At 64.9% G+C, this 109,580-nt stretch carries 117 protein-coding genes, 2 pseudogenes and 2 riboswitches (2 of these 121 only partly in view); of the genes and pseudogenes, 45 read left to right on the plus strand and 74 right to left on the minus strand.

Annotated elements, in window-relative coordinates; translation table 11 throughout:
* The 4 genes from gcvP to ASC45_RS00530 all read right to left on the minus strand — a co-directional run.
* Positions 1–310, minus strand: partial view of an aminomethyl-transferring glycine dehydrogenase gene (gene gcvP / locus ASC45_RS00515; protein ID WP_055449082.1) — the beginning only. Its footprint begins 2,567 nt before the window's first position; the window shows 310 of its 2,877 coding nt (coding positions 1–310); its start codon is at positions 308–310; its stop codon lies beyond the left edge, outside the window.
* A gap of 26 nt (positions 311–336) precedes the next feature.
* A complete protein-coding gene (gene gcvH, locus ASC45_RS00520; protein ID WP_055449083.1) occupies positions 337–711 on the minus strand; it encodes a glycine cleavage system protein GcvH in 375 nt (124 codons plus the stop codon).
* A gap of 68 nt (positions 712–779) precedes the next feature.
* A complete protein-coding gene (gene gcvT, locus ASC45_RS00525; protein WP_055449084.1) occupies positions 780–1,937 on the minus strand; it encodes a glycine cleavage system aminomethyltransferase GcvT in 1,158 nt (385 codons plus the stop codon).
* 77 nt (positions 1,938–2,014) lie between these two features.
* Positions 2,015–2,119: riboswitch (glycine riboswitch) on the minus strand.
* A 3-nt stretch (positions 2,120–2,122) separates the two neighbouring features.
* Positions 2,123–2,218, minus strand: a riboswitch (glycine riboswitch).
* Between the two features lie 36 nt (positions 2,219–2,254).
* Positions 2,255–2,503: a TIGR04438 family Trp-rich protein gene (locus ASC45_RS00530; RefSeq protein WP_055449085.1), complete on the minus strand. Its 249-nt coding sequence runs from the start codon at positions 2,501–2,503 to the stop codon at positions 2,255–2,257.
* A gap of 195 nt (positions 2,504–2,698) precedes the next feature.
* Between ASC45_RS00530 and ASC45_RS00535 the strand changes: the two genes are divergently transcribed.
* Positions 2,699–3,025, plus strand: coding sequence for a c-type cytochrome (locus ASC45_RS00535; RefSeq protein WP_055449086.1), 327 nt, complete (start codon positions 2,699–2,701; stop codon positions 3,023–3,025).
* 191 nt (positions 3,026–3,216) lie between these two features.
* Here ASC45_RS00535 and ASC45_RS00540 read toward each other — a convergent pair whose 3' ends face one another.
* The 4 genes from ASC45_RS00540 to ASC45_RS00555 all read right to left on the minus strand — a co-directional run bounded on the left by ASC45_RS00540 (position 3,217) and on the right by ASC45_RS00555 (position 6,836).
* A complete protein-coding gene (locus tag ASC45_RS00540) occupies positions 3,217–4,353 on the minus strand; it encodes a branched-chain amino acid ABC transporter substrate-binding protein (RefSeq protein ID WP_055449087.1) in 1,137 nt (378 codons plus the stop codon).
* 203 nt (positions 4,354–4,556) lie between these two features.
* Positions 4,557–4,922, minus strand: a complete 366-nt coding sequence (locus tag ASC45_RS00545) for a hypothetical protein (RefSeq protein ID WP_055449088.1) — start codon at positions 4,920–4,922, stop codon at positions 4,557–4,559.
* Positions 4,919–5,344, minus strand: coding sequence for a DNA polymerase III subunit chi (locus ASC45_RS00550; RefSeq protein ID WP_055449089.1), 426 nt, complete (start codon positions 5,342–5,344; stop codon positions 4,919–4,921). Before ASC45_RS00550 ends, ASC45_RS00545 begins: the two co-directional genes overlap by 4 nt.
* Before the next feature lie 28 nt (positions 5,345–5,372).
* Positions 5,373–6,836 carry a leucyl aminopeptidase gene (locus ASC45_RS00555; protein ID WP_055449090.1) on the minus strand — a complete coding sequence of 488 codons (1,464 nt, stop codon included), beginning with the start codon at positions 6,834–6,836 and terminating at the stop codon, positions 5,373–5,375.
* Between the two features lie 261 nt (positions 6,837–7,097).
* On the opposite strand from ASC45_RS00555, the gene lptF reads away from it, so the two are divergent.
* The 4 genes from lptF to ASC45_RS00575 are packed head-to-tail and all read left to right on the plus strand — an operon-like array spanning position 7,098 to position 11,466.
* Positions 7,098–8,231, plus strand: a complete 1,134-nt coding sequence (gene lptF / locus ASC45_RS00560; protein WP_055449091.1) for an LPS export ABC transporter permease LptF — start codon at positions 7,098–7,100, stop codon at positions 8,229–8,231.
* On the plus strand, positions 8,231–9,328 hold the full coding sequence (lptG, locus tag ASC45_RS00565) for an LPS export ABC transporter permease LptG (RefSeq protein ID WP_055449454.1): 1,098 nt from the start codon (positions 8,231–8,233) through the stop codon (positions 9,326–9,328). Before lptF ends, lptG begins: the two co-directional genes overlap by 1 nt.
* 23 nt (positions 9,329–9,351) lie before the next feature.
* Positions 9,352–10,302 (plus strand): CysB family HTH-type transcriptional regulator, encoded by a 951-nt coding sequence (locus ASC45_RS00570; protein WP_055449092.1) that lies wholly within the window; start codon positions 9,352–9,354, stop codon positions 10,300–10,302.
* A gap of 9 nt (positions 10,303–10,311) precedes the next feature.
* On the plus strand, positions 10,312–11,466 hold the full coding sequence (locus ASC45_RS00575) for a pyridoxal phosphate-dependent aminotransferase (protein WP_055449093.1): 1,155 nt from the start codon (positions 10,312–10,314) through the stop codon (positions 11,464–11,466).
* Here the strand turns inward: ASC45_RS00575 and gluQRS are convergent.
* The 6 genes from gluQRS to ASC45_RS00605 form a co-directional block, all read right to left on the minus strand.
* Positions 11,444–12,361, minus strand: coding sequence for a tRNA glutamyl-Q(34) synthetase GluQRS (gene gluQRS / locus ASC45_RS00580; protein WP_055449455.1), 918 nt, complete (start codon positions 12,359–12,361; stop codon positions 11,444–11,446). The two genes, ASC45_RS00575 and gluQRS, sit on opposite strands and share 23 nt — an antisense overlap.
* 74 nt (positions 12,362–12,435) lie before the next feature.
* Positions 12,436–13,041: an SCO family protein gene (locus tag ASC45_RS00585; protein WP_055449094.1), complete on the minus strand. Its 606-nt coding sequence runs from the start codon at positions 13,039–13,041 to the stop codon at positions 12,436–12,438.
* Positions 13,041–13,949, minus strand: a complete 909-nt coding sequence (gene cyoE / locus ASC45_RS00590; RefSeq protein ID WP_055449095.1) for a heme o synthase — start codon at positions 13,947–13,949, stop codon at positions 13,041–13,043. Before cyoE ends, ASC45_RS00585 begins: the two co-directional genes overlap by 1 nt.
* Before the next feature lie 20 nt (positions 13,950–13,969).
* Positions 13,970–15,133, minus strand: coding sequence for a COX15/CtaA family protein (locus ASC45_RS00595; RefSeq protein WP_055449096.1), 1,164 nt, complete (start codon positions 15,131–15,133; stop codon positions 13,970–13,972).
* The gene (locus ASC45_RS00600; protein ID WP_055449097.1) at positions 15,130–15,768 is read right to left on the minus strand and encodes an SCO family protein; all 639 of its coding nucleotides are present in this window, start codon (positions 15,766–15,768) and stop codon (positions 15,130–15,132) included. Before ASC45_RS00600 ends, ASC45_RS00595 begins: the two co-directional genes overlap by 4 nt.
* Positions 15,769–15,828: 60 nt before the next feature.
* Positions 15,829–16,626: an SURF1 family protein gene (locus ASC45_RS00605; protein WP_055449098.1), complete on the minus strand. Its 798-nt coding sequence runs from the start codon at positions 16,624–16,626 to the stop codon at positions 15,829–15,831.
* Positions 16,627–16,643: 17 nt separating this feature from the next.
* On the opposite strand from ASC45_RS00605, the gene ASC45_RS00610 reads away from it, so the two are divergent.
* Positions 16,644–16,847, plus strand: coding sequence for a twin transmembrane helix small protein (locus tag ASC45_RS00610; RefSeq protein ID WP_055449099.1), 204 nt, complete (start codon positions 16,644–16,646; stop codon positions 16,845–16,847).
* A gap of 53 nt (positions 16,848–16,900) precedes the next feature.
* On the opposite strand, the gene ASC45_RS00615 is transcribed toward ASC45_RS00610, so the two are convergent.
* From ASC45_RS00615 to ASC45_RS00635, 7 genes are all read right to left on the minus strand, one after another.
* Positions 16,901–17,761: a cytochrome c oxidase subunit 3 gene (locus ASC45_RS00615; RefSeq protein WP_055449100.1), complete on the minus strand. Its 861-nt coding sequence runs from the start codon at positions 17,759–17,761 to the stop codon at positions 16,901–16,903.
* An 11-nt stretch (positions 17,762–17,772) separates the two neighbouring features.
* Positions 17,773–17,949: a DUF2970 domain-containing protein gene (locus ASC45_RS15385; protein ID WP_245609897.1), complete on the minus strand. Its 177-nt coding sequence runs from the start codon at positions 17,947–17,949 to the stop codon at positions 17,773–17,775.
* 93 nt (positions 17,950–18,042) lie between these two features.
* Positions 18,043–18,168, minus strand: a complete 126-nt coding sequence (locus ASC45_RS16115; protein WP_281173280.1) for a hypothetical protein — start codon at positions 18,166–18,168, stop codon at positions 18,043–18,045.
* A gap of 7 nt (positions 18,169–18,175) precedes the next feature.
* Positions 18,176–19,807 carry a cytochrome c oxidase subunit I gene (ctaD, locus tag ASC45_RS00620; protein ID WP_055449101.1) on the minus strand — a complete coding sequence of 544 codons (1,632 nt, stop codon included), beginning with the start codon at positions 19,805–19,807 and terminating at the stop codon, positions 18,176–18,178.
* 100 nt (positions 19,808–19,907) lie between these two features.
* Positions 19,908–20,774 (minus strand): cytochrome c oxidase subunit II, encoded by an 867-nt coding sequence (gene coxB, locus ASC45_RS00625; RefSeq protein ID WP_055449102.1) that lies wholly within the window; start codon positions 20,772–20,774, stop codon positions 19,908–19,910.
* Positions 20,775–20,814: 40 nt separating this feature from the next.
* A complete protein-coding gene (locus ASC45_RS00630; protein ID WP_245609898.1) occupies positions 20,815–21,348 on the minus strand; it encodes a DUF2244 domain-containing protein in 534 nt (177 codons plus the stop codon).
* Positions 21,349–21,547: 199 nt separating this feature from the next.
* Positions 21,548–22,489: a methyltransferase domain-containing protein gene (locus ASC45_RS00635; protein WP_055449103.1), complete on the minus strand. Its 942-nt coding sequence runs from the start codon at positions 22,487–22,489 to the stop codon at positions 21,548–21,550.
* Positions 22,490–22,544: 55 nt separating this feature from the next.
* Here ASC45_RS00635 and ASC45_RS15970 point away from each other — a divergent pair.
* From ASC45_RS15970 to trmL, 3 genes and pseudogenes are all read left to right on the plus strand, one after another.
* Positions 22,545–22,682, plus strand: a pseudogene (locus tag ASC45_RS15970) (ComF family protein); the annotation flags it as partial.
* Positions 22,683–22,706: 24 nt separating this feature from the next.
* A complete protein-coding gene (locus ASC45_RS00640) occupies positions 22,707–23,264 on the plus strand; it encodes a ComF family protein (RefSeq protein WP_245609919.1) in 558 nt (185 codons plus the stop codon).
* A 30-nt stretch (positions 23,265–23,294) separates the two neighbouring features.
* Complete coding sequence (trmL, locus tag ASC45_RS00645) at positions 23,295–23,765, plus strand: tRNA (uridine(34)/cytosine(34)/5-carboxymethylaminomethyluridine(34)-2'-O)-methyltransferase TrmL (RefSeq protein ID WP_055449105.1); 471 nt, start codon at positions 23,295–23,297, stop codon at positions 23,763–23,765.
* A 12-nt stretch (positions 23,766–23,777) separates the two neighbouring features.
* Here the strand turns inward: trmL and ASC45_RS00650 are convergent, their stop codons facing one another.
* The 5 genes from ASC45_RS00650 to ASC45_RS00670 are packed head-to-tail and all read right to left on the minus strand — an operon-like array spanning position 23,778 to position 30,876.
* Positions 23,778–24,554, minus strand: a complete 777-nt coding sequence (locus ASC45_RS00650; protein WP_055449106.1) for an enoyl-CoA hydratase — start codon at positions 24,552–24,554, stop codon at positions 23,778–23,780.
* Between the two features lie 60 nt (positions 24,555–24,614).
* Positions 24,615–25,814 (minus strand): acetyl-CoA C-acyltransferase, encoded by a 1,200-nt coding sequence (locus ASC45_RS00655; protein WP_055449107.1) that lies wholly within the window; start codon positions 25,812–25,814, stop codon positions 24,615–24,617.
* A 20-nt stretch (positions 25,815–25,834) separates the two neighbouring features.
* Complete coding sequence (locus ASC45_RS00660; RefSeq protein ID WP_055449108.1) at positions 25,835–28,234, minus strand: 3-hydroxyacyl-CoA dehydrogenase/enoyl-CoA hydratase family protein; 2,400 nt, start codon at positions 28,232–28,234, stop codon at positions 25,835–25,837.
* A 40-nt stretch (positions 28,235–28,274) separates the two neighbouring features.
* Complete coding sequence (locus ASC45_RS00665) at positions 28,275–30,071, minus strand: acyl-CoA dehydrogenase C-terminal domain-containing protein (RefSeq protein ID WP_055449109.1); 1,797 nt, start codon at positions 30,069–30,071, stop codon at positions 28,275–28,277.
* 31 nt (positions 30,072–30,102) lie between these two features.
* A complete protein-coding gene (locus tag ASC45_RS00670) occupies positions 30,103–30,876 on the minus strand; it encodes a TetR/AcrR family transcriptional regulator (protein ID WP_082454158.1) in 774 nt (257 codons plus the stop codon).
* A 179-nt stretch (positions 30,877–31,055) separates the two neighbouring features.
* On the opposite strand from ASC45_RS00670, the gene ASC45_RS00675 reads away from it, so the two are divergent.
* Both ASC45_RS00675 and ASC45_RS00680 read left to right on the plus strand, forming a co-directional pair.
* Positions 31,056–33,143: a molybdopterin-containing oxidoreductase family protein gene (locus tag ASC45_RS00675; protein WP_055449110.1), complete on the plus strand. Its 2,088-nt coding sequence runs from the start codon at positions 31,056–31,058 to the stop codon at positions 33,141–33,143.
* Positions 33,140–33,634, plus strand: a complete 495-nt coding sequence (locus ASC45_RS00680; protein ID WP_055449111.1) for a protein tyrosine phosphatase family protein — start codon at positions 33,140–33,142, stop codon at positions 33,632–33,634. The genes ASC45_RS00675 and ASC45_RS00680 overlap by 4 nt, the downstream gene beginning before the upstream one ends.
* Before the next feature lie 25 nt (positions 33,635–33,659).
* On the opposite strand, the gene dsbD is transcribed toward ASC45_RS00680, so the two are convergent.
* From dsbD to ASC45_RS00785, 22 genes are all read right to left on the minus strand, one after another.
* The gene (gene dsbD / locus ASC45_RS00685) at positions 33,660–35,654 is read right to left on the minus strand and encodes a protein-disulfide reductase DsbD (RefSeq protein ID WP_055449112.1); all 1,995 of its coding nucleotides are present in this window, start codon (positions 35,652–35,654) and stop codon (positions 33,660–33,662) included.
* 167 nt (positions 35,655–35,821) lie between these two features.
* Positions 35,822–36,604, minus strand: a complete 783-nt coding sequence (locus ASC45_RS00690) for an ABC transporter permease (protein WP_055449113.1) — start codon at positions 36,602–36,604, stop codon at positions 35,822–35,824.
* A 14-nt stretch (positions 36,605–36,618) separates the two neighbouring features.
* Positions 36,619–37,563, minus strand: a complete 945-nt coding sequence (locus tag ASC45_RS00695) for an ATP-binding cassette domain-containing protein (RefSeq protein ID WP_055449458.1) — start codon at positions 37,561–37,563, stop codon at positions 36,619–36,621.
* A gap of 103 nt (positions 37,564–37,666) precedes the next feature.
* Complete coding sequence (gene rplQ / locus ASC45_RS00700) at positions 37,667–38,062, minus strand: 50S ribosomal protein L17 (protein ID WP_055449114.1); 396 nt, start codon at positions 38,060–38,062, stop codon at positions 37,667–37,669.
* Between the two features lie 106 nt (positions 38,063–38,168).
* A complete protein-coding gene (locus ASC45_RS00705) occupies positions 38,169–39,155 on the minus strand; it encodes a DNA-directed RNA polymerase subunit alpha (RefSeq protein ID WP_055449115.1) in 987 nt (328 codons plus the stop codon).
* A 112-nt stretch (positions 39,156–39,267) separates the two neighbouring features.
* Positions 39,268–39,891: a 30S ribosomal protein S4 gene (gene rpsD / locus ASC45_RS00710; RefSeq protein WP_055449116.1), complete on the minus strand. Its 624-nt coding sequence runs from the start codon at positions 39,889–39,891 to the stop codon at positions 39,268–39,270.
* Between the two features lie 135 nt (positions 39,892–40,026).
* Positions 40,027–40,434 carry a 30S ribosomal protein S11 gene (rpsK, locus tag ASC45_RS00715; RefSeq protein WP_055449117.1) on the minus strand — a complete coding sequence of 136 codons (408 nt, stop codon included), beginning with the start codon at positions 40,432–40,434 and terminating at the stop codon, positions 40,027–40,029.
* A 16-nt stretch (positions 40,435–40,450) separates the two neighbouring features.
* Entirely contained in the window at positions 40,451–40,816 is a 366-nt protein-coding gene (gene rpsM, locus ASC45_RS00720; protein ID WP_055449118.1) for a 30S ribosomal protein S13, read from the minus strand.
* Positions 40,817–40,849: 33 nt separating this feature from the next.
* Complete coding sequence (rpmJ, locus tag ASC45_RS15390) at positions 40,850–40,963, minus strand: 50S ribosomal protein L36 (protein ID WP_072242940.1); 114 nt, start codon at positions 40,961–40,963, stop codon at positions 40,850–40,852.
* 18 nt (positions 40,964–40,981) lie between these two features.
* Positions 40,982–41,200 (minus strand): translation initiation factor IF-1, encoded by a 219-nt coding sequence (gene infA / locus ASC45_RS00725; protein WP_013106895.1) that lies wholly within the window; start codon positions 41,198–41,200, stop codon positions 40,982–40,984.
* Between the two features lie 9 nt (positions 41,201–41,209).
* Positions 41,210–42,529, minus strand: coding sequence for a preprotein translocase subunit SecY (secY, locus tag ASC45_RS00730; protein ID WP_055449119.1), 1,320 nt, complete (start codon positions 42,527–42,529; stop codon positions 41,210–41,212).
* 14 nt (positions 42,530–42,543) lie between these two features.
* Entirely contained in the window at positions 42,544–42,990 is a 447-nt protein-coding gene (rplO, locus tag ASC45_RS00735) for a 50S ribosomal protein L15 (RefSeq protein ID WP_055449120.1), read from the minus strand.
* Between the two features lie 91 nt (positions 42,991–43,081).
* The gene (gene rpmD, locus ASC45_RS00740) at positions 43,082–43,267 is read right to left on the minus strand and encodes a 50S ribosomal protein L30 (protein WP_055449459.1); all 186 of its coding nucleotides are present in this window, start codon (positions 43,265–43,267) and stop codon (positions 43,082–43,084) included.
* A 5-nt stretch (positions 43,268–43,272) separates the two neighbouring features.
* Entirely contained in the window at positions 43,273–43,791 is a 519-nt protein-coding gene (gene rpsE / locus ASC45_RS00745) for a 30S ribosomal protein S5 (RefSeq protein WP_055449121.1), read from the minus strand.
* 13 nt (positions 43,792–43,804) lie between these two features.
* A complete protein-coding gene (gene rplR / locus ASC45_RS00750) occupies positions 43,805–44,161 on the minus strand; it encodes a 50S ribosomal protein L18 (RefSeq protein ID WP_072242951.1) in 357 nt (118 codons plus the stop codon).
* Between the two features lie 14 nt (positions 44,162–44,175).
* Positions 44,176–44,709 carry a 50S ribosomal protein L6 gene (gene rplF / locus ASC45_RS00755; RefSeq protein WP_055449123.1) on the minus strand — a complete coding sequence of 178 codons (534 nt, stop codon included), beginning with the start codon at positions 44,707–44,709 and terminating at the stop codon, positions 44,176–44,178.
* Positions 44,710–44,720: 11 nt separating this feature from the next.
* Entirely contained in the window at positions 44,721–45,119 is a 399-nt protein-coding gene (gene rpsH, locus ASC45_RS00760; RefSeq protein ID WP_055449124.1) for a 30S ribosomal protein S8, read from the minus strand.
* 93 nt (positions 45,120–45,212) lie between these two features.
* Entirely contained in the window at positions 45,213–45,518 is a 306-nt protein-coding gene (gene rpsN, locus ASC45_RS00765; protein ID WP_055449125.1) for a 30S ribosomal protein S14, read from the minus strand.
* A gap of 7 nt (positions 45,519–45,525) precedes the next feature.
* On the minus strand, positions 45,526–46,065 hold the full coding sequence (gene rplE, locus ASC45_RS00770) for a 50S ribosomal protein L5 (protein WP_055449126.1): 540 nt from the start codon (positions 46,063–46,065) through the stop codon (positions 45,526–45,528).
* Between the two features lie 11 nt (positions 46,066–46,076).
* Positions 46,077–46,394, minus strand: coding sequence for a 50S ribosomal protein L24 (gene rplX / locus ASC45_RS00775; protein WP_055449127.1), 318 nt, complete (start codon positions 46,392–46,394; stop codon positions 46,077–46,079).
* 21 nt (positions 46,395–46,415) lie between these two features.
* Positions 46,416–46,784, minus strand: a complete 369-nt coding sequence (gene rplN, locus ASC45_RS00780) for a 50S ribosomal protein L14 (RefSeq protein WP_055449128.1) — start codon at positions 46,782–46,784, stop codon at positions 46,416–46,418.
* A gap of 236 nt (positions 46,785–47,020) precedes the next feature.
* Positions 47,021–47,305, minus strand: a complete 285-nt coding sequence (locus tag ASC45_RS00785) for a hypothetical protein (protein WP_055449129.1) — start codon at positions 47,303–47,305, stop codon at positions 47,021–47,023.
* Between the two features lie 181 nt (positions 47,306–47,486).
* Between ASC45_RS00785 and hemA the strand changes: the two genes are divergently transcribed.
* From hemA to ppk2, 6 genes are all read left to right on the plus strand, one after another.
* Entirely contained in the window at positions 47,487–48,794 is a 1,308-nt protein-coding gene (gene hemA, locus ASC45_RS00790; protein WP_055449130.1) for a glutamyl-tRNA reductase, read from the plus strand.
* Positions 48,795–48,879: 85 nt separating this feature from the next.
* Entirely contained in the window at positions 48,880–49,959 is a 1,080-nt protein-coding gene (gene prfA, locus ASC45_RS00795; RefSeq protein WP_055449131.1) for a peptide chain release factor 1, read from the plus strand.
* A 1-nt stretch (position 49,960) separates the two neighbouring features.
* Positions 49,961–50,851, plus strand: a complete 891-nt coding sequence (gene prmC / locus ASC45_RS00800; RefSeq protein ID WP_055449132.1) for a peptide chain release factor N(5)-glutamine methyltransferase — start codon at positions 49,961–49,963, stop codon at positions 50,849–50,851.
* Between the two features lie 24 nt (positions 50,852–50,875).
* The gene (gene grxD / locus ASC45_RS00805) at positions 50,876–51,193 is read left to right on the plus strand and encodes a Grx4 family monothiol glutaredoxin (protein WP_055449133.1); all 318 of its coding nucleotides are present in this window, start codon (positions 50,876–50,878) and stop codon (positions 51,191–51,193) included.
* Positions 51,194–51,217: 24 nt separating this feature from the next.
* Positions 51,218–51,817, plus strand: coding sequence for a UbiX family flavin prenyltransferase (locus ASC45_RS00810; RefSeq protein WP_055449134.1), 600 nt, complete (start codon positions 51,218–51,220; stop codon positions 51,815–51,817).
* 90 nt (positions 51,818–51,907) lie between these two features.
* Complete coding sequence (gene ppk2 / locus ASC45_RS00815) at positions 51,908–53,083, plus strand: polyphosphate kinase 2 (RefSeq protein WP_055449135.1); 1,176 nt, start codon at positions 51,908–51,910, stop codon at positions 53,081–53,083.
* 22 nt (positions 53,084–53,105) lie between these two features.
* Here the strand turns inward: ppk2 and ASC45_RS00820 are convergent, their stop codons facing one another.
* The 4 genes from ASC45_RS00820 to ASC45_RS00835 all read right to left on the minus strand — a co-directional run bounded on the left by ASC45_RS00820 (position 53,106) and on the right by ASC45_RS00835 (position 55,593).
* Complete coding sequence (locus tag ASC45_RS00820; protein WP_055449136.1) at positions 53,106–53,552, minus strand: HIT family protein; 447 nt, start codon at positions 53,550–53,552, stop codon at positions 53,106–53,108.
* A 4-nt stretch (positions 53,553–53,556) separates the two neighbouring features.
* The gene (locus tag ASC45_RS00825) at positions 53,557–54,294 is read right to left on the minus strand and encodes an anti-sigma factor (protein WP_055449137.1); all 738 of its coding nucleotides are present in this window, start codon (positions 54,292–54,294) and stop codon (positions 53,557–53,559) included.
* Positions 54,291–54,854, minus strand: a complete 564-nt coding sequence (locus ASC45_RS00830; protein ID WP_055449138.1) for a sigma-70 family RNA polymerase sigma factor — start codon at positions 54,852–54,854, stop codon at positions 54,291–54,293. Before ASC45_RS00830 ends, ASC45_RS00825 begins: the two co-directional genes overlap by 4 nt.
* Before the next feature lie 124 nt (positions 54,855–54,978).
* Positions 54,979–55,593 carry a ferritin-like domain-containing protein gene (locus ASC45_RS00835; RefSeq protein ID WP_055449139.1) on the minus strand — a complete coding sequence of 205 codons (615 nt, stop codon included), beginning with the start codon at positions 55,591–55,593 and terminating at the stop codon, positions 54,979–54,981.
* 248 nt (positions 55,594–55,841) lie between these two features.
* Here ASC45_RS00835 and ASC45_RS00840 point away from each other — a divergent pair, with 248 nt between their 5' ends.
* On the plus strand, positions 55,842–57,587 hold the full coding sequence (locus ASC45_RS00840) for a tetrathionate reductase family octaheme c-type cytochrome (RefSeq protein WP_055449140.1): 1,746 nt from the start codon (positions 55,842–55,844) through the stop codon (positions 57,585–57,587).
* Positions 57,588–57,635: 48 nt separating this feature from the next.
* Positions 57,636–58,301, plus strand: a complete 666-nt coding sequence (locus ASC45_RS00845; protein ID WP_055449141.1) for a cytochrome b/b6 domain-containing protein — start codon at positions 57,636–57,638, stop codon at positions 58,299–58,301.
* 66 nt (positions 58,302–58,367) lie between these two features.
* Here the strand turns inward: ASC45_RS00845 and ASC45_RS00850 are convergent, their stop codons facing one another.
* Entirely contained in the window at positions 58,368–62,348 is a 3,981-nt protein-coding gene (locus ASC45_RS00850; RefSeq protein ID WP_055449142.1) for a DUF3683 domain-containing protein, read from the minus strand.
* A 170-nt stretch (positions 62,349–62,518) separates the two neighbouring features.
* On the opposite strand from ASC45_RS00850, the gene ASC45_RS00855 reads away from it, so the two are divergent.
* The 5 genes from ASC45_RS00855 to ASC45_RS00875 all read left to right on the plus strand — a co-directional run bounded on the left by ASC45_RS00855 (position 62,519) and on the right by ASC45_RS00875 (position 68,814).
* Positions 62,519–63,880, plus strand: coding sequence for an HD-GYP domain-containing protein (locus tag ASC45_RS00855; RefSeq protein ID WP_055449143.1), 1,362 nt, complete (start codon positions 62,519–62,521; stop codon positions 63,878–63,880).
* Positions 63,881–63,992: 112 nt separating this feature from the next.
* Positions 63,993–64,607 carry a heme NO-binding domain-containing protein gene (locus ASC45_RS00860; RefSeq protein ID WP_055449144.1) on the plus strand — a complete coding sequence of 205 codons (615 nt, stop codon included), beginning with the start codon at positions 63,993–63,995 and terminating at the stop codon, positions 64,605–64,607.
* Entirely contained in the window at positions 64,604–66,352 is a 1,749-nt protein-coding gene (locus ASC45_RS00865) for a PAS domain-containing sensor histidine kinase (RefSeq protein WP_082454160.1), read from the plus strand. The genes ASC45_RS00860 and ASC45_RS00865 overlap by 4 nt, the downstream gene beginning before the upstream one ends.
* Entirely contained in the window at positions 66,349–66,723 is a 375-nt protein-coding gene (locus ASC45_RS00870) for a response regulator (protein ID WP_055449146.1), read from the plus strand. Before ASC45_RS00865 ends, ASC45_RS00870 begins: the two co-directional genes overlap by 4 nt.
* Positions 66,724–66,729: 6 nt before the next feature.
* The gene (locus tag ASC45_RS00875) at positions 66,730–68,814 is read left to right on the plus strand and encodes an EAL domain-containing protein (protein WP_055449147.1); all 2,085 of its coding nucleotides are present in this window, start codon (positions 66,730–66,732) and stop codon (positions 68,812–68,814) included.
* Positions 68,815–68,830: 16 nt separating this feature from the next.
* On the opposite strand, the gene ASC45_RS00880 is transcribed toward ASC45_RS00875, so the two are convergent.
* Positions 68,831–69,511 carry a YiaD family glycine zipper/OmpA-like lipoprotein gene (locus tag ASC45_RS00880; RefSeq protein ID WP_055449148.1) on the minus strand — a complete coding sequence of 227 codons (681 nt, stop codon included), beginning with the start codon at positions 69,509–69,511 and terminating at the stop codon, positions 68,831–68,833.
* 133 nt (positions 69,512–69,644) lie between these two features.
* Between ASC45_RS00880 and ASC45_RS00885 the strand changes: the two genes are divergently transcribed.
* From ASC45_RS00885 to ASC45_RS00910, 6 genes are all read left to right on the plus strand, one after another.
* Positions 69,645–70,514 (plus strand): ferritin-like domain-containing protein, encoded by an 870-nt coding sequence (locus ASC45_RS00885; protein WP_082454162.1) that lies wholly within the window; start codon positions 69,645–69,647, stop codon positions 70,512–70,514.
* Between the two features lie 243 nt (positions 70,515–70,757).
* The gene (locus ASC45_RS00890; protein ID WP_055449149.1) at positions 70,758–71,234 is read left to right on the plus strand and encodes a 4Fe-4S dicluster domain-containing protein; all 477 of its coding nucleotides are present in this window, start codon (positions 70,758–70,760) and stop codon (positions 71,232–71,234) included.
* An 18-nt stretch (positions 71,235–71,252) separates the two neighbouring features.
* On the plus strand, positions 71,253–73,100 hold the full coding sequence (locus tag ASC45_RS00895; RefSeq protein ID WP_055449150.1) for an aldehyde ferredoxin oxidoreductase family protein: 1,848 nt from the start codon (positions 71,253–71,255) through the stop codon (positions 73,098–73,100).
* A gap of 79 nt (positions 73,101–73,179) precedes the next feature.
* Positions 73,180–74,466: an NAD(P)/FAD-dependent oxidoreductase gene (locus tag ASC45_RS00900; protein WP_055449151.1), complete on the plus strand. Its 1,287-nt coding sequence runs from the start codon at positions 73,180–73,182 to the stop codon at positions 74,464–74,466.
* Between the two features lie 21 nt (positions 74,467–74,487).
* Positions 74,488–74,784: a MoaD/ThiS family protein gene (locus ASC45_RS00905; protein ID WP_055449152.1), complete on the plus strand. Its 297-nt coding sequence runs from the start codon at positions 74,488–74,490 to the stop codon at positions 74,782–74,784.
* Between the two features lie 21 nt (positions 74,785–74,805).
* Positions 74,806–75,105, plus strand: a complete 300-nt coding sequence (locus ASC45_RS00910; RefSeq protein ID WP_055449153.1) for a hypothetical protein — start codon at positions 74,806–74,808, stop codon at positions 75,103–75,105.
* On the opposite strand, the gene ASC45_RS00915 is transcribed toward ASC45_RS00910, so the two are convergent.
* Complete coding sequence (locus ASC45_RS00915; protein WP_245609899.1) at positions 75,074–76,252, minus strand: glycosyltransferase family protein; 1,179 nt, start codon at positions 76,250–76,252, stop codon at positions 75,074–75,076. The genes ASC45_RS00910 and ASC45_RS00915 overlap by 32 nt on opposite strands.
* Positions 76,253–76,451: 199 nt before the next feature.
* On the opposite strand from ASC45_RS00915, the gene ASC45_RS00920 reads away from it, so the two are divergent.
* On the plus strand, positions 76,452–76,823 hold the full coding sequence (locus ASC45_RS00920) for a hypothetical protein (protein WP_055449155.1): 372 nt from the start codon (positions 76,452–76,454) through the stop codon (positions 76,821–76,823).
* A 65-nt stretch (positions 76,824–76,888) separates the two neighbouring features.
* On the opposite strand, the gene ASC45_RS00925 is transcribed toward ASC45_RS00920, so the two are convergent.
* Together ASC45_RS00925 and ASC45_RS00930 are read right to left on the minus strand one after the other, a co-directional pair.
* Positions 76,889–78,238: an ABC transporter ATP-binding protein gene (locus ASC45_RS00925; protein ID WP_055449156.1), complete on the minus strand. Its 1,350-nt coding sequence runs from the start codon at positions 78,236–78,238 to the stop codon at positions 76,889–76,891.
* Positions 78,239–78,251: 13 nt separating this feature from the next.
* Positions 78,252–79,964, minus strand: coding sequence for an ABC transporter permease (locus ASC45_RS00930; RefSeq protein ID WP_055449461.1), 1,713 nt, complete (start codon positions 79,962–79,964; stop codon positions 78,252–78,254).
* A gap of 205 nt (positions 79,965–80,169) precedes the next feature.
* Here ASC45_RS00930 and ASC45_RS00935 point away from each other — a divergent pair, with 205 nt between their 5' ends.
* Genes ASC45_RS00935 through ASC45_RS00945 form a run of 3 tightly spaced genes read left to right on the plus strand, consistent with a single transcriptional unit; the run spans position 80,170 to position 82,081 of the window.
* Complete coding sequence (locus ASC45_RS00935) at positions 80,170–81,105, plus strand: cation diffusion facilitator family transporter (RefSeq protein ID WP_055449462.1); 936 nt, start codon at positions 80,170–80,172, stop codon at positions 81,103–81,105.
* A gap of 43 nt (positions 81,106–81,148) precedes the next feature.
* On the plus strand, positions 81,149–81,775 hold the full coding sequence (locus tag ASC45_RS00940; protein ID WP_055449157.1) for a YbhB/YbcL family Raf kinase inhibitor-like protein: 627 nt from the start codon (positions 81,149–81,151) through the stop codon (positions 81,773–81,775).
* Between the two features lie 3 nt (positions 81,776–81,778).
* Positions 81,779–82,081 carry a hypothetical protein gene (locus ASC45_RS00945; protein ID WP_055449158.1) on the plus strand — a complete coding sequence of 101 codons (303 nt, stop codon included), beginning with the start codon at positions 81,779–81,781 and terminating at the stop codon, positions 82,079–82,081.
* Between the two features lie 27 nt (positions 82,082–82,108).
* Here ASC45_RS00945 and ASC45_RS00950 read toward each other — a convergent pair whose 3' ends face one another.
* The 10 genes from ASC45_RS00950 to dacB all read right to left on the minus strand — a co-directional run bounded on the left by ASC45_RS00950 (position 82,109) and on the right by dacB (position 93,733).
* Positions 82,109–83,605: a sensor histidine kinase gene (locus ASC45_RS00950; protein ID WP_055449159.1), complete on the minus strand. Its 1,497-nt coding sequence runs from the start codon at positions 83,603–83,605 to the stop codon at positions 82,109–82,111.
* Positions 83,598–84,308, minus strand: coding sequence for a response regulator (locus ASC45_RS00955; RefSeq protein ID WP_055449160.1), 711 nt, complete (start codon positions 84,306–84,308; stop codon positions 83,598–83,600). The genes ASC45_RS00950 and ASC45_RS00955 overlap by 8 nt, the downstream gene beginning before the upstream one ends.
* A 269-nt stretch (positions 84,309–84,577) precedes the next feature.
* Positions 84,578–85,834 carry a voltage-gated potassium channel protein gene (gene kch / locus ASC45_RS00960; RefSeq protein WP_245609900.1) on the minus strand — a complete coding sequence of 419 codons (1,257 nt, stop codon included), beginning with the start codon at positions 85,832–85,834 and terminating at the stop codon, positions 84,578–84,580.
* Complete coding sequence (locus ASC45_RS00965; protein ID WP_245609901.1) at positions 85,831–86,952, minus strand: mechanosensitive ion channel family protein; 1,122 nt, start codon at positions 86,950–86,952, stop codon at positions 85,831–85,833. The genes kch and ASC45_RS00965 overlap by 4 nt, the downstream gene beginning before the upstream one ends.
* A gap of 25 nt (positions 86,953–86,977) precedes the next feature.
* The gene (locus tag ASC45_RS00970) at positions 86,978–88,099 is read right to left on the minus strand and encodes a mechanosensitive ion channel family protein (RefSeq protein ID WP_055449161.1); all 1,122 of its coding nucleotides are present in this window, start codon (positions 88,097–88,099) and stop codon (positions 86,978–86,980) included.
* Between the two features lie 20 nt (positions 88,100–88,119).
* Positions 88,120–89,601 (minus strand): glucosylglycerol-phosphate synthase, encoded by a 1,482-nt coding sequence (gene ggpS / locus ASC45_RS00975; protein ID WP_055449162.1) that lies wholly within the window; start codon positions 89,599–89,601, stop codon positions 88,120–88,122.
* On the minus strand, positions 89,558–90,328 hold the full coding sequence (locus ASC45_RS00980; RefSeq protein WP_245609902.1) for an HAD family hydrolase: 771 nt from the start codon (positions 90,326–90,328) through the stop codon (positions 89,558–89,560). Before ASC45_RS00980 ends, ggpS begins: the two co-directional genes overlap by 44 nt.
* 11 nt (positions 90,329–90,339) lie before the next feature.
* The gene (locus tag ASC45_RS00985; protein ID WP_055449164.1) at positions 90,340–91,512 is read right to left on the minus strand and encodes an NAD(P)H-dependent glycerol-3-phosphate dehydrogenase; all 1,173 of its coding nucleotides are present in this window, start codon (positions 91,510–91,512) and stop codon (positions 90,340–90,342) included.
* A gap of 453 nt (positions 91,513–91,965) precedes the next feature.
* Positions 91,966–92,244 (minus strand): SemiSWEET transporter, encoded by a 279-nt coding sequence (locus ASC45_RS00990; RefSeq protein WP_055449165.1) that lies wholly within the window; start codon positions 92,242–92,244, stop codon positions 91,966–91,968.
* Positions 92,245–92,287: 43 nt separating this feature from the next.
* The gene (gene dacB, locus ASC45_RS00995; RefSeq protein ID WP_055449166.1) at positions 92,288–93,733 is read right to left on the minus strand and encodes a D-alanyl-D-alanine carboxypeptidase/D-alanyl-D-alanine endopeptidase; all 1,446 of its coding nucleotides are present in this window, start codon (positions 93,731–93,733) and stop codon (positions 92,288–92,290) included.
* A gap of 85 nt (positions 93,734–93,818) precedes the next feature.
* Here dacB and pyrF point away from each other — a divergent pair, with 85 nt between their 5' ends.
* On the plus strand, positions 93,819–94,697 hold the full coding sequence (gene pyrF / locus ASC45_RS01000) for an orotidine-5'-phosphate decarboxylase (RefSeq protein ID WP_055449464.1): 879 nt from the start codon (positions 93,819–93,821) through the stop codon (positions 94,695–94,697).
* Positions 94,694–95,200, plus strand: coding sequence for a cyclic pyranopterin monophosphate synthase MoaC (gene moaC, locus ASC45_RS01005; RefSeq protein WP_055449167.1), 507 nt, complete (start codon positions 94,694–94,696; stop codon positions 95,198–95,200). The genes pyrF and moaC overlap by 4 nt, the downstream gene beginning before the upstream one ends.
* Before the next feature lie 28 nt (positions 95,201–95,228).
* Here the strand turns inward: moaC and ASC45_RS15660 are convergent, their stop codons facing one another.
* A complete protein-coding gene (locus ASC45_RS15660; protein WP_156346976.1) occupies positions 95,229–95,405 on the minus strand; it encodes a hypothetical protein in 177 nt (58 codons plus the stop codon).
* Between the two features lie 144 nt (positions 95,406–95,549).
* Here ASC45_RS15660 and tldD point away from each other — a divergent pair, with 144 nt between their 5' ends.
* The 3 genes and pseudogenes from tldD to ASC45_RS01020 all read left to right on the plus strand — a co-directional run bounded on the left by tldD (position 95,550) and on the right by ASC45_RS01020 (position 98,180).
* The gene (tldD, locus tag ASC45_RS01010) at positions 95,550–97,013 is read left to right on the plus strand and encodes a metalloprotease TldD (protein ID WP_174514689.1); all 1,464 of its coding nucleotides are present in this window, start codon (positions 95,550–95,552) and stop codon (positions 97,011–97,013) included.
* A gap of 169 nt (positions 97,014–97,182) precedes the next feature.
* A pseudogene (locus tag ASC45_RS01015) lies at positions 97,183–97,548 on the plus strand (PsiF family protein).
* Between the two features lie 98 nt (positions 97,549–97,646).
* A complete protein-coding gene (locus tag ASC45_RS01020; RefSeq protein WP_055449168.1) occupies positions 97,647–98,180 on the plus strand; it encodes a cytochrome b in 534 nt (177 codons plus the stop codon).
* A gap of 32 nt (positions 98,181–98,212) precedes the next feature.
* Here ASC45_RS01020 and ASC45_RS01025 read toward each other — a convergent pair whose 3' ends face one another.
* Positions 98,213–99,034: a PPK2 family polyphosphate kinase gene (locus ASC45_RS01025; protein ID WP_055449169.1), complete on the minus strand. Its 822-nt coding sequence runs from the start codon at positions 99,032–99,034 to the stop codon at positions 98,213–98,215.
* A 9-nt stretch (positions 99,035–99,043) separates the two neighbouring features.
* Positions 99,044–99,952 (minus strand): tetratricopeptide repeat protein, encoded by a 909-nt coding sequence (locus ASC45_RS01030; RefSeq protein WP_055449466.1) that lies wholly within the window; start codon positions 99,950–99,952, stop codon positions 99,044–99,046.
* A gap of 121 nt (positions 99,953–100,073) precedes the next feature.
* Here ASC45_RS01030 and ASC45_RS01035 point away from each other — a divergent pair, with 121 nt between their 5' ends.
* Genes ASC45_RS01035 through ASC45_RS01045 form a run of 3 tightly spaced genes read left to right on the plus strand, consistent with a single transcriptional unit; the run spans position 100,074 to position 102,112 of the window.
* Complete coding sequence (locus ASC45_RS01035; protein WP_055449170.1) at positions 100,074–100,694, plus strand: LemA family protein; 621 nt, start codon at positions 100,074–100,076, stop codon at positions 100,692–100,694.
* A 7-nt stretch (positions 100,695–100,701) separates the two neighbouring features.
* The gene (locus ASC45_RS16120) at positions 100,702–101,604 is read left to right on the plus strand and encodes a TPM domain-containing protein (RefSeq protein ID WP_055449171.1); all 903 of its coding nucleotides are present in this window, start codon (positions 100,702–100,704) and stop codon (positions 101,602–101,604) included.
* A 1-nt stretch (position 101,605) separates the two neighbouring features.
* On the plus strand, positions 101,606–102,112 hold the full coding sequence (locus ASC45_RS01045; RefSeq protein ID WP_055449172.1) for a TPM domain-containing protein: 507 nt from the start codon (positions 101,606–101,608) through the stop codon (positions 102,110–102,112).
* Positions 102,113–102,277: 165 nt separating this feature from the next.
* Here ASC45_RS01045 and ASC45_RS01050 read toward each other — a convergent pair whose 3' ends face one another.
* Positions 102,278–104,593 (minus strand): AsmA family protein, encoded by a 2,316-nt coding sequence (locus tag ASC45_RS01050; protein WP_055449173.1) that lies wholly within the window; start codon positions 104,591–104,593, stop codon positions 102,278–102,280.
* A 164-nt stretch (positions 104,594–104,757) separates the two neighbouring features.
* Here ASC45_RS01050 and ASC45_RS01055 point away from each other — a divergent pair, with 164 nt between their 5' ends.
* Positions 104,758–105,963, plus strand: a complete 1,206-nt coding sequence (locus ASC45_RS01055; protein WP_055449174.1) for an FAD-dependent monooxygenase — start codon at positions 104,758–104,760, stop codon at positions 105,961–105,963.
* Between the two features lie 54 nt (positions 105,964–106,017).
* The gene (locus tag ASC45_RS01060) at positions 106,018–106,728 is read left to right on the plus strand and encodes a DsbC family protein (RefSeq protein WP_245609903.1); all 711 of its coding nucleotides are present in this window, start codon (positions 106,018–106,020) and stop codon (positions 106,726–106,728) included.
* On the opposite strand, the gene ASC45_RS01065 is transcribed toward ASC45_RS01060, so the two are convergent.
* A complete protein-coding gene (locus ASC45_RS01065) occupies positions 106,721–107,041 on the minus strand; it encodes an AzlD domain-containing protein (RefSeq protein WP_055449175.1) in 321 nt (106 codons plus the stop codon). The genes ASC45_RS01060 and ASC45_RS01065 overlap by 8 nt on opposite strands.
* Complete coding sequence (locus tag ASC45_RS01070) at positions 107,038–107,787, minus strand: AzlC family ABC transporter permease (protein ID WP_055449176.1); 750 nt, start codon at positions 107,785–107,787, stop codon at positions 107,038–107,040. Before ASC45_RS01070 ends, ASC45_RS01065 begins: the two co-directional genes overlap by 4 nt.
* A 230-nt stretch (positions 107,788–108,017) precedes the next feature.
* Here ASC45_RS01070 and ASC45_RS01075 point away from each other — a divergent pair, with 230 nt between their 5' ends.
* The gene (locus tag ASC45_RS01075) at positions 108,018–108,446 is read left to right on the plus strand and encodes a DUF3806 domain-containing protein (RefSeq protein WP_055449177.1); all 429 of its coding nucleotides are present in this window, start codon (positions 108,018–108,020) and stop codon (positions 108,444–108,446) included.
* Between the two features lie 16 nt (positions 108,447–108,462).
* Here ASC45_RS01075 and ASC45_RS01080 read toward each other — a convergent pair whose 3' ends face one another.
* Positions 108,463–109,580 carry the 3' portion of a cytochrome-c peroxidase gene (locus ASC45_RS01080; protein WP_055449468.1) on the minus strand. Its footprint extends 445 nt past the window's final position, so only the last 1,118 of its 1,563 coding nucleotides appear in the window; the start codon falls outside the window, past its right edge; the stop codon is at positions 108,463–108,465.

A 109,580-nucleotide genomic window follows, 5' to 3' on the forward strand; every position in this document is an offset into this window, starting at 1 on the left:
GCTGGATGACGCCGGGCATCAAGGCATTGAAATAGCCCTGGCCGATGTAGCTGCGCATCACCCGGTTGCCGCTGGCGACGCTGCGCAATGCCTTCAGCGCCTGGGCCTCGTCGATGGCCCCCGGCAGATCGAAGGCCTGCTGGCGGCGGATGGCCGCCGGAATCACCGCCTGCATCAGGCCGGACAGATCGCTCGCGCCCAGAGCCTGCAGCATGCGCTGCTGATCGGCAGCGTCGGGGCCGATGTGGCGGCGCTGGAAGGCCTGCGCGTCTTCGAGTTCGCGCAGCGCGGGTTGGGTGGACATCAACATGCGGTTCTCCGACAAGGCAGGTGTGTTCAGGCGTTCTTGAGCAGTTCGGCGTAGGCGGCTTCGTCCATCAGAGCGTCGAGCTGGCTGGGATCGGACAGCTTGATGCGGAAGAACCAGCCGCTGTTTTGCGGGTCGGTGTTGGCCAGCGAGGGATCGGCGCGTAGGGCTTCGTTGACCTCGGTGACCTCGCCCGACACCGGGCTGAACACATCGGCCGCAGCCTTCACCGACTCGACCACACCGACGGTGTCGTGAGCGGCGTAGGTCTTGCCCACCTCGGGCAGATCGACGAACACCACATCGCCCAGCGCGTCCTGCGCATGCGGGGTGATGCCTACGGTGGCGACGCCGTTGGCGTCGACGCGAATCCATTCATGGTCGGGGGTGAATTTCAGGGTCATGGAGAACTCCAGGTATCCAAAAAGAGGGGGGAAGGATGGGGCACTGAAAAAACAGGCTTAAGCAGCTTTCATCCACGCCAGTAGCGATGCGGGACGAAGGGCATGGGTTGCAACTGCATGGGCACGCCGCGCCCGCGCACCTGCGCGTGTAGCGTGCCGCCGGGCACGGCGAACTCGGCGGCCACATAGGCCATCGCCACCGGGCCACCGGCGCTCGGCGCAAAGCTGCCGCTGGTGACACGCCCGGCATGGCGGCCGTCGGCGGCCAGCAGGTCGGTGCCCTCGCGCACGGGCGTTCGATCCAGCCCGATCAGGCCGATGCGACGTCGGGGCGCCAGGGTCGGGTTGTCGATCTGCGCCAGAATGATGTCGGCACCGGGAAAGCCTCCGGCGCGGGCGCCGCTGGTACGCCGCACTTTCTGGATGGCCCAGGTCAGGCCCGCCTCGACCGGCGTGGTCGAGCCATCGATATCGTGGCCGTAGAGGCACAGACCAGCTTCGAGACGCAGGGTGTCGCGCGCGCCCAGGCCGATGGGTTTCACTTCGGGAAAGGCCAGAAGCAAACGCGCCAGCCGTTCGGCATCGGCCGCAGCGACAGAAATCTCCAGGCCATCCTCGCCGGTATATCCGCTGCGCGTGGCAAAAATCCGAATCGGCCCGCCCGCGGCGGGCACGTCCATCCAGGCGCCCGTCATGAAGACCAGATCGGAAGCCTGCGGCACCAGGCGCGCAAAGGTCTGCACGGCCTGCGGACCCTGCAGCGCCAGCAGGGCCTGCTCGGGCATGGGCGCCACCTCGCAGCGATCGGACAGGGTCTGCAGCAGGGCCATGTCTTGTGCCTTGCAGGCCGCGTTGACGATGAGGAACAACTCCTGCCCGCCCCCGTCCGCCCGCGCCCTGGGAATCACCATCAGGTCGTCGAGAATGCCGCCTTGGGCGTTGGTGAACAGCGCATAGCGTTGCTTGCCCTCGGGCAGACCTTGAATGTCCATGGGCACCAGGGTTTCCAGCGCCGCTGCCGCGCCATCGCCGCGCAACGCCACCTGGCCCATATGCGAAATGTCGAACAAGCCCGCGGCCTGCCTCGCATGAAGGTGCTCGGCCAAAATGCCAGCCGGATATTGCACCGGCATGGCGTAGCCGGCAAACGGCACCATGCGCGCGCCCAGCTCGAGGTGCAGCGCATGCAGAGGTGTGGAAATCAGGTCGGATGCGGTAGGGGACACGACAGTTCTCAAGGGGGATGAGGCGAAAGCGCCAATGCCACCATGTCCTTCGCTTCATCGGCGCAAGACACGGCACTCAACCCCTCGCTGTCCCGGGTACCTGAGAGATTGATCTGGTCAGCGACCAGACTTGCCCCTTCGGTGAGCGCTCGACGACAGCGCCACTCTCCAGTGAGGAACACCTTGCGGTGTGGTCAGTCCTTTTGCCTGAGCGGTACACCCCTGCGGGTTTACGCCTTCGGCGGCCCCACAAGCGTGCGGCGCTCTCCTGACGCGAAGCAGTGTATCGCAGCGCGCTTTCAGACTGGGCGCCCAGCCTATTTTTTTCGGCGCTCGCCACCCAGACCAAGACTCTCCCGGTACTTCTGGCGCCTGGCCTTCTGGCGATCGGCCATGTCGTTCATCGCACGTTTTTTCGAGATGCTGAACATTGGATCGATGATTTCCCACCACACGAACGCCAGCGCCAGAGGCAGAAGCACCCACCACCAGGACCATGCCGCGACCGGCGCCACGTCCAGAAGCTTGAGCGCGATGAAGATCAGACCGAGGATGACGAATGCCATGACGCCCTACCCGTGTGTGGAAATGCCGACAGAATACAAAAAGAAACACGCTTTCGGACGGCTCGTGTTGCTTGCGATCAATCTGAGCCAACGATGCAAAGATTCTCGCCGAGTTCTACCCCAGCACGTCAACCGAATTGATTAATATGCGTTACTTGGCTGTACCTGTTTTGTTTAACCCTCTGGAGGACTGGAATGAAAAAAGCTGTTTTCGCTGCTGCGCTGGCTGCTGCCGCCACCATGACCATGTCGTCGGCTTTCGCCGCTGAAGACATGCTGGCCCTGGCCAAATCGAAGAACTGCCTGGCTTGCCACGCAGTGGACAAGAAACTGGTCGGCCCGTCCTACCAGGAAGTGGCCGCCAAGTACGCCGGCAAGCCCGGTGCCGTCGACACCCTGAGCAACGCCATTCTGCACGGCGTGTCCGGCGTGTGGGGCCCTGTGCCAATGCCGGCCAACCCGCAAGTCACCCCCGCCCAGGCCAAGCAACTGGCCGAGTGGGTTCTATCGCTGAAGAAGTAATACATCGCAGCTCACGCTGCGCTGCAAAGCCGAGTCGCCGTCTGGTGACTCGGCTTTTTCTTTGTTCCTGCGGCGCGTTCGTGCTCGCCCACCAGTGCACACCACCCCCCAAAAAAAAAGCGCCCGGATGGGCGCTTTCGATGGCGTTGATGTCGGGCCTGCTGAGCAAACCCGACGCACCACCGTGCGGCTTACTGCACCGCAATCACGCTCTTCTTGCCGTCCTTGTCGAACGTCGAGATGGTGATGGTGGCGTCCACCAGTTCACCGGTCTTGGTGAAGTGGATGTCTTTCTTGGTCACGCCGTTGTAGTTGATGTTCTGGATGAACGGCAGATACTTCTTGGGATCGACCGACTTGGCCTTCATCATGGCGTGGGCCAGCACCATGGTGCCGTCGTACGAGTAGGGCGAGTAAAGCTGGAAGGCATTGGCGCCGAACTCGGCGTCATAGCGTTTCTTCCAGGCTTCGCCGCCAGGCATCTGGCTCAGCGGCGAGCCGCCTTCGGCGCAGATCGTGCCCGCAACAGCCTCACCGGCCAGCTTGCCCAGCTCGGGTGCGCAGATACCGTCGCCGCCCATTAGCGTGGCCTTGATGCCCAGTTGGCGCATCTGGCGAACCAGCGGACCGGCTTGGGGATACATGCCGCCGTAGAAAATCACGTCGGGGTTGGACGCCTTGATCTTGGTCAGAATGGCGGAAAAGTCGGTGGCCTTGTCGTTGGTGTATTCGCGATCGACAACCTTCATGCCGTCTTTTTGCGCGGTCTTGGCGAACACGTCGGCCACGCCTTGGCCGTAGGCGGTGCGGTCATCGATGACGGCGACCTTTGTGGCCTTCAGCTTGGTCTTGGCGTAATTGGCCAGACCCGAGCCCAGCGCATTGTCATTGGCGATGATGCGGAAGAAGGTCTTGAAGCCTTGTTGCGAAATCTTCGGATCGGTGGACGAAGGGGTGATGTCGGGAATGCCGGCGTTGTTGTAGATGCGCGACGCGGGGAAGGTGCAGCCGGAGTTCAGGTGACCGACGACGCCGTTGACCTTTTCATCGACGAACTTCTGCGCCACGGTGGTGGCTTGTTTCGGGTCGGCTTGGTCGTCCTGGGCGTCGACCTTCCAGATGACCTTCTTGCCACCGATGACGATGTTCTGGGCGTTCAGGTCTTTGATGGCCATCTTCACGCCATTAGCGTTGTCCTGGCCGAAACTGGCCTGCGGGCCGGACAGGGGCGATGCGCTGCCGATGGTGACGGTGACGGTGTCTTCGGCATAGGCGGTGCCGATGGCCATGGACAGCGCCAGCAGCGGAGCAACATATTTAAGCTTCATGAATGAGCCTCCAAAAGGAAAGTCGTGTGTCGTGTTGTGAAGTCAGGATCAAGCTGACAGGGCGATACATTAGCTGAGTTACAGATTTTTGAACAGATCGCCTTTCCCAACACTAGCAAGCAATGTGCCGGGGTGGGATCGGGTTGACAGATCGAAAGGCTTATTTCGCCTCGAAGAGGGGCAACGGCGGCCTCGTCGGCCTATCACGTCGGCTCGTCGTCTCTTGCGGCCATCGATGCCCGCAGAGTGGGCTCGAGCGCGTCGAGCAGGCGGTCGGTCAACTGAGGCGCCAGGGCATCGAGCTCGGCTTTCACCAGCGCCAGCACGTCCTGACGCAAGGCGGGTCTGAGATGCTGCCATCGTTCGTCCAGGGTCATGGTCGGCTGCAGCGCTGCGGCCTGAACGTCCTCGGTCTGCTCATATTCCGCCCCTCGGTAGACGGCCTGGGCATAAGCCGAGGGTTGCGCCTCGAACACGGCCTCCTCCCTTTCTTCGATGAGGTCATCGGTAGAGGGCAGGCGCTCGGTGAGCACCGGAAGAACGACGTGATGGGGCGGTGAGGGCTTCATGGGCGTGCCTGGATGATGGTCGGATCCAAGCCTGCTGCACGATAGGCGCGCAAGCGTTCGCGGGCAGCGGGCTTGTCAGGACCATTTTCGCTGACGAGCTCGATCACCCGATCCAGCGTCTCCCAGCCGTCCACCATGTCCGGCCCGAGATTCACCAAAGCCTGCAAACGCCCGACGCGACGCAGATCGGGTTGGGGGGCCAGGATCACCGGAGTCTTGTCGACCAGAGGGTCGTCCTGCCAGACATGCGGCACGAAGCTGCCGGGCTGAAAAGTCCACAGCAGCGGATCGAGTTCTTCGAGAACCGGCTGCGGCCCCACGACCAGCAAGCGCGCGCCGCGCTGCGTTGCGGTGCGCAACAGGCCGCAGAGGTACCGCAACGGGTCTGGCAGACCCACCCGAAATTCGACGGCGCAGGTCATGTTGGGTCAGTGCGGCAAAGAACGAGGCTCACTGCGCCTGCGACAACAGGTAGCGCACCAGAAGCGGCACCGGGCGCCCGGTCGCGCCCTTGTTGGCTCCACTGTTCCAAGCTGTACCAGCAATGTCGAGGTGCGCCCAGCGGTAGTCCTTGGCAAAACGCCAGAGGAAACACGCCGCGGTGATCGCGCCAGCCGGTCGGCCGCCGATATTGGCGACATCGGCGAAATTGCTCTTGAGCGCTTCGGCGTAGTCGGCTTCCAGCGGCATGCGCCAGCAGGGATCGAGCGAAGCGCGACCGGCATCGAGCAGGGCCTGAGCGAGCGCGTCGTCGTCGGTGAACAGACCGCTGTTGACCTTGCCCAGCGCAATGACGCAGGCCCCCGTCAGGGTGGCGATGTCGACGACCGATTTCGGCTTGTAGCGCGCCGCATAGGTCAGTGCATCGCACAGAATCAGGCGCCCCTCGGCGTCGGTGTTGAGAATCTCGATGGTCTGGCCGGACATGCTGGTGACCACATCTCCAGGCTTGACGGCGCCGCCATCAGGCATGTTTTCGGTCGCGGCGATCAGGCCAATGACATTGAGCCTGGGCTTGATCCGGGCGATGGCCTCGAAGGCACCGAGCACGGACGCCGCCCCGGACATGTCGAACTTCATTTCGTCCATCTCGGCGCCGGGCTTGAGCGAAATGCCCCCGGTGTCGAAGGTCACGCCCTTGCCGACGAGCACATGCGGCGCGTCCTTCTTGCCCGCACCACGATACTCGAGCACGATGAAACGCGGCGGCTGCGTCGAGCCCTGCGCCACGGCAAGAAACGATCCCATGCCGAGCTTTTCCATCTCGGGCCGGCCCAGCACCTTGCAGTCCAGGCCGTGCGCCTTGGCCAGCTTCTTCGCCGTCTCGCCCAGATAGGCCGGTGTGCAGTAGTTGGCCGGCAGGTTGGCGAGCTCGCGGGTGAGCCGCACGCCGATGGCGACCGCCTCGGCCTGTTGCAGCATGGCCTTGGCCCGGGCCGGCACCGCATCGCCGCCCACGGCGCAAAGGTGAAGGGACTCGAGCTGAGGCTGATCGGTCTCTTCCACCGTTCGCGTGGTGTCGTAGCGGTAGAACACCTCGGAGAACACGGTGGGCGTGAGTTCGGCCAGGGTGTCCAGCCCGTTGACCGAAAGCAGATGCGCCTGCTTCACCGGCAGGGTCTTGAGCATATTGGCTGCGGCCTGCAGCGACTTTTTCCAGTCGCGCAGCTCGGGCTTGGCGGCCAGGCCCACCAACAACAGACGACGCGCAGCGACGACGGCCGGGCGGTGCAGCAGCAGAACGCTGCCGGGCTTGGCCTTGAAATCGCCATCGACGGCGAGCTGGGCGATCAGGTCGTCGAGCGCCTCGGCATCGGCCAGCCCGCTGGCGCCACGGCCTTCGGGAATGAAGACGACCAAGGCGTCGGTTTTGGTCTGCAGCGGCTTTTTGACGGCGGATATACTGAATTTCATGTGCAGGGTTCCTCAGGGACTTGTGCAACACATTATTCCATCGCGCTGCGTCTCGCGCCGAGCGCCAGGAGCCTGTCGGGCTTGGGGCGCGGAGGGCGAAAAAGGGGCATGCGGATGCCATGTGGCGGCGGATTTGCAGCCCCATAGCCGTTGCTTTGGGGCAAAAAGCCGCTGCCGCCGGGCGCCGCAGGCTCATTTTGCAGCCCGCGATCCTAAAGTCCGACAAGCTCCTAGAGCACGTTACCGGCAGCCGTCTTCCTCATGCTTCTCGACCTCACCCTGCGACGTGAAATGAGCCGCAATTTCGGCGGCGCATTCACCGTGCTGTTCACCGTGGTCATCACCCTGATGCTGATCCGCATTCTGGGGCAGGCCTCCGATGGGCAGGCCAGCCCGCAGGATGTGTTCCTGCTGATCGGCCTGACCGCGCTGAGCTATCTGCAGATCGTCATCACCCTGTCGCTTTTCCTCGCGGTGCTGCTCACCTTCACCCGCATGTGGCTGGATTCGGAGATGACCATCTGGCGCACCACCGGCGTGGGACAACTGCGGCTGATGGGCAGCGTGCTGCGCTTTTCCTGGCCCATCCTGCTGCTCATCGCGGCGCTCACGCTGTTCGCCTGGCCCTGGGCCAATCAGCAATCAACCGCGCTGCGCACGCGCTTCGAGCAGCGCTCGGACATTTCGCGGGTGGCACCGGGTCAGTTCCGCGAGTCGGCTTCGGGCAAGCGGGTGTTCTTCATCGACAAGGGCGCGCAGGCTGGCGGCGTGGCGCACGATATTTTCATCCGCGACGAAACCTCGGGGCAGACGGTGCTGATCACGGCGCGCTCGGCGCAGGTGCAGCGCATCGAAGGCCAGCCTTTCCTGGTGCTGCGCAACGGCAACCGCTACGCCCATACACCTGGTCAGGTCAACTACACCATCACTTCGTTCGATTCGCTCGACATGCGTCTGGACGTCACCTCGGGCCTGAGCAATATGGCGGACCACAAGGCAGGCCCGGTCAACTGGCTGACGCAGCCCAACCGCAATGTGCCGACGGCCTATCTGTTCAACCCCGCGATTCCCAACTGGCTGGGCGAGCTGTCCTGGCGGCTGGGTGTACCGCTGTCCGCCGCACTGCTGGCGCTGCTGGCGCTGCCCCTGTCTTCGGGTTCGGTGCGCACCGGGCGGGCGGGCAGTCTGATCGGCGCCATCCTGGTCTATCTCATCTATTTCAACCTGCTCAACGTGCTGCAGGGCTGGATCAGCGAGGGTCGGGTGGGTTTTTCCGCCGGATTCCTGCTCGTGCATGGGGGCGCAGCCTTGTTCCTCGCCTTGCTGATGCTCAAGGGATCGGGCTGGCTGCGGCGTCTGTGGCCAGGCCGCACGCGCGCGGGGGCGCCAGCCTGATGCGTACCGTACGTCGCTTTCTGCTTTTGCATGTGCTCAGCGCCATCGGCCTAGTGACCTTTGCCTTTCTGGCGCTGCTGTTTTTTATCGACATGCTCAACGACCTGAGCAACCTGGGCAAACCCGATTTCAGCCTCAGCGGCACGCTGCTGCATGTGGCGCTGAGCATGCCGAGCCGCGCCTATGAGGTCTTGCCCATCGCCACCCTGGTCGGTGGCGTGTTCGCGCTGGCTTCTCTCGCCGCCAGCAGTGAGTTCGTCATTCTGCGGATCTCCGGCCTGAGCCCGCGCGCCGCGCTGGGGCTGTTGCTGCAGTTGGCCGCGGCCCTGGTCATCACCCTGTTCTTCCTCGGCGAATGGCTGGCGCCCGCTGCGGGGCAACTCTCGGTGCGCCTGCAGGCTGGACAGGGTTCGGGCATCGGCACGCAGCTCGCGTCGGGTATCTGGCTGCGCAACGACTCGGACCGGAGCGGCAATCAGACCGTCAACATCAAGGCCATCAATGCTCGCGGCGACCTGACCGATGTTCATATCTATGTGCTCAACGCCCAGGCGCAGATCTCCGCCGAGCTGCACGCGGCCAGCGGTCGTTACGAGGGCAACGGCACCTGGACGCTGCACGACGTCACCCGCACCGACCTTCCCCAGCAAACGGGAGCTGCGCTGAAGGTGAGTCATTTGCCCAGCTACCGCTGGCAGACCTCGCTCTCGCCTAGCGTGCTCGGCGTGTTGCTGCTCGCGCCCGACAAGATGTCGGCCATCGATCTGTGGCGCTACATCCAGCATCTTCACGCCAACCGCCAGGCCGCAGAGCGCTATGAAATTCAGCTCTGGAAGAAGCTGCTCTACCCTTTCAGCGCCGTGGTCATGCTGCTGCTCGCCCTGCCCTTCGCCTATCTGCACACGCGCTCCAAGGGCGTCAGTGGCAAGGTGCTCGTGGGCATCGTTCTGGGCATTGCGTTCATCCTGCTCAACACCTTGTTTTCGAGTCTGGGACTGCTGGGCACATGGCCGCCGGCCATCACCGCGGCCTTGCCCATGCTGTTGTTCGGCGGGCTGGGACTGATCGTGTTCGCCTGGCAGGTGCGGTTTCGCTGAACGCAAACCGGGCGAGGACTGCGATGAACTTGCACCAGTTCCGTTTTCTGCAGGAGGCGGTGCGCCGCAAGCTCAACCTCACCGAGGCGGCGCGGGCGCTGCATACCTCGCAGCCCGGGGTCTCCAAGGCCATCATCGAGCTGGAAAGCGAGCTGGGTGTGGAGATTTTCAGCCGTCACGGCAAGCGCATCCGCAGGCTCACCGAGCCCGGCGTGGAGGTGCTGCGCAGCGTGGACATCATCCTGCGCGAAGTCGCCAACCTCAAGCGCATCGGCCAAGACTATGCGGCCCGCGACGCCGGCCAGCTCACGGTGGCGGCCACGCACACGCAGGCGCGTTACAAGCTGCCCTGGGTGATCGCCGAGTTCCGCCGTCGCATGCCCGCGGTGCAGGTGCAACTGCTGCAGGGCACGCCCGATCAGGTGGCGCAGGCCGTGCGCGAAGAGCGTGCCGATCTCGGTCTGGCCAGTGAGTCGCTGCTGGATTCGCCCGATCTGCTCACCCTGCCCTGCTACGGCTGGCAGCACCTGGCCGTGGTGCCGCACAGCCACCCCCTGTGCGATCGCACCGAGCTGACCTTGGCCGAGTTGGCCACTTTCCCGCTGGTCACTTATGAGCCGGCGTTTGCCGGCAGACGCCAGATCGATGCAGCCTTCGCCCATGCGAATCTGCAGCCACAGATCGTCCTCGAAGCCCTCGACTCCGACGTGCTCAAGACCTATGTCGAGCTGGGGCTGGGGGTAGGCCTGATCGCGGAAATGGCCATTTCGCCCGAGCGCGACACTGCGCTGCGCGCCCTGCCCGCCGGTCATCTGTTCGGCCAGCAGCTCACGCGCGTGGCGTTCAAGCGGGGCGTTTTGCAGCGCAGCTTCGTGCCGCTGTTCACTGAGCTGATTTCTCCGCGCCTGCCGCGCAAACTCGTGGAACAGACCCTGCGGGGCGAGCTCGACGGGCAGGACGTGTTTTCCATCTGACCTCAACGCATGACAGCCCACACCCCACACCTCGCATCCCGCCTGCCGCAGGTCGGCACCACGATTTTCACCGTCATGTCGGCGCTGGCGCAGCAGCATGGCGCGATCAATCTCGGCCAGGGCTTTCCCGACTTTTCCTGCGACCCGCGGCTCATCGACGCGGTGGATCAGGCGATGCGCCAGGGTGCCAATCAATATCCGCCCATGGCCGGGGTGCCCGCGTTGCGCCGGGCGGTGGCCGACAAGATCGCTTTGCTCTATGGCCATCGCTACGACGCCGATACGGAAATCACCATCACGGCGGGCGCCACCCAGGCCATCTTCACCGCCCTGCTCGCCGTGGTGCATCCGGGCGATGAGGTCATCGTGCTCACGCCGTGTTACGACAGCTACCTGCCCAATATCGCGCTGTGCGGCGGCGTGGCCCGCACGGTTGCTTTGACAGCGGATTTCCGGCCCGATTTCGACGCCATCGCCGCGGCCATCACGCCGCGCACACGGGCGCTGTTGATCAACAGTCCGCACAACCCCAGCGGCACGGTCTGGAGCGAGGACGACATGCGCCAGCTCGACGCGCTGCTCGCGCCCACCGACATCGTGCTCATCTCCGACGAGGTGTACGAGCACATGGTGTTCGACGGCGCGCAGCATCAGAGCGCCTCGCGCTTTCCAGGACTGGCCGCGCGCGCCTTGGTCGTATCGAGTTTCGGCAAGACCTTTCATGTCACCGGGTGGAAAGTCGGCAGCGTCGCGGCCCCGGCACCACTCACTGCCGAGTTCCGCAAAGTTCATCAGTTCAATGTCTTCACCGTCAACACGCCCATGCAGCACGGCCTGGCCGCCTATCTGGCCGACCCTCAGCCCTACCTGCAACTGCCCGCCTTCTACCAGGCCAAGCGCGATCGTTTCCGCACCGGACTGGCCAACAGCCGCTTCGAGCTGCTGCCCTGCAGTGGCAGCTACTTCCAGTGCGTGCGCTACAACGCCATCAGTGATTTGCCGGACGAGGCGTTCTGCCGCTGGCTGACCGAGTCGGTCGGGGTTGCGGCCATTCCACTTTCGGCCTTTGAGCCCGACGCGCGGCAACGCGGCGTGGCACGCTTTTGCTTTGCCAAGCAGGACGCCACGCTCGACGAGGCGATCACCCGCCTGCGTTCGCTGTAGGGACTGCCTCGCCGCCCCAGCGCAGACGCCAGGCTGAAACCGCCTGGGCCAGCAGTTCGGGCAAGGTGTGGGCATGGAGTTCGAAGCCGAGCACGGCAAGCGCAGCCTTCACGCTGTCCAAGCCCGGTTCGAAGGCTTCGGCGCCCTGATGCTTGGAGAGTTTCTCGCCATCTTCGCCGCGCACCAGCGGAGTGTGCAGATAGCGCGGAGTGGGCAGGCCCAGCAGGCGTTGCAGGGCGATCTGCCTGGCGGTCGAGGTCGCCAGATCCTCGCCGCGCACCACATCGATCACGCCCTGCTCGGCATCGTCCACGACCACGGCCAGTTGATACGCCCAGGCACCATCGGCACGCTTGAGCACGAAGTCGCCACACTCCAGACTGAGGATTTGCGATTGCTCGCCCAGGCGTCGGTCGAACCAGATCAGCGGCTGCCCGTCATCGTCGGGCAGGCGAAGCCGCCAGGAACGTGGACTGCGCCCGTGCAATCCGCTGCGGCAGGTGCCTGGGTAGATCGCTTCCTGGCCGCGCGCCGGTAGGCGGTTCTCCGAGGCGAGCACGGCAAGAATGTCCGAGCGCGAACAGCCGCAGGGGTAAGCGCGATCGGCGCCGATCAAGGCATCGAGCGCCTGCTGATACAGCGCGCCGCGCTGTGATTGCCACACCGGCGGCTGATCGGGATGCAGGCCACAGGCGGCAAGCTGCTGCAGAATGATTTGCGCCGCGCCTTCGACGTTGCGGGTGAAGTCCACATCTTCCACCCGTACCAGCCAGACGCCGTCATGCGCGCGCGCATCCAGCCATGAGGCGAGCGCCGCGACCAGCGAACCCGCGTGCAGCGGGCCTGTGGGCGATGGCGCGAATCTGCCGACGTAGCGTGGTGGCGATGTCGTCATGCCAGCCTGCACCAGGAGCCAGTCAGACTTGAGGATCGCGGCTGCAAAATGGCCTTGCCGCGCCCTGCGGCAGCTCAATGCCCTTCGAGCAAGGCGTTGATGTCCAGCGCCAGGTCTTTGGCACTCACGCCTTCACGCTCGAACAGGCGGATCTTGCCTTTGGGATCGAAGACATAAAAACCGGCCGTATGGTCCATGGTGTAGCTTCCGGGCGTCTTGCCAGGCACTTTTTTGTAATACACCTTGAAGTTCTTGGCCGTCAGGGCGATCTGTTCGGGCGTGCCGGTCAGCGCCAGGAAGGTCGGGTTGAAGTGCGTGACGTAGGCCTTGAGGATCTCCGGCGTGTCGCGCGTGGGATCGACCGTGACGAAGAGAAACTGCACATCCTTGGCTTTGGTGCCCAGATCGTCCATGGCCTGTGCCACGACCTGCATCGACGCCGGGCAGATGTCGGGGCACTGGGTGTAGCCGAAGTACATCACCACGACCTTGCCGGCAAAGTCGGCCAGGGTGCGTTGCTTGCCGTTGAAATCGGTCAGCGAAAAGCCATCGGCATACGGCACCCCGGTGATGTCCACGCCGTGAAACGCATAAGGCTTGCTGCAGGCCGCCAGCACGACGGGTGCCAGGGCAGTGGCGACGAGAAGAGAACGGCGGGCGGCAGAGAAACGCTCGGACATCAGACGAAATGAATGCGCAGGTAGTGATCCACCAGCAAGGCGGCGAAGAGCAGCGAAAGATAAAGGATCGAATACCGGAAAGTCTTGCGCGAAAGCAAGTCGCTGTAGTTGCGCTTGAGCGCCCAGGCGTAGGCGATGAAGATGCCGTCGAGCACGACCGCACTGAGCAGATAGATCAGCCCGCTCATGCCCAGCACATAGGGCAGGAGGGTGACGGCCGTCAGCAGCAGGGTGTAGAGCAGAATCTGCGTGCGGGTGAACTCTGAGCCGTGGGTGACGGGCAACATGGGCAGCCCCGACTTTTTGTAGTCGTCCACCCGATACAGCGCAAGCGCCCAGAAGTGAGGCGGCGTCCAGAGGAAGATGATGAGAAACAGCAGCATCGCTTCCACCGAGACATGGCCGCTGACGGCCGCCCATCCGAGCACCGGCGGCATGGCCCCGGACGCCCCGCCGATGACGATGTTCTGCGGCGTGGCTGGCTTGAGGAAGATGGTGTAGATGACGGCATAGCCCACGAAGGTGCCGAAGGTCAGCCACATGGTCAACGGGTTGACCTGGGTGTAAAGCAGCCACATGCCGACGGCGCAGAGCACGCCGGAGAAGGTGATGATGGCCGGGGCTCCCAACTCACCGTTGGCCGAGGGCCGCCAGGCGGTGCGACGCATCACGGCGTCGATCTTCTGCTCGACCAGGCAATTGAACGCCGCAGCCGCACTCGCCACCAGCCAGATGCCCAGGGTGCCGAACAGGACCGGCTCCCAGGACGGCAACCCCGGCTCGGCGAGAAACATGCCGATGACGGCGCAGAAGACGATGAGCTGCACCACCCGGGGCTTGGTCAGCGCGTAGAGCTGAGCGGCCACACGGGCTGGGCTGGGCGAATGCTTGAGAGCTTGTTGATCCATGAAAATCTCCGCGCCGAGGCTCAATGTTTCGGCAAGGGTTGCGCCGGTGTGACTTTGACGAAAGCCGAACCGAGCGACTCCGAGGGCGCCGTGCTGCGCACCGTGGCACTGACCCGATATATGCCCGTGGCGAGCAGCAACATCAGAATGGCCGAACCGCCGTTATGCGCCACCGCGACCACGAGGGGATGCCCCTCCGTGACCAGGGTGATGCCAAAAATCACCTGCAGCACCACGGCCAGGGCGATCCAGCCCGCCAGCCGCCGCAGCGCGGGGTGGCGCCACAGCGCCGCCACGGCGGCGAACACCGCCAGCGTCGTGACGATGGCAAACAGGCGATGGCCCCACTGAATCGCCACCAGCGCCGCCTCGGTGATGGGCTGGCCATCACCGGTTTCGCCAAGGTGACGCCAGAAGGTGAAACCCTGTGCCCAGTTGGCCGTGGGATCGAAACTGCCATTGCAGGTCGGAAAGCCGCTGCAGGCCAGCGCGGCGTAGTTGGTACTGGTCCACCCACCGAGGAAGATCTGTAGGCCCGTGGTGATCAGCGCGGTCCAGAGGAGGACGCGCGTGAGCGTCCCCGCGTTCACGCTCACCAGATCGGCCCTGTTGCGCATCCAGAACCAGGCCAGCAGAACGAGCAGAATGATGCCCCCCATGAGGTGCAAGGTCACGATGAGCGGAAACAGCCGCATGGTGACCGTCCACTTGCCAAACAGGCCCTGCAGCACCACCCAGAAGAACAGCACAATGGGCAGGCCGAGCTTGATGTCCTCGCCGTGACGGCGGGCCCAGATGGCGCGCGCCAGCAGCACCATGATCAAGGTGCCGATGATGCTGCCCGCGTAGCGATGGATCATCTCGATCCAGGCTTTGAACGGGCTGACATAGCCCTGCGTGCCGCCCTGCTCCTGCACCGCCTGCGCAATCTGCTCGTGCGCCTGCAGCGGCGTGAACTTGGCGTAGCAACCGGGCCAGTCGGGGCAGCCCAGGCCCGAATCACTCAGACGCACGTAAGAGCCGAACATCACCAGATCGAGGGTGAGAAACACCAGCACGGCGGTGAGCTTGGACCAGCGCATTTTCAGCCCCATCCAGAACACCACGGCGAGCACGGCCACCCACACCAGCGCCTGCACCCAGTGCAAGGAAAACTGCCAGATCGCATTGCTGGTGATCGTCATTGCACAGGCTCCACATGCTTGAATTTGATGCCCGCATTGTTGTAGAGCAACTTGGCGAGCACGCGCCTCATCTTCGTCGGGTCGGGGTTGGGCGGAAACTGCATCATCAGATGGCCGAAGGGATCGACCAGCCAGGTCGGCCCCTGTAGCTGCCCGCCCTCATGCGGCAGCCAGGCCGCAAGCTGACCGGGCTGGCCGCGCAGAATGAGTGTGCCCTCGGCCGGTTCCAGCACGCCGGGATTGATGGGTGCGTCGTCCGTTACCAGCCAGACGCGAACGATCTGGTCGCGATTGTCGCCCTGGGCGATGCGGATTTGTCGCATGTAGAACAGCGATTGCTGGCACTGCTTGTCGCATGCCGCAGGAGCGGCCATCACCATCAGCCAATAGCCCTCCAGACGCCTGAGGTCGTAGGACTTGCCGTCGAGAGTCTTCAGGCTGAGGTCGAGCGGGATGGGGCGCTGAGGTTCGACCAGCGAACCGTATGGCGGCTTGCCCGAGGGATGCACGACGTAGAACAGCACAAACGCCGCCACGATGGGCGCGGCCGACATGCCAAGCAGCAGCCACAACGTCCACATCGACCGGGGCTTGCGCACAGGGGGCTGAGCGGGAGGGGTAAGGCCTGAAGTCAAGGGGGAACTCACGATCGGTGCGTCAGAAGACATTCCACAAAGAGATTCGACAACGTCGGCTCAAGAGGCGCGGGGCATGGCCTGATCCGGGGCCTCGCCCAAGGTCCGTGCCTTGCGCAGACGTCGGTATAAGAAGTACAGCAGCAGCACCACGCCCGTGGCGCTCATGCCGAACCACTGCGCGGCGTAGCCGTAGTTCGTGCCGATACCCGTATTCGCCGCCGGCCATTGCCTGCCGAGCCCGTCTTTCAGATCACCCGACTGGCGCAGCACATAAGGCAGCAGCTCGATGTGATGGAAAGCCGCATATTTGCTGAGGTTCACATTCTGCCGGATCACCTGACCCGGCGGCTCCGGGAAAAACGAGAACCATTCTGAGGGCGGTGGGGCGATAAGTCCATCGATGGTCGTCAATCCTTGCGGCGTTTGGTAGGGCGCCAGCAGGTTCATCGCCTGAAAGTTACGCGGAATCCAGCCCCGCAGCACCATGACATATCGATCGCTGCCCGCCAGCTTGAGCGGTGTCAGCACCCAGAAACCCGTCTGCTCGTCCTGCTGTCGATTCTGCAGGTAGATCGTCCACTGGCTGGCGAACTCGCCGGTGGCCCTTGCCCGGCGCCACACATCACTGCCGAGATCGATGCCCGCCTGCCCGACCTGCAGCGGATGCGCCTTCTCGCGCTGATCCATCTGCTGATTCAGGGCTTCTTTCTGGTGCGCTCGGCCAAGCTGCCAGAACCCCAGCGACATCGTCACCCCGATCACCACCAGGCCCAGAATGATGATCAGCAACTCCTTGGGGCCAAATGCCTTCTCCGCCTTCGCCGCACTGAATTCTGAGGTAATCTGCTTGTCCATCTGCACGGGCTCACACCATGAAAATCCTGATCCCCATCGCCTTTCTGCTCATCATCGGGAGCCTGTTTTCCGGTTTGTTCTTTGTGATGAAGGATAAAGGCAAAAGCAATCGCGCCGTGTATGCACTGACTTTCAGGGTCGGGTTCTCGGTCTTGCTGTTTCTGATTCTGATCATCAGTTACAAATTGGGATGGATTCATCCCCATGACGTCGGGCAGTAAGCCCGAAGAAAAATGCGCCGCTTCTGCGGCGCATTTTTTCGGCCTGATCTACATCAGAGCCAGTAAACCAGCACGTACAGCAGCAACCAGACCACGTCGACGAAGTGCCAGTACCAGGCAGCACCCTCGAAAGCGAAGTGGTGATCGGCGGTGAAATTACCCCTGATCAGGCGAATCAGCACCACGGTCAGCATGGTCGCACCGAGGAACACGTGGAAACCGTGAAAACCGGTCAGCATGAAGAAGGTCGAGCCGTAGATGCCCGAAGACAGCTTCACGCCCTCCACCGTGTAGGCGTGGTGGTATTCGTAACCCTGCATGAACAGGAAGATCACGCCAAGCGCAATGGTCAGCGCCAGCCAGAAAATCGCCTTGCCCCGATGCGCTGCGCGCAGCGCGTGGTGAGCGATGGTCAGGGTGACGCCCGAACTCAGCAGCAGCGCCGTATTGATGGTCGGGATGGGCCACGGACCCAGCGCCTCATGCACGGAAGGAATCAGGCCACCGGGCCCCGTGGACGGCCAGGTTCCCGCGAAGTTGGGCCACAGAATCTTGCTGTGCAGCGCCGACAGATCGGGCAGCGAGAACTCACGCGAGTAATACAGCGCGCCGAAGAACGAGGCGAAGAACATCACCTCCGAGAAAATGAACCACGCCATGCTCCAGCGATACGACGTGTCCACGCGCTGGTTGTGCTTACCCGACTCACTCTCACCGATGGCCTTGCCGAACCAGCTGAACACGATATACACCACCCACAGGAAGCCTGCGAGTAACAGCCATTCCATGTGCGGCACACCGTTGAACCAAAGCCCGGCACCGAACGCCATGGCCAGCAAACCCATGGCGGTCAGCACCGGGAATTGCGATGGCCCAGGCAGAAAGTAGCCGTGGGGCTGGGTTGAAGATGCCATATTGCCTCCTGTTATGTGCGCGCGGCGCTGGAAATCACCAAATTGACAATCAAGATCAGCCCGATCACAAAGACTGCTGCGGCGAGTAAGCCTGCGGCAATGATGTGTTCGGGTTTTGCATGCTCAAAATCTTTGCTTCGCTCACTGGATTTTCGTATGCCGGCAAAAGACCAGAGTACGGCCACCACTGCGCGCAGGAAAGAAGGTCGAGAAGAGGAACTCAACACACACTTTCTACTGGATCGAGATTCGGCAGGCCTTGGCCTGCCAAATCTCGCAAATCACATACCCAAAACCTTTGCCTTGATCAGATAACCGAGGTAAATCGCCAGCGCGATACTCACCATGATCATGGCCGTCTTGAAATTCTGGCGGCGCTTTTCGGGTGGAAGCTGGCGATTGCTCATATCGATTTCAGTTGTAGCCCAGAACGCGCGTGGCATCGGCATTCAGCTTGGGCGGGGTTTCAAAGGTGTGGAACGGCGCGGGCGAGGGGATTTCCCACTCCAGGCCCTCGGCACCATCCCAAGGACGTTGCGGCGCTTTTTCGCCCTTGCCACGCAGCACCGGAATCACCACGGCGAACAGGAAGTACGCCTGCGACAGACCGAACAGCCAGGCACCGATGGTCGAGATCTGGTTGAAATCGGTGAACTGCACCGGGTAGGCCACATAGCGGCGCGGCATGCCGGCCAGACCGAGGAAGTGCTGCGGGAAGAAAGCGATGTTGAACGAAATCATCGAGGTCCAGAAGTGGATCTTGCCCGCGGTTTCGTTGTACATCACCCCGCTCCACTTCGGCGACCAGTAGTAGAAGCCCATGAAGATGCCGAACAGCGAGCCGGCCACCAGCACGTAGTGGAAGTGGGCGATCACGAAATAGGTGTTATGAAGCTGGGTGTCGATGGGCACCATCGCCAGCATCAGGCCGGTAAAGCCGCCCAGGGTGAACACGAAGATGAAGCCCACGGCAAACAGCATCGGGGTCTCGAACGTCATGGAGCCGCGCCACATCGTAGCCACCCAGTTGAACACCTTCACGCCGGTGGGCACGGCAATCAGCATGGTGGCATACATGAAGAACAGCTGGCCCGTGGTGGGCATGCCCGCGGTGAACATGTGGTGCGCCCAGACCAGGAAGGACAGGATGGCAATCGACGCCGAGGCGTACACCATCGAGCTGTAGCCGAACAGCTTCTTGCGGGAGAACGCAGGAATGACCGCGCTGACGATGCCGAACACCGGCAGAATCATCACATACACCTCGGGGTGGCCGAAGAACCAGAACAGGTGCTGATACAGCACCGGGTCACCGCCGCCGGTCGCGCTGAAGAAGCTGGTGCCGAAGTGGCGATCGGTCAGGGTCATGGTGACGGCACCGGCCAGCACGGGCATGATGGCCAGCAGCAGGTAGGCGGTGATCAGCCAGGTCCAGACGAACAGCGGCATTTTCATCAGCGTCATGCCGGGAGCGCGCATGTTCAGGATGGTGACGATGATGTTGATCGACCCCATGATGGACGATGCGCCCATCAGGTGGATGGCGAAAATCACCAGATCCATGCCCATGCCCTGCTGAACGGTCAGCGGGGCGTAGAGCGTCCAGCCCACGCCGGGTGCGCCCCCAGGGACGAAGAACGATGCCGTCAGCAGAATGCCCGCCGGGATCAGCAGCCAGAAGCTGAGGTTGTTCAGGCGCGGGAAGGCCATGTCGGGAGCGCCGATCTGCAGCGGAATCATCCAGTTGGCAAAACCCACCAGTGCGGGCATGACCGAACCGAAGATCATCATGATGCCGTGCATGGTCCCGAAAGCGTTGAACAACTCGGGATTCAACAACCAGACGTAGGGCTTCCACAGTTCGGTGCGAATCGCCAGCGCCAGAATGCCGCCCTCGAACAACATCCACAAGGCGAACAGCAAGTACATCGTGCCGATGTCTTTGTGGTTGGTGGAGAACAGCCAACGGCGGATGCCGTGGGGATGTTCGTGTGCATGGTCACCGGCGTGGGCCGATGGCGGTGCGTGATCGATGACTGCGCTCATGGTGCCTTCCTTTCCTGCCATTCCAGAAAATGTTGATACGTCGTTTTGTTGCTAGGCCGCGTTGTTATGGGTTGTCTCCCCCACCCGCGCTACTTGGTATTCAGGTCTTGCTCGGCGCAGCGCCGTCGGCCGGTGGCGTGCTGTCGGGGTGTGCCTTTTTCCACTGCGCAACCCACTGCTCGTACTCAGGCATGGTCACCACCTTGATGACGATGGGCATGAAGGCGTGATACTTGCCGCAGATCTGGGCGCACTGCCCGTAGTAGGTGCCGGTCTTTTCGGCGGTAAACCAGGTCGAACGCACGAAGCCGGGAATGGCATCCATCTGCACGCCCAGCGAATTGACATAGAAGCCGTGCAGCACGTCGTCGGACGTGGTGACGATCTTGATCTTCTTGTTCACCGGCACGACCAGCTCGTGATCGACGGCCAGAACGAAGTTGTTGGGAAGATCCTTGCCTTCGTAGATTTCGGAGTAGGGCGTGGTCAAGGTGGACCAGAAGGAAATGCCCTTGCCCGGACCGGCCATGTAGTCATAGCCCCACTTCCACTGCGCGCCCGTGGCCTTGACGGTCATGAAGGAGTCGCTGTGGTTCTCCTGCGCGATCACGGTGCGCGTAGCCGGAACCAGAATAGCGATGACGATGAGGATGGGGATGATCGTCCAGGCGATTTCGACCTTAGTGCTCTCATGGAAGTGCGCAGCCACCGCACCTTTCGACTTGCGATGCTTGAACACCGCGTAGAACATCGCGCCGAACACCACGATGCCGATGCCCAGGCAGACCCAGAGCATCATGTCCATCAGGAACTTTTCTTCCTTGGCGATGGGCGAAACCGGGTTCTGGAAATACAGACCCAGAACCTGCGGTCCACCGGGAAGACTTTCCACGGCGGCATGGGCCGCGCCCATGACTCCCAGAAGGGATGCCGCAGTTGCCAGACGGATTTGATGCATTGCTTTCATGTCGCCCCACTCTAAGAATTGGTCTCGTCCCTAAAACACATCACAAGGCCCGCAAAGCGGCCCGCAAATCTTTCACCAACACGGCCCGGCGCTCGGGTCGGGCATAGCGGCCGATGTAGGCCGTGCGGCCCGCCGAGGACACCTCGATCAGCCCGCTGTCGGGCAGCGACACCCGCACCCATTGCGGATTGAAGCTGACCGACTGCACGACACCGGCGTTTTCCCACTCCACCTGCAACTGCTGCGCCGACAGACGCACACGCTCGCGGTCGGTGGCATGGCGGCCATACACGAGCAGCGCCGTTCCCACCGCGCCCAGCTCGATGCCCGTGAACGGCATCACCAGCGCGCCACCCACATCCCAGGCGATCGACGCCACGATGAGCGAGACCACGCAGAGCGAAGCGAAAAACACCATCAACTGCTGCGGCGACATCGAACAATTGCGGCGGAACACCCAGTCCCGCAGCCAGCACTCTTCGGCCTCCTGCTCATGCAACACCCGAGCTTCGCCCACGGAGGCGCTGTGCAGACCTTGCTCCATTGCGCTTTGCGGATGATCGATGTTGTGCATTTGCATCACCTGAAGTCACTGACCGGCGTTGAGGCTCGCCCGACACAGACCTATATGAGTCAATGATTATAGGTGCGGCATCATGTCGCATCCATATTCAAGCCGCCAGTTGATTTGTTTTTGCGCGATATCAAGATGGGCGCGTTACATCTTGATCCACTGATGTAACAAACTTCAACTGCGACCCGATGTTGCAGTTTTAGCGCCTGCGCTGAGGGGCCGGCAATCCGGGTTGACGCGCAGTGTTGCGCAATTGTTCGAGGTCGAAAGTGGCCGCGCCATCGCGGGCGCGCTCGGTGCGAGGGCGAAACGCATGCCCGTAGACGAGTTCGAAGGTCAGGGTGATCCGCCCGTCGCTTTGCCGGGTGTCGTTCAGCGCGCGCAGCAGTCGCTGCCAGGCGCGCGGGGTGCGCAGGCCAGGGGCATGCGCGGGATGCGGCACGGCACCGAGGGCGCGCAATTCTTCCAGCGCGGCCTCGGCGCTGGCCCAGGTCATGCGCACCAGTTCCATGTCCATGACCGGGTCGGCAAAACCGGCCTGAACCAGTTCGTCGCCCAGGTCGTGCATGTCGGGAAACGCCATCGGCTGCGACGGGTATCCCAGCGCGCGGCAGACCTCGCCGAGTTCCTTGAGGGTATCGGGCCCGAAGGTGGTGAAAAACAGCGCGCCCTCGGGCACGAGCTGGCGCCGCCAGGCGGTGAGCACGGGCGCGCGATCACGCTGCCAGTCGAGATAGAGGTTGGACCAGAGGATGTCGGCCTGCGCGGGGTACTCGGGGTCGGCAGCATCCACCGCCTGCACCTGCACCGTCTGCGAGCGGCCGAACCAGCGCATCCACCCGCCCCGGGCAAAGCGCCGTGCCGCGACCTCGGCCAAGCGGGGCGAAGGCTCGTAGCCCAGGATCACCGCCTCGGGATACTGCTTGCGCAACAAGTCCAGCCCGTCGCCCCACGCGCAGCCCGCGTCGAGCACCCGGCGCGCCTGCGCCCGCAGCAAGGGCAGACGCTCGGCCATGCGCCTGGCCGCCTCCTGCCAGATGAAGGGCGCCGGAAACCGGGCCAGCCTGTCGCGCGCGCAGGCCACGGCGGCCAGCCAGCGGGCTTGCTGTTGCGCTGCGAGAACTTGATCGGGGCGATCCATCAACCGTGGCAATGTTCAGGGGCAATACCGCGAGAGCGGGCGATATAGTGCGGCGATGTCTGCCTGCGAGCCTCGTATTTTGCCTGCCTCATCGTGGCCAACGCTCTGGCCGGGCCGTTGCGCGCATTGCGATGCCCGCAGCAGCCAGCCGCTTTGCCACGACTGCCAGCAACAGGACTTGCCTTTGCGGCCCCGCTGCCGAACCTGCGGCGTCGTCGTGGCCGAACACGGGCAGATGTGCGGACATTGCCTGCTCCACCCGCCGCCGTGGGCAGGTGCGCTGACCCTGGGCGACTACCGCTTCCCCAACGATCAGTTCATTCTGCGCATGAAGTTCGGCGCCGAGCCCGCCCTGGCTCGCTGGTTCGGCGATCTCCTCGGCGCGCGCTGGCTGGAGGCTGATCTGCCTCTGCCCGACGTCATTCTGCCCATTCCGCTGTCGCGCGAGCGGCTGCTGGAACGAGGTTTCAACCCGGCGTGGGAAATGGCCAGGCGCATCAGCCACGCGCTGCACCGCCCCGGCCATGCCCACGATCTGCAGCGGGTGCGCCACGGCACCGCGCAGAGCAGCCTGCCGCTGGAAGCACGCAGCCGCAACATCCGCGGTGCCTACGCCTGTTCCACGCGCTGGGACGGCCAGACCCTGCTGCTGGTCGATGACGTGATGACCTCGGGGGCCACGCTGCAGGAGGCCTGCCGCGTGCTGCTGCGCCAGGGCGCGGCCGCGGTCTGGGTGGCTTTTGCGCTGCGCACCCCGCGCGAGCACAACCCCTAAATCCATCACGCCTTTCTTTTGTCACCCCCCATGTTTCACATCGTTCTGGTCGAACCCGAAATTCCGCCCAATACCGGCAACGTCATCCGGCTGTGCGCCAATACCGGCTGCACTTTGCACCTCGTCGAACCGCTGGGTTTTTCGCTCGACGACCGGCAGCTTCGCCGCGCCGGGCTCGACTATCACGAGTACGCATCGATGCAAACCCACGCCAACTGGGACGCCCTGATCGAAGCGCTGCAACCCCGGCCCGAGCGCGTCTTCGCCTTCACCACGCGCGGCAGCCGACTGATAGCCTCGGTGCGCTTCGAGCCGGGAGACTGCTTCGTCTTCGGGTCTGAGACCCGGGGACTGTCCGAAGCCCTGCGCGAACGGTTCGCCCCCGAGCAGCGACTGCGCCTGCCAATGCGCGAAGGCCAGCGCAGTCTGAACCTCTCCAACGCGGTGGCCGTGACGGTCTTCGAAGCCTGGCGTCAGCAGGACTACGCGGGCGGGGTGTAGAGACCCATCAGGTCATTCGATCGCCGAAAAATCCGGTTTGCGCTTCTGCAAAAACGCCATCATCGCCTCGCGGGCGGCGGGTGCGCCCAGCAAGGCCTGAAATACTGCCTCTTCCGAGCGCATGCGTGCCAGCACGGCCTGCGGCCCCTGGTCGCCCAGCCCCTTGAGCAGGCGCTTGGTCGCGCGCAGCGAGGGCGCCGGCAGACGCGAAAATTTTTCGGCTTGCGCCACGGCGAACTCGCGCAGCGCTTCCGCAGGCATCACCCGGTTGACCAGCCCCATGGCCTGCGCCTCGGTCGCATCGAAGGGCTCGCCCAGCAGGAGTTTCTCGGCCGCACGCTGGTAACCGGCGATCTGCGGCAGCAGCAGGCTGGACGCCGCCTCCGGGCACAGGCCCAGATGCACAAAGGGCAGAACGAACTGTGCATCTTCAGCGGCGTAGACCAGATCGCAATGCATCAGCAGCGTCGTGCCCACGCCCACGGCAAAGCCCTGGGCGGCAGCCACCAGAGGCTTGTCGAGACTGGCGAGATGGCGCAGGAACTGCAGCACCGGCGCATCTTCACCCTGCGGCGGCGCCGAAAGAAAGTCCTGCAGATCGTTGCCCGCGGTGAAACTGCTGCCCTCGCCCGCAATCAGCACCGCCTTCACTTGCGCATCGGTCGCGGCGCGCTCGAAGGCCTCGTTGGCCGCTTCGTACATCGCCAGGGTCAGCGCGTTTTTTTTCTCCGGACGGTTGAACACGATGTGCAACACGCCGTTGCGCAACTCGGTCTGCAACTGACTCATGATGTTGTCTCCTGAAATGAAAACCCGGGCTACTGCCCGGGTGTTGATCGTGCCTGGCGATCAGACGTTCTCGAAAATGCCGGCCGCTCCCTGGCCAGTGCCGATGCACATGGTCACCATGCTGTATTTGGCCTTGCGGCGGCGCATGCCGTAAATCGCCGTCGCCGCGCGGATGGCGCCGGTGGCCCCCAGCGGATGGCCCCAGGCGATGGCGCCGCCCAGCGGGTTGAGCACCTCGGGGTTGATGCCCAGATCCTTGACCACCGCCAGCGACTGCGCGGCAAAGGCTTCGTTGAGTTCGATCCAGCCGATGTCGTCGAGCTTGAGCCCGGCCTTGTCCAGCGCCGCAGGTATGGCGTACTTCGGCCCGATGCCCATGATCTCGGGCGGCACGCCCTTGACGGCAAAGCTCACGAACCGCGCCAGCGGCACGAGGTTGAACTGTTTGAGAATTTTCTCGCTCACCAGAATCAGCGCGCCTGCGCCGTCCGACGTCTGCGAACTGTTGCCCGCGGTCACGCTGCCCTTGGCCGCGAAGACCGGCTTGAGCCGCGCCAGCGCCTCGAGCGTGGTGTCGGCGCGCGGGCCTTCGTCCACGGTCATCTTGCGGGTCTTGATGTCCACCTCGGCCGTGCCCAGGCGGGGAAATTTCTCCACGATGTCCAGCGGCGTGATTTCCTCGCTGAACTCGCCCGCCGCAATACCGGCCAGCGCCTTCTGGTGCGAGGCCAGAGCGAACGCATCCTGCTCCTCGCGGCTCACCTTCCACTGCTGCGCGACCTTCTCGGCGGTCATGCCCATGCCGTAGGCGATGCCCACATGCTCGTTGTTGGCGAAGATGGCCGGGTTGAAACTGGGATGGAAGCCGCCCATGGGCACGCGGCTCATGCTCTCGGTGCCACCGGCGATCATCACATCGGCCTCGCCCACGCGGATGCGATCGGCCGCCATCTGGATGGCCGTCACGCCCGAGGCGCAGAAGCGGTTGATGGTCACGCCGCCCACGGTATCGGGCAGCCCGGACAGCAGCGCCGCGATGCGCGCCACGTTCATGCCCTGATCACCCTCGGGCATGGCGCAGCCGATCACGGCATCCTCGATCAGCTTGGGATCGAGGTTGGGCACCTGCGCCAGCGCGGCGCGGATGACGTGCACCAGCAGATCGTCGGAGCGGTAGTTTTTCAGCATCCCTCGCGGGGCCTTGCCCACCGGCGTACGGGTGGCGGCAACGATGTAGGCGTCTTGCACTTGTTTGCTCATGTCGTTCTCCTGGTGGCGGATCAGTTGCGTACCGGCTTGCCGGTCTGCAACATGCCCATGATGCGTTCCTGGGTCTTGGCCTGGCCGAGCAGTTCGCAGAAGTGCTTGCGCTCCAGCGCCATCAGCGTGGCCTCGTCGGCCTGGGCGCCCTCCTCCACATCGCCGCCACACAGCACGGTGGCGATGCGGGTGGCGATCTCGTCGTCATAAGCCGAGATGAAGCCGCCGTCGCGCAGGTTCACCAGCTGGGCGCGTATGGTGGCCACGCCGTTGCGGCCCAGCACCGGGAAGGTCTGACCCGGCAGCGGCGGACGGTAGCCCGCGTCGAACATCGCACGGGCCTGCCCCACCGCCACATGCAGCAGTTCGTGGGCGTGCATGACGATGGTGTCGCTGGGCAGCAGATAGCCCAGGTTGCGGCTTTCCAGCGCCGACTTGCCCACCGTGGCCATGGCCGCAGCCTGGAAGCCCGTCTTGAGGAAATGCAGGATGTCGCCACCCTGCGCCTGTTCGGCCGCGCGGCGGGCCAGATAGGTAAGGCCGCCACCGCCCGGTATCAGGCCCACGCCCATTTCCACCAGGCCCATATAGCTCTCGAAATGCGCAACACGCTTGGCGCAGTACACGCTCAGCTCGGTGCCGCCGCCCAGGGCGATGCCGCTGACCGCGGCCACCACGGGCACCTGGGCGTAGCGCAGGGTGAGCATCAGGTCCTGCAGCTTCTTTTCTTCGGGCTCGATGGCCTTGGGCCCACCGGCCATGAAGGCCGGCATCATCGACTGCAGATCCGCCCCGGCGGAAAACGGCCCGCTGGAGAGCGAAGTCGGCTGCCAGACGACCACACCCTTGTAACCGCTTTCGGCAAGCTCCACGGCGCGGTGCAGACCAGCGATGATGCCCGGGCCGATGGTGTTCATCTTGGTCTTGAAGCTCGCCACCAGCACGTCGTCGGCGCCCGGAGCGGTCCACAGCCTGATCGACTCGTCCTCGAACACGGTGTGGCCCGCGGTGCGTGGGTCGGGTGCGTTCTCGCCCAGCACGGCCTGCTTGAACGGCTGGCGGGCGTAGACCGGCAGGGCCGAGCGGGCAATAAAGGTGTTCTTCGCCGCCGAGTACGAGCCTTCGGGCTTGTGCACGCAGTCCACCTTGCTCACCCACTCGGGCAATGGCGCATTGCACAGCGTCTTGCCTGCGGCGATGTCTTCTGCGATCCAGTCCGCAATCTGCTTCCAGCCTGCGGCCTGCCAGCTCTCGAACGGGCCTTCGTTCCAGCCGAAGCCCCAGCGGATGGCGAAGTCGAGGTCACGGGCGTTGTCGGCAATGTCGGCCAGATGCAGCGCCACGTAATGCCACACGTCGCGGAAAATGCTCCACAGGAACTGCGCCTGCGGATTGCTCGACTCGCGCAGCAGCTTGAAGCGCTCGGCCGCGGGCTTTTTCAGCATGCGCACCACGATCTCGTCGGCCTTGCCGCCACCGGGGACGTAGTCGCCCTTGACCGGATCGAACTTGAGAATGTCCTTGCCGACTTTTTTATAGAAGCCCGCGCCGGTCTTCTGGCCCAGCGCGCCGTTGCCCACCAGCGTGGCCAGCACGGGCGGCGTGGCGTAGAGCGCGGCAAACGGGTCTTTATCCAAAGGCAGGGTGTCCTGCATGGTCTTGATGACGTGGGCCATGGTGTCCAGGCCGACCACGTCAGAGGTGCGGAAGGTCGCGCTCTTGGCCCGGCCGAGCTTGGTTCCGGTGAGGTCGTCGATGACGTCGAAGCCGAGGCCGAACTTTTCGCCCTCCTTGATGACGGCCAGGATGGAGAACACGCCCACGCGGTTGGCGACGAAGTTCGGCGTATCCTTGGCACGCACCACACCCTTGCCCAGCGTGGTGGTGAGAAAGGTTTCGAGCCGGTCGAGGATGGCGCCATCGGTGCTCGCCGTCGGGATGAGCTCCACCAGATGCATGTAGCGCGGCGGGTTGAAGAAATGCACGCCGCAGAAACGCTTGCGCAGATCGGCGTCGAAGCCTTCGGACAAGGCGGTGATGGACAGGCCCGAGGTGTTGGAGGCGAAGATGGTGTTCGCGCCCAGATGCGGCGTCACCTTCTTGTACAGATCGTGCTTCCAGTCCATGCGTTCGGCGATGGCCTCGATCACCAGATCGCAGCTCTGCAACAGTTCGAGATCGGTCTCGTAGTTGGCTTCGGTGATCAGGCCGGCGTGGGCGACGTCGCCGAGCGGCGCGGGGCTGAGCTTCTTGAGGTTGGCCACGGCCTTGTCAACGATGCCGTTCTTGGGGCCCTCCTTGGCCGGTAGATCGAACAGCACCACCGGTACCCGGGCGTTGATGCAATGGGCGGCGATCTGCGCGCCCATGACACCCGCGCCGAGTACCGCAACCTTGCGGATAGGGGTCGTCTGCGTCATGTCAGTTCCTTCAGGGAAATCGGAAAAATTCAGGGGAGCCTCAGGCGAACACCGCCTCGGTGTCCATCAGGTTCTTCGCACCACTGCGCGCCATGCGGATGGCCGCGGCAGATTCGGGATACAGGCGGCCGAAGTAAAAGCGCGCCGTCTGCAGTTTGGCCTGATAGAACGGCGAATCTTCACCCGCGGCGATCTTGCGCAGCGCCACCTGCGCCATGCGCGCGAAAGCGTAGGAAAACACCACATGACCGGCCACGCGCAGATAGGGCACGGCGGCGGCACCGACCTCGTCCTTGTTGGCCATGGCCTTCATGCCCAGCTCCATGGTGAGCTTCTGCACCTTGTCGGCCAGGTCGGCCAGCGGGTTGACGAACTCCTGCATGGCCTCGTTGACGCCTTCCTCTTCGATGAAGTCGGTGAGGATCTTGCCGAACTTGCGCAGCCGCGCGCCGCCGTCCATCAGCACCTTGCGGCCCAGAAGATCGAGCGACTGGATGGTGTTGGTGCCCTCGTAGATCAGGTTGATGCGGGCATCGCGCACGAATTGCTCCATGCCCCATTCGCGGATGTAGCCGTGGCCGCCGAACACCTGCAGACATTCGTTCGTGGCCTGCAAGCCGTTGTCGGTGATGAAGGCCTTGACGATGGGCGTGAGCAGCGAGACCAGATCGTCCGCGTCCTTGCGCACCTCGGCGTCGGGGTGGTGCAGCGAACGGTCGAGTTCGAGCGCCACCCAGTAGGCCAGAAAGCGCCCGCCCTCGGTCCAGGCGCGCGCGGTAAGCAACATGCGGCGCACGTCGGGATGCACGAGGATGGGGTCGGCCGGTTTGTCGGGCGCCTTCGGGCCGGAGAGCGCGCGCATCTGCAGACGATCGCGGGCGTAGGCCAGAGCGTTCTGGTACGCCACTTCGGTCAGGCCGAGCGACTGCATGCCCACGCCCAGCCGCGCCCCGTTCATCATCACGAACATCGCCGCCAGGCCCTTGTTGGGCTCGCCCACCATCCAGCCGGTGGCGTCTTCCAGCGTCATCTGGCAGGTGGAATTGGCGTGTATGCCCATCTTGTGTTCGATGCCCGAGCAGAAAATGCCGTTGCGCTCGCCCACCGCGCCGTCTGCCGTCGGCAGGAACTTGGGCACGATGAAAAGCGAAATGCCCTTGCTGCCCTCGGGGGCGTCGGGCAGCTTGGCCAGCACCATGTGCACGATGTTGTCGGCCAGGTCATGTTCGCCGCTGGAGATGAAGATTTTTTGACCGCTGAGTTTGTGGCTGCCGTCGGCCTGCGGCACGGCCTTGGTGCGAATGAGGCCAAGGTCGGTGCCGCAATGCGGCTCGGTCAGGCACATGGTGCCCGTCCACTCGCCCGCCACCAGCTTGGGCATGTAGAGTGCCTTCTGCTCGGTGCTGCCATGCGCGTTCAGCAATTCGGTCACGCCTTGCGTAAGGCCGGGATACATGGTCCAGGCCTGATTGGCGGCGTTCTGCATCTCGTGCACCGCGCTGCCCACCAGATGCGGCAGGCCCTGACCGCCGTACTGTGTCTCGGCGGTGAGCCCCATCCATCCGGCCTGCACGAACTGATCCCACGCGGCCTTGAAGCCCTTGGGCGTGGTCACGCTGTGCGTGGCGGCATCGAAGTGGCAACCCTCGGCGTCGCCGCTGGCGTTGAGCGGCTGCAACACCTCGCTGCAGAACTTGCCCGCCTCTTCGCACACCTGGTTGATGAGGTCGGGATCGACCTCGGCATAGGGGGGCATCTCCTTTAGCACGGTGGTGGCGTCGAGCACCTCGTGCATGATGAACTGCATGTCGCGCAGCGGTGGGGTGTATTGGGGCATCGGGGTCTCCTCAAAGCGGGCTTGAATGGGGTCAGTGATGGTCGGCGTCGTTCGCCGCGAGATCTTGTGAAAGGCAGGGCAAAAGCAGCGGCAGCCCTTCGGGCGTGGCCCTGTCGCGCAGCAGGGCGTCGAGGCTGCGGCAGGCAAGCGTGAGGCTGTTGGGCAGCTTGAGCAGCCGGGCGTCGTGATGCAGGGCGAGGATGTAGCCGTGGATCTGGAACATGAGCTGCTGTGGGTCGGTGTCGGGCTTGAGGTGGCCGACCTCGATCGCCTGCGCGATGGCGCGGCGCACCGCGTCGTGCCAGGTCTGGATCATGGCCACCAGCGCATCGCGTACCGTGCCCGGCCTGTCGTCGAACTCCACCGCGCTGGAGATGTAGATGCAGCCGGTTTCCATCTCCACGCTCACCCGCTGCAGCCAGCGCTGCACCATGGTCGCCAGGCGGGGTATGCCGCGCGGCTGCTCGATGGCGCGGTAAAACACTTCTTGCTCGAACAGATCGTGATAGTGGCGGATGACGGCGATCTGCAGTTCCTCGCGCGAGCCGAAATGGGCGAACACGCCCGATTTGCTCATCTCCATGCGATCGGCCAGCACGCCGATGGACAGCCCCTCCAGACCGATGCGCCCTGCCATCTGCAAGGCGCAATCGACGATGGCCTGTCGGGTCTGCCGCCCCTTGGCCGAACCGGTGGGCGGTGCCTCATCACGCAGGGAAGCCGCCACCTTGTCGGCCGAGGTCTTGGTGCCGACCGTCCTCCGGGGGGCGCGACGCGATGCGAGGGGAGAGCGAACGGCGGTCATGGGAGGGACGGTGCACGCGGCACGCAGAAAAAACGAACGGTCGTACTATTTCTGATTCTCGCCGCTTTGTCAACCACAACCCGCAGATGGGCCCAGGAGCCTGTCGGGCTTGGGTGCCGGGCGAATCGGTCGTTTGCCGCCTAAACTGCAAGCCGCTGCTCACTGCCCCGCCCACCACCATGACCGAAACCATTCTCGCCGCCGTCCCATCGGACGGCCTCGTGCGCGCCGCCTGTCCGCACGACTGCCCCGATACCTGCGCCCTGCTCGTCACCGTCAAGGACGGCGTGGCGGTGAGCGTGCGCGGGGATCCCGACCATCCCACGACCCACGGCGCGCTGTGCGCGAAGGTGTCGCGCTACACCGAGCGCACCTATCACCCCGACCGCCTGCTGCAACCCCTCAAGCGCACCGGTCCCAAGGGCAACGGGCAGTTCACGCCCGTGAGCTGGGACGAGGCGCTGGACGACATCGCCGCGCGCCTCAAGACCATCGCCGCGCGCGATCCTCAAGCCATCCTGCCCTATTCCTACGGCGGCACGCTCGGCTTTGTGCAGGGCGAGAGCATGGCGGCGCGTTTTTTTCACAAGCTCGGCGCCAGTCTGCTCGACCGCACCATCTGCTCCACCGCAGGCGAAGCCGGACTGAACGCGGTGATCGGTGGCAAGCTGGGCATGGATGTGGAGCAGTTCGAACACAGCAAGCTGATCCTCATCTGGGGCAGCAACAGCATCACCAGCAACCTGCACTTCTGGACCTACGCCCAGCGCGCCAAGCGCCAGGGCGCCAAGCTGGTGTGCATCGACCCCTGGCGCAACGACACCGCCGAGAAGTGCCACGAGCATGTGCAACTGCGCCCCGGCACCGACGCGGCACTGGCCTACGCGCTGATGCACGAGCTGATCACCCATGACTGGCTCGACCACGACTACATCGAGCAGTACACGGTGGGCTTTGCCGCGCTGCGCGAACGCGCGCTGCAGTGGCCGCCGGAGCGCGCGGCGGCGGTCTGCGGCGTGCCGGTCGAGCAGATCCGCCAGCTTGCGCGCGACTATGGCACGCTCTCGCCTGCCGCCATCCGCATGAACTACGGCCTGCAGCGCGTGCGTGGCGGTGCCAATGCGGTACGCGCCATCGCCTGTCTGCCCTCGCTGGTGGGAGCCTGGCGACATGACGCCGGCGGGCTGCTGATGTCCAGCTCCAACCACTTCAAGGCCGACGGCGCCGCGCTGGAGCGCCCCGACCTGCTGGCTGGGCGCAAGCCGCGCACGCTCAATATGGTGACCCTGGGCGACGACCTGCTGCGCTCATCCAGCCCTGCCTTCGGCCCGAAGATCGAGGCGCTCATCGTCTACAACAGCAACCCGATGGCCGTCGCGCCCGAGGGCAACAAGGTGCGCGAGGGCTTCGCCCGAGACGATCTGTTCACCGTGGTGCTGGAACATTTCCAGACCGACACGGCCGACTATGCCGACTATGTGCTGCCGGCCACCACCCAGCTCGAACACCTGGACGTGCACAAGTCTTACGGACACCGCTACTGGCTCGCGAACAACGCTGCCGTGGCGCCGCTCGGCCAGGCCAAGCCCAATACCGAAATCTTCCGCCTGCTCGCCGCCCGCATGGGGTTTGCCGATCCCTGTTTTGCCGAGAACGATGAGCAGATCGCCGCGCAGACCATCGCCGCCGACGTGCGCAACGGCGACATCGCCTGGGCACGTCTGAAAACCGAAGGTTGGGCCAAGCTGCCCGGCGCCACCGCCCCGTTTGCGCGCGGCGGCTTTCCCACGCCTTCGGGCAGGTGCGAATTCTGGTCGCAACGCGAGCTCGATGCCGGGCGCGACCCCTTGCCCGAGGTGATTTTGCCCTACGAGAGTGAGGAGACAGCGCCCGAGCTTGCCGCGCGTTATCCCTTGGCCATGATTTCGCCGCCCGCCCGCAACTTCCTCAACTCCACGTTCGTGAACGTGGACAGCCTGCGGCAACTCGAAGGCGAGCCCGCGCTGCTCATCCACCCTGACGATGCAGCCCGGCGTGGCCTTGCCGACGGTCAGATGGTGCGCACCTTCAACGACCGCGGTGCGGCGCTGAGCCGCGCGCGCATCAGCACCCGCACCCGCCCTGGTCAGATCGTGGGTCTGGGCCTCTGGTGGCGCAAGCTCTCACCCGACGGGCAGAACGTCAACGCACTCACGCACCAGCGGCTCACAGACCTCGGCGCGGGGCCGTGCTTCTACGACTGTCTGGTCGAAGTGGCCCCGGCGTGAGCGACCCAGTGCTGCTGTCGGCGTTCGATGCCGAGAACGCCTATCTCGCATTCGATGGCCTGTGGTGCTCGGGTCAGCTCAGCGCAGCCGACGTCGCCCGCTTGCCTGCATTGGGCGTGAACACCGTCATCAATCTGGCGCCGCCCCATGCTTCGAAGGTTCTGCCCGGCGAAGCCGAGCAGGTCACCGCGCTGGGGCTGAACTATGTGCAGATTCCGGTGATCTGGGATGCGCCCGAGCCCGACCAGTTCGAGCTATTCGTGGGCGTGATGACCGCTGTTGGGCATAAGCCCGTCTGGCTGCATTGCGCGAAAAACATGCGGGCTTCGGCCTTCGTCTACCTCTACCGCCTGCTCATTCGCGGCGAGGACGAATCGCTGGCGGTCTGGCCGATGTCGCAGGTCTGGACGCCGAACCCCACTTGGCAACGATGGATCGGCGCGGTGCGCCACGCCCGCGGTGCCGACCCGGCGCAGCCCGAACCACGCTGAGCATCCGGTCTGCGCGACGAGTCGCTCAAACCCCGGCGCGCTGCATCGACGCCAGGAAGGTCTTGGCATCCTCGAAGCCGACCACGCGCCCCACTTCCTTGCCCCCCTTGAAGAAGATGATGCCGGGCGGGCCGAACAACTGGAAGCGTTTGAGCAGTGCCTTGTCGTCGGCGGTGTTGTTCGTCACGTCGGCCTGAATCAAGGTGAAGCCTGCCATCTGTCGCGCCACGGCCGGGTCGGTGAAGGTGAAGTGCTCCATCTCCTTGCACGAGACGCACCAGTCAGCATAGAAGTCAAGCATCACGGGTTTGCTGCTTGCGGCCACGATGCGGTCGAGATCCGTCACGGTCTTGATGCGCTGGAACTGCACCGCGGGTGCCGCAGCATTCTCGCCGGCGGTGCCGCCCAGACCGGCCAGAGGCTGCAGCAGGTTGCGGTTGCCCGAGGCCAGCCCGACCAGCAGCACCACACCGGCCACCGCCAGCGCCACGCCGAAACCCTTGAACAGCCGCTTCCAGCCCGAGGCCTCGTCGGGCAGGCGGTCGAAAACCCGCAGATAGCTCGCGCTGATGAGAAACAGCAGCGCCCACAGCACCATCAGCAGCCAAGTCGGCAGAACCGGTGCGATCATGTAGAGGGCCGTGGCAATGAGCAGCACGCCGAAGAAGGCCTTGACCCCGTCCATCCAGCCCCCGGCTCTGGGCAGCAGCGTCCCCGCCCCCAGCCCGACGAGCAGCAGCGGCAGGCTCATGCCGGCAGCCAGTGAGAACAGCGCCACGCCGCCGATCAAGGCGTTGCCGGTCTGGCTGATGTAGAGCAGCGCACCGGCCAGCGGTGCAGCCACGCAAGGCCCGACGATCAGCGCCGAAATCCCGCCCATGACGAACACACCGGCGAAATGTCCGCCCTGCATCTTGTCGGACGTGGAAGACAGCTTGCTTTGCAGACTGCTTGGCACCTGCAGTTCATAGAAACCGAACATCGACAGCGACAGCAGCACCAGCAGCGCGGCAAACACCGACAGCACCCAGGGGTTCTGCAGCGAGGCGGCCAGACCCTGACCGAGCAACCCGGCCGCCACGCCAAAGGCCGTGTACACGATGGCCATGCCCAGCGAATAGGCCACGGCCAGCGCGAAGCCCCGACCGCGCGAGACCTTCTCGCCCTGGCCGACGATGATGCTCGACAGAATCGGGATCATCGGCAACACGCAGGGCGTGAACGCCAGCAGCAGGCCGAACACAAGGAACATGGGAACGATGGACAGCAGGCTGCCCGAAGCCAGCGCGGCACCTATGCGCGAGGATTCGCCGCCCGACGCCACGACTGGCGCCGCAGCCGGTGGCGCCGCGCCTTGGCCTGCGCCTGCCCCAGGCGCGATCGATGGCGCTGACGCTGAAGCGGCACTGGTGGCCTTCGCACCGCTTGCCGCCCCCATCAGCCCCTGGACCAGTCCGCTGGCCCCGCTCGCTCCGGCGGCGGGCGCTGCGGCGCCTTCGTCGTCCGGCTCGCTAATGGTCACCGTGCCATTGCCACCGAATCCGCTGAGGCTCACGGTGGCTAGCTTTTCGATGGGCGGATAGCAAAGCCCGGCATCCGCACAGCCCTGATACGTCACCAGCATCTTGAAGCTCGCGGGCGCCTTGAGCACCGGCAAGGGAATGGACACCAGATCGCGGTAATGCGCCACCTCATGTCCAAGGTTTTTGTCGAAGATGACATGCGCTGGAGGAAATCCGGGCTTACCCAATTCCACGCCCGGGGTCTGCGATTCGAAGTGGAATCGCTCCTGGTACATGTAATAGCCCTTGGCCGCCTTGAACTGCAGCAAGACCGTCTTGGCATCCTGCGCCTTGGCGCTGAACTGGAAGGCTTCATCCGGCGGCAGAAAATCACCCTGCTGCGCCTGCGCCAGGGGCAGGATCAGCCCCGCCCAGAGCAGCGACAAGCCGAGCACGACACGGCCGAGCAGGCCCCAGAGTCCTGGCTTTATGGATGCGGATGAATCATGGCTGGGCATGAACGGTCTCCCTGATCTTGTGATGTTGTCGGACGAGGCGCTGCAAACTGACAGTGCGCATGCGATAGCTCCCGAAATATAAGTCCAAGTGCATATTTGAATGCCTTAGGGCTAGCCCTGCTGTGCTCTGCACTCATTGCCCTTGGCGGGGCTGGGAGAAGCTGGATTCATGCGCGAAAGCGTCGTTGCGTCAGGGTGCGAGCCAGCCACCAGGCCAACAGCAGATCCGCGCCGAGCACGACGAGATGCAGTCCCGCCTTCGCATCGAAATGCCCGAAAAACAGCGGACGTACCAGTTCCACCGCGGCATGCAGGGGAAGCACCTGCGCCAGCCATTGCAGCGGCTTGGGCAGGGAAGTCAGCGGAAAGTACACGCCCGACAGAAAGGTCATCGGCGTGAGCACCAGGGTGAAGTAATAGGTGAAGAAGTCGTAGCCCCTTGCCTTGGCATTGACGATGAGACCGATGGCCGAGAACACCAGCCCGGTGAGCAGCAGCAAGGGCAGCGCGAGGAGCAGCGTCCATTCGCGGCTGATGCCCAGCGCCACAATGACGACCAGAATGGCCACACCGCTGAACACCGATTTGCTCGCCGCCCAGGTGAGCTCGCCAAGCAGCACATCGTCGAGCGAGGTGGGCGTGACGCGGATGGCGTCCCAGGTCTTCTGCACATGCATGCGGGAAAACGCCGAATACAGCGCCTCGAAGCTGGCCGCCATCATCACGCTCATGCAGATCGCGCCGGAGGCGAGGAACTGAATGTAGGGCACGCCGTCCACCGTGCCCACCAGCGCACCCACGCCAAAGCCGAAGGCCACCAGGGTAATCAGCGGTTCGGCGATATTACCGACCAAGCTGGGAATGGCCAGTTTCTTCCAGACCAAAAAATTGCGCCGCCAGATGGGAAAGAAGCGCCAGCGGTGTCGCTCGATCACGGAAGTTTGGGGCATGGCTGAAACGCTGCTCAATCGCGCAGTTGACGACCCGTGAGCTTGAGAAAGACATCTTCCAGATTGGCGCGTCGATGCAGCACACGCAGCCCTGGCAGGGCTTCGAGCGCTCGCAACGCCGCGGCGCTGTGCGTTGCATAGGCGAACAGACCGTCGCCGCTGCGCTCCAGGCGCTGCACATGCGGGCGCAGCAGGCGCTCGGCTTCTTCCAGGCCTTCGCCGTCCATCTCGATGACCTCCGCCTCGACCTGAGCCGCAATCAGGCCGCGCGGCGTGTCTTCGGCAATCCGGCGGCCATGGTCGAGCACCAGAATGCGATGGCACAGCCGCTCAGCCTCGTCCATGAAATGCGTTGTCAGCAACAGCGACTTCCCCTGCGCGGTCAGCACCTTCAGACGTTCCCAGATCAGATGCCGTGCCTGCGGATCGAGGCCCGTCGTCGGCTCGTCGAGGAAGATCAGGTCGGGATCGTTGACCAGCGCCCTGGCCAGACTCAGCCGTCGCCGCATCCCCCCGGACAATTCGCTGATGCGAGCCTTGGCCTTCGATTCGAGCGCCGCGAAGGCCAGCAGCTGCGGCAAACGGGGGTGGAGTTCGGCGTCGCGCATGCCGAAATAGCGCCCGAAAACCAGCAGGTTTTCCTCCACGGTGAAATCGGGATCGAGGCTGTCGAACTGGGTCACCACGCCGACGCGCAGACGCGCCTGCCGTGCAGCTTCGGGCACGGGCTGGCCCATCAGTCGGATCTGCCCGGCATCCGGCCGGGCGAGCCCCAGGCAAAGCTGGATGGTGGTGGTCTTGCCGGCGCCGTTGGGCCCGATGATGCCGTAGCACTCGCCCGGCATCAGGCGCAAGCTCAGGCCATCGACCACCGTGAGATCCCCATATCGCTTGTGAACCTGCACCATCTCGAGAAGAGGGTGAAGCTGCGCAGGTTGCGGGGAAACGTCGTCATGCATGGAGAGCATGCTAAGGGCAAGCCGTGAAGTCTGCCGCCATCATGAAAAAAGCGCCAGCAGGGCTGGCGCTTTTCGGCATGTAGCAGGGCACAGCGCCCCACGTTTACTCCGATTTGTCTTCCACCGGGGCAGCATCGACATCGGGACGATCGACCAGCTCGATCAGGGCCATGGGGGCGTTGTCACCCACGCGGAAACCGAACTTCAGCGTGCGGGTGTAGCCTCCCGGGCGGGTCTGATAACGCGGGCCGAGCACGTCGAACAGCTTGGTGACCGAGTCGCGGTTGCGCAGGCGATCGAACGCCAGACGGCGATTGGCCAGCGAAGGTTTCTTGCCCAGCGTGATCAGGGGCTCCACCACGGCGCGCAGCTCTTTGGCCTTGGGCAGGGTGGTCTTGATGGCCTCGTGCTCGATCAGCGAATTGGCCATGTTGCGAAACATGGCCTTGCGATGGCTGGAGGTGCGATTGAGTTTGCGAAGTCCGTTTCCGTGACGCATGGTGCTTTCCTTTCCTTATGAATCAGGCCAGCCGTATCAGGTACTGGCCCCGCACTGCCGGGTACTCCACCCGGCCAATCGAGAATGTGAGAGCGTTGAGAATGGCTCAGCGCTTGTCCAGACCGGTGGGCGGCCAGTTGTCGAGCTTCATGCCCAGCGTCAGGCCGCGGGCGGCGAGCACTTCCTTGATCTCGTTGAGCGACTTGCGGCCGAGGTTGGGCGTCTTGAGCAGTTCGGTTTCGCTGCGCTGAATCAGATCGCCGATGTAGTAGATGTTCTCGGCCTTCAGGCAGTTGGCAGAACGCACGGTCAGTTCAAGCTCGTCCACAGGACGCAGCAGGATCGGGTCGTAAGTCTGTGCGCCGACGGCCGCTTCGGCGGCCTCGGTGGCTTCGGCACCTTCCAGGCTGGCGAAGACCGTCAGTTGCTCGACCAGAATGCGGGCCGACGCGCGGATGGCTTCTTCCGCGCTGATGACGCCGTTGGTCTCGATCTCCATCACCAGTTTGTCGAGGTCGGTACGCTGTTCAACACGGGCGCTTTCCACCGCATAGCTGACGCGACGCACGGGCGAGAACGAGGCATCGAGCACGATGTGGCCGATGCTCTTGCCGCCTTCTTCGTTGAAGTTGCGCAGCGTGCCCGGTACATAGCCGCGACCCTTTTCAACCTTGATCTGCATGTCCAGCTTGCCGCCTTGCGACAGATGCGCGATGACATGATCCGGGTTGATGATCTCGACGTCATGCGGGGTCTGGATGTCGGCAGCGGTCACGACACCTTCGCCTTCCTTGCGCAGCGACAGGGTGACTTCGTCACGGTTGTGCAGCTTGAGCACCACGCCCTTCAGATTGAGCAGCACGCCGATGACGTCTTCCTGCAGACCATCGACGACCGAGTACTCGTGGAGCACGCCGTTGATGCTCACTTCCGTGGGGGCATAGCCCACCAGCGACGACAGCATGACGCGACGCAGCGCATTACCCAGGGTATGGCCGTAGCCACGCTCGAAAGGTTCGAGCACGACCTTGGATCGGTTGTGTCCGAGAGACTCGACCTGAATCGACTTGGGACGAAGAAGTGCAGTTTGCATGAGGCTTCCTGTTCAATACCCTCCGCACGTTACGCGGATAAGGCTGAGGTGAGCGGCCGTTGCCAGGTTTGGCAGGGCACGGGTCGCCCTGGTGGCCAGGGCGCAAAAATCATTAACGCGAGTACAACTCGATGATCAAGGACTCGTTGATGTCGCTGCCGAATTCGTCGCGGTCGGGCGCCTTCTTGAAGACCCCTTCCATCTTGGCGCCATCGACCTGAACCCAGGCGGGAAAGCCGTTGGACTCGGCCAGCTTGAGCGACTCCTGAATGCGAGCCTGGTTGCGCGACTTTTCACGCACGGCGACGACATCGCCAGCTTTCACTTGTGCCGACGGAATGTTCAGCACCTTGCCGTTGACCGTGATCGAGCGATGGCCGACGAGCTGGCGCGCTTCAGCGCGGGTCGAGCCGTAGCCCATGCGGTACACCACGTTGTCCAGGCGCGACTCCAGCAGGCTCAACAGATTGGCGCCCGTGTTGCCGGAACGGCGCTGCGCTTCCTCGTAATAGCGGCGGAACTGACGCTCGAGCACACCGTACATGCGCTTGACCTTCTGCTTTTCACGCAGTTGCTTGCCGTAATCCGAGGTACGCGCACCCGAGGTACGGCCATGCTGGCCGGGCTTGGTTTCGAGCTTGACCTTGGAGTCAATGCCTCGACGCGCGCTCTTGAGGAAGAGATCTGCGCCTTCGCGGCGGGTGAGTTTGCCTTTGGCGCCAATAAAACGAGCCACTTGGAATTCCTTTCAATACTGCCATGCCGTCAATCGCATGGGAGCCCGATCAATCGGGCAGTGGACTTGAAAACACGCCCAGCACCGCGCAACCTGAGGCTGGCGCGACCACTGAGCGCGAGAGCAGAAAATCAGTTAGACGCGGCGACGCTTGGGAGGGCGGCAGCCGTTGTGCGGGATCGGCGTCACGTCTTCGATCAGGGTGACCTTGATGCCGAGATTGTTCAGCGCACGCACCGACGACTCGCGACCTGGGCCCGGGCCCTTGATGAACACTTCCAGGTTCTTGATCCCATACTCGAGCGCAACCCGGCCAGCCTGCTCGGCGGCAACCTGTGCTGCGAACGGCGTGGACTTGCGCGAACCCTTGAAACCCTGGGCCCCGGAGGACGACGCCGACAGCGCATTGCCCTGGCGATCGGTGATGGTGATGATGGTGTTGTTGAACGACGCATGCACATGCGCGATGCCGTCGGAAACGTTCTTGCGAACTTTCTTGCGGGTGCGCTGAGCAGCGGAGTTCTGGGACGATGGTTTAGCCATTTGCGGTGTTCCTTACTTATTTCTTCAGCGTGATGCTGCCCTTGCGAGGACCTTTGCGGGTGCGGGCGTTGGTACGGGTGCGCTGACCGCGTACCGGCAGGCCTCGGCGGTGACGGAAACCGCGATAGCAGCCCAGATCCATCAGACGCTTGATGTTCACCGAGATCTCGCGACGCAGATCGCCTTCGATGGTGAGCTTGCCGATGGCATCCCGCACCTTCTCCAGCTCCGCGTCGGAAAGATCCTTGATGCGCTTGTTGTAAGGAACGCCCGAAGCATCACAAATGGCGCGCGCAGTCGTGCGGCCAATGCCGTAAATCGCCGTCAGGCCGATTTCCGAATGTTGATGTGGCGGAATGTTAATACCAGCAATACGTGCCATTGAATACCTCGAACTTCAAAAAATGGTCTGGACTCAACCCTGGCGCTGTTTGTGACGCGGGTCGGTGCAAATCACACGCACAACGCCGTGGCGGCGAATGATTTTGCAGTTACGGCACATTTTCTTGACAGATGCGCTCACTCTCATGATGATCCTCTCTTGCTCTTACTTGGCGCGGAAAACGATCCGCGCGCGTGATAAATCATAGGGCGTCAATTCCACGGTGACCTTGTCGCCCGGAAGGATACGGATGTAATGCATCCGCATTTTTCCTGAAATATGCCCCAGAACCGTGTGGCCGTTTTCCAGCTTGACCCGGAAGGTTGCATTGGGGAGATTCTCGAGAATCTCGCCCTGCATCTGAATGACGTCGTCTTTGGCCATAAATTCCTGTTAACGCACGCCGCCCAGGCCCGATTTGAAATTGGCCTTCTTGAGCAAGGCGTCGTATTGATGCGACATGGCATAAGCCTGAACCTGCGCCATGAAATCCATGGTGACCACGACAATGATCAGCAGGGATGTGCCCCCGAAGCTGAACGGGACATTGTATTTCAAGACGAGGAACTCGGGCAGCAGGCACACCAGCGTGATGTAAATGGCGCCCACCAGAGTCAGCCGCATCAGCACCTTGTCGATGAACTTCGCCGTTTGCTCGCCCGGACGTATGCCAGGAATGAACGCCCCACCCTTCTTGAGCTGATCGGCCGTTTCACGACTGTTGAAAACCAGGGCCGTGTAAAAGAACGCGAAGAAAATGATTGCTGCCGCGTACAACAGAATGTAGAGAGGCTGGCCCGGAGACAGCGCGCCGGCTATGTCTTTGAGCCAACCCATCCCCTTCGTAGCGCCAAACCAGCTCACAGCCGTTGCCGGCAGCAAAATAATCGACGAAGCGAAAATCGGCGGAATGACGCCAGACATGTTCAGCTTGAGCGGCAGATGCGAGCTCTGTCCGCCGTATACCTTGTTGCCTACTTGGCGGCGCGCATAATTCACCAGAATCTTGCGCTGGCCACGCTCGACAAAGACCACGAAATAGGTCACCAGAATGACAATGGCCAATACGAACAAGGCCACCAGCACACTCATGGCGCCCGTGCTGACCAATTCCGCCAGACCCGCGATGGCCGTCGGCAAGCCTGCGACGATGCCCGCGAAAATGATGATGGAAATGCCGTTACCCAGGCCACGCTCGGTGATCTGCTCGCCGAGCCACATCAGGAACATGGTTCCAGACGTCAGCGTCAACACAGCGGACAGCTGGAAACCAATGCCGGGATTGATCACCAGTCCCGGCGAAGCCTGCAAGGCCACTGCAATACCGAAAGACTGGAAAATCGCCAGGACCAGCGTGAAATAACGCGTGTACTGCGTAGTCTTGCGCCGCCCCGCCTCGCCTTCCTTTTTCAATGCCTCAAGAGAAGGCACGACGTAAGTGAGCAGCTGCATGATGATCGATGCCGAGATGTACGGCATGATCCCCAGAGCAAACACGGTAAAGCGTGCGAGCGCGCCCCCAGAGAACATATTGAACAAACCGAGAATGCCGCCCGAGTTGTTCTGGAAAAGCTGCTGCAGGTGCGTCGGATCGATGCCGGGCACGGGGATGTGCGCACCGATGCGATACACCACCAGTGCGCCGAGCAGGAACATCAGACGGCGACCAAGGTCGCCGTACTTGCCCTGCTGTGTCACGCCGGAGCTGGCCATGTCGAAAAGTCCGATCAGGCCGCAGCCACGTCAGCGATGGCGCCGCCGGCGGCTTCGATCGCACTGCGGGCGCCCTTGGTCGCCAGAATACCCTGCAGCTTGACGGCGCGAGCAATCTGACCCGAAGCAATCACTTTGACCGTACGCGTCAGATCGGGCACGAGGCCATGCGCCTTCAGCGTCAGCATGTCGATCTCGTCTTCCTGCATGCGATTGAGATCGGCCAGGGTGACCTGCGCGCTGAAGCGGGCGATCGGCGACTTGAAGCCGCGCTTGGGCAGGCGACGCTGCAGCGGCATCTGGCCACCTTCGAAGCCAACCTTATGAAAGCCACCGGAGCGCGACTTCTGGCCCTTGTGACCACGACCGGCGGTCTTGCCCAGGCCTGACCCGATGCCGCGGCCGACACGGCGCTTGGCGTGCTTGGCGCCTGCGGCGGGTTTGATGGTGTTGAGTTGCATATCGAATCTCACAAATTCTGCTGTTTTGCCAACCCGAGCCGGGGCTCAGAAGGCCGATTCCGTCGCCCCGGGCCACGACCCAGGCCGCGCTTCAGGCGCAAATTTCAACCAGATAACTGACCTTGCGCACCATGCCGCGCACGGCGGGCGTGTCCTCGAGCTCGCGCACGCTGCCGAGTTTGCGCAGGCCCAGCCCACGAACCGTGGCGCGATGCGAGTCGCGAGTGCCGATTACGCTGCGGACCAGCTTGACCTTGATGGTTTTCTTGTCACTCATGATGTTCAACCCAGAATTTCTTCGACGGTCTTGCCACGCTTCATGGCAATCTCTTGTGCCGAGCTCATATTGCCCAGCGCGTCGAGCGTGGCGCGAACCATGTTGTAGGGATTGGTCGAGCCGTGGCTCTTGGCCACGATGTCGGTGATCCCGAGCACTTCGAACATGGCGCGCATCGGGCCGCCAGCGATGATGCCGGTACCCTGAACGGCCGGCAGCATCATGACGTTGGCTGCGCCGTGCTGACCCGTGACCTTGTGATGCAGCGTGCCGCCCTTGAGCGGAACCTTGACCATGTTGCGGCGAGCCTGCTCCATGGCCTTCTGCACAGCCACGGGCACTTCGCGCGCCTTGCCTTTGCCCATGCCGATACGACCGTCGCCGTCACCCACGACCGTCAAGGCGGCGAAGCCGAGGATTCGACCACCCTTCACGACTTTGGTCACGCGGTTGACCGCGATCATCTTCTCGCGCAGACCGTCGTCGCGCGCTTCGTTGGCAAACTTGTTTTGAACTTTAGCCATGATGTGCCCGTTCTCAGAACTTCAGGCCGGCTTCGCGCGCAGCCTCAGCGAGCGCCTTGACGCGCCCATGAAAGCGAAAACCGGAACGGTCGAAAGCCACGGTGTCGATCCCGGCGGCCTTGGCCTTTTCGGCAATGCGAGTGCCAACCGCAACGGCTGCGGCAAGATTGCCGCCATGCCCGTTGAGCTGCCCACGCACTTCCGCCTCCACCGTCGAAGCGGAAGCGAGGACGCGATCGCCCTCGGCGGAAATGATGGTGGCGTAGATGTGTTGGTTCGTGCGGTGCACCGACAGGCGCACTGCGCGCAGGCGCGCAATGCGACGACGAGTGGCCTGGGCGCGGCGAAGACGGGAAATGTTTTTGCTGATCATGATCCTTGCCCTTACTTCTTCTTGGTTTCCTTGATCACCACGACTTCGTCGACATAGCGCACGCCCTTGCCTTTGTAGGGCTCAGGCGGACGGAATGCGCGCACTTCAGCGGCGATCTGGCCAACGAGTTGCTTGTCCACACCCTTGATGACGATTTCGGTGGGGGTCGGCGTCTCGACCTTGATCCCCTCGGGCATGTCTTTCACGATGGGATGGGAAAAACCGAGCGACAGGTTGAGCCTTGCGCCTTGCGCCTGGGCCTTGAAACCGACGCCGACGAGGCTGAGCTTGCGCTCGAAGCCCTTGGAAACGCCCTCGACCATACCCGCCACGAGGGCGCGCATGGTGCCCGACATGGCGTGCGCTTCCTGAGACTCATTGGTCGGCGCGAACGTCAGGGCGCCATTGTCCTGGACCACCTTCACACCGGCGTACTGAGCGCGCTCGAGTTTGCCCAACCCACCCTTGACGGCAATGGTGTTCGCACTGAGGCTGACTTCTACGCCCGCAGGCAACTTGATCGGAGACTTTGCGATACGTGACATGATCGATCTCCTTAGGCCACGTAGCAGAGGACTTCGCCGCCCACGCCAACCTGGCGCGCCTTGCGGTCGGTCATCAGACCGCGCGGCGTCGAAACGATGGCAACACCCAGGCCGTTCATCACCTGGGGGATGTCTTCCTTGCCGCGGTACACGCGGAGACCGGGGCGGCTGACGCGCTCGAGGCGCTCGATCACAGGCTTGCCGGCGTAATACTTCAGCGAAATTTCCAGATCTGCCTTGGCATCGCTCTCACGACGGATATTGAAGCCGTCGATATAGCCCTCTTCGTGCAGGACTTGAGCGATTGCCGCTTTGATCTTGGAAGCGGGCATCGTTACCTTCGCCTTTTCGACCATCTGCGCGTTACGAATACGCGTCAGCATGTCGGCGATGGGATCACTCATGCTCATCAATACTCTCCTAAAAACTTTTGGCGCCTGGCCGGTGTAGCAACCGAACGGAACCGAACTCGATTCGACTCAATGACCGATGACCGCCGCCGATTACCAGCTGGACTTGGTCACGCCAGGAACTTCCCCGCGGAACGCTAGCTCGCGAATCTTGCTGCGCGACAGACCGAAGCGACGGAAGGTCCCGCGCGGGCGGCCCGTGATGGCGCAGCGGTTGCGCAGGCGGGTCGGGCTGGAGTTGCGCGGCAATTGCTGAATCTTCAGACGCGCCTCATAGCGCTCCTCGAACGACTTGGAGGTATCGTCGACGATAGCCTGCAACTCGGCGCGCTTGGCGGCGAATTTAGCAACCAACTGTTCGCGTTTCTTTTCGCGGTTGATCAGGGACAGTTTTGCCATGATGACCTCAGTTCTTGAAAGGGAAGCGGAACGCAGCGAGCAGCGCCTTGCACTCTTCGTCGGTTTTGGCCGTGGTGGTGACGCTGATGTTCAAACCGCGCAGCGCATCGACCTTGTCGTATTCGATTTCCGGGAAGATGATCTGCTCTTTGACACCGATGTTGTAGTTGCCACGACCATCGAACGCGCGAGCGGAAATGCCGCGGAAGTCACGCACACGGGGCAGGGCAATAGTCACGAAACGATCGAGGAAGTCGTACATACGACCGCCGCGCAGCGTCACCATGCAGCCGATCGGCAGGTCTTCGCGGATCTTGAAACCGGCGATCGCCTTGCGCGAGCGGGTCACGACGGGCTTCTGGCCGGCGATCTTGGTCAGATCTCCGACTGCATGCTCCATCACCTTCTTGTCAGCCACAGCTTCGGAGACACCCATGTTGAGGGTCACCTTGGTCAGGCGCGGCACTTCCATGACCGACTTGTAGCCAAACTTGGCCATCAACTCGGGCACGACTTTGTCTTTGTAAATCGTCTGCAGGCGCGACATAAATCCTCCGGTCAGCCCTTGATCTGCTCGCCACTGGACTTGAAAACGCGCACCTTGGCGCCGTCATCCAGAGTCTTGAAGCCGACGCGATCGGCCTTGCCGGTCGCCGGGTTGTAAATGGCCACATTGCTTTGATGGATGGCCAGGTCGCGCGACATCACGCCACCTGCCTCACCCTTCATGGGATTGGGGCGCACGTTCTTTTTCACGGTGTGCACACCCTCGACCACGATGTGGTCAGCATCCACGCGGGCAGTCACTCGGCCACGACGCCCCTTGTCGCTGCCGGCAATGACGATGACCTCGTCATCTTTGCGAATCTTGTTCATGACAATTCCTCTTTCGCGAGCTCAGAGCACTTCAGGCGCCAGAGACACGATCTTCATAAAGCGCTCGGTACGCAACTCGCGCGTCACCGGGCCGAAAATGCGCGTGCCGATGGGCTCGAGCTTCGCATTCAGAAGCACGGCCGCATTGCCGTCGAACTTGATCAAGGAGCCATCCGTACGACGGACGCCCTTGGCGGTGCGCACCACGACGGCGCTGTACACCTCACCTTTTTTCACACGACCACGCGGGGCAGCCTCTTTGATGCTGACCTTGATGATGTCGCCCACGCCGGCGTAGCGGCGCTTGGAGCCGCCCAGCACCTTGATGCACATGACGGATTTGGCGCCCGTGTTGTCGGCGACATCCAGTCTGGATTGCGTCTGAATCATTTAATTTCCTTCACCCAACTTAGTCGCACGATGTGCGCCAGTCTTGGCTCCCTGGTGCGGGAATTGATCTGTGTTGCTCGAACTTCGCCCACTTGGCCCGATGTTCAGCCGGGCCGCCGTCGAAATCGCTTACGACTTCTGGCGATCCGACTTCTGACAATTCGCTGCCCTCTAAAACGAAGGCATGAAAAAAGGCGAAGAAGCAATTGTGCGTCAGCGCCAAACGCATGTCAAGACTACTGCGCGATTTTTCGTTCGGCGCGACAAGCGGCTGCACTGGCGAGGGTTCCAGCCAGCATGACGGCGGCATAGTCCCAGATCGATCCTTCACGCAACAGGCCACTGCCCACCAGCGCCAGATGCAGCAGCCATGCAGCCCCTCCGGCAAGCAAAAGCCGCCGCGCCAGCGTTGCCCTGCACCCGGACCCCCACACCACAGGCGCGAGCGCGCCGGTTACGCCGCCGACGAACAAAGGCATGATGCTCGTCTGGACGAGCCAGGACACAAACAACGTCAGCATGGATTCGTGCTAGAAAGATGGGCTTTTCAGGGATGACGCCTTGTCGCACCTGCGGTTTGCACGGATGCGCATATTGGCATTCTTCGAGACACTGTCAACCTTGACGGCGTCAGGTGCATTCTTGATTTGATCAAGATCAGTCGCGTCACACCACGACAGTTCTTAAAATCACGATCTGATTATGTTGCTCGCTGCCATCGGACTCAACCACCAAACCGCGCCGGTCGGCGTGCGCGAGCGTCTGGCATTTTCTGCCGACACGCTGGTGGACGCGCTGCAGCGCCTAAGAGTCAACATGCTCGGCGGCAGACGAACCGGGCCGATCGAGGCTGCGATTCTATCGACCTGCAACCGCACCGAGATTTACTGCGCGGCCGAGAGCGATCCGCGCGATGCTCTGCTGCACTGGCTGTCCACCGAGCGTCAGGTGCAGCTCGACGATCTAGCGGGTCACAGCTATCGTCTCGTACAAGACGGTGCCGTGCGGCACGCTTTCCGCGTTGCGAGCGGCCTCGATTCCATGGTGCTGGGCGAGCCTCAGATTCTGGGGCAGATGAAGGAAGCGGTTCGCGTCGCCTCGGACTCGGGCGCACTGGGAAGCACGCTGAACCAGATGTTTCAGCGCACCTTCTCCGTCGCCAAGGAGGTTCGCACCCATACCGAAATCGGCGCACATTCGGTGAGCATGGCGGCGGCCAGCGTGCACTTGGCGCAGACCGTGTTCGAAAGCCTGCACGACTGTCGCGTGCTGTTCATTGGCGCCGGGGACATGATCGAGCTCGTTGCCACGCATTTCGCGGCGCAGCAGCCCAAGAGCATGGTGATCGCCAACCGCACGGTGGAGCGGGGTGTTCGCCTCGCGCAGCGATTCGGCGCCGAGGCCATTCGCCTGTCCGACGTGCCGCAGCGTCTTGCCGAGTTCGATGTGGTCGTGACCAGCACCGCCAGCACCCTGCCCATCATCGGCCTTGGTGCGGCAGAACGCAGCATCAAGCAGCGACGGCACAAACCCATGGTGATGGTCGATCTGGCCGTCCCCCGCGACATCGAGCCCGAGGTGGCGCAGTTGCGCGACGTGTACCTCTATTCGGTCGATGATCTGTCTGCCTTGGTGCGCAGCAATACCGAAAAGCGCCAGGCCGCCGTCGAACAGGCCGAAGCCATCATCGAAAACCGCGTGCATGGGTTTCTTGAATGGCTCGATCAGCGTTCGCAAGTCCCTCTCATCCAGCGTCTGCAGACGCAGAGCGAGCAGTGGCAGATGCATGAAGTCGAACGCGCCCGCCGTCTGCTGGCGCGTGGCGAACCACCCGAAGCCGTGCTGGATGCGCTGGCCCGGGGCCTGTCGCACAAATTTCTGCACGGCGCTTTCACCGCGCTGCATCATGGCGATCCTTCGCACCGCGAGATGGTGGCACAGGCCGTCGAGCGTGTGTTTCTGTGCCCGCACCGCGGCATCAGCGATTCCTCGTCCGACACGCAGTCCTAGGGGCCTGTCGGGCTTGGGGCGCGGTTCCCCTTCGATTTTTTGACCCGCGCCATGCGCGGGTTTTTCGCGTTTGTCATTCCTCCCCATGAAGCTAACCCTGCTGGACAAACTGGAACAGTTGCAACGCCGGGCCGGCGAGCTCGATGCCCTGCTGGCGGCGCCAGACTGCACCGCTGACATGCAGCGCTATCGCAGCATGACACGAGAACTCGCCGAACTGCAGCCGGTTGTCACTCTGTATGCGCAATATCAAGCCAGGGTTCGCGATCTGTCTCAGGCGGAGATGCTGCTGAGCGACCCCGACATGAAAGAGCTGGCGCAGCAGGAGGTGCAGGACGCCCGCGCTGCGCTGAACGCATTGGAAGCCGAGCTTCAGGTCGCTCTGTTGCCACGCGATCCCGACGACAGCCGCAACGTCTTTGTGGAAATCCGCGCCGGAACCGGAGGCGAGGAATCGGCCCTGTTCGCCGCAGATCTGTTGCGCATGTATGCGCGCTATGCCGAGCGCAAACGCTGGCGCACCGAAGTGATCAGCGAAAGCCCGAGCGACCTCGGCGGGTACAAGGAAGTCATTCTGCGCATCGAGGGCGAAGGCGCCTACGGCCTGCTCAAGTACGAATCGGGCGGGCACCGGGTGCAACGCGTGCCCAAGACCGAGACGCAGGGCCGTATCCACACCAGTGCGGCCACCGTTGCCGTCATGCCCGAGATGGACGAAGCGCAGGCCATTCAGATCAACCCCGCCGACTTGCGCATCGACACCTTCCGCGCTTCGGGCGCCGGCGGCCAACACATCAACAAGACCGACTCGGCCATCCGCATCACCCACCTGCCCACCGGCCTGGTCGTGGAATGCCAGGACGAACGCTCGCAACACCGCAACAAGGCACGTGCCCTGTCGGTGCTGGCCGCGCGTCTGGCCGAGCGCGAGCGGCAGGCCCGGCAGGCGCAGGAGGCCGCAAAGCGCAAGAGTCTGGTCGGCAGCGGCGACCGCTCAGACCGTATTCGCACCTACAACTTTCCACAGGGCCGGGTCAGCGAGCACCGCATCAACCTCACGCTCTACAAGATCGACGCCATCCTGGACGGCGATCTCGACGAACTGCTCACCGCCTTGCGCACCGAAGATCAGGCGGCGCAGCTCGCCGCGCTGGGAGAGGGTTGAGATGCCCTCCCTCGCGGAATGGATGCGAGGTTGCGACCTCGCCCGGCTGGAGGCCCAGGTTCTGGTCGAGACGGTGCAAGGCTGGAGCCGTGCCACCCAGGCGGCTCACCCCGAACGGGAACTCGACGCGTCCGCGCTCGAACGACTGAACGCGCTCGCCGCCCGGCTTCGCTCGGGCGAACCCCTGGCCTACGTGCTGAGGCAGCGCGAGTTCTACGGACTGGAATTCGAGGTCACCCCCGACGTGCTCATCCCGCGGCCCGACACGGAGCTTCTGGTCGACCTCGCCCTGCGCCATCTCGACGACCTGCCCGAGCCTCGCCATCCCACGGTGCTCGACATGGGCACCGGCAGCGGGGCCATCGCCATTGCCATCGCCCATGCGCGGCCCAAGGCGCGCGTCTGGGCGCTCGACACCAGCGCCACCGCACTCGCAGTTGCGCGTGCCAACGCGGCGCGGCTGCTCGACCCGCATCGGGAAGGCGGCGCCGTGAATTTCCAGCAGACCGACTGGTGGCGCGGGCTGCAGTTGCCGACGGCGTTTGCGTGTTTCGACTGCGTCGTCTCCAATCCGCCTTACATCGCCGCGAACGATCCCCATCTGTCCGACCTGCGCCATGAGCCGTCTCTGGCGCTGACCGGGCAGCACCCTACTGCCGACGGGTTGAGCGATCTTCGGCAGATCGTGGCAGAAGCCGCCCCCCACCTGCGCGAGGACGGCCGCCTGCTGCTCGAGCATGGCTACGACCAGGCCGCCGCCGTGCGCGACCTGCTGATAGCGCACGGCTTTCGCGAGGTCTTCAGCGCGCGTGATCTGGCAGGCATCGAACGGGTCAGCGGCGGATTTTGCCCACAGCAACGCGCCCATACGATGCCCCCTAAAATGGCCTGACCCAAATCAACCGGATTCACGATCATGTCCAGCGTGCAAGAGCAGATCGATCAAATCGTCAAGAACAACGACGTGGTGCTGTTCATGAAGGGTTCGCCGCAGTTTCCCATGTGCGGTTTTTCGGGCCGTGCGGTTCAACTGCTCAAGGCCTGCGGCGTCAGCCAGATCAAGGCGGTGGACGTGCTCCAAGACGAAGCCATACGCCAGGGCATCAAGGAATACGCGAACTGGCCGACCATCCCTCAGCTCTACGTCAAGGGCGAATTCGTCGGCGGCTCGGACATCATGGCCGAAATGGCCCAGAGCGGCGAGCTCCAGACCCTGCTCTCCGGCCTGAAGTAAAGCGCAAGGCGTATTCTGGCCCGCATGGCCACACCGCCCGCCGTGACCCGACGCCCGCGACTCATCGTTGCGCTCACGGGGGCGACGGGCATCGTCTATGGCGTGCGACTGCTGCAGCACCTGCAACGGCTGGGCACGGTGGAAACCCACCTGCTCATCTCGGCGGCTGGCGTGCTCAACCTCAAGGTGGAGATGGATCTCGATCGTAAAGCGGTCGAGGTGCTGGCCGACGTCGTCCACCCGGTCGGCGACATCGGCGCCGACATTGCCAGCGGCTCATTCTCGACCCTCGGCATGGTGGTGGCGCCGTGTTCGATGCGGTCGCTGGCCGCCATTGCCCACGGTTTTTGCGACAACCTCATCACCCGCGCCGCCGACGTTTGCCTGAAGGAGCGCCGCAAGCTGGTGCTGCTGCCGCGTGAGGCGCCGCTCAATCTGGCGCACCTGCGCAACATGACGGCGGTGACGGAAATGGGCGGCCTCATTTTTCCGCCGCTTCCCGCGTTCTATCTGCGGCCAAGCAGTATCGAAGCCATGGTCGACGCCAGCCTGGCGCGCGTGCTCGATCATTTCGGCATCGAACACGACCTGGGCATCGAGTGGGCAGGGGTCAGATCAAATTGACGGCGGCGCCAATGCGGCGCAGTTTGCTCAAAGTCATTGTGAGACCCGGCTCTGGGGGTCTATAACCCGATCATCGATCTGGAGTTCACCATGACCCAAGCCACCACCCCTCGCAAGACCACCGCACGCCCCGTGCGCCGATCCACTTCCGCCGCCCCCGGGCACCGCGAAGCCAGCCACGACAAGGTCGCCGACGGCGATATTCCCCCGGTGCTGACAACCGAGGGGGTGCAGCGCTATGTCGTCGATCAATCGCAGCAGGCCGCCAGACAGGCCGAGCTTGCGGCACTGGACACCGTTCTCAAGACGCCGCCCACGGCGGCGCAGGGCGAACAGGCCATCCAGGCCATTCTCGAGGGAGACGCGCCCGACGATGCTCAGGCCATGCGCGCCGCGCTGGGTCTGGGCGGCGCCGCGCCCGTGCCTCGCCACACCAGCAATGAACTGGCCGAAGACTGGCGCAAGGGCGGCTATCCCTACAAATACAAGATGCTGCGGCGCGATTACGAACGCGAAAAGTTCGTGCTGCAGACCGAGCTGCTCAAACTCCAGGCCTGGGTGAAGGAGAGCCGACAGCGCGTGATCATCCTGTTTGAGGGGCGCGACGCCGCAGGCAAGGGCGGCACGATCAAACGGGTGATGGAACACCTCAATCCTCGCGGCGCTCGCGTGGTGGCGCTGGAGAAACCCAGCGACGTCGAACGCGGGCAGTGGTATTTCCAGCGCTATGTGCAGCACCTTCCCACGGCGGGCGAGATCGTGCTGTTCGACCGCTCCTGGTACAACCGCGCCGGGGTCGAGCGGGTCATGGGCTTCTGCACCGATGCCGAGTACCGCGAATTTCTGCGCCAGGCGCCGGAATTCGAGCGCAATCTGGTGCGCAGTGGCATTCACCTCATCAAATTCTGGTTCTCGGTCAGCCAAGACGAGCAGCGACGCCGCTTCAAGGAGCGGCAGGTGCACCCGCTCAAGCAGTGGAAGCTGTCGCCCATCGACATGGCCTCGCTCGACAAGTGGGACGACTACACCCGCGCCAAGGAGGCCATGTTCTTCCACACCGACACGGCCGATTCACCGTGGACGGTGGTCAAGTCCAACGACAAGAAGCGCGCGCGGCTCAACGCCATGCGCTATGTGCTGCATTCACTGCCCTACACCGGCAAGGATGCCGATCGCATCGGCGAAGTGGACAACCTCATCGTGGGACGCGCCAACTTCATCCACGAGCGCGGCGAGCACGATCTGAGCAAGGGCGAGTACGGTTGAGTCCCAGCTGGGTCGGGCGACCCTATGCGTCCCCGAAACGGGCCGCACAGGCCTGCTGCATGGCACTGTCGACCTCGGACAGCTGCGCCCGGATGGCGATCAATCGGGCCTCGTCGGCCGGGCGCGGCGGCGCAGACCAGGCCGATTGCGGCCAAAACGCATCCCAGCCCCAGCGCGCGATGACGTGCCAGTGCAGATGCGGCACGACATTGCCCAGGCTGGCGAGGTTGATCTTGTCCGGCTGCAAGGTGGCGCGCAGCGTCTGCTCCGCCAGCGCCACCGCGTCCATGCAGCTCAGACGGTCGAGGGCGCTCAAGTCGCTGAACTCGGCCACGTGAGCATTCCACACCACCCGGTAAAACGCGGGCAGCAGAGGCTCTGCAGCTCGAATCAGACGAAAGGCGGGGCCGCGCCAGACGACATGCTCGCCTTCGTTTCGACACAAGGGACAGGAAGTCTGACTGAACATAACCTCAAGCCCGCTGCGCCGCGCCGACCATGATCACCGGCCCGGTGGGCAAGCCGGTCGGAGATCCGCCCGGCGGTTCCACGCTGACGGCAAACGCCTTGGCCTGCGACAGATGCGCTTGCGCGGCTTCGGGCAGGGGGTAGCGCGTCTGCCCCTGAGCCACGACACCCAGTGAAATCGGGGCGCCTACGGTGGGCAGCAACCAGAGCTGGTAGCTCTTGCCCGGCGGCGGCGTCATGGCGCCGACGGCCGTCAAGGTCACCGCCCCATTCTGGACGGTGACCACGGCGGCCTGGCCGCCCGCACCATGCATCAGGGCGGCCATCTGCACAGGCGCCACGGCACGGCTGCCCTGGTTCGGGTTCTGCACCAGCATGACGACCGAGAACGCCACCGCGGCCACGGCCACGCCACCGAGCCACAAGGACAGCCGCTTCCAGGCACGCACGCCCCAGCCAGTCGATACGCTGGTCATCGACGGCTGCAACGTCTCCTCGACCGATTGGATGCGCGCCGCGATGCCCTGCCAGACCGCATCGGAGGGAACGCCCAGTTGTTGCGGCGCCAACAAGGCGGCGTCGAGCCGTTCGCGCCAGTCGCGCACCGCCTGGGCGAAGGCGGGGCTCTGCTCCAGTAGAAGCTGAGCCCGACGCTGCGCTGCCGGGCCTAGCCCCCCGGTGAGCCAATCGGCCGCCAGACGCTGCAGGAGATCCGGGTCGAGATAACGCTTGGGCAGACTCATCGCGCGCCCTCCCCCAGACAATCGCGGAGAAACTGCACCGCACGCCGGATCAAGGTCTTCACGGTTCCCAGAGGCATGGCGCGCTCGCGCGCGACCTCGGCGTGCGACTGGCCCAGCACATAAGCTGCCGCAAGCAGATCTCGCTGGCGCGGCTGCAACTGACCGAGGCAATCCTCCATCTGCCGACCGTGCAGACCCGCTTCGAGCAGATGTTCGGGCGTGCGGTAATCGGGAATTTCAGGCAGTTCGTTTTCGTCATCGCCCTGCATGGGCACGACATACTGCGCCTCACGCTTGCTGGCGCGTAGGCGGTCGAGGCAGGTGTTGCGCACCAGGGCGGACAGCCAGGCCTCGGGACTGCCCAGCGACGGCCGGTAGCTCCCGGCCTGGTGCCAGACCTTCACATACGCATCTTGCATGGCCTCTTCCGCTGCCGGGCGGTCACGCAACAGCCGCAGGCAGATGGCCCACGCCCGGTGTTGGGTGGCCGCGTACAACTGGCCGAACGCATCGCGGTCAGCCAGGGCGGTATAGGCCAGGAGGGATTGGAGATCGGGCATGGGCCATGCAGGTCGGCATCGTCCGCTTGTGCTGCGCAGGCCAACCAAGACCCTTGCCAGCGCGGGCGGGTTCGTCATGCATCTTAACGACATCACGCCCCCGCCGCCGTGGAGACCCGAGGCGTCAAGCGATAAAAGCCGCGGGCACCGGATCCTTGCCCAGGGCACCTAGCAGAACGGCCCAGTGCATGGTTTCGTCGCCCATGATGCTGGCGGCCGCCTTGGCCAGATCCTTGTTATGGAACTGCGGCACCGCGCCGAGATAGGCGCTGGCCGCGCCCTTTTCGAGCCCGGCCGCGAACTCCAGCACATCGGCCTGGGTTTTCAGCGACGCCACTGGAAAACCGTATTCGGAGGGTTTCTTGGCCATGACCGGCGTGCCGCCGAGCTTGCCGATGGTCGATGAGAGCACCTCGGCGTGGGCCTTGTGCTGGCTCTGAAACTTCACGGCCACATCGAGCACCGGCTTTTGCAGCAGCCCCGACTCGGCGCCCACCTGGTAGGCGGCGATGGCCTGGTATTCCAGTCCCAGCGCGGTGTTGAGAATGGCGATGTCCTGGGCCGTCGAGGTGGACGGCGTGCCGGCCCAACTGGCCACCGGCGCCAGCGCGCTGGAGGCCGCCAGGCCCGCAGCGAACAGGCCGCCGACGCGGAAGAACTGACGACGACCGGCGCCTGGCGCCTGGGCATCCTGAGCCGTCATGGCGACGGGCTGTGCGGTGTCTTGCTTGCCTTGCATGATGAAACCTCCTGGAAAGGAAAAGGTTGAACCCGGTCACAGCGCCACAGCGGCGTCTGTGACCGGAACTACGCGCCCGGGCGCAAAACGGATTCAACGCGCCGCCTGCATTTATTCCAGATCAAAAGATTGCAATTCCGGCATATCAGATTTCGCTGTTTTTGCGTCTTGTCACATTTGCAACGACCTGTATCGGTGACGATTCGCACCTCGATCGATTCGTCTCAACACCGTCTGGAGCGTCCGTCATGCCGTTGTCTTCCCGCTTTGCGCCCTCCGGCCGCCGTGGCCACTGGCTTCGTCTGGTGCTCGCCTGCGCGACGGCATTCGGCGCCCCGCTCGCCTGGGCTAGTCCCTCGTCTGCACCGCAGTCGGCCATCGCCGAAGTGGACATTCACTCGCCCTACCGCGTGGTGCCCAAGATGCCTACGGGCTCGAAAGCCACGGCGGATCACAGCAAATTCAAGGAGCTGCAAGGGCCCTTCAAGAGCGGCCCCGAAGTCACCGCCGCCTGTCTGAGCTGCCACACCGAGGCGGCCAAGCAGATCAAGGGCACGATCCACTGGAAGTGGGAAGAGGTCGAACAGGACTCCAAGCGCATCGTCGGCAAGAACAAGGTGATGAACAACTTCTGCGTCTCCACGCCGAGCAACCAGCAGTTCTGTACCGGTTGCCACGTCGGCTACGGCGACGCCAAGAGCGGTGAGTTCGTCGCCTTCAGCAAGCGCCCGGACACCGATGTCGACTGCCTGGTCTGCCACGACCAGACCGGCAAGTACAAGAAAGCCCCGTATCAGTCGGGCAACCCGGCAACGACCCGCATCGAAATGCCACCGGGTTCGGGCAAGTTCATCGAGCCGATCGACCTGGCCGTGATCGCCCAGCATGTGGGCGAACCTTCGCGAGCCAACTGCGGCACCTGCCACTTCAACGGCGGCGGGGGCGATGGCGTGAAGCATGGCGACCTCGACAGCTCGCTGAAAAACCCGCCCAAGTCGGTGGACGTGCACATGGCCAGCGATGGCCTCAACTTCCAGTGCCAGACCTGCCACGCCACCGGCGGCCACGAGGTCAGCGGCAGCCACTACAAGCTCGATGCCAAGCACCAAGGCGGTCAGTATGTGCGCGGCAGCCAGCACAACATGGGCAGCGCGGCAAGCTGCCAGTCCTGCCATGGCGACACCCCGCACAAGGGCTCGCTGGCGCAGGACCTGAACATGCACACCCGCAACATCGCCTGCCAGACCTGCCACATTCCCGAGTTCGCCCGCGGCGGCGTGCCCACCAAGATGGAATGGGACTATTCCAAGGCCGGCCAGCGCGGCCCCGATGGCAAGCCGCTGGTCATCAAGGACGAGCACGGCCATCCCACCTACCTCGGCATCAAGGGCCAGTTCAAGCTCGGTGAAAACGTCGTTCCCGACTACACCTGGTTCAACGGCGCGGTGAAGTGGATGAACATCGGCGAGAACGCGGTGCCGAACAAGGACGGCGTCGTTGCCATCAACCAGTACGGCGGCAGCCCCACCGACGGCAAGTCGCGCATTTGGCCGGTCAAGACCATGAAGGGCACCCAGCCCTACGACCCGGAAATGCACCGTCTGCTGGCCATTCACAACGCGGGCTTCGACGACGCCGCTTACTGGCACACCATGGATTGGCAAAAATCCATCGCCGCGGGCATGAAGGAAGCAGGGCTGGAATGGTCAGGCAAGTACACCTTCGTCAAGACCACGACCACCTGGCCGATCACCCATATGGTCGCGCCCAAAGACAAGGCGCTGAACTGCGCGCAATGCCACACCAACAACGGGCGGCTGGAGAAGATCGACGGCATCTACATCCCCGGGCGCAGCAAGGACCACCAGACCTGGATCGAAACCATCGGCCTGGGCATCGCCGGGCTGAGTCTAGCCGGGGTGCTGGCGCACGGCGGCATCCGCAGTTTCCTATGGCTGCGCCGCCGCAACAAGCCCGGCAGCAAATCCCACTGATCCGCAGCACGGTCAGCCATCCGACACCGTCTCAGCGAGGAATCCATCATGACAAGGACAAAACGCGTTTACCTTTTCAAACGCTTCGAGCGCTTCTGGCACTGGAGCCAGGCCGCACTCATCATCACTTTGATGCTCTCGGGCTTCCGCATCCACGGTCTCTACGACCTGGGCGTGGACTTTCTCACCGCGCTGCGCATCCATACGGTGGCAGCCTGGTCGCTGGTGGTGCTGTGGGTGTTTGCGATCTTCTGGCACTTCACCACGGGTGAGTGGAAGCAATACATCCCGACCTTCGACAAGATCTTTCTCATCGCCCGCCACTATGCCTTTGGCATCTTCCGTGGCGAAGAGCACCCCTACCACGTGATCCCGACGCGCAAGCACAACCCGCTGCAGCGGCTGGCCTATCTCTGGGTCAAGCTGATGATCAACCCCATCATCTGGATCAGCGGCATCTGGCTGCTGTTCTTCGCCGACTGGGGCGCCTGGCCGGTATGGCAGCAATGGGGCATCAGCCTTCAGACCGTGGCGTGGGCGCACACCATCGGTGCCTACATGATGCTGATCTTCTTCATCGTGCACGTCTATCTGACGACCACCGGCCACACCCCGCTGGCGCACATCAAGGCCATGATCGTCGGCTACGAACACGAACCGGTGCACCACCATCCTCGGGACCAGGCCGCACCCAAGGCGGTAGAAAACGCCTGATCCAGGTTTAGGCAAGGCGGCCTGGCGTCGGGGTTCACCCGCGCCAGGCCGCATTCACTTTTGCCGTCAAACCAGTACGCGCTCGATGCCGCCGTCGTTGGCGGCCTTGACGTAGTCGGCCATCCAGTTTTCGCCGATGAGGTGGCGCGCCATTTCGATGACGATGTAGTCTGCTTCGAGCAGACCATGCTGCAGGTCGTTGCCGTAGCGGGTGAGCCCTTGCAGGCAAGACGGGCATGAGGTGAGGATCTTGATGTCTCCGGCGAAGCCATCGGCCCGCAACGCCAGTTCGTTCTTGCGCAGTTCTTCTTCCTTGCGGAAACGCACCTGCGTGGCAACATCAGGGCGCGAGATGCCGAAGGTGCCGCTTTCGCCGCAGCAACGCTCGCTCTTGCGCACATCGTCACCCAGCAGCGCCTTCACCGTCTTCATAGGCTCCTGCGTCTTCATTGGGCTGTGGCAGGGGTCGTGATACAGATACTTGACCGCACCTGATGCGCCGCCCGGACTCAGGCTATAGCCCTTTTCCAGCAGGAATTCGTGAATGTCGATGATGCGGCAGCCGGGGAAGATCTTCTCGAATTCATAACCCTGAAGCTGGTCATAGCAGGTGCCGCAACTGACCACCACGGTCTTGATGTCGAGATAGTTGAGCGTGTTGGCCACACGGTGGAACAGCACCCGGTTGTCGGTGATGACTTTCTCGGCCTTGTCGAACTGCCCCGAGCCGCGCTGCGGATAACCGCAGCACAGATAGCCCGGCGGCAGCACCGTCTGCACCCCGGCATGCCACAACATGGCCTGAGTCGCCAGACCGACCTGGCTGAACAGCCGCTCCGATCCGCAACCCGGGAAATAGAACACCGCCTCGCTGTCCACCGAGGTGGCGCGCGGATTGCGGATAATGGGCACGAAGTTCTTGTCTTCGATGTCGAGCAGCGCACGCGCGGTTTTCTTGGGCAGGCCGCCCGGCATGGGCTTGTTGACGAAGTGGATCACCTGCTCGCGTATCGGCGGTTTGCCCACGCTCAGGGGCGGATGCGCGGTCTGTGCCTTGGCTGCGGGCCTGAGCAGCCTGACCGCCAGCCGCTGCGCCTTGAACCCCGCCCCCACCATGGCGCTGCGCACCAGCTTGATGGTCTGCGGCTGGGTCGCGTTGAGAAAGAACATCGCCGCCGCGTTGCCCGGTTTGAAGCTCTTCTTGCCCATCTTGCGCAGCAGGTTGCGCATATTCATGGTGACATCGCCGAAGTCGATGTCCACCGGGCAGGGCGTCACGCATTTGTGGCAGACGGTGCAGTGGTCGGCCACGTCCTCGAACTCTTCCCAGTGGCGGATGCTCACGCCGCGGCGGGTCTGCTCCTCGTAGAGAAACGCCTCGATCAGCAATGAGGTGGCGAGAATCTTGTCGCGCGGCGAATACAGCAGGTTGGCGCGCGGCACATGCGTGGCGCAGACGCTCTTGCATTTACCGCAGCGCAGGCAGTCCTTCACCGAGGCACTGATGGCGCCGATGTCGCTTTGCTGCATGATCAGCGACTCGTGCCCCATCAGATTGAAGCTGGGCGTGTAAGCGTTGCGCAGATCGGCCGGATGCGCCGGGTCGTCCATCAGCTTGCCCTTGTTGAAGCGTCCCTCGGGATCGACCTCCTGCTTGTAGTCGCGGAAGGCGCCGATCTCGGCTTCGGTCAGGAACTCCAGCTTGGTGATGCCGATGCCGTGCTCGCCCGAAATCACCCCGCCCAAGCTGCGCGCCAGCGCCATGATGCGGGCCACGGCGTCGTGCGCCTGTTGCAGCATGGGGTAATCGTCGGAGTTGACCGGGATATTGGTGTGCACATTGCCATCGCCCGCGTGCATGTGCAGCGCCACCCAGGCCCGGCTCTTGAGCACGCGCTGATGAATCGCGTCGATGTCGCGGCGCAGGGGCTCGAACAGCCCGCCCGCAAACACCGCGGCCAGCGGCTTGCGCAGCTCGGCCTTCCAGGAAGCCCGCAGCGAGTGGTCCTGCAGCAGATGGAACAACGTGCGCGGCGCCGAGTCAGCCTGGGCGATCAATAAGGGCAGCGACGGCATGAGCACGTTTGCCGCCTCGGGCAGCTCGGGCAGCGGCGTGTCGAGATGATCGAGATAGAACGACCAGCGCGCATGCACGGCGGCGAGCAGTTCCAGAGCTTGGGCGCGCTTGGCCTCGAGGTCTTCGCTCGACAGCGCATGTTCGCCGTCGCCCAGTTCCTCGTTGCGCGCCAGCGGCAGGGTGCCGCGCAGCGCGCGGTCGATCTCGGCCACCAGCGCCAGCTTGTTCTTCAGCGACAGCTCGACGTTGATGCGCTCGATGCCGTCGACATACTCCCCCATGCGCGGCAGCGGAATGACCACGTCCTCGTTGATCTTGAAGGCGTTGGTGTGGCGGGCGATGGCCGCGGTGCGCTTGCGGTCGAGCCAGAACTTCTTACGCGCCTCGGCGCTCACCGCGATGAAGCCCTCGCCTACCCGCGCATTGGCCATGCGCACCACCTCGGACGCGGCACGAGCTACGGCCGCTTCGTCGTCGCCGACGATGTCGCCGAACAGCACCATCTTGGGCAGCGTGCCTCGGGCGCTTTTGGTGGCATAGCCCACGGCCTTGAGATAGCGATCGTCCAGATGCTCGAGACCCGCCAGGATGGCCCCGCCCGGGCGGGCGTCGAGAAAGGTCTTGATTTCGACAATGCTGGGAATGGCCTCGCGCGCCTGGCCGAAAAATTCGAGGCAGACGGTACGCACATGCGGCGGCATCTTGTGCAGCACCCAGCGGGCGCTGGTGATGATGCCGTCGCAACCCTCCTTCTGCACCCCCGGCAGACCAGCGAGGAACTTGTCGGTCACGTCCTTGCCCAGACCTTCCTTGCGGAAGCGCGCGCCGGGAACCTCCAGCAGGCGCTGGCTCTGCAAGGTCACCCCATCGGCGGCGAAGGTGCGAATGTCGAAGCGGGCCACCTCCACGTCGTGAATCTTGCCGAGGTTGTGATCGAGACGCTGCACCTCGACCCAGCGCCCCTGCGGATCGACCATGCGCCAGGAGGCCAGATTATCGATCGCCGTGCCCCACAGCACGGCCTTCTTGCCCCCGGCGTTCATCGCCACATTGCCGCCCACGCACGACGCATCGGCCGAGGTCGGATCGACGGCGAACACCAGACCGGCGGCGTCGGCCGCATCGGCCACGCGCTGCGTCACCACACCGGCCGGCGTCTGGATGGTGGGCACCGGGTGGGCCACGCCGGGCAGCTCGATGTATTCGACCGGGCCGATGCGGTCGAGCTTTTCGGTGTTGATCACCGCGCTCTTCCACACCAGCGGAATGGCCCCGCCGGTATAGCCGGTGCCGCCACCACGCGGAATGATGGTCAGGCCGAGTTCGATGCAGCCCTGCACCAGCCCGGCGATCTCCTCCTCGCTGTCGGGGCATAGCACGACGAAGGGATATTCCACCCGCCAGTCGGTGGCATCGGTCACATGCGTCACCCGAGCCATGCCGTCGAAGCGGATCGCCCCTTGCGCGCTGTGCCGACCCAGCACCTTGCGGGCGCGTTGACGCAGCGCCGCGGCCTCGTCGAACCAGGCGGCGAAGGCGGCCACCGCGCCACGGGCACGGTCGAGCAATTGACGCACCAAGGCGTCGCGATGCGCGTCCGCGCCTTCGCTGTGCGCGCTGTCGTCGCGGCGGCGGTCGATTTCGCGCAGGCGATGTTCGAGCGCACCGATCAGCGCGGCGCGGCGTTTGCGGCTCTGCAGCAGATCGTCCTGCAAAAACGGGTTGCGCTGCACCACCCAGATGTCGCCCAGCACCTCGTAAAGCATGCGCGCCGAGCGCCCGGTGCGGCGTTCCTGCCGTAGTTGATTGAGCCAGCCCCAGGCCTGCTCGCCCAGCAGGCGGATCACCACTTCGCGGTCGGAAAAGGAAGTGTAGTTGTAGGGAATCTCGCGCAGGCGTGCAGGCGCATCGGCCGGGCCGCGGTTCAGATCGGGGAGCAACTCAGAGGCGTGTGGAGCGGGGGCGTTCATCGGAACGACTTCGGCCTGGCGGCCCGAGAGACAAACTGACATTGTAGGGAGGCTGGCATTTCCGCATGAGCCGCATGCCAGTCGCGTTTTCGTGAAAAAAATCACACAAATTCCTCTCGGCTGCTGCAACGCCGCAAAGAGGGGAAATGACGCGCTTTTAAGCTCAAGGCATGAAAGAACTCAAACTTGCCGAGTTGATGAACGCGCTCAGTCATGCGCTCGACATGACCGAGGGTCAGCCCGAAGGCCACTGCGTGCGCTGCGCCTGGATCGGCATGTCGGTGGGGCGCGCCATCGGCCTTGCCGCGCCACAGCAATGGGAGCTTTACTACACCCTGCTGCTGAAGGACCTGGGCTGCAGCAGCAACGCCGCGCGCATCTGCGAGCTCTACCTCACCGACGACCTGCAGTTCAAGCGCGACTTCAAGCTGGTCGACGGCAGCCTGCCGCATGTGCTGCGCTTCGTGCTCGACCATACCGGCTTGCGCAGCGGCTTGGCCGAGCGCTTCAGGGCCACGCTCCATATCTTCCGCAACGGGCGCGACATCGCCCAGGAACTCATCCAGACCCGCTGCCAGCGCGGCGCCGACATCGCGCGGCAACTGCGCTTTCCCGAAGGCGTGGCGCGCGGCATCCACGGCCTCGACGAACACTGGGACGGCAGCGGCAAGCCCGAAGGCCTGATGGGCGAGCAGATTCCGCTCTACGCCCGGCTGGCCCTGCTGTCGCAGGTGGTCGACGTGTTTTTCACCGCCAGCGGCCCCGCCGAGGCCCGCGACGAAGTAAGTCGGCGTCGCGGCGGCTGGTTCGACCCCGAACTGGTCGATGCCTTCCTGACGCTCTCCGAGCAGGATGGCTTCTGGCAGACGCTGCGCGACCCCGGCCTCGGCAGCCGGGTGCTCGCCCTGGAGCCGGCGCAATGCTGCGTGCCGCTCGATGAAGACTATCTCGACGAAATCGCCGCCGCCTTCGGCCAGATCGTCGATGCCAAGAGCCCCTACACCGCCGGACACAGCGCCAGGGTGGCGCTCTACGCCGACCACATCGCCACCGAATTCGACATCCCACCCGAGCGCCGCCGCTGGCTGTACCGCGGCGCGCTGCTGCACGACGTGGGCAAGCTCGGCGTGAGTAACGCCATCCTCGATAAGGCGGGCAAGCTCGACGCGGCCGAGTGGGAGGCCGTGCAGATGCACGCCACCTACACAGAGCGCATTCTGGGCCGGATCAGCGCCTTCTCCGAACTCGCCCGCGTGTCGGGCGCGCATCACGAGCGCCTCGACGGCACTGGCTACCCGCACCGCCTCACCGCCGAGCACATCGCGTTGGAAACCCGCATCATCACCACGGCCGACATCTTCGACGCCATTTCCGCCGACCGCCCCTACCGTGGCGCGGTGCCGGTTCCGCAAACGCTGCAGATCATGTCCAAGACTGTCGGCAGCGCTCTCGATTCCCGTTGCTTCGAGGCCCTGTGCAAGGTGGTGGATCGGAACGACGCTCCCCAGCAGGATCTGCCGCTGGCGGCCTGAACGAAACGCCGCTCCACCTGAACCCGCCATCATGTCCAGCGCCCACCCTTCATTCCTGCGGTGCTGTGCCGTCATGACATACTGACCTGTTCTCTGAACATCGCCGCCGCCCATGATCGGACTCATCCAACAAACCCTGCTCGGCCTGCTGGATGCCAGCGGTGTTCCCGATGCGCGTGCGGAGGTGCTGCGGCGTGTCGGCCTGCCTGCCGAGATGCACTTTCGCATCGATACCGACTACGACGACGATCAAGCCGATGCCCTGCTGGCCCAGAGCTGCGCCGTGCTCAACCTCACGCAGGAGCAGGCGTTCGAGGCCTTCGCCACCGCCTTCCTCGCCGCTACGCGCCAGCGCTTTCCGGCGTTCTATGCCATGTCTCGCAATTCGCGGGCGTTTCTGGCGCGGCAGGCCGCCATTCACAACGTCATGGCCTCGGGGCTGCGCAACCCGGACAGGCGGCGTGTGATCAATGACAAATTCCAGATCATCTCGCTCGGCAATGGCGATTTGCGCGTCGTTTACAACTCTCCCCGGCGCTGGTGCGGGCTTTACCTCGCCCTGGCGCGGGAAGTCGCCCGCTTTTACGGTGATCGCCTCGAAATCACCGTCGCCGAATGCCGCCAGCGGGGTGACGGACAGTGCGCGTTTCAACTTCATTGGCCCGATCTGCAAGGGCCGACCACCCCCGCCGAGACGACGGCCGGGGCCTCGGAGCATCGGGAATGAGCATGGCCGACGACCAGGCCGCGCGCGACGCGGCCTTGCGCCTGGCCGTGGAAGACATGGCCGATCAGCTCTGCCGCGCGGTGGACCAGAAGGTCGACTTCGTGGTGCGCTCGCCGCTGGCCGACCCCACGGCGGAAAAACTCGCCCTGCTGATCAATTTCTTGCTCGACACCGGCGGGCGGCTGATCGATCAGGTGCAAAAACAGGCCGAGGCCCTCGACCGCCGCGTGGCCGAACGCAGCGCCCTGCTCCAAGCCGTATTCGACAACATGCTCGACGGCCTGATCGTGATCGACACCGATGGCCACATCCGCAACGCGAACCGCGCCGCGTACACCCTGTTCGGCTATGCGCCAGGCACGCTGCGACAACGCCGCATCAACGACCTCATGCCCGAGCCCTGGCGCAGCGCGCACGACGGCTATCTGCAGCGCTACATGGCCACGGGTGAGGCGCATGTCATCGGCAGGGGGCGCGATGTGCGCGGCCTGCGCAGCGACGGCAGCTCGTTTCCCCTGCGTCTGTCGGTGAGCGAGGTGCGCACCGGCGAAGCGCACTGGTTCGTCGGCCTGGTGCACGATCTCTCGGCGGAGCAGGCGCGGCTGCAGGCGCTCGAAGCCGAGCAGCAGTTCACGCAGCGGCTGTTTGCCGCCATGCCCGATCTGGTCTATGCCTTCGACACCCGGCTGCGCTTTCTGCGCTGGAACCAGGCCACGCTCGACGCCGTGGGCATGGACGCGCAAACCTTCGGCCAAAGCAGCGTGCAGCAGCATCTGGCCGTTCGCGACTGGCCGGTGGTGCTCAAGACCATTTACGACGTGTTCACCAAGGGCGAGGGTCGGGTCGTGGCGCGGCTCAAGACCGCCGACGGCACCCTCAAGCCCTTCGAATTCGTCGCCTCGCGCCTGCTCGATGCGCAGGGCAAGACCGCCGGACTGGTTGGCGTGGGCCGCGATCTGGGCGAGCGCGAAGCGCAGCAGATCGCCCTGCGCGAAGCCAAGGAAAAGGCCGAAGCCGCCGCCCTGGCCAAGAGCCAGTTCCTCGCCAGCATGAGCCATGAACTGCGCACCCCGCTCAACGCCATCATCGGCTATGCCGAGCTCATCATGGAAGAACTCGATGACGGCGTGCCCCTGGCGCAGAGCCGCTCCGATCTGCAGGCGGTGCGCGATTCGGGACGGCATCTGCTGCGGCTCATCAACAACGTGCTCGATCTCAGCCGCGTCGAGGCCGGACATGCGCAGGTGCTGGTCGAGCGCTTCGATCCCGCCGAACTCACCCACAGCGTGGCGGGCACTGTCGGCTCGCTGATGCGCCAGAAATCCAATCGCTTGCAGGTGGTGGCGCCCGACGATCTGGGCTCGATGCAAAGCGACCCGGGCAAAATCCGTCAATGCCTGCTCAATCTGCTGGGCAACGCGGCCAAGTTCACGGAAAACGGCAACATCGTCGTTCGCTTGCAGGCTGCCCTGCTCGCCGACGGTGCGCCCGCGCTCGCATGGGAAGTGAGCGACACCGGCATCGGCATGAGCGCCGAGCAATGCGCGCGCGTGTTCGAGGCCTTCACCCAGGCCGACGCCAGCATTGCACGTCAATATGGCGGTACCGGCCTGGGCCTGACCCTCAGCGCCGCGCTCGCCGCGATGCTCGGCGGCGCGCTCACCGTCACCAGCGCCCTGGGCCAGGGTTCGACCTTCATCCTGACCCTGCCGCGCGTCGCCCCGCTATCCGAGGAGACGGCGTGAGACTGCTGCTGGCCGAAGACAATGCGCTGAACCGCGACATGCTCGCGCGTCGTCTGCGCCGCCGCGGGCACGAGGTGATCGAAGCTGCCGACGGCGTGCAGGCGCTGGAGTGCCTGCGCGCCTGCCCTCCGCCCGATGCCGTGCTTCTCGATCTGGACATGCCGCGGCTCGATGGCTGGGGCGTGCTGCGCGAGTTGCGCGACACGGGCATGAGTCTGCCGGTGCTGGTACTCAGCGCGCATTCGCTCAAGGAAAACCGCCAGCGTGCAGCCGAGCTGGGCGTGGCCGCGTATCTCAGCAAGCCGCTGGATTTCGACGATTTGCTGCAGCGGTTGGCGCTGGCGTCTTCCCATCCCCATCCCTCCGCCTGAATCCCCATGTCGGCCGACAACCCGCAATGGAACTGGACGCAGAGCACCGTGCTGGTGGTCGAAGACGACCCCGCCAGCCGCGAACTACTCACCCGCCGCCTCGCGCGTGACGGGCTGAACACGCTGGCCGCAGCAGACGGTCCCAGCGCCCTCGCCGTGCTCGCGCAGCAGCCTGTGAGCGCCGTGCTGCTCGACATCGGCCTGCCCGCCATGAGTGGCCTGGACGTGCTGCGCACCCTGCGCCAGACGCACCCCGCCGACCTGCTTCCGGTGCTGATGGTGACGGCCTTCGACGAGACCGAACGTCTCGAAGAAGCCTTCGACTGCGGCGCCAGCGACTACCTCAACAAGCCCATCCACTACCCCGCGGTGCGCGCCCGCCTGAAGATGCACCTGGAACGCGCACATGCCGCGCGCGCCCTGCTGCAGGCCAGAGAGCGCGAGACGCTGATGCTGCAGGCGACCAACGACGGCATCTGGGACTGGGACAGCACCTCGCAGCGCTTGCATCATTCGAACAACTGGTTCGAGCTGCTGGGCTGGGGTAATCAGCCTGCGCCCGACACCATTGACGGCTGGATGGCGCGCATCCACCCCGACGACCAAAGCGAAACCCGGCAGAGCTTCGAGCGTTTCGTCTCCGACCCCGATCAGACGCGGCTGAAGTTGCAGTACCGCCTGCGCGGCGGCGACGACGATTTCCGCTGGATCGAGACGCGCGGCGCCGCCGTGCGCGATGCGCTGGGGCAATGCCTGCGCTTGGTCGGCAGCCACACCGACATCAGCGCGCTGCGTTACGTCAACCGCGTCACCCAGTTGCCCAATCTGCAGCGCCTCATCGACCGGCTCGACACCCATCTGCAGCGTCTGCGCGACGATCCGCAGGGGCGCGTCGGTGTGCTCGTGGCGCAAGTTCTCGACATCGACCACCAGCTCGAGTTCGCCAGCGGTCAGACCTTCGGCAAAGCAATCGAAATCATGGCCGAGACCCTCTACGGCCGCCTCGGCGACCGGGTGCAGATCGGCAGCGGCGAGCAGGCCAGCCAGATCGTGCTGCTCGCACGCGACCCCCATGTCGATGATGCCGCGCTCGAAACCCTGGCCCGCAGTCTGCACGACATCCTGCAGGGCGGCGTCACGGTCCTTGGCAAGGCGATTTTTCCCCGCTTGTGCGTCGGCGTGTTCGCCGAGGCTGCCACGCATGCGCAGACACGCCAGAGTCTGGCCGCCGCGCAACTCGCCGCGCGTGTGGCCCAGGAAAACGCACGCCCCACACTGCGCTTCGACACCCAGGTGCTCCAGGCCGAAGACCGGCGCAAGCGCGTGCTCGGCTGGCTGCGCGACGCCATCGAAGACGGGCCGATCGAGCCCTGGTGGCAGCCCATTCTTTGCGCCAACGGCGTCCTGGCCGGTTTCGAGGCCCTTGCGCGCTGGCGCGGCCCGGACGGTCAGGCCATCAGCCCGGCAGAGTTCATTCCCCTGGCGCAATCCAGCGGTTTGATCGCTGCGCTGACCGACCGCATTCTGCAGCGCTCGCTGGCCGCGCTAGCCCAATGGCGCGCGGAAGGATTGGTCGCCGAGACCGCCTATACCTCGGTCAACTTTCCGCCCTCGGCCCTGCTCGATCCTGCATTCCCGCAGTACCTCTCAGCCGCCGTGGCCTCACACGACCTACCCCCTTCGGCCCTGTGCGTCGAAGTGACCGAGTCGGACGCCGCGGCACCCGGCGAGCCGATGGAGCGCATCACCACCAAACTGCGCAGGCTCGGTTTCCGCCTGGCGATCGACGACTTCGGCACCGGCTACTCATCGCTGGCCTCGCTCAACCGCCTGGCCTTCGAGACGGTCAAAATCGACCAGAGTTTCGTGCGCGGCATGATGGAACAGCCCCGGCTGCACGAAATGATCCGGGCCATCGTCGGCATGGCCCGCGCCCTGGGGCTACGACTGGTGGCCGAAGGGGTGGAAACCCAGGAACAAGCCCAGGCACTCGGGCGCGAGGGCGTCGACCGGATGCAAGGCTATCTCTACGCCCGCCCCATGCCCGAGCCCGACCTGCGACAGTGGCTGCAAAATCGCCGGGTCGGTTAGGTTCGTCGCGCACCGATCAGCGTTGAGCGGGCATGGCCACATAGATTTCGACCCGCCGATTGGCCGCGCGCCCCTGGGCCGTGGCGTTGCTGGCGACCGGGTTCTGCGGGCCCAGACCTTGCGTCGAAATGCGCTGGGCGGCGACACCGCGTGAAACCAGGAAATTCTTCACCGTCAAGGCACGGTTTTCCGACAGCGGATAGTTGATGGCATCGGTGCCGGTGCTGTCGGTGAAACCGAACACCTGCACCGTCTCAGTCGGGTTCTGGTTCAGGCCGGTGGCCAGGCTTTCCAGAATGGGATACATGCGCGAGTTCAGTTGCGCGCTGCCCGTGGCGAAACCGGCATCGGCCGGCACGTTCATCTTGAGGCGATTGTCCTGCGTCTGCGTCACCTGCACGCCGGTACCCGAAGCCTGCGCCTGGGCCTGCAGATCCTGCTTCTGCTTCTCGAGATGCTGGTTCCACAGATAGCCGCCCAGCGCTCCCACGGCCGCACCCGCCACGGCGCCGGTCGCTGCACTCTTGCCCGTGTTGCCGCCAGCTGTCAGCGCCCCGATGATGCCGCCGGCCGCAGCGCCGATACCGGCCCCCGTGGCGGTGGTCCGCTGCGATTCGTTCATGTTCGCGCAGCCGCCCAGAGTCAGCGCGATCAGACTGGCCGACAGCACGATGGCGATGGATTTTTGCTGTTTCATAGACGACTCCTGATGAAGAGGTTGATGGTCATACCTTGTGACAAGTTTAGACCCGATCCCGCTGTGAAGCGGAACTGTGATGTCGAATTTTCAGTCTATCCTGACAGCATGGCATTCCTTGTTGAAACATCTCATGGACCGCTTCGCTCCCCCCATCCTCCTTCCTCCCGCACGGCCTCGACAGGCCACGGCACCATCGGTGCACTGGACGCTGGACTGGATCGATTTCTCGCGCATCGACATCGCTGCGGTGCACGACCATATCGACCTGTTCTACCTGCTGGTGAGCGCCTCGTTCATTGAATCGGGCTCGCACACCTATACCCGCAACCTTGTCGAGCACTACGACGCCTATCCGCAGATCGCCGACTGGCTTGAGCACCAGTGGGAACCCGAGGAATTGCAGCATGGCCGCGCGCTCAAGACCTATGTGCAGACAGTCTGGCCCGATTTCGACTGGGACACAGCCTATGCCGCGTTTTTCGACGAATACTCCCGCCTGTGCACCGTCGAAGATCTCGAAGACGACCGCGCGCTCGAACTCGTGGCGCGCTGCGTGGTCGAGACGGGCACTGCGACTTACTACCGCACCCTGCGCGACCTGTCGCCCGAGCCGGTGCTGACCGAGCTGACCGAGCACATCCGCACCGACGAGGTGCAGCACTACAAGCATTTTTACCGCTACTTCAAGGAGCTGAACGCCGACCGCAAGCTGTCGCGGGCGCGCATTCTCGGCGCGCTGAAGCGGCGGCTGCTCGAACTGCGCACCAGCGACTCGGACATCGCGCTGCGTCATGTCTGGGCCTTCCGTCAGGCCATGCCCGGTGTCGACCACGAGCCCTTCGAGCAAGTCTGCCAGCGGCTCTATCAGTATGTCGGTGCGCGCTTGCCCATGGATCAGGCGGTAAAGATGCTGCTCAAGCCGCTGGGTCTGCCACACCGCATGGAGCATTGGATCGAACGTCCGCTCACGCACATCGCCCGGCGCGCCATCACGGCCTGACCTCGACTGGCGCGCGGCCAAAATCGGCGCGTTGAACAACAGGTGGATAGCGCACACTGCCAAACCTTTGCCATACCCGAGCACTCGACTCAAGTAATCGGATTCCAGGGCTTACCGAGCGCGAAACCGTGGCCTATAGTGAGTTAGTCAAGGCGGTATCGACCCAATCAGAAGCGGGGTCACAAGCGCCCCGGGCGCGCCGTCGGCTGGCAAGCACCATCACAACAATCGAGGAGATGCAAGATGCAAAAGTCCCTGCATATCGACCCGGACAAATGCACGGGTTGCCTGCAATGCGAGATGGCCTGTTCCTACGAAAACTACGGCCTGTTCAACACCTCCAAGAGCCGAATCAAGGTGTTCGACTTCCACGAAACCGGCCGCAAGGTGCCCTACACCTGCACCCAGTGTGACGAGGCCTGGTGCCTGCATGCCTGCCCGGTCGAGGCGATCAAGCTCGACGCCGCCACCGGCGCCAAGATCGTGCTCGAAGACGTCTGCGTGGGCTGCAAGGTCTGCACCATCGCCTGCCCGTTCGGTACGGTCAACTATGTCGCCGACACCGGCAAGGTGCAGAAGTGCGACCTGTGCGGCGGCGAACCGGCATGCGCCGAAGCCTGCCCGACCGGCGCCATCACCTATGTGGATGCGAGCTGGACCGGCCTGTCGCGCATGCAGCAGTGGGCCGCCAAGCTCGGCAACCAGAACGCCGCAGCCTAAAAACACAAGGAGACAACCATGACCTGGGCTGGAAAAATTCTGCGGGTGAACCTCACACAGGGCACCGTCAATAGCGAACCGCTGAACATGCAGTGGGCGCGCGACTACATCGGCCAGCGCGGTCTGGCCACCAAATACTTCGTCGAGGAGGTGGACGCCAAGGTCGATCCGCTCTCGCCCGACAACAAGATCATCTACGCCACCGGGCCGCTGACCGGCACCATGGTCTCCACCGGCGGGCGCTACTCGGTCATCACCAAGGGCGCGCTGACCGGCGCCATCGCCTGCTCCAACTCCGGCGGCTACTTCGGCGCCGAACTCAAGATGGCGGGCTGGGACATGATCATCGTCGAAGGCAAGTCGCCCAAGCCGGTTTATCTCTACATTGAGAACGACAAGGCCGAGCTGCGCGACGCCTCGGCGCTGTGGGGCAAGACCGTGTGGGAGACCGAGCCCTGGATCAAGACGCAGCACCAGGACCCGCTCATCCGTGTCAGCTCCATCGGCCGCGCCGGTGAAAACGGCGTGATGTACGCAGCGGTCGTCAACGATCTGCACCGCGCCGCCGGGCGCTCTGGCGTGGGCACCGTGATGGGCAGCAAAAACCTCAAGGCCATTGCCGTGCGCGGCACCAAGGGCGTGGGCAATGTGCGCGATCCCAAGGCCTTCATGGCGGCGGTCAACGCCGGCAAGAAGGTGCTGCACGACAACGCCGTCACCGGCCAGGGCCTGCCCAAATACGGCACCCAGGTGCTGATGAACGTGATCAACGAGATCGGCGCCATGCCCACGCGCAACCATCGCGATGTGCAGTTCGAGGGGGCGAAAGACATCTCCGGCGAGGCCATGCACGAGCCGCGCAAGTCCGACGGCAAGCCCAACCTCGTCACCAACCAGGCGTGCTTCGGCTGCACCATCGCCTGCGGTCGCATCAGCAAGATCGACGAAAAGCACTTCAGCGTGGAGAACAAGCCGCAATACTGGGGCGCGTCGGGTGGTCTGGAATACGAAGCCGCCTGGGCTCTGGGCTCGGCCAACGGCGTGAACGATCTGGAAGCGCTCACCTATGCCAACTTCATCTGCAACGAAGACGGCATGGATCCCATCACCTTCGGCGCCACCGTGGGCGCGGTGATGGAGCTGTACGACATGGGGCTGCTCACCAAGGAGCAGCTCGGCATCGAGGCGCCGTTCGGCTCGGCCAAGGCGCTGACCTATTTCGCCGAGATCACCGCCCGCGGCGAAGGCTTCGGCAAGGAACTCGCGCTGGGCAGCAAACGGCTGACCGCCAAATACGGCCATCCCGAGCTGAGCATGAGCGTCAAGGGTCAGGAGTTCCCGGCTTACGACAGCCGCGGCATCCAGGGCATGGGCCTGGCCTATGCCACCAGCAACCGCGGTGCCTGCCACCTGCGCGGCTACACCGTGGCTTCCGAAGTGCTGGGCATTCCGGTCAAGACCGACCCTCTTGTCACCGACGGCAAGCCCGAACTGGTGAAGGCGTTTCAGGACGCCACCGCGGTGTTCGACTCTGCGGGCATCTGCCTGTTCACCAGCTTCGCCTGGACGCTGGCCGACGTGCAGCCCCAGCTCGCCGCCGCCTGTCTCGAAGAGTTCACCATGGACGAGTTGAACACCATCGGCGAGCGCATCTGGAACATGGAGCGCGACTACAACAACCGCGCCGGCTTCACCGCCAAGGACGACACCCTGCCTCCGCGCCTCCTCAATGAGCCAGCCAAGACCGGCCCGGCCAAGGGGCTGACCAACAAGCTGCCCGAGATGCTGCCGAGGTACTACGAGCTGCGCGGCTGGACGGCAGAAGGCACGCTCAAACCCGAAACTCGCGCACGGCTGGGGCTGTGATCTGCCGTTGCCCATCCTCCCACGGTTGCGTGGGAGGAGCCGGGCGCCCGTATGAAGTTCGCAACCTTGGGCAGCGACCATGAAACACCACGTCATCATCGGCAACGGCCCGGCAGGGGTCGTTGCCGCCGAAACCCTGCGCAAGCACGTCCCGGCGGACGACGCGATCGTCCTGTTCGGCGACGAAGACACGCCGCCGTATTCGCGCATGGCCATTCCTTATCTGCTGCACGGTGACATCACCGAGCGCGGCACCTGGCTGCGCAAGGATGCGCAGCACTGGAAGCAGCTGAACATCACCCTGAGCCATGACCGGGTCAAGGCGCTGGACAGCGCAGCGCGCACGCTCACGCTCGAATCCGGCAGCACCCAGGCCTTCGACACCCTGCTGATCGCCACCGGCTCCAGCCCGGTGCTGCCGCGCATTCCCGGCATCCATGCCCAGCGAGTACACACCTGCTGGACGCTGGACGACGCCCGCGCCATCGCCCAGTTCGCGGTGCCCGGCGCGCGCGTCATCCAGCTCGGCGCGGGCTTCATCGGCTGCATCATCATGGAAAGTCTGGTGCGCCGCCGCGTGCAGCTCACCGTGGTCGAGATGGGCGACCGCATGGTGCCGCGCATGATGGGCGAGACGGCGGGCGGCATGATCCGCGACTGGGTGCAGGGCAAGGGCGTGACGGTGCATACCGGAGCGCGCATCGAATCCATCGAATCCAACCCGGCCGACCTCGCCGCGCCGCTGGCGGTGCGACTGTCCAGCGGCGAGCGCCTGGCCGCCGATCTGGTGATCTCCGCGGCGGGGGTCAAGCCCAACATCGCCTTCCTCGAAAACTCGGGCGTGCGCTGCCTGCAGGGCGTGCTGACCGACGAGCGCATGCAGACCAATGTACCCGGCATTTTTGCCGCGGGCGACTGCGCCGAGGCCTTCGATCCGCTGTATGGCAAGCCCATCGTCAGCGCCATCCAGCCCAACGCCGTCGATCAGGCCTATGTGGCTGCCATGAACATGGCGGGCAAGCACGCCAGGCTGCGCGGCGTGACCCAGATCAACGTGCTCGACACCCTTGGCCTGATTTCCGCGAGCTTCGGCCAGTGGCAGGGCGTGCCCGGCGGTCAGGGCGTGGAGCGCACCGACCGCGCGGGCTTTCGCCACCTGAGCCTGCAGTTCGACGGCGATGTCATGGTGGGCAGCAACAGCATCGGCGCCACCGAGCACATCGGCGTGCTGCGCGGGCTGGTGGAAGGTCGGGTGCGACTCGGCGCCTGGAAGGACCGGCTGCTCGACGACCCCACTCGGCTGATGGAAGCCTATCTCGCCAGCGCCCAGAGCCAGGACCGCCGCGGTGATGCGGTGGTGCACTAAAGCGCCGTGAACCAACCCGGCATGAACGCCGCAGCAGCGCCCGCCCCGGAGAGGCCTCAGAGCGGGGCGCGCATCACCCTCAAGCTGATGGCCACGCTCACCGACTATCTGCCCCAGCCGCGCCAGGGCCACCAGATCACCCTCGACATCGCCCCAGGCACGACGGTGCAGGACGTGATCGAGCGCTTTCGCCTGCCCTGGAAACAGGTGCATCTGGTGCTGGTGGACGGGGTGTACCTCTATCCCGACCAGCGCGACACGCGCGAATTGCGCGACGGCGAAACCCTGGCGATCTGGCCGCCCGTGGCCGGTGGCTGACCGCGCCGAGCCCGCACGCGCATGTACGGCCTCGATGCCCCGGCACGCACCCGGCTCGACATGACCCTGACGCGCGCCGACTTCGCCCGGCAGATCCGCGCGGCCTTCCCTTCGGCTCGTGAACCTTCACCCGGCCTGTTTTCAGGGCAGGACGAAGGATGTGAATGGTCGGTGCAACTTCAACCTGCCGCCCCGCTCAAGCTCGGGCTGTTCGAGCTCGAACGCTGGTGGGTCGATGTCGCGGTGTTGGCGCAGTCTGCGGCCGAGCGGGCGCAATGGTGGCAGCGCTTCAGCGCCCACTTTCAGAAAGGCGGCGGGTAAGCTGGGAGCTGGTCTGAGCATCCACCCGCTCGGCCTCGCGCAGAATGGCGTCGAGAATGACAGGCACCTCGAACACCGCACGGTTGTGATGCGCCGCCACCCGGGCTCGGCAGGCGGGCAGATCGGCCAGAAACGCGGGCAGCGCCGCGCCGATGCCGCGAAAACTCGGCAGCACCAGGCCGAAGCCGTTGTCGCGCACCCAGTCGGTGTTGTAGCGCTCCTGCGGCATAGTCCAGGCATTGCGGGCAACGATGACTGGCAGCCCCAGATGCAGCGCCTCGCTGAGCGAACCGGGGCCGGGCTTGCCGATGAAAAAGTCGCCCAGCCGCATGGTCTCGGCCACCTCGCTGGTGAAGCCCATCACCAGTCTGGGCGCCGTGGCCGGCAATAGCAGCAACCGCTCGGCCAGACGGACGTTGTGGCCGCACATCAGTATCAACTGCACATCGGGCAGACGCTCGGCAATGGCCAGCATGCTGCGCGAACCGTGGCCGCCGAACATCACCACCCCGACCGGACGCGCCGGATCGAAACCCAGTTCCCGCAGTCGGGCCTCGCGGTCGAAGCCGGTGGGGGGGCGATAAAAGTCCGGCCGAATGATCATGCCCGATGTCGCGTGCACCTTGTCGGCAGGAAAACCTGCGTCCAGCGCCTGATTCACCGCGTGCGGCGTGCCGCAGATGAGGTGCTGATCCTGGCCCTGCTCCATCCAGAAATGCGGCGGAAAATCGGCCAGATCGGTCAGCAGGGTCACGTACGGCACCCCCGGCAGCGTGGCCGTCAGACTTTCAAAGAGCGAACGATTGAAGTTGGGAATGAGCGACACCACCAGATCGGGCTCGGTGCGCAGCCAGTGCAGCTTGAGAATCTTCAGCAGCGTGGGGTGCAGCAACCTCAACGCGCCCTGCAGCAACTTCAGTTCGTGCCGCAGGCCGATGGTCAGCCCGCGCGCCAGGCGGGCGTTGTAATAGTCTTCAGGCGAAAACGTGTATTTGCGCAAGGTGCCCTGGGGATCGAGCACTTCGGTCAGATTGACCAAGCGCACCTGCCACGGCAGGCCACTCTGGGCGATGCTTTGCTGTAGCGCCAAGGCCGAGGCCCGGTGGCCGCCGCCGGCGTTGAAATAGATCAGATCGACTGTTTTCATCGGCACCTAGTGAGGCGGAGCAGCGCGGGCTGCGTTATCCATGTGACGACATTACCACGTCATAGTTTCAGCCAAGCACGGGAAAATTGTAAATTTCACCGCCACCAGATTGAGAAAATGCGCAAAATCGGGTTTTATTGACGTTGACGTCGGCGCCTGCGTCGATACTCACCCCCAAAAATCCGGACTTGGAGTCATCATGAAATTCAAACTTGCCCTCATTGCTGCAGCCATGCTTTCACTCGCCGCCTGTCAGAAGGCTCAAGAGGCCGCCAGCAACGCGGCCAGCGCCGCCCACTCGGCGGCAAGCTCGGCGATGGCCGCTGGCGCCAGCGCAGCGGGTGCCGCCGCCAGCGCGGCACACGGTGCTGCGGCCACTGCTGCGAGCGCGGCGGGTGGCGCGATGGATCATGCCGCGAGTGCCGCGCAGGGCGCGGCCAGTGCTGCGGGCCACGCGGTCGACAACGCCGCCAGCGCAGCCAAGGAAGCCGCGGCGTCGGCCGTGCATTCGGGTGCGGCTGCCGTCTCCGATGCCGCAAACAAGGTCAAGGAAGCCACCACCAAGCCCTGAGCCCCGTCTGCGGCCAGGAAAAGCGGCGAACTTCGGTTCGCCGCTTTTTTTGCGCCACGGCCGCATCAGGTGATTTCGGCTTCCGGGTTGTCGAGGCTGAACACCTCAGCGTTATCGTCATAGGCGTAGATCTCGGCGTAGCGGCCCCAGTCGATCGCGGTATCGAGCACGCGCCGCGCCTCGTCCTCGCTGAGGTGGTCCTCGAGCTCGGTGAGAAAGCGCGAGTCGGGCGCGCGGTGGTTGTAGCGCTCGTCGAGCACGGTGCGGATGCGCGCCACCAGCGGCACATGCTCGATCAGGTGGCGGGCGAAGATCTGCTTGCGCTCTTGCAGCGTGCCATCGACGAACTGCCTTCCTGCGGGCAGCAGCATGATGTCGCCCTCCTCCGCCTGGGCGAACCCCAGCAGTTCCGCGCCCTCGATGAGCGGGAAGAGTTCGTCCACCGAGAAGTGCATGTCCTCGGCGAGTTCGGGCAGGCTGATGCGGGTGTTGGCGCTGCTCTTTTCAAGCGCATCGAGTTCTTCGAGCAGACCGGCCAGGGCGTTAACCGACAGCGAAGGCAGGCGCAGGCCGATGCCCGGCACCTGCTTGCGTACCGCGTCGCGCCCGGTGGGGCGGGCGGTCATGGCGCCATAAATGCCCTCGACCAGATCGCGGAACTCGGTGGATTCGCGGTCGCGCGGATGCGGCAGATCGATGCGCATTTCGCTGATCACCCGCCCCGGGTTCGATCCCAGGATGACGATGCGGTCGGCCATGAGCACGGCCTCCTCGATGTTGTGCGACACCAGCAGAATGCCCCGGGTGGGAATCTTGCGCTCGGCCCACAGGTCGAGCAAATCGGTGCGCAGGGTCTCGGCGGTGAGCACGTCGAGCGCGGAGAAGGGCTCGTCCATCAGCAGCACGTCGGGGTTGATGACCAGGGCGCGGGCGAAACCCACGCGCTGGCGCATGCCGCCCGACAGCTCGCGCGGATAGGCCGACTCGAAGCCGTCGAGGCCGATGAGGTCGATGGCCGCGAGTGCGCGGGAGCGGCGCTCGGCGGGTGGCACCTTGAGCGCTTCCAGCCCCAGCTCGACGTTCTGCAGCACCGTCAGCCAGGGAAACAGCGCAAAGCTCTGGAACACCATGGCAAGGCCGGGCACCGGTCCGTCGATCGGTTCGCCCCGGTGCAGCACCGTGCCGCTGGTCGCGGGCACCAGCCCCGCCAGGGTGCGCAGCAGGGTGGACTTGCCCGAGCCGGAGCGGCCCAGCAGCACCAGAATTTCGCCGTCGCGCAGATCGAGATCGACGCCGTCGAGAATGGTCAGCTCGCTGCCCTCGGGCGTGCGGTAGGCCTTGCGCACCCCTGCCAGATGGAAGATGGGCACGGCATCTGCGACTTGGTTCGGGTCGAGCGTGGGAGCGGCTTGCATCGGAACTCCTTGTTCAATCGAGCCGCACGCGGGTGGCGGCGATTTGATAGAGGCGGTGCCAGACCAGACGGTTAATGGCGATGACGTAAAGCGCCATCACGCCCACACCCAGCCCGACCTTGAGCATCTGCCCCTGCTGCGTGGCCTCGGTGATGTAGGCGCCCAGCCCGGTGGCGACCAGGGTGTGGCTGCCCCAGCTCACCACTTCGGCCACGATGCTGGCGTTCCACGCCCCGCCCGAGGCGGTGAGCGCACCGGTGACGAAGCCGGGGAACACCGCTGGCAAGTACAGCTTGCGCCACAGCAGCCAGCCGCGCAGACCGAGGTTGCGACCGGCCTCGCGCAGATCGCTTGGGATGCTTGAAGCCGCGCCGATGACCGAAAACAGGATGTACCACTGACTACCCAGGATCATTAGCGGCGCGGTGAATACGTTGACATTCAGATGCCAGTGCACGATGGCCACGACCACCAGCGGAAACAGCAGGTTGGCCGGAAACGCCGCGAGAAACTGCGCCACCGGCTGCGCCACCGCGGCCCAGCGCGGGCGCAGACCGATCCAGATGCCCAGCGGCACCCAGATCAGCGCCGAAATTGCCACCAGCACGAACACTTTCAGCGCGGTGAACGCCCCGAGCAGCAGCACATGCCCGACCTGCGGCCAGCCGAAGTCGCGCGGCAGCACCAGCACCAGAGCGACGATCAGCCCCAGGGTGAACAGCACTACGCAGGCGACGAACACCCGGTCTCCCCAGACCGAACGCTGGCGCTGCGCCGGGCGGTGCAGAGGCACCGCAGGCAGCAACCGCACGCTGATCTCCCACAGCACGGCGGGCAACCGCGCCAGCCGCTGGGTGAGGCGGGTGCGCCGCAGGAAGTCGAGCACCACCGAGCGCGGCGCATCCACGCTGACGGTGTTGTCCAGGCGGAACTTGTCGGCCCAGGCGACGATGGGGCGGAACAGCAGAAAGTCGTACGACAGAATCACCACGACCATGGCGAGAATCGCCCAGCCGATCGCGCCCAGATTTTTCGCCGCGATGGCCGCCGCGATGTACGAGCCCACGCCCGGCACCGAGACCTGCTGACCGGAGACGGTCAACGCCTCGGCGGCCACGACGAAGAACCAGCCGCCGGACATGGACATCATCGCGTTCCACAGCAGACCGGGGGCGGCGTAGGGCAGCTCCAGCTTCCAGAACCGCTGCCAGGCGTTGAGGCGATAGAGCGTGGCGGCCTCGCCCAGATCGCGCGGCACGGTCTTGAGCGACTGGTAGAGGCTGAAGGTCATGTTCCAGACCTGCGACGTCCATACCGCGAAGATCACCGCGAACTGCAGCCCGAGCATGCTGCCCGGAAACAGCGCGATGAACCCGGTCACGGTGATGGACAGATAGCCCAGGATGGGCACCGACTGCAGTACGTCGAGCAGCGGCACCATGATTCTCTCGGCGTAGCGGTTGTTGGCCGCGATCCAGGCATAGATCAACGTGAACACCGTGCTGGCGGCCAGCGCGGCGAGCATGCGCAGCACGGTGTAGAGCGCGTATTGCGGCAGATCGCCCGGATCGAGCGACAGTGCCACAGTCTCGCCCAGATGGAAGGGCTGCGCCATCTGTCGGCTGGCGTGGCCGATGATGAGCAGCATGCCGATGACCAGGGGCAGCGCGATCAGATCGCGGCGGTTGGGCAGCGGCAGAGCCAGCGGACGCAGATTGAGGGCCATGGGCGCGAGCGGGAACGGAAATGGCGGGCCAAAAGCGCTGAAGTCTAGCGAGATGGCGATGAATTTTCGATCTTGCGCGCCGATCGCCTCCTCATGCAGACGTATCCGGACGTTTCGCGCGAAAAGGCACTGCCCGATCTCCGTTTCGCGCCTCGCCAGGTGGGGCAATCGATGTCTTTTCGCCAACCCCATGCACAATGCAGGCATGCAAGCCAGAACCTATCTTCGCGCCTCGCTGGTGGCGGCCCTCGTCGTCATCAGTCTGAAGCTGCTCGCCTGGAAAGTCACCGGCTCGGTAGGCTTTCTGTCGGACGCTATGGAGTCCATCGTCAACGTCGCCGCAGCGGCGTTCGCGCTGTTCATCGTGCGCATCGCCGAGGCGCCGCCCGACGCTGATCACCCCTACGGTCACACCAAGGCGGAGTATTTCTCCAGCGGCATCGAAGGCTTGCTCATCGGTGTGGCCGCGGTGCTCATCATGATCGAGGCCGGCCATCGCCTGACCCATCCGCAGCCCATCAGCGACGTGCCTCTGGGCGCGGTGATTTCGGCGCTGGCCACCGCCATCAATCTGGGCGTGGCGCTGTGGATGTTGCGGGGCGCGCGGCGGCTGCGCTCCATCGTGATCGAAGCCGATGCCCGCCACCTGATGACCGACGTCTGGACTTCCGCGGGGGTGATCGCCGGGGTGCTCTTGGTGCCGATCACAGGCTGGCTCTGGCTCGATCCGGTGATCGGCATTGCGGTGGCGCTGCACATCCTGAGCGAAGCCTTTTCACTCGTGAAGCGCTCGGTGGACGGGCTGATGGACAAGTCGATGGACGATGACGATCTGGCCGGTCTGCAGGCCGTTCTCGACCGCTTTCGCTCGGCCGACCTGCGTTTCGACCATGTGCGCACGCGCGTGGCCGGCACCCGCCGCTTCGCCTCGATGCACCTGCACATGCCGGGACACTGGACGCTGCAGCGTGCGGCCAACTGCCGCTACGCCGTGGAGAAGGCGCTGCTCGAAGCCTATCCCGGTATGTCCGTGACCATCGAAATGCTCACCTCCGCACAGGAAAGCCTGCAGGAGGAAAATGCGCAGATGTCGGTCCACGCCGAGTGCTCACAACAACACCCGGCGCCTCAGCAAGACTGAAGCGAAAACCGAACACCCCACGTTTACCGCCCCGGAGAGATCCATGCAACTCACCAGCCCCGCCTTCACCGATGGTCAGCCGATTCCCCCGCAATACGCTTTCTGCAAGCCCTCGGCCGTGGGTCATGTGGCCCTGTCGAACAACTTCAACCCGCCGCTGGCCTGGTCGGGCGTGCCCGAAGGCGCCAGAAGCCTGGTGCTGATCTGCCACGACCCCGACGTGCCCAGCCGCGCTGACGATGTCAACCTCGAAGGCCACGTCGTTCCGTCCGACCTGCCGCGGGTGGACTTCTATCACTGGCTGCTGGTGGACATTCCCGTCAGCCGCAGCCAGATCGGCGAAAAAGAGTTCAGCCACGAGGTCACCGCGCGCGGCAAGCCCGGGCCGGATTGCGCCGACGGCATGCGCCAGGGTGTGAACGACTACACCGCCTGGTTTGCCGGCGACCAGGACATGGCGGGCCAGTACTTCGGCTACGACGGCCCCTGCCCGCCCTGGAACGACAGCCTGCTGCACCATTACATCTTCACCCTCTACGCCCTCGATGTGCCGCGTTGTCCGGTCGAGGGCAGCTTCACCGGGGCGCAACTGCGCGCGGCCATCGCTCCGCATGTGCTGGCCCAGGCCAGTCTCACTGGCACCTACACCCTCAACCCCGCCTTGCGCTGACCCATGCCCGACACGCCCGAAAAGTCCGACTCTCCGCCAGCGGCGCCGCAGCAGCCCAGGCGTGGCATGAATGTGCAGCTCAGCGGCCTGCTGGGCATCGTCATCGCCATCGTGGTGCTCGTGGGCATCTTCTCCCTGCTGCGCGAGCGTCTGGTGAACCGGCCCGTGGATGCGCCGCAACTGCAGCTCGCCAACGACAGCCCCTGCATGGCCGACGGCATCAAGGCGCTGGCGGCCAGCGGCAAGGCCATCACCTACGGCCAGCTAGGCAAGCTGAAGAAGCAATGCGGGGAAGACGGCGAGTAGCTTCGCAAGGAAACGCTGGGCAAACCATCACGCGCGCCTGAACCGCACCTGCACCCGCAGGCCGCGGCTGCCATGCCCGGCGCTGGGCGGCTCGCTCAGTGTCACGTCGGCATCGTGCTGGCGGGCGATCTCGCGCACGATGGCCAGCCCCAGGCCGCTGCCTTCGCTGCCGTTGTCGAGAACCCGGTAGAACGGCTCGAACACCAGCGCCCGCTCCGCCTCGGGAATGCCGGGGCCGCTGTCGTCGACTTCGAGCAGCACCGCCGCCGGGTGCGGCCCTTCGCCCGCAACGCCGCGCAAGCGCAGGGTGACACTGCCTCCTGGCGGGGTGTAGGTGATGGCGTTGTGCAGCAGATTCTTGATCAGCTCCTGCAGCAGCAGCGCATGGCCGCGCACGCGCAGCGGCTGGGGCGGGCTGTCGAATTCCAGTTCGAGCTTCTTGTCCAGCGCCAGCATGGCCAGCTCCTGCATGGCCTCGGCGGCGGGCTGGCGCAGATCGAGGGGCTCGAACACAGCGCGCGCAACGTCGCCCTGGTTTTCGGCGCGGGTCAGCGCCAGAAGCTGATTGACCAGACGTGTGGTGCGCTCCACGCTGCAGCCGATCTGCCGCAGGCTGGCGCGCAGTTCCTCGGGGTCGGTCTCGCGCTGCGCCAGTTCGGCCTGCATGCGCAACCCGGCCAGCGGCGTCTTGATCTGGTGGGCCGCATCGGCGACAAAACGCTTTTGCGTCAGCAAGGACTGCTGCAGGCGCGCGAACAGGCTGTTGATCGATTCGACCAGGGGTGCGATTTCCTCGGGGGCCTCGCGTTCGTCGATCGGGCTGATGTCGTCGGCGCGCCGCCTGCGGATGCGCGCCTGCAGCTCGTTGAGCGGTGCAATGCCCTGCCCCAGCCCGAACCAGACCAGCAGGATGAAGATGGGCACCACCACGAATTGCGGCAGGATGACGCCTTGCACGATGTCGCGCGCCAGCCGGGTGCGGGCGTCCATGCTCTGCGCCACCTGCACCAGCACCGGCCCCGCGCGGGCCTGCCCGGGTGCCTCAGGCGGCCAGGTCCAGGCCGCGGCCAGCCTCACGGCGTGACCGCCGATCTCGCCATCGCGCCACACCACCGCCAGCGCCGCAGAAGCATGGCTCGGCGGCAACAGCGCCGGTAACGGTAGACCGGCCGCGCCCGCCAGCAGCGTGCCCGAGGCACCGCGCACCTGATAGCCCACGATGCCCCCGGCGGGCGGATTCTGCAGCGTCTGCTGCCACAGGGCCGACCGCACCGCGCCCTGCGCGCCCTGCGTCTGAACCTGAGCGGCGAGCTGCCGCAGGGTGTGTTCCAGCGCGGCGTCGTAAGGCTTGGCGGCAATGGCCTGCGCCACGAGGTATGTGATGCCGATCGACAGCGGCCACAGCAGCAGCATCGGGGCGAGCATCCAGTCGAGAATCTCGCCGAACAGCGAGCGCGCATGCCGCCTGCGCCCCTGCCCGCCTTCCCGCCGGGGCGGGTTGTCCGCCGCAGGGGTTTCAGGCATCGGGACGGGCGGCCTCGGTAGCCGCCGAAGTCGACGGGGCGATCTTCTCCAGGCAGTAGCCCAGACCGCGCACCGTGGCGATGCGCACCGGCCCCACCTCGATCTTCTTGCGCAGGCGGTGCACATAGACCTCGATGGCGTTGGTGCTCACCTCTTCGCCCCAGACGCACAGATGCTCGACGAGCTGATCCTTGCTCACCAGGCGGCCTGCGCGCTGCAGCAGCACTTCGAGCAAGGTGAGCTCGCGCGCCGAAAGCTCCACCACATGGCCGTCGAGCGTGACCACGCGGCCGGTGGTGTCGTACTGCAAAGGGCCATGCTGGATGATGGCGCTAGCCCCGCCCATGCCCCGGCGCGCCAGCGCCCGCACCCGCGCTTCGAGTTCCTGCAGCGCGAACGGTTTGGCCATGTAGTCGTCGGCGCCCAGATCGAGTCCGCGCACCTTGTCTTCCACGCTGTCGGCGGCGGTGAGGATGAGCACCGGCACGGTGGTGCCGCGGGCGCGCAGTTTGCGCAGCACCTCGAAGCCCGACAGCCGCGGCAGCCCCAGGTCGAGAATCAGCAGATCGAAGGAACTCGATTGCAGCGCCGCGTCGGCACTGTTGCCGTCGGCCACCTGATCGACCGCATAGCCCAGCGCACGCAGCGAACGCAGCAGGCCGTCGGCCAAGACCCGGTCATCTTCGGCAATCAGTATCCGCATGCACGTCCCCTTGTTGTGCTCTGCGCCGTGAGCGCGTCTGGCGCGATCCGGCGATTTGGTGCGGATTCTAGGAGTCTGTCTGGCACGGGGCGCGGAAAGCGAAAAATGGGCATGCGGTTGCCATGCGGCGGCGGATTTGCAGCCCGCAAGCCTGCGCTATGGGGCAAAAAGCCTCTGCCGCAGGGTGCCGCAGGGCCGTTTTGCAGCCCGCGATCCTCAAGTCTGAAGACTCCAGAGAGCCTGAGGCGGCAGCGAGGCGAGCGTCTCCCTCAACACTCCTCTGACTTGCCCTGCAACAGGTCGTTGATCAACGCGTTGTCGATCGGCTCGCCCAGCAGGCTTCGGGCAAGCAACTCGCCGCCCAGCAATTGGGGCGCGAACATCATGTCCGGCTGGACACGACGAATCTTGGCCACGTTGCGCGCATCCTGCACCGCGGCCACGGTGCGCACCGAGGGCGCCAATTCCTTGACCGCAAGCACGATGAAAGCGTTGTCGGCGTCGTCGTCGCGCAGCACGAGCACGGCGCGCGCCTGCGGCACCCCGGCCTGTTGCAGGGTCTGAGACCGTGAGGGATCGCCGACCACCATGTCGATGTCCTCCGGGTAGGGGCTCGCCATGCCCTCGGGAAGAATGACCGTCGTCGGCACGGCGCGCGCCTTCAGCGATTGCTGCAAGGCCTGCGCCAGAGCCGAAGCGCCGACGATCACCACATGATGACGACGTGAGGCGTGATGCATACGTTTCTCCAGAGTGCGTTTGAGGCTGCCGCCGATCAAGGGGCCGACGACGACCGACAGCGTGGTGGCGAACACCGTGATGCCCAGCACGATGAGCGATACGGTGAACAGGCGCGCCGGATCGGTCTTGGGCACCACATCCCCATAGCCCACGGTGGACATGGTGACGACCGAGAAATAAAGCGCCTGGGTCAGCGTGCGGATGGGCGGCGCAAACCCCTCGCCGAACCACAGAGAGCCGAACAATGCATAGATCAGCAGACTGCCCACGCCGAGAAGGGCGAACAGCGAGCTGGTGGCGACGCTGGAGCGATTGAAGCGCCGCGCCCACACCATGAGCACGACGATGAGCAGCGCGGCGAGGAAAAACACCGTGTCGAGGTGACGAGTCGTCCACAGCGCCAGGCCACCGACCAGCAGGGACAGGATGAGGGTCATGGCCCAGGCCAGACGGGCGCGCAGCAGCAGCCCGACGCCCATGAGAAGCAGACCCGCGCCGAGCAGAACGGGCGGGAAGGCGGCAAACTGCCCGAGCTGTGCGAGACCCTGCGCTCCTGAGTGCCAGACCAGCAACAGCGTGGCCATCAACCTGTGCGCACTCGGTTCGATCAGCAAAACGGCAGAAATGACGGCCAGCAGGGCGGCAAGCCATGGCGGGCCTTGCCGGTCGATGAGCCCCCGGATCTGTCGCAGCAGGGTTTTCCATCGTGCCAGGCCACCCGGCCCGCGCGCAGCGCCTTTCCGAGGCGCTCCAGGCGCACTGCGGTCAGGGTGGGGCCTGCTCACGAGCTTGCCTCTTGCACGAGTTGCTTCATGCTTTCAAGCGGGCTGGCGGCCGCGGTGGACGGTGCGAACTGCAAATGCACCATGCGCGTGGGGAAGGCAAACTCCACGCCGAGGGCGGAGCAGCCGCGCATGAGCCCGAGGTTGATCGCCTGCTGGGTGGTCATGTAGGCGGTGTAGTCGGCAGTCTTCATCCAGTACACCACCTCGAAATTCAGACTGGAATCGCCGAAATCCTTGAAATGCGCGCGGTCGAATCGGGCGTCAGCCTGCGCGTCGATCACCTCCTTGACCATGCCCGGGATCTTTTCCAGGGTGTCGGGCGGTGTGTCGTACGTCACGCCCAAGGCGAACACGATGCGCCGCTCCTGCATGAACTTGTAGTTGCGCAACCTCGCCTTGGTCAGATCCGTGTTGGAGAACACCACGATTTCGCCGCTGATGGAGCGGATGCGGGTGGTCTTCAGGCCGATGTTCTCGACCGTGCCGGAGAAGTTGTCGACGACGACGAAGTGGCCGATCTGAAAGGGCTTGTCGAGCACGATGGACAGGCTGGAAAACAGGTCACCCAGAATGTTCTGCAGCGCCAGGCCCACGGCGATGCCGCCCACGCCCAGACCGGCCAGCAGGGTGGTGACGTTGAACCCGAGGTTGTCGAGCAGCAGCAGAAAAACCAGCGACCACAGCACCAGCCGGGCGATGAAACTCATCGCCGCCAGGCCGGTGGCCGTTTCGGGGTCGTGGGCGATCGCCCGCTCGCGCGAAGTGCGAATCCAGAAATCGAGGAAGCGCGACACCCACAATCCGACCTGCACAAACAGCCCCACGGCGGCCAGGCCGATAAGCCACTTGGCGGTCACCGCAGGCAGCGTCAGGTTCTGCACTGCAGGGTAGAGGCCTACCAGAACGGCCAGCGGCAGCCGCGTGCCCTTCAGGGCATCGACCAGCGCGTCGTCCCAACGGTTGTTCGTGCGCGAGGCAAAGGCGCTCAGCCATGCGATCAGAATGGGTTTGACGCTGGCCACCACCACGACCACCAGCGCCATCCAGCCCAGCGCCATCAGCCAGTTCATCAGAGGATTGCCCAGAAGGGAAAGGGACAGCCATGCGCTCAGACTCATATCGCAGCCTTTCTCAAGTGACGCTTCAAGAAGAAAACGGGTCGCGGCCACCTGCCGCATGCTCGTGCCATTGCACGCGACGGCGCGGCAGATGCTGCGGCTGGGCCTTTTGCATGTAGGCGATCAGGCCTTCGCGGATACGGCAGCGCAGCTCCCAGGCACGTGCCGAATTGGCCGCGCTGACCAGAAAGCGCACCTGCACCGCAGTCTCGGTGGTGTCGGTGACATGCACCAGTGCCAAACGTCCATCCCAGTCGGGATCGGCCGCGCACAGCCGCTTGAGTTCGTCGCGCAGCGCCTCGATCGGCGTGGCATAGTCCACCCACAGAAACACCGTGCCCAGCAGGCTGGCGCTGGTGCGCGTCCAGTTCTGGAACGGGTGTTCGATGAACCATTGCAGCGGCAGGATCAGACGTCGGTCGTCCCACACGCGGAAGACCACATAGGTGCCGGTGATCTCTTCCACACGCCCCCACTCGCCCTCGACGATGAGCACGTCGTTGATTCGGATCGGCTCGGTCATCGCAATCTGCAGACCGGCGAGCAGATTGCTCAGCACCGGGCGCGCGGCGAAACCCACGACCAGACCGGCGATGCCCGCCGAGGCCAGCAGGCTGGCGCCGATCTGCCGCACGTCGGGAATGCTCATCAGCGCCACAGAAAGACCGACGAGCAGGATGAGAAAACTCAGCACCCGCGTGAGCACCCGCGCCCGGGTAAGCAGGCCGCGGACCTCCAGATTGGCGTCGAGCAGGTTGGGGTCGTCAGGTAGTTGCAGCCCGCCGCGTCGCAGCACCACCAGTTCGCCACCGGCGCGGATCACGCGCATGGCCAGCCAGGTAAGCGCGGCAATCAGGCTGAGGTGCAAGGCCTGAACGATCCAGGACCAGCCATCCAGCCGGTTGTGCAGCAGGCCCACGTCGATGCGCAGCGCCAGCAGCAGCCAGGCCAGGCGCAGCGGCGTGCGCACGCGCAGAAACAGGAATGGACCGTTTCCGTCCGGCCCACCGCTCTTGACCAGCAGGCGCGTGACCAGCAAGTACACGGGTGCCGCCAGCAGCGTGACGGCGAGCGCCAACGCCTCTGGCGGATGAGCGGACACCGAGTGCCGCAACACCGCCCAGCTCAGGTTCAGATCGTCGATCATCGTCGATGACGCACCGCCTGTCACTCGGCCCGCAACTGCGCGAACAGTTCAAGCACGTGGCCGGTCCAATGGGTGATGTCGTAACGGCTGATGAGCGCATCCATGCGCTGCATGCGCTCGCGCTGCTCCTGGGGTGGCATGTCGAGCGCGCGGTCGATCGCGTCGTCCATCTGGCTGAGGCTGTAGGGGTTGACCAGCACGGCGTCCTGCAGCTCCACGGCCGCACCGGCGAACTCCGACAGCACCAGCACGCCGCTCTCGTTCACGTGCGCGGCGATGAACTCCTTGGCCACCAGGTTCAGGCCGTCGCGCAACGGGGTGATCCAGCAGATGTCGGCGGCGCGGTAATAGCTCAGCGTCTCCTCGAAGGTCAGGGGAGTGGTAGACAACAGGATGGGCGTCCAGGTGAGCGAGCCGTGATGGCCGTTGATGCGGCCGACGAGCTGCTCGATGGCCTGCTGCGCCCGTTTGTAGACCCGCATGCCGTCGGCCGCGGCCACCGCCGTCACCAGCAGCCGGACCTTGCCGTGCAACTCGGGACGACGCACCAGCAGGCGCTCGAAGGCCAGCAGCATTTCGCGCGTGCCCTTGGCATAGTCCACCCGGCCGATCGACACGATCACGGTCTGACCGCCCATTTCGCGGCGAATGTGGGCCACCCGCGCCAGGTTGTCGGGCTTTTGCACCGTGCTGCGGATGAGGTCGGCATGGGTGCCGATGGGAAAGGCGTCGACACGCACCCGACGCCCGCCCACGGTGATCGACACCGGCGTGACCGGCTCGGACAGCGCGGTGCCGGTGGCCTGCAGTTCCGGATACACCTTGCGCTCGACCAGATGCTCGACTTTGCGCAGTGACTGCACCAACGCCGCGAAGTTGCGGGCGTAGCGCGGTACGTGAAAGCCCACCAGATCGCAATCGAGCAGCGAGGCCAGGATTTCATCGCGCCAGGGCAGGATGTTGAACACATCGGGCGCGGGAAACGGCGTGTGGTGGAAAAAGGCGATCTTCACATCCGGACGCATCTGCCGCACCATGCCGGGCACCAGCCACAGGTTGTAGTCGTGCACCCAGATCACCGCCCCGGGCGCGGCCTCGGCGCACGCGGCTTCGGCGAACAGGCGGTTGACCTCGCGGAACACGGCCCACTGGCAGTTCTCGGTCGAGTACAGGGAGGGAAAGCTGTTGAGGATCGGCCACAGCGCCTCTTTCGAGACCACGTGATAGAACTGGTTGATCTGCTCGGGCGTGAGCGGCAGACGCACCACTTCGTAGCTGCCATAACTGTCGTTCACCGTGATGCGACGCTCGAACTTCGGCAGCTTGCCCGCGGGCGATTTTTTCCACGCCACCCAGCTCGCCCGGTCGACCTGACCGATGAAGCCCTTGAGGGCCGGCACGATACCGTTGGGGCTCTTGTTTTCCTTCAGGACGGTCTTGCCGTCCTCGCTGTGTTCCTCATACGGCTGTCTGTGATAGACGATGACCAGAGATGAAGCCATTGAAATCCCCCTGTTGATGAAATCGCTGCAGGGCGTCGAGCACCCCGGCAGCCCCCGGTTGCGCGCTGCGATAGACGTTGCGATGCGGCGTGATGGCCTGCTCCAGCCCCGCTTCGCGGTTGCTCACGGCCACGCCAGTCAATCCGGTCTGGAACATCGAGAGGTCGTTGAGCGTGTCGCCAGCCACCAGGGTGCGGTGCTCGGGCAGACCCAGTGCGGCCAGGGTGCGCAGCAGCGTCGAACCCTTCTGCACGCCGTGGGGCAGCACGTCGAAGTACTGGTTGTCCGACATCAGGGTGTCGAAACCGAGCTGCCGCAACTGGCTCGCCGCCACCTGCGCCGCCGGAGCGTGGCCATAGAAGTAGGAACGGCGGCGCCCACCGTGATGCGGCTGGGGCTGCAGGGTCGGGTGCCGGGCGACGATGGCCTCGATCTGCCGCAGCGCGTCAGCAGGCCAGGCCGCGTCGAGCCAGCGATCGAGCGCGGGAAGGGGCGCGAAATCCACGCCGGTGGCCACGCTGGTGCCGACATCGCCGATCACATGATCGGGCTGCACGGGCAATTCGCGCGCGAGCTGGCGCATGAAGTCGAGCCCGCGGCCGCTCACGAAAATCAGCACGATCTCGCTGCGACGCTGCGCGATCCACGCGTACAGCGCCGCCCGCTGCGCCTCGCTGCCGCCGAGAAAGGTGCCATCCAGATCGGTGGCCAGAATCGTCTTCGGCATCTGCACCTCCCTCATTGCGGCTGCCGCGACGGCGCGCGGGACAGAGACGACCGCAGACCCTGTGCCTCGCGCAACGGCCGGTGCGAGGGCATGCCCGATGCCACCGGCAGCCCCAGGGCGCCGTCCTGTGGCAAAGGTTCATTGAACAGACGCAGCAAGGCGTCGGCGGCCGTCTGCCGCCTGCCCAGCACATCGCGCACTGCCGCCGCCACGTGCAGGCGCAAACCCAGCCTGCGCTCAAGGCTCTGCACCGCATGGCTGCTGACCGCGCCCTCGGCCAGTTCGTCGCCCAGCTCCGCCAGTTCGCCCCGCCCAAGGCGCATGCCCAGCCGGGTGTTGCGCGACTGCGCCGACGATGCGGTGAGGAACAGGTCGCCTGCGCCCGCGCTGGACAGCAGGGTATCGGCACGCCCACCCAGCGCCAGGGTGAGGGCACGCATGTCCTGCAGGCCACGGGTGAGAATGGCCGCACGCGCGTTCTCGCCAACCTCGCTGCTCATGGCCATGCCACAGGCGATGGCGATCATGTTCTTCAGCGCTCCGCCCACCTGCACGCCGATGGCGTCGTCCGTCAAATCGAGCTGCACGCCGCCTGCGGCGAACGCTGCGCGCAGCCCGTCCATCACGCGCTGCGCATGACGCTGCACGTCCACCGCATGGCGCAGGCGCAGCGCGGGTAAACCGGCGGTCAGCGCCGCGGGCTGGCCTAGCACCACCTCATGCGCGAAACTCGGCCCGCCGATGGCGCCGATCAGCACGTCGCGCCGGAGTTCCTGCTGCAGCACCTGGGACATCAGTGCGCCGCTGCCGCGCTCGATGCCCTTGCAGGCTGCCAGCACTACGGCGCGCCGCTGCATCAAGGGCGCGGCCGCTCGGGCCACCTCGCGCAGCGCAGCCGACGGCACCGCCATGACGACCACGTCGGCCCCTTCGAGTGTTTCGGCCATCTGACTGCTCGCCTGCAGTCCCGAAGGCAGTGCCAGATCGGGCAGATGACGCGGATTGCGCGATTGAGTGGCGATGGCGTGAACAAGGTCTGGACGCCGCGCCCACAGGCGCACCTCCAGACCGCCGCGCCGCAAGGCGCTGGCCAGGGCCGTGCCCCAGGCGCCGGCGCCAAGTACGGCAACTGCAAGGGGCCGGGTCGAATAACCGAAGATGAAGGGTGAAGCGGAGTTCTGCATGGACTCTCCCAAGGTCGTGGGCAACCTTGCGGTTGCCCGATGGCAGGACGCCCGGCAAAGGCGGGCGTGGCGACTGGGTGCCGCGCGTGCAGACGCGGCATCAGGCATTCAGCGCGAATGCCTTGAAACGCAGGACGTTCATCCGCCAAGGGATGGATCGGACGATCGTCAAGAGAGCGCAGACCTTACCCGTGGGTCGTGCATATCGGGAAAGGCAGGGCTGCGAACCGGCTCTTGGCGCGCTTCGTCAGCCCGAACAGGCCAACGTCTGCAAGCAGAACTCGCTACTTGCAGAAGACTTTTTGGTGACTCGTAGAAACAAAACCCAATGAGGTAGATTGTAAAGCAAATCGGCGTTCTTTTGTCCTTCAAAAACACCAAATTGATTACATGTTCTGGGACGATCCCAGGCCGTTCGCCGCAACCGCCGACGATCTGCCTATGTCGACCGATTCATTCGGGCCGTTGGTGTCCGCCGTAGCGCAGCCGCATGACCAGCACGGTCAGGGCCAGAAGAAAGGTGACCGCATTGGCACCCACCAGCGGCCAACTGCGCTGGGTGACCCCGTAGATCAGCCACAGCCCCACGCCCACGGTGAACAGCGAATACATGCCCAGCGAAATGCCGGACACGTTGCGTGTGCGCACCGTCAGCCAGGCCTGGGGGATGAACGACACGGTGGTGAGAAACGCAGCGCCATAGCCGAACAGATCGGTGGGATGAAAGGCCACGAGAGGTCTCCGAAAGAGAACAGAGAGAACGGGAGAAAAGACTTCAGGCCGTCTGCATGAAGCCACCCACGAAAGCTTCCAGCGCAGGCCAGGCGCCGCCGGCGCGCGGGTCGTTCACCAGCGCGGCGAAGGTGTAGCGCTGACCGGAGCGGGCCTGGGCGTAACCTGCGAGCGACAGCACGCCGTCGAGCGTGCCTGTCTTGGCATGGATGCGCCCTGCCGTGTCGGGGTCGCGGAAATGGCGGCGCAGTGTGCCGTCTTCACCGGCCAGCGGCAGCGACGAGACGAACTCGGGCATCACCGGGCTTTGCCACGCCGAACGCAGCAGCGCGTTGAGGTCGGCTGCGGAAATGCGGGCAATGCGCGACAGGCCACAGCCGTTGTCGAGCACCAGACCGGGCATGTTCAGCCCATGCGCCGCCAGCCATTGCTGCACCGCCTGCTGCGCCCCGGCCCATGTAGCGCGCTGCGCGCCAGCGGCCAGCGCCAGGGTGAGGAACACCTGCTGGGCCATGACGTTGTTGCTGTATTTGTTGATGTCGCGCACCAGCACAGCGAGCGCGGGCGACTCCCAGACGGTCAGCTCGGTCGCCCCGGCGGGCAGCGGCGCGGTGCGAACCTGCCCCTTCCACTCGATACCCACCTGCGCGAACAACGCTGCAAGCAATCGCTGCACATAGGTGTTGTCGCTCACCTCGGGGGCGATGTTCCAGGTCTGCGGCCCGCAGGCGGCCGCATAGCCCCCGGCAAAGCGCGGGGCGAAAGGCTGCTTCCAGTCGGCGCCGAGTTTGTCCTTCCAGTTGCCGCAGGCGGTGGCGGTGAGTCTGGGGGCTGCGTGCAGGTCGAAACCCGCCAGCGGCGGCTCCACCGTGACGCGCACCTGTTGCGCCGCAGGGTCGGGGACGAAGCCCAGCCGCATCACGCCGAAGTTCACCAGAAAGGGGTCGGGGCCGACGTTGTAAGGCGCGGTGGCGTCGCCATCGAACGCGGCGGGGTCGTGCGGCGGTAGGTCGAAAGCCTGCCGGTCGATGAGCACGTCGCCACGAATGCGCCGGATACCCAGATCGCGCAGCCGCAGCGCGATGCTCCAGAGGTTGTCGGCCATCAGATGCGGGTCTCCGCTGCCGACAAAGGCCAGATCGCCCTGCAACACCCCGGCGCGGACCGGGCCGACGGCGTACACCGGCGTCTTCCAAACATAGGCCGGGCCGAGGATGCGCAGCGCGGCATAGGTGGTCACCAGCTTGAGCACCGAGGCCGGGTTCATCAGCGCCGCGCCGTTGAAGTCGATTTCGGGGGCAGGACTGTCGAGGGCCTGCAGCATGAAGGCGCACGACTGCAGCGGAATGCGCGCCGAGGCCAGCGCCTGGGTCACGCTGGCGGGCAGCGCCCCTGTCGTTCCCAGACCCGCCTGCTGCGCCCGCGCCATCAGCGGGGCGCCAGCCAGGGCCAGAGTGGAAGCGAGAAACAGGCGACGGCTGACTTGCATGGCAGGGTGCGGTTTTTGGAAACAGCGACATGGTAGGGGCGAGGCTGTCAAGGCTGCGTCCATTCCCCTTCCTACAATGCTGGGCATGACCTCCCGCCCGCCCTTCATCCAACAGTGGCAAGAAGCCGCCGAGCGCAACAATTCAGCGCTTTGCGTGGGCCTCGACCCGGAGCCCTCGCGCTTTCCGGCGCCGTGGACCAACGACTCGCTGCGGCTGTTCGACTTCTGCGCCGCCATCGTCGATGCCACCGCCGATCTGGTCTGCGCCTACAAGCCGCAGATCGCCTACTTCGCCGCCCTGGGCGCGGAGGGCCAGCTCGAACGGCTCATCGCCCATATCCGCAAGGCTGCGCCCGGCGTGCCCATCATTCTCGACGCCAAGCGCGGCGACATCGGCGCCACTGCGCAACAGTACGCCCGCGAAGCCTTCGAGCGCTTCGACGCCGATGCGCTGACGGTTTCGCCCTACATGGGCTTCGACTCGGTCGAGCCCTACCTGCACTACCCCGAGCGCGGCCTGTTCGTGCTGTGCCGCACCTCCAACCCTGGCGGCGCCGATCTGCAGACTCTGGCGATCGCCACCGCATCCGCCAAGCCCTCGGCCCACCTCGGCGACGAGCTGTTGTTCGAGCGCGTGGCGCGGCTGGCGGCGTTCGACTGGAACCGTCACGGCCAGAACGGCCTGGTGGCCGGCGCCACCAACCCGGCCGACATCGAGCGCATCCGCGCGGTTGCGCCCGAGGCGCCGCTGCTCATTCCGGGCATCGGCGCGCAGGGCGGCGATCTGGCCGCCACCGTGCGCGCGGCGCGTGGCAACTTCCTCATCAACGCCTCGCGCAGCGTGCTCTACGCCAGCGGCAACGGCCGCGACTTCGCCGACGCCGCGCGGCGCGAAGCCCGCCGCCTGCGCGACGCCATCAACCACGAAGCGCACGCCGCGTCCACCGCCCGATCCAAACCATGAGCGCATCCACAGCATCCTCCGGCCTCACCCATTTCGACGCCGCGGGCCAGGCGCACATGGTCGATGTCGGCGGCAAGGACGAAACCCATCGCGTGGCCGTGGCCACCGGCTGCATCCGCATGCAGCCCACCACCTTCGCCCTGGTGCAGAGTGGCAGCGCGAAAAAGGGCGACGTCATCGGCATCGCCCGCACCGCCGCCATCATGGCGGCCAAGCGCACCGCCGACCTCATTCCCCTGTGCCATCCCATCGCGCTCAACCGCGTGGCGGTGGACTTCACCCTGCAAGCCGAGGACTGCAGCATCCACTGCACCGTCACCGCCGAAACCCGCGGCCGCACCGGCGTCGAAATGGAGGCGCTTACCGCCGTCCAGATCGGCCTGCTCACCATCTACGACATGTGCAAGGCCGTCGACCGAGGCATGACCATCGATGGCGTGCGTCTGCTGGAGAAACACGGCGGCAAGTCAGGCGACTGGGTGGCGAACGACGGAAAGAGCTGATCGGATCAAACCGCTGAGAGGCTCTGCCTCAGCGCGCACGCAGCAACAGAAAGATGGCCAACGCGGTGGGCGGCAGCCAGGCCATCCACGACAGCGAGCCCAGCCAGGGCGACAGCCTGTCCATCACCAGCAGGGACAGCAGGGCAAGGCCGAGCAAAGAGACGATCACAGGCAGCGCATGGTTGTTGGCGCGAACAGTGGACATCGGGAGCGACGGGAAAATTGAAGTGACTCCCGATCTGAGTCGGTTGCTGCGGCGAAGTTCGCCTTTGGCGACGGGGAGGTCGCGCCCTCCGCGCCCAAGACCGACAGGCGCCCAAGGGCATCGGCTGTTCCTACAATCGGGCGCATGAACATGATGACCGAACCCGCGCTGTTGCGCCTCGACGAGGCGCGCCGCGTCTTGCTCGACCCCTATCAGATCGACGAAACGGACTTGCAGCGTGCGCTGGGCAAGGCCTTCGAGCATCGGCTCGACTTTGCCGACGTCTACCTGCAATACACCCGATCCGAAGGCTGGAGCATGGAGGAGGGCATGGTGAAGTCGGGCAGCTTCGACATCGAGCAGGGCTTCGGCATCCGCGCGGTGCAGGGCGAGAAGACCGCGTTTGCCTATTCCGACGATATTTCCGAGCTGGCGCTGCTCGAAGCCGCCGAAACGGTGCGCAGCATTGCCCGCGCCGGTCAAGGCAGCGCAAAGGTGCCTGGCGACACCCGGCGCAGCGCGGCGCGCGTGCTCTACGGCGCGACCGACCCGCTGGGCGCGCTCGATTCCAGCGCCAAGGTGGCCTTGCTGCAAAAGGTGGACCGGCTGGCGCGCGCCAAGGATCCGCGTGTGGTGCAGGTCATGGCCAGCCTGGGCGGCGAGCACGACGTGATGCTGGTGCTGCGCTCGGACGGTCTGCTGGCCGCCGATGTGCGTCCGCTGGTGCGCCTGAGCGTGAACGTCATCGTCGAGCAGAACGGGCGGCGCGAGTCCGGCTCTTCGGGCGGCGGCGGGCGCTATACCCTGGGCTACTTCGACGACACCCTCATCGCGCAGTATGTCGATGAAGCGGTGAACACCGCGCTGGTGAATCTCGAATCGCGCCCTGCGCCCGCGGGCGAAATGAGCGTGGTGCTCGGCCCCGGCTGGCCCGGTGTGCTGCTGCACGAGGCGGTAGGCCACGGCCTGGAGGGCGACTTCAACCGCAAGGGTTCGAGCGCCTTCTCCGGACGCATGGGCCAGCGCGTGGCCGCCCGCGGCGTGACCGTGCTCGACGACGGCACCCTGCCCGACCGCCGTGGCTCGCTCAACGTTGACGACGAGGGCAACCCGACGCAGCGCAACGTGCTGATCGAAGACGGCATTCTGGTCGGCTATATGCAGGACATGCTCAACGCCCGGTTGATGGGCCGCGCGCCCACGGGCAACGGCCGCCGCGAGAGCTACGCCAACGTGCCCATGCCGCGCATGACCAACACCTACATGCTCGCGGGCGACCGCGATCCTGCGGAAATCCTCGCCAGCATCGACCGCGGCCTGTACGCGGTGAACTTCGGCGGCGGACAGGTGGACATCACCAGCGGCAAGTTCGTCTTCTCCGCCAGCGAAGCCTGGTGGGTGGAAAAGGGCAAGCCGCTCTACCCGGTCAAGGGGGCCACGCTCATCGGCAACGGCCCGGACGCACTCACCCGGGTGAGCATGATCGGCAACGATCTGCGTCTGGACAGCGGCGTGGGCACCTGCGGCAAGGAAGGCCAGAGCGTGCCCGTCGGCGTGGGCCAGCCGACCCTGCGCATCGACGGCGTGACGGTGGGCGGCACGGGCTGAGCGTACCCGCAAGCCTTCACCCACCCCGGCAGCCGGATCGCAGCGATGCGTTCCGGCTGTTGCGTTTTTTACCTCTGGTGGCATCAGTCAAATCCTGTTTACGGTGCATAATGAAAAGGCGCGTGCTGGCTACAGTGCCGCTCAGACCGAACCCCGATTTGGACCTTTCCTGCCCGCCGTCGCCTCTGCGGGCCTGCTGAAGAATCATGAGGCCAAAGTGCAGTGCGAAAAGCAGGCCAAGGAACAAAAGCTCAAGGGCCATGACCGCAGCGAGTTCATCAAATCCTGCGAGGCCAAGGTGGAAGCTGCCGCCCCCGCCTCCACGACCGAGACCAAAATGGAAAGCAAGAAGGACGAAGCCCAGCACGCCAACTCCGGCTCAGGCATGGCTGCAGCGGTCGGCGGCGGTGCGGGCTAGGTCTATCACTGCCCGGGCGACAAGTACTACGGCAAGACCAAGCACGGCGAATACATGACCGATTCGGCTGCCAAGGCTGCGGGCGACCATCCGGCGCATGGCAAGACGTGCAGCTGAGCGATACTCGGCGCAGCGGCCTCAGGCTGAGCTAAGCCGGGTCGCTTAGGCTGCGGACTCGTCTTCCTCGGGCCCTACACCTCAAGGCCCTCGCCGCCATGTCCGCCGCTGTCCTGCCTTCTGGTCGCTATCACTTCGTCTCTCGCGGTTTTCACTGGGCGCTCGTCGCCCTGATCGCGCTGGAATATCCCCTGGCCTGGCTGATGACCGACCATCGCGGCGCGCCTGAAGACGCGCTGGCCGCATGGCACGTCGGCGTAGGCACGACCATTCTGGGGTTGTTTCTGTTGCGCCTGCTGTGGCGCGCCGTGCGCAAGCCACCACCGCACCCACCCATGCCCGCCTGGCAGGCCCGCGCCGCGCAGGCCACGCATGGCCTTCTGTACCTCGGCTTTCTGCTGCTGCCGCTGCTGGGGTGGATGGCCGCGTCCGCCCGCGCCTGGCCGGTGCACGCCATGGGTCTGATCCCGCTGCCGACGCTGTTTCCGGCCAACACCACCTGGGCGGGACTGCTGGGCGATGCGCATCAGGCGGTGGCCATCGGGCTGCTCGGCCTGATCGGGCTGCATGTCGCAGCAGCCCTGTTTCATACCTTCGTGCTGCGCGACGGCAGCCTGCGGCGCATGCTCTGACCGCGCGGCCACCCGGCGGTCAAACCACCCGGTCAAACCACCTTGAGGCGGGCGAGCTCGGGCTTGCGCTCGGGCGGGGGCGCCTTCAGCGCTTCCAGCGCCTGCACCACCAGGCGGGCGACGATGAGATTGCGCACCGGTTTGCGATCGGCCGGCACAACGTACCACGGCGCCTGTGCCGTAGAGGTGGCAGCCAGCGCCTGGCTGTAGGCCGCCTGATAGGCGTCCCAATACTGGCGCTCCTGCAAATCGGAGGGGTCGAACTTCCAGTGCTTGAGCGGGTTGTCGATGCGCTCCTGAAGCCGCTCGCGCTGCTCGTCGTGGCCGATGTGCAAAAAGCACTTGAGCACGGCCGTGCCCGACTCGGCCAGCATCTGCTCGAAATCGGCGATCTGCCGCAGGTAGCGCTTCATCTCGCCATTCTTGATCTCGCCATGCGCCCGTCGGATGACGGGCTCCTCGTAGTGACTGCGGTTGAACACGCCGATGCAGCCCAGCGGCGGCACCTGGGCATGCGCCCGCCAGAGAAAGTCGTGGCGCCGCTCCTGCGGCGTGGGCACGCTGAACGACGCGGCATGCATGCCCAATGGATTCACCCCGGTGAACACCGCCTTGGTGGTGCTGTCCTTGCCGGCCGAGTCCATGCCTTGCAGGATCACCAACAGGGCCTGCTCGCGGCGGGTGAACATCAGATCTTGTATCTCGCCGATGCGCTGGCGCAGGCTGTCGAGCTCCGCCTCGATCTGGTCTTTGGACGGGTCGCCGGGTAGGTCGATCTGCGTGGCGCGGTGGGTGAGATCGAGGTTCTCGCCTTCGTCGACCCGCAGGCGATCGAGTTCGGTCAGGGTGGCCATGATCCCGCCTCAGCGCCTCACGCCCTTGGCCAGCAGGGCCAGATTGTTACGGGCGCGCTCCTCACCCTGCGCCGCGGCGCGCTGCCACCATTGCCTCGCCTTGTCGATGTCCTGCAGCTTGCCCAGACCGCGGTAATACAGCACGCCCAGACTGAACTGCGCCTGCGCGTCGCCCTGTTCCGCAGCGCGCTGGTACCAGCCTGCCGCCTGGGCGTGATCGGGCGCTCCGCCGCGGCCGAGCGCCAGCAGCGTGGCCAGCTCGCGCTGAGCCGCGGGATGATCCATCTCGGCGGCCTTGCGCAGCCAGGCCGCCGCCTGGGCGTCGTCGGCCGCCACACCCTGCCCGGTGAGAAACATATGGCCGTAGCGGTAGCAGGCTTCACGATGCCCCTGATGCGCGGCCATCGAGAACAGGGCTGCCGCGCCAGCCAGATCGACCGCACCACCGCGTCCGTCGAGCAGAAAGAAGCCCAGATTGCATTGGCCGCCGGCGTCACCTGCCTCGGCGGCGCGCCGGTACCAGGCCAGTGCCTGTTCATCGCTGCGCGGCACGCCACGCCCGTGCTCGTACATAAAGCCCAGGCCGTTCATCGCCCGCGCCAGTCCGGTCTGCGCCGCCTCTTGCCAGAGGGTCAGCGCCTGAGTGTCATCCTGCCCGACACCATGCCCATGAACATAAAGCCAGCCTAGGTTGTATTTCGCTCCGGCCGAGCCCTGATCGGCCGCCCTGCGATACCACCGCGCGGCGTGCACGTAGTCTTTGCGGTCGTGATAATGCGCGCCCAGCCATTCCTGCGCGGTCGCGTCGCCTTCATGCGCCAGGACTTCGAGCGGGTGCTGGGTCTCGTCGAAATCGAGGTGCTTGGGCGGCTCGGTCTGAAGATCGAGATCGGGATGGGAAGAAAGCGGGGAACTCATGGCACGGCACTGCGGATGTGGCAGGGAGAATAGCGCGTCCTCGTGCTTGGCAGAAAGCATCCAAAGGTATGCTTTGCAATTGCATACAACTCGGTGTCAACCCTCTTCCGGAGTCCTTTCTATGCGCCGCTGGCTCTCTCTCGTGCTGCTCTCCGTCGCCCTGCTCAGTCTGAGCGGATGCGGCTACAACGCCCTGCAGTCATCCGACGAGCAGATCAAGGCCAGCTGGGCCGAAGTGCTCAACCAGTATCAGCGTCGGGCCGATCTGGTGCCCAATCTGGTGAACGTGGTCAAGGGCTACGCCGCGCACGAAAAGGACGTGTTCGTGCAGGTGACCGAGGCGCGCGCCAAGGTCGGCCAGATTCAGGCCACGCCGGAGCTCATCAACGACCCTGCCGCGTTCGCCAGGTTCCAGGAGGCGCAGGCACAGATGACCAGCGCACTGTCGAGGCTGATCGCGGTGTCGGAGAACTACCCGCAGCTCAAGGCCGACGGCGTGTTCCGCGATCTGCAGGCCCAGCTCGAAGGCACGGAAAACCGCATCGCCGTCGCGCGCATGCGCTACATCGAAGCCGTGCAGAACTATAACAACCTGGTGCGCCAGTTCCCGAGCAATCTCACCGCCATGGTCATCGGCATGAAGGTCAAGCCCAGCTTCACCGTGGAGAACGAAAAGGCCATTTCGGTGGCGCCCAAGGTGGATTTCGGCGGCACGGCGCCCGCGCCTGCGGCGTCGCGGTAAGCGTGGCATGAAGGGCGCTGGCGGGTCGCTGCCGATACTGCGTACCTACTGGCCGCTGCGATGGCTGGCAGCGCTGTGGCTGTGTTGCGCGGCCTTCGGCCTGAACGCGCAGGCCGCGCTGGTGCCCATCCCGCCGCTGACCTCGCCGGTCACCGATCTCACCGGCACCCTCACCCCCGAGCAGACCGCCACCCTTGACCAGGAGCTGCGCGCCTTCGCGGCACGCAAGGGCAGCCAGATCGCCGTCCTCATCGTCCCCAGCACGGCGCCCGAGGCCATCGAGCAATACAGCATTCGCGTGGTCGATGCCTGGAAACTCGGCCGCAAGGATCAGGACGACGGCGTGCTGCTGCTGGTGGCCAAGGACGATCGCGCCATGCGCATCGAGGTCGGCTACGGTCTGGAAGGTGCCATTCCCGACGCCATCGCCAAGCGCATCATCGCCGAGATCATCGCCCCGCAATTCAGGCAGGGCGACTATTTCGGCGGCATTCAGGCCGGGCTTCAGCAATTGATGAAGCTGATCGACGGCGAGCAACTGCCCCCGCCGCAAGCCAGGCCCGCGGGTGAGGGCCGCTCCAGTGCGCACGAAATCGGCTTGATGGTGCTGTTCGGCGCGGTCGTGGCCGGTTCGGTGCTGCGCGCGGTACTGGGCCGCACTGTCGGCGCTGGCCTGAGCGCGCTGATCGCCGGGGGCGTGGGCTGGTGGCTGGTGGGTTCGGTGCTGCTGGGGCTGGTGTTCGGCGCGCTGGCCTTTCTCGCCGTCTTCAGCGGCATCCGCCTGGGCGGCGGGCCGGGCGGACTGGGGGGTGGCGGTTTTGGCGGCGGGTTTGGTGGAGGCTCGAACTCCGGCGGCTTCAGCGGCGGCGGGGGCGGGTTTGGCGGGGGCGGCGCTTCGGGCCGGTGGTGACATGCGATTCAAACGCCTGATCCGTCATCTCACCTTTGCGCCGTGGCGGGTGCGCCGCGCCTTTCCCCACGCCACGCTAGCGGCCATCGCAAAGGCCATCCACGCCGCCGAGCAGGCCCACGGCGGCGAAATCCGCTTTGCCGTCGAGGGCGCGCTCGACCTGCCCGAGCTATGGCGCGGCCTGAGCGCGCGCGAACGCGCGATCGAGGTGTTTTCGCTTCTGCATGTGTGGGACACCGAGCGCAACGACGGCGTGCTGATTTATCTGCTGCTGGCCGAGCGCGATGTGGAAATCGTCGCCGATCGCGGCCTGCGCGCGCAGATCGGCACCCAAGCCTGGGAACAGGTCTGCCGCGGCATGGAGGCTCTGCTGCGCCAGGGCCGTTTCGAGGCCGCCGCCCTGCATGGCGTAGCCGAGGTCAGCAGACTGCTGTGTGCGCGCGGCCTGCCGCCTATGAGTGAGCGACGCAACGAACTGCCCGACTGGCCGGTGGTGCTGAGGCTATAACCTCTGAAGCTGTGAATGAATCCGGCGCGCCCGAGCGGGGCGCGTCGGCGGCGCCAATCAAGGCGCAAAGCGCATGCGTGCCCGTAGGCACGCAGAGCATTTGCAACGCCGAGTGGAGCTGCCGGCGCGGCATGAGCGGGAGTGGCCGGATTTGTTCATAGCTTCTCAGGGAAACAACCCCTTGAACAAGCCGGGCACGACCTTGCGCAGGGGTTCGGCCTGTGTCGGCGCGAGTTGTTTCTCCAACTCGTTCTGCAGCGTGTTCTTCAAGGTCTGCCGCAGCACATTGACCCCCGCCTGCGACCACATGACGGTGAAACCCGGCTGGGCGAAACGGCCCTGCACCCGCACCGGCACGGTCACACCGCGAAGAGCGGCGAGATCGGCGCCGCCCTGGCCCTTGAGCGTCCCCACCAGGGTGGGCAGCAGCAAATAGTCCATCTGCTGCCGGGGCAGGTCGAACCAGCCCTCGCCGCCTAGGCGCAGCAGGGGGCTTTGCACCGACAAGTCGCTGTTCCTCGCCACCCCGTTTTGCAGCACGAACGTGGCGCCCAGCGAGGTGAAATCGGTCTGATCGCCCGGGGTCACGGCGAACTGCCCGTCCTTGCGTGCCGCCAGCAGCGCGCGGGCATTGCGCAGCATCTGCGCCAGATTGAAACCCTTGACGGCGCCGTCACGCACATCGAGTCGCGCCTTGCCGGAGAGACTGTCCAACAGCGCGGGCAGGGTCTTGCCCTGCGCCGTCAGGTTCGCGTTCCAAGCAGCCTTGCCAAGCAAAAAATCCTTGCCGCTCAGCGCCTGCAGCACGGGTTGCACGCTGAGGTCGCGCGCGGTTTGCTGCAAGGTGTAGCGCTGCTGCGCCAGATCGACGCGCAAGTCCGCGTTGACCGACCCGCCGAAGCCCTGGGCGGTCAGCACCTGCAGCGCGAGGGTCTTGCGGTCGCTGCTCACCTGGCCTTGCACCGCGCTCCATTGCATGCCCTTGAGCAGCAGGCTGCCGATCTTGAACTGGGCATTCAGGCCGAAGGACTGGAAGGCGGACAGATCGATGGATGTGGGCGCGGAGTTGGCCTGGGCACGCGCCGCGGGCGCCGGCAGCCAGTCGTCGACATCGATGCGGTCGGCGCTGAGGTCCAGTCGCAGCGTGGCGGGCTGGGCCCATCCGCCAGAGAGCTTCATGGCGCTTCCTGCAAGCTGCCCCTGCAACTGGAACTGCCCGGTCGCACCGGCCGCGCCTGTGCCGCCGCGGTACTGCGCCTGGCCCTGCAGCGCCAGCGTCTGCGGCTTGGCACCAGGGGTCATCTGGCCCGAGAGTTTGATCGCAGAAAGATCGAGGCTTTGTTGCGTCAGGTCGAACAGCAAAGGCGAGGCCAGGGTGAGGCTCAATGCACCCTCGTGCCCGCTCGTGCCGCGCTGGACGTCGCACTGCGCCAGCGGAATGCGCAGCTCACGCCAGGGGCCCGCGCCCTGCTGCGTGGTGAGCTGCAGATGCAGCGGCTGCGCGGCACCGAGATCGGCCCGGGCGTTGAAGGGGCCGATCTGCACCTGGTCGGCCAGGACGGCTAGCGAAGGCAGGTCGGCCTGCACGCTCAGCGGTTCGCCACTGCCGGTACGACCCGTGGTCTTGAGCCGCCATTGCTGCGCGGTCAGGGTCAGTGCCGGGCGGGTCGCCACGCCCAGACTGGCGGCTTCGACCTGGGTCTGCATGGCCTTCAGCCAGGGGCTATCGCCCTGAATCGACAGCGCCAGGTCGGACAGCGTCAGGCTGTGCTGGTCCGGCTCGGTCTGCAGCTTGCCGCGCAGGGCCACGCGCGTGGCCACCGCGGGCTGAACGAAGCGCGCCGTGCCTCCCAGATGGAAGGCCCCGGCGCGACCGCCCTCCAGCCCGGCAAGCCCGAGATCGAGCGCGTCGATGCGGCCGTGGATCTGGGCCTTGTCGTCGTCGTAAATGATCGCGCCCTGCTCCACCTGCAGGCGGTGCACCGAAAGGCCGAGCGGGCTGGTCGGCGCGTTGGATTCGGGCTTGCTGTCGGGCAGCAGATCGGCAAAATTGAAGCGGCCTTGCGCGTCGCGGGCGACGTGAATCTGTGGCTTGACCATCACCACCCGGTCGACCACCAACTTGCGCCGCAGAAGCGCCAGCAGATCCAGATGCAGGCGAAGATCGTCGGCCCGCGCGAACACGGCAGGCGAGTCGCGCTCACTCAAGGAGAACGGCCCGGTGCGCAGCGTCAGCGGCGGGAACAGCTTGAGCTCGATGGTGCCCGGCAGGGTCAGGGTGCGGTGTTCGCGCTCCTGCACCACCTGGATCAGCGTGGCCTTGTACTGGTTCGGATCGAAGGTCAGCAGCAGAATGCTCAGGCCACCCACCACCAGAATGACCGCCGCCAGCAAGGCCGCCACCACGCCCCTGAGCAGACGGGCGGCCCAGCGCCTGCGCGGCACCGGCGCGCCGGGCTGCGGGGCGGCAACCTCAGCCATGATCGGGGCCTGCGTCGCGCAACGAATCTACCGGGGGCACAATGCAGGTTTTGTCGGTCAACATGGCTGCCGATTCTATTGATCCGGTCAGTTGACGTGTTTGAAACTGCGCCCCCCACCCCGGCCCTCTCCGCCCGCATGGCGGGGGCAGAACGGCTCTTCCCATGTCCTCTTCATTTCACCTTCTGATTCTCGGCGGCGGCATCGTCGGCAAGGCCTGCGCCCTGGCCCTGGCCCAATCAGGGCTGGATGTCACCCTGCTGGGCGCGCGCCCGGCCGGCGCGCTGCCCGCCCAGGGTTACGCGCAGCGCATCTACGCGCTCAACGCCGCTTCCAAGCGGTGGCTCGATGCGCTTCGCGTCTGGCCGCAGGTGCCGCAAGAGCGCATCGAGCCGATTCGTGCCATGCGCATTCGCGCCGATGGCGCGCAACTGTTCTTCGACAGCCGCGACGCGCAGGGCGAGGCCCTGGCGTGGACGGCCGAATCCGACGCCATCGAGGCCGCGCTCGACCTCGCGCTGCGCTTTGAACGCCGGGTGGTCATCGACCCTGCGCAGGCCGGTCAGATCAGCCGCTTGCCGGACGCCCCGGGCTGGCAGGTGACCACCCGCGACGGCCGCAATCTGCGCGCCGATCTGCTGATCGGCGCCGACGGCGAGCACAGCCTGGTGCGCCGCGTCTCGGGCATCGCCATGGACACACACGACTACATGCAGCGCGGCATCGTCGCCAACTTTGACTGCGCCGCGCCGCACGAGGGCGTCGCCTTCCAGACTTTCGTCGAGGGCGGCGTGCTAGCGCTGCTGCCGCTGGCTTCGATCGAGGGTCGGCATCAGGTCTCGCTCGTCTGGTCGGCCCCCGAGGCGCTGGCGGTCGAGCTGCTCGCGCTGCCGCCCGAGGCGCTGGCGCAGCGCGTGCAAGCGCACCTGAGCGTGATGGGGGCGCAGCATCTCGGCCCGCTGCAGCCCACCGGCACGGCCGCGGCCTGGCGCCTGCAGCGACAGCTCGCCCGCCGCACCGTGGGCGACGCTCTGGTGCTGATTGGCGATGCCGCGCACCGGGTGCATCCGCTGGCCGGCCAGGGGCTGAACCTCGGCCTGCAGGATGCGCAGGTGCTCGCCCAGGTCTTGCAGCAGCGACCGGCGGCCCAGTCGCCAGCCGATCCGCGCCTGCTTCGGCGCTACGCCCGCGCCCGCGCGGAGCAGGTGCTGGCGCTGGCGACCACCACCGACGCCCTCGCGCGGCTGTACGGCAGCCACAGCCGGGTGCCCGCGCCGCTGCGCGCCCTCGGCCTGCAGGCCACCCATGCCCTTGCTCCCGTGCGGCACTTGCTCGCCCGCTATGCTTCGGGTCTTCCCTATCTTGCCTGATGCGCGGGTTTGCGCCGCGCCGCTTTCATGAACTCATTGCTTTCACGCTCCGTCATGCGCGTTCTGCGCGGGGTCGCGCTGTCCGCGGCCTTTCTTTCTCTGCCTGTCATGGCGCAGACCGTGGCCGAAACCCGCGCCGCTCTCGAAAAAGCCATGCCCGGCCTACCTGCCAGCGCCAAGATCATCAAGACGCCCTACGCCGGGCTGTATGAAGTCGATGTCGGCACCAAGATTTTCTACACCGACGCCAAGGCCACGTTTCTGTTCGCGGGCGAGATCTTCGATACCAAGACCCAGACCAATGTCACCAAGGCCCGCATCGACGAATTGCGCCGGGTGAACTGGAAGGATCTGCCCTTCAAGGACTCGTTCAAGCTGGTGTTCGGCAACGGCAAGCGCCAGATCGCGATCTTCGAAGATCCCTACTGCCCCTATTGCCACAAAATGGAAGCCACACTGGAGAAGATGAGCAACGTCACGCTGCATGTGTTCGTCGTGCCCATCATCCGCCGCGAATCGATGCAGCAGGCGCGCGACATCTGGTGCGCGCCCAACCGCAGCAAGGCCTGGCTCGACTGGATGAACAATCAGGTGCAGCCGCCCAAGGCCGCGGCCAACTGCGTCGATCCGCTCAAGACCAATGTCGAGCTGGCGGAAAAGCTCGGCATCTCGTCCACGCCCACGCTGATCTTCATGGACGGCAGCCGCATGGAAGGCGCGTTGCCGCAGGAAGAAGTCGAGAAAAAGCTGGCTGCCGTCAAATAAGGCGCCACAAGAGGTACACCGCCATCCCGCCCAGGATGGCGGCCAGCAGCTTGCGGGTGCCCAGCACCAGCGCGGCGCTGGCCAGGGCGCCAGCCAGCCAGGGGTTGCGCCAGCTCAAGTCCCAATGCGTCCCGTCGGGCAACAGCACCATGGGCACGACGATGGCGGTGAGCACCGCCACCGGCACATGACGCAGCGCCTGCTGCACCCGCGGCGCAAACCGCAGCCGGCCGCCCAGGCCGAACAGGGTGTAGCGAATGGCGAAGGTCACCACCGCCATGCCAGCGATCACCGCCCACAGGCTCCAGTTCATCGCGCGTCTCCCTCTAGGCCAGGACCGCGACGGCCATCCATCCACACCCCGACCGCCACCCCGGCACACGCCGCGAGCATCAGGCCTAGCTTGTACGGCAGATCGCGCGCCGCCACTGCCACCACCGCCGCGGTGAGCGCCACGGCCATGCTCGGCTGCTGCCGCAGCAGCGGCACGACGATGCCGACGAAGGTCGCCACCAGCGCGAATTCCAGCCCAAGATGCGTGAGCGCCGGGTTGGCCGTACCCAGCCAGGCGCCCAGCGCGGTCCAGCCCAGCCAGTTGAGGTACATGGCCGCGCCCGACCCCGCCGTGTACCAATGCTTGAAGGGAGCGCCATCGTCTTGCGCATAGCGGTGATACACCGTGGCGTAGGTTTCATCGGTGAGCCAGAACGCCAGCAGCACCCGCCAGCGTTGCGGCAGACGCGCCATCTGCGGTTGCAGACTGGCGGCGTAAAGCAGGTGACGCAGGTTGACGACCAGAGTCGTGAACACCACGACCAGCCCGCTGGCACCCGTGCCCAGCAGACTCAGCGCGATGAACTGCGCCGACCCGGCAAACACCAGCGCCGACATCGCCAGCGCCCCGGCCATGCCCAGCGGGCTGCTCGAGGCCAGCGCGCCGAAAATCAGCCCAAAGGGCGCCGCGCCCAGAAGCAGGGGAATGGTGTCACGCGCGCCATGGCGCAGTTCGGTCGAACGGCCCGCCACTGGGCGGTCGGAAGAAGATGACATCGCACACATGCGTGCAGATTACAGGACGGCAGCGATCCAGCTCCGGGGGCACTTGGGGCGGACACCGCCCTGGCCCGCTCCTGCGCAGCGTCACGCCGTCGGCGACCATCGCGCCGCCACGCAGGCGCATTCCTGAGCCTCGGAGTCGGCTTCTGCTGGCATGGTGCCGAATGCTTGAGTTGTCACATTCACAAGCGTAAAAGCCGACTTTCCACCTCATCGACTCACGGGAGATCGTCATGCGCCTTTCCCATCTCGAACCGTCCGACCGCACGCAACTCGATGCCCTGCTGCGCCAGGCTGATGCCTTGGTACAGGATCGATGCGACGGGGCCACGCTTTGCGGCACGCAGCTCGACGTGCCGACCCTGCAGCAATTGCTCGCGCGCTGCACGCCGCACGAACTGAGCCCGGAGCAGGAGCGCGCCGTGGCCGCCGCGTTGGGCCGGGTGGTGCAACACGACCAGCTCGACGGTGACTGGGTCATCGTGGAGGGTGCACATCAGCGCGGCTTCGCCATTCGCCGCCCTGGCACGCTGAACTGGGTATCGCCCGAAGGCGCGCTGCGCTCGCACCTGCATGGCCGCGCTCAACCCGACCTGCCCCGCCTTTATCACGCCTTGGTCGCGCGCCTGAATCCGCGGAACCCTTCGTCGCCCGCGACCTGATGCGCCGCCCGCCGCCTCAGCGCGGCGTGGTGTAGCCGTCGTTGAGGGTATGCAGAAAGGCGATGATGTCGCGCATGTCCTGCGCGCTCATCGCGGGCTTCTCGCCCAGTTTGCGGTTGAATGGCGGATCGGTCACATCCACATTGCCGTGGTAAGGCGGCGGCAGATCGTCGAACTTCTGCACCTTGCCATCCACCGTGGGATAGACCTTGCCGGGCTGCACGTCGCGGAAGTTGTAGAAGTCGAGCACCTGCTCGAGCGAGTGATAGATACCGTTGTGGAAATACACCGGCCGCTGCGCCACATTGCGCAGCGTGGGGGTGAGGAACATGCCGCAATACTGCGTCTGATTCTTGAGATCGGTGCGGAAGGGGCCGCACAGGCCGAGGTCGTGATAGGCCGGATCGCGGTTGGCCGGGATGTGCGGATTGCGCGGCACGCCCAGCGCCTCGTACTGCGTGTCGGTGAACAGAGGTGGCAGATGGTCGCGGGTGGGCTGGTCGAGGTGGCAGGCGGCGCAGTCGCCCTTTTTCACGTCGTTGAACGCCAGATAGCCGCGCATTTCCTGCGGACTCAGCCGCGCCTTGCCCTGCAGCCAGGCATCGTACTTGCTGGTGAAGGCGTGAAAGCTCGGGTCTTCGATCTGGTAGCGGGCAATGGCGAACAGCGCTTCGGCCACCGTCTGCTTCGGATCGGTGAACACATTGGGGCCGAACAACTGGATGAACTGTTTGGCATAGGGCTGACCCTCGATGATGGCCGCCACCCGCTGCGGCGTGCCCGCGTCCATCTCCACCGGGTTGAACAGCGGGCCGTCGGCCTGCTGCTGCAAGGTGTTCACCCGCCCATCCCAGAACATCCCGCCCTGCGGCACCAGGTTCTGTGCGGCCTGTGCGGTTGCGGCGGCGGTCTTGGTGGCATGGCTTGCGGTCTGCCCGAGTTGCACGAGCTGTTGCAGGGTGATGGTTTCGTTTTCCTCGTTTTCGGGGCCGATGGAAAAATTCTGCTGTCGGTACAGATAGGCCAGCGACGGCGGCGGACGAAAGCCCGGTGAGGTCAGATGCGGCCCGCCCAGCATCACCGGCCCACTGCCCGGCGGCGGGGACAACCGCGCCCCCACGCTCGCCATCGGCT

This window comes from Thiomonas bhubaneswarensis (genome assembly GCF_001418255.1).
GTDB classification, from domain to species: Bacteria; Pseudomonadota; Gammaproteobacteria; order Burkholderiales; family Burkholderiaceae_C; genus Thiomonas; species Thiomonas bhubaneswarensis.

What these genes read in the sequence shown, in the direction of transcription:
- ASC45_RS00980 (WP_245609902.1), bottom strand. Translation starts at nt 90,328, where the DNA reads ATGCCGAAGACGATTCTGGCCACCGATCTGGATGGCACCTTTCTCGGC.
- ASC45_RS00810 (WP_055449134.1), top strand. Translation starts at nt 51,218, where the DNA reads ATGGCCACACCGCCCGCCGTGACCCGACGCCCGCGACTCATCGTTGCG.
- ASC45_RS00540 (WP_055449087.1), bottom strand. Translation starts at nt 4,353, where the DNA reads ATGAAGCTTAAATATGTTGCTCCGCTGCTGGCGCTGTCCATGGCCATC.
- ppk2 (WP_055449135.1), top strand. Translation starts at nt 51,908, where the DNA reads ATGACCCAAGCCACCACCCCTCGCAAGACCACCGCACGCCCCGTGCGC.
- ASC45_RS00830 (WP_055449138.1), bottom strand. Translation starts at nt 54,854, where the DNA reads ATGCCCGATCTCCAATCCCTCCTGGCCTATACCGCCCTGGCTGACCGC.
- ASC45_RS00605 (WP_055449098.1), bottom strand. Translation starts at nt 16,626, where the DNA reads ATGGACAAGCAGATTACCTCAGAATTCAGTGCGGCGAAGGCGGAGAAG.
- rplX (WP_055449127.1), bottom strand. Translation starts at nt 46,394, where the DNA reads ATGAACAAGATTCGCAAAGATGACGAGGTCATCGTCATTGCCGGCAGC.
- coxB (WP_055449102.1), bottom strand. Translation starts at nt 20,774, where the DNA reads ATGAAAGCAATGCATCAAATCCGTCTGGCAACTGCGGCATCCCTTCTG.
- ASC45_RS00690 (WP_055449113.1), bottom strand. Translation starts at nt 36,604, where the DNA reads ATGCCCCAAACTTCCGTGATCGAGCGACACCGCTGGCGCTTCTTTCCC.
- rplE (WP_055449126.1), bottom strand. Translation starts at nt 46,065, where the DNA reads ATGTCGCGCCTGCAGACGATTTACAAAGACAAAGTCGTGCCCGAGTTG.
- hemA (WP_055449130.1), top strand. Translation starts at nt 47,487, where the DNA reads ATGTTGCTCGCTGCCATCGGACTCAACCACCAAACCGCGCCGGTCGGC.
- ASC45_RS00850 (WP_055449142.1), bottom strand. Translation starts at nt 62,348, where the DNA reads ATGAACGCCCCCGCTCCACACGCCTCTGAGTTGCTCCCCGATCTGAAC.
- ASC45_RS00670 (WP_082454158.1), bottom strand. Translation starts at nt 30,876, where the DNA reads ATGACCGCCGTTCGCTCTCCCCTCGCATCGCGTCGCGCCCCCCGGAGG.
- ASC45_RS01055 (WP_055449174.1), top strand. Translation starts at nt 104,758, where the DNA reads ATGTCCTCTTCATTTCACCTTCTGATTCTCGGCGGCGGCATCGTCGGC.
- ASC45_RS00920 (WP_055449155.1), top strand. Translation starts at nt 76,452, where the DNA reads ATGAAATTCAAACTTGCCCTCATTGCTGCAGCCATGCTTTCACTCGCC.
- dsbD (WP_055449112.1), bottom strand. Translation starts at nt 35,654, where the DNA reads ATGCCCAGCCATGATTCATCCGCATCCATAAAGCCAGGACTCTGGGGC.
- moaC (WP_055449167.1), top strand. Translation starts at nt 94,694, where the DNA reads ATGAGCGCATCCACAGCATCCTCCGGCCTCACCCATTTCGACGCCGCG.
- ASC45_RS00550 (WP_055449089.1), bottom strand. Translation starts at nt 5,344, where the DNA reads ATGACCTGCGCCGTCGAATTTCGGGTGGGTCTGCCAGACCCGTTGCGG.
- ASC45_RS00945 (WP_055449158.1), top strand. Translation starts at nt 81,779, where the DNA reads ATGCCCGACACGCCCGAAAAGTCCGACTCTCCGCCAGCGGCGCCGCAG.
- lptG (WP_055449454.1), top strand. Translation starts at nt 8,231, where the DNA reads ATGCGTACCGTACGTCGCTTTCTGCTTTTGCATGTGCTCAGCGCCATC.
- ASC45_RS00855 (WP_055449143.1), top strand. Translation starts at nt 62,519, where the DNA reads ATGAAAGAACTCAAACTTGCCGAGTTGATGAACGCGCTCAGTCATGCG.
- ASC45_RS00840 (WP_055449140.1), top strand. Translation starts at nt 55,842, where the DNA reads ATGCCGTTGTCTTCCCGCTTTGCGCCCTCCGGCCGCCGTGGCCACTGG.
- ASC45_RS16115 (WP_281173280.1), bottom strand. Translation starts at nt 18,168, where the DNA reads ATGAGCAATCGCCAGCTTCCACCCGAAAAGCGCCGCCAGAATTTCAAG.
- ASC45_RS01045 (WP_055449172.1), top strand. Translation starts at nt 101,606, where the DNA reads ATGCGATTCAAACGCCTGATCCGTCATCTCACCTTTGCGCCGTGGCGG.
- rpsK (WP_055449117.1), bottom strand. Translation starts at nt 40,434, where the DNA reads ATGGCTAAACCATCGTCCCAGAACTCCGCTGCTCAGCGCACCCGCAAG.
- ASC45_RS01025 (WP_055449169.1), bottom strand. Translation starts at nt 99,034, where the DNA reads ATGGCCACCCTGACCGAACTCGATCGCCTGCGGGTCGACGAAGGCGAG.
- ASC45_RS00835 (WP_055449139.1), bottom strand. Translation starts at nt 55,593, where the DNA reads ATGCAAGGCAAGCAAGACACCGCACAGCCCGTCGCCATGACGGCTCAG.
- rpsH (WP_055449124.1), bottom strand. Translation starts at nt 45,119, where the DNA reads ATGAGCATGAGTGATCCCATCGCCGACATGCTGACGCGTATTCGTAAC.
- rpsE (WP_055449121.1), bottom strand. Translation starts at nt 43,791, where the DNA reads ATGGCTAAAGTTCAAAACAAGTTTGCCAACGAAGCGCGCGACGACGGT.
- ASC45_RS00615 (WP_055449100.1), bottom strand. Translation starts at nt 17,761, where the DNA reads ATGGCATCTTCAACCCAGCCCCACGGCTACTTTCTGCCTGGGCCATCG.
- ASC45_RS00595 (WP_055449096.1), bottom strand. Translation starts at nt 15,133, where the DNA reads ATGACGATCACCAGCAATGCGATCTGGCAGTTTTCCTTGCACTGGGTG.
- ASC45_RS01060 (WP_245609903.1), top strand. Translation starts at nt 106,018, where the DNA reads ATGCGCGTTCTGCGCGGGGTCGCGCTGTCCGCGGCCTTTCTTTCTCTG.
- rplN (WP_055449128.1), bottom strand. Translation starts at nt 46,784, where the DNA reads ATGATTCAGACGCAATCCAGACTGGATGTCGCCGACAACACGGGCGCC.
- ASC45_RS00630 (WP_245609898.1), bottom strand. Translation starts at nt 21,348, where the DNA reads ATGCACAACATCGATCATCCGCAAAGCGCAATGGAGCAAGGTCTGCAC.
- ASC45_RS00570 (WP_055449092.1), top strand. Translation starts at nt 9,352, where the DNA reads ATGAACTTGCACCAGTTCCGTTTTCTGCAGGAGGCGGTGCGCCGCAAG.
- pyrF (WP_055449464.1), top strand. Translation starts at nt 93,819, where the DNA reads ATGACCTCCCGCCCGCCCTTCATCCAACAGTGGCAAGAAGCCGCCGAG.
- ggpS (WP_055449162.1), bottom strand. Translation starts at nt 89,601, where the DNA reads ATGGCTTCATCTCTGGTCATCGTCTATCACAGACAGCCGTATGAGGAA.
- ASC45_RS00705 (WP_055449115.1), bottom strand. Translation starts at nt 39,155, where the DNA reads ATGCAAACTGCACTTCTTCGTCCCAAGTCGATTCAGGTCGAGTCTCTC.
- prmC (WP_055449132.1), top strand. Translation starts at nt 49,961, where the DNA reads ATGCCCTCCCTCGCGGAATGGATGCGAGGTTGCGACCTCGCCCGGCTG.
- rpmD (WP_055449459.1), bottom strand. Translation starts at nt 43,267, where the DNA reads ATGAGTGACAAGAAAACCATCAAGGTCAAGCTGGTCCGCAGCGTAATC.
- ASC45_RS00555 (WP_055449090.1), bottom strand. Translation starts at nt 6,836, where the DNA reads ATGAAATTCAGTATATCCGCCGTCAAAAAGCCGCTGCAGACCAAAACC.
- prfA (WP_055449131.1), top strand. Translation starts at nt 48,880, where the DNA reads ATGAAGCTAACCCTGCTGGACAAACTGGAACAGTTGCAACGCCGGGCC.
- ASC45_RS15660 (WP_156346976.1), bottom strand. Translation starts at nt 95,405, where the DNA reads ATGTCCACTGTTCGCGCCAACAACCATGCGCTGCCTGTGATCGTCTCT.
- ctaD (WP_055449101.1), bottom strand. Translation starts at nt 19,807, where the DNA reads ATGAGCGCAGTCATCGATCACGCACCGCCATCGGCCCACGCCGGTGAC.
- ASC45_RS00895 (WP_055449150.1), top strand. Translation starts at nt 71,253, where the DNA reads ATGACCTGGGCTGGAAAAATTCTGCGGGTGAACCTCACACAGGGCACC.
- rplQ (WP_055449114.1), bottom strand. Translation starts at nt 38,062, where the DNA reads ATGCGTCACGGAAACGGACTTCGCAAACTCAATCGCACCTCCAGCCAT.
- ASC45_RS00915 (WP_245609899.1), bottom strand. Translation starts at nt 76,252, where the DNA reads ATGAAAACAGTCGATCTGATCTATTTCAACGCCGGCGGCGGCCACCGG.
- ASC45_RS00575 (WP_055449093.1), top strand. Translation starts at nt 10,312, where the DNA reads ATGACAGCCCACACCCCACACCTCGCATCCCGCCTGCCGCAGGTCGGC.
- ASC45_RS01030 (WP_055449466.1), bottom strand. Translation starts at nt 99,952, where the DNA reads ATGAGTTCCCCGCTTTCTTCCCATCCCGATCTCGATCTTCAGACCGAG.
- ASC45_RS00650 (WP_055449106.1), bottom strand. Translation starts at nt 24,554, where the DNA reads ATGAGTCAGTTGCAGACCGAGTTGCGCAACGGCGTGTTGCACATCGTG.
- ASC45_RS00635 (WP_055449103.1), bottom strand. Translation starts at nt 22,489, where the DNA reads ATGGATCGCCCCGATCAAGTTCTCGCAGCGCAACAGCAAGCCCGCTGG.
- ASC45_RS00880 (WP_055449148.1), bottom strand. Translation starts at nt 69,511, where the DNA reads ATGAAACAGCAAAAATCCATCGCCATCGTGCTGTCGGCCAGTCTGATC.
- ASC45_RS00940 (WP_055449157.1), top strand. Translation starts at nt 81,149, where the DNA reads ATGCAACTCACCAGCCCCGCCTTCACCGATGGTCAGCCGATTCCCCCG.
- ASC45_RS01050 (WP_055449173.1), bottom strand. Translation starts at nt 104,593, where the DNA reads ATGGCTGAGGTTGCCGCCCCGCAGCCCGGCGCGCCGGTGCCGCGCAGG.
- rpsM (WP_055449118.1), bottom strand. Translation starts at nt 40,816, where the DNA reads ATGGCACGTATTGCTGGTATTAACATTCCGCCACATCAACATTCGGAA.
- ASC45_RS00545 (WP_055449088.1), bottom strand. Translation starts at nt 4,922, where the DNA reads ATGAAGCCCTCACCGCCCCATCACGTCGTTCTTCCGGTGCTCACCGAG.
- ASC45_RS01065 (WP_055449175.1), bottom strand. Translation starts at nt 107,041, where the DNA reads ATGAACTGGAGCCTGTGGGCGGTGATCGCTGGCATGGCGGTGGTGACC.
- ASC45_RS01035 (WP_055449170.1), top strand. Translation starts at nt 100,074, where the DNA reads ATGCGCCGCTGGCTCTCTCTCGTGCTGCTCTCCGTCGCCCTGCTCAGT.
- grxD (WP_055449133.1), top strand. Translation starts at nt 50,876, where the DNA reads ATGTCCAGCGTGCAAGAGCAGATCGATCAAATCGTCAAGAACAACGAC.
- ASC45_RS00530 (WP_055449085.1), bottom strand. Translation starts at nt 2,503, where the DNA reads ATGGCATTCGTCATCCTCGGTCTGATCTTCATCGCGCTCAAGCTTCTG.
- gluQRS (WP_055449455.1), bottom strand. Translation starts at nt 12,361, where the DNA reads ATGACGACATCGCCACCACGCTACGTCGGCAGATTCGCGCCATCGCCC.
- ASC45_RS00885 (WP_082454162.1), top strand. Translation starts at nt 69,645, where the DNA reads ATGGACCGCTTCGCTCCCCCCATCCTCCTTCCTCCCGCACGGCCTCGA.
- lptF (WP_055449091.1), top strand. Translation starts at nt 7,098, where the DNA reads ATGCTTCTCGACCTCACCCTGCGACGTGAAATGAGCCGCAATTTCGGC.
- cyoE (WP_055449095.1), bottom strand. Translation starts at nt 13,949, where the DNA reads ATGGATCAACAAGCTCTCAAGCATTCGCCCAGCCCAGCCCGTGTGGCC.
- rplF (WP_055449123.1), bottom strand. Translation starts at nt 44,709, where the DNA reads ATGTCACGTATCGCAAAGTCTCCGATCAAGTTGCCTGCGGGCGTAGAA.
- ASC45_RS00825 (WP_055449137.1), bottom strand. Translation starts at nt 54,294, where the DNA reads ATGAGTCTGCCCAAGCGTTATCTCGACCCGGATCTCCTGCAGCGTCTG.
- secY (WP_055449119.1), bottom strand. Translation starts at nt 42,529, where the DNA reads ATGGCCAGCTCCGGCGTGACACAGCAGGGCAAGTACGGCGACCTTGGT.
- gcvH (WP_055449083.1), bottom strand. Translation starts at nt 711, where the DNA reads ATGACCCTGAAATTCACCCCCGACCATGAATGGATTCGCGTCGACGCC.
- rpmJ (WP_072242940.1), bottom strand. Translation starts at nt 40,963, where the DNA reads ATGAGAGTGAGCGCATCTGTCAAGAAAATGTGCCGTAACTGCAAAATC.
- ASC45_RS00875 (WP_055449147.1), top strand. Translation starts at nt 66,730, where the DNA reads ATGTCGGCCGACAACCCGCAATGGAACTGGACGCAGAGCACCGTGCTG.
- ASC45_RS00890 (WP_055449149.1), top strand. Translation starts at nt 70,758, where the DNA reads ATGCAAAAGTCCCTGCATATCGACCCGGACAAATGCACGGGTTGCCTG.
- ASC45_RS00845 (WP_055449141.1), top strand. Translation starts at nt 57,636, where the DNA reads ATGACAAGGACAAAACGCGTTTACCTTTTCAAACGCTTCGAGCGCTTC.
- rpsN (WP_055449125.1), bottom strand. Translation starts at nt 45,518, where the DNA reads ATGGCAAAACTGTCCCTGATCAACCGCGAAAAGAAACGCGAACAGTTG.
- ASC45_RS00910 (WP_055449153.1), top strand. Translation starts at nt 74,806, where the DNA reads ATGTACGGCCTCGATGCCCCGGCACGCACCCGGCTCGACATGACCCTG.
- ASC45_RS00535 (WP_055449086.1), top strand. Translation starts at nt 2,699, where the DNA reads ATGAAAAAAGCTGTTTTCGCTGCTGCGCTGGCTGCTGCCGCCACCATG.
- ASC45_RS00675 (WP_055449110.1), top strand. Translation starts at nt 31,056, where the DNA reads ATGACCGAAACCATTCTCGCCGCCGTCCCATCGGACGGCCTCGTGCGC.
- ASC45_RS00610 (WP_055449099.1), top strand. Translation starts at nt 16,644, where the DNA reads ATGAAAATCCTGATCCCCATCGCCTTTCTGCTCATCATCGGGAGCCTG.
- ASC45_RS16120 (WP_055449171.1), top strand. Translation starts at nt 100,702, where the DNA reads ATGAAGGGCGCTGGCGGGTCGCTGCCGATACTGCGTACCTACTGGCCG.
- ASC45_RS00585 (WP_055449094.1), bottom strand. Translation starts at nt 13,041, where the DNA reads ATGTCCGAGCGTTTCTCTGCCGCCCGCCGTTCTCTTCTCGTCGCCACT.
- ASC45_RS00985 (WP_055449164.1), bottom strand. Translation starts at nt 91,512, where the DNA reads ATGCAGAACTCCGCTTCACCCTTCATCTTCGGTTATTCGACCCGGCCC.
- ASC45_RS00905 (WP_055449152.1), top strand. Translation starts at nt 74,488, where the DNA reads ATGAACGCCGCAGCAGCGCCCGCCCCGGAGAGGCCTCAGAGCGGGGCG.
- ASC45_RS00665 (WP_055449109.1), bottom strand. Translation starts at nt 30,071, where the DNA reads ATGCCCCAATACACCCCACCGCTGCGCGACATGCAGTTCATCATGCAC.
- ASC45_RS00935 (WP_055449462.1), top strand. Translation starts at nt 80,170, where the DNA reads ATGCAAGCCAGAACCTATCTTCGCGCCTCGCTGGTGGCGGCCCTCGTC.
- ASC45_RS00965 (WP_245609901.1), bottom strand. Translation starts at nt 86,952, where the DNA reads ATGAGTCTGAGCGCATGGCTGTCCCTTTCCCTTCTGGGCAATCCTCTG.
- tldD (WP_174514689.1), top strand. Translation starts at nt 95,550, where the DNA reads ATGAACATGATGACCGAACCCGCGCTGTTGCGCCTCGACGAGGCGCGC.
- ASC45_RS00655 (WP_055449107.1), bottom strand. Translation starts at nt 25,814, where the DNA reads ATGAGCAAACAAGTGCAAGACGCCTACATCGTTGCCGCCACCCGTACG.
- ASC45_RS00820 (WP_055449136.1), bottom strand. Translation starts at nt 53,552, where the DNA reads ATGTTCAGTCAGACTTCCTGTCCCTTGTGTCGAAACGAAGGCGAGCAT.
- ASC45_RS00785 (WP_055449129.1), bottom strand. Translation starts at nt 47,305, where the DNA reads ATGCTGACGTTGTTTGTGTCCTGGCTCGTCCAGACGAGCATCATGCCT.
- ASC45_RS00900 (WP_055449151.1), top strand. Translation starts at nt 73,180, where the DNA reads ATGAAACACCACGTCATCATCGGCAACGGCCCGGCAGGGGTCGTTGCC.
- rplO (WP_055449120.1), bottom strand. Translation starts at nt 42,990, where the DNA reads ATGCAACTCAACACCATCAAACCCGCCGCAGGCGCCAAGCACGCCAAG.
- ASC45_RS00970 (WP_055449161.1), bottom strand. Translation starts at nt 88,099, where the DNA reads ATGATCGACGATCTGAACCTGAGCTGGGCGGTGTTGCGGCACTCGGTG.
- ASC45_RS01075 (WP_055449177.1), top strand. Translation starts at nt 108,018, where the DNA reads ATGCGCCTTTCCCATCTCGAACCGTCCGACCGCACGCAACTCGATGCC.
- ASC45_RS00925 (WP_055449156.1), bottom strand. Translation starts at nt 78,238, where the DNA reads ATGCAAGCCGCTCCCACGCTCGACCCGAACCAAGTCGCAGATGCCGTG.
- ASC45_RS00930 (WP_055449461.1), bottom strand. Translation starts at nt 79,964, where the DNA reads ATGGCCCTCAATCTGCGTCCGCTGGCTCTGCCGCTGCCCAACCGCCGC.
- infA (WP_013106895.1), bottom strand. Translation starts at nt 41,200, where the DNA reads ATGGCCAAAGACGACGTCATTCAGATGCAGGGCGAGATTCTCGAGAAT.
- dacB (WP_055449166.1), bottom strand. Translation starts at nt 93,733, where the DNA reads ATGCAAGTCAGCCGTCGCCTGTTTCTCGCTTCCACTCTGGCCCTGGCT.
- ASC45_RS00950 (WP_055449159.1), bottom strand. Translation starts at nt 83,605, where the DNA reads ATGCCTGAAACCCCTGCGGCGGACAACCCGCCCCGGCGGGAAGGCGGG.
- ASC45_RS00695 (WP_055449458.1), bottom strand. Translation starts at nt 37,563, where the DNA reads ATGCATGACGACGTTTCCCCGCAACCTGCGCAGCTTCACCCTCTTCTC.
- ASC45_RS00660 (WP_055449108.1), bottom strand. Translation starts at nt 28,234, where the DNA reads ATGACGCAGACGACCCCTATCCGCAAGGTTGCGGTACTCGGCGCGGGT.
- ASC45_RS01020 (WP_055449168.1), top strand. Translation starts at nt 97,647, where the DNA reads ATGTCCGCCGCTGTCCTGCCTTCTGGTCGCTATCACTTCGTCTCTCGC.
- trmL (WP_055449105.1), top strand. Translation starts at nt 23,295, where the DNA reads ATGTTTCACATCGTTCTGGTCGAACCCGAAATTCCGCCCAATACCGGC.
- ASC45_RS00955 (WP_055449160.1), bottom strand. Translation starts at nt 84,308, where the DNA reads ATGCGGATACTGATTGCCGAAGATGACCGGGTCTTGGCCGACGGCCTG.
- ASC45_RS01070 (WP_055449176.1), bottom strand. Translation starts at nt 107,787, where the DNA reads ATGTGTGCGATGTCATCTTCTTCCGACCGCCCAGTGGCGGGCCGTTCG.
- ASC45_RS00865 (WP_082454160.1), top strand. Translation starts at nt 64,604, where the DNA reads ATGAGCATGGCCGACGACCAGGCCGCGCGCGACGCGGCCTTGCGCCTG.
- ASC45_RS00860 (WP_055449144.1), top strand. Translation starts at nt 63,993, where the DNA reads ATGATCGGACTCATCCAACAAACCCTGCTCGGCCTGCTGGATGCCAGC.